96 protein-coding genes and 2 pseudogenes are annotated in these 97,534 nt (G+C 59.3%); 40 read left to right on the top strand and 58 right to left on the bottom strand.

Translation table 11 applies throughout. The features are described from left to right. The coding region (locus F8N21_RS10900; protein WP_150642137.1) for a Tim44 domain-containing protein at positions 1-701 on the top strand (701 nt) is incomplete at its 5' end. A 139-nt stretch (positions 702-840) separates the two neighbouring features. Next, the gene (locus F8N21_RS10905) at positions 841-1,248 is read left to right on the top strand and encodes an SMI1/KNR4 family protein (protein ID WP_150642138.1); all 408 of its coding nucleotides are present in this window, start codon (positions 841-843) and stop codon (positions 1,246-1,248) included. Between the two features lie 38 nt (positions 1,249-1,286). Here the strand turns inward: F8N21_RS10905 and F8N21_RS10910 are convergent, their stop codons facing one another. Further along, on the bottom strand, positions 1,287-3,050 hold the full coding sequence (locus F8N21_RS10910) for a cation:proton antiporter (RefSeq protein ID WP_150642139.1): 1,764 nt from the start codon (positions 3,048-3,050) through the stop codon (positions 1,287-1,289). Positions 3,051-3,344: 294 nt separating this feature from the next. On the opposite strand from F8N21_RS10910, the gene F8N21_RS10915 reads away from it, so the two are divergent. Next, on the top strand, positions 3,345-3,848 hold the full coding sequence (locus F8N21_RS10915; RefSeq protein ID WP_150642140.1) for an acyl-CoA thioesterase: 504 nt from the start codon (positions 3,345-3,347) through the stop codon (positions 3,846-3,848). 172 nt (positions 3,849-4,020) lie between these two features. Here F8N21_RS10915 and pdxY read toward each other — a convergent pair whose 3' ends face one another. Next, positions 4,021-4,893 (bottom strand): pyridoxal kinase PdxY, encoded by an 873-nt coding sequence (gene pdxY, locus F8N21_RS10925; RefSeq protein WP_150642141.1) that lies wholly within the window; start codon positions 4,891-4,893, stop codon positions 4,021-4,023. A 116-nt stretch (positions 4,894-5,009) separates the two neighbouring features. On the opposite strand from pdxY, the gene F8N21_RS10930 reads away from it, so the two are divergent. Next, a complete protein-coding gene (locus tag F8N21_RS10930) occupies positions 5,010-5,402 on the top strand; it encodes a DUF3301 domain-containing protein (protein ID WP_150642142.1) in 393 nt (130 codons plus the stop codon). Between the two features lie 48 nt (positions 5,403-5,450). Here the strand turns inward: F8N21_RS10930 and F8N21_RS10935 are convergent, their stop codons facing one another. Further along, positions 5,451-6,416, bottom strand: coding sequence for a CobW-like GTP-binding protein (locus F8N21_RS10935; RefSeq protein ID WP_150642143.1), 966 nt, complete (start codon positions 6,414-6,416; stop codon positions 5,451-5,453). Positions 6,417-6,443: 27 nt separating this feature from the next. Here F8N21_RS10935 and F8N21_RS10940 point away from each other — a divergent pair, with 27 nt between their 5' ends. Next, complete coding sequence (locus F8N21_RS10940; RefSeq protein WP_150642144.1) at positions 6,444-6,800, top strand: NADH:ubiquinone oxidoreductase; 357 nt, start codon at positions 6,444-6,446, stop codon at positions 6,798-6,800. A gap of 6 nt (positions 6,801-6,806) precedes the next feature. Here the strand turns inward: F8N21_RS10940 and F8N21_RS10945 are convergent, their stop codons facing one another. Both F8N21_RS10945 and zigA read right to left on the bottom strand, forming a co-directional pair. Beyond that, positions 6,807-7,457: a DUF1826 domain-containing protein gene (locus tag F8N21_RS10945; protein ID WP_412071633.1), complete on the bottom strand. Its 651-nt coding sequence runs from the start codon at positions 7,455-7,457 to the stop codon at positions 6,807-6,809. 65 nt (positions 7,458-7,522) lie between these two features. Beyond that, entirely contained in the window at positions 7,523-8,731 is a 1,209-nt protein-coding gene (gene zigA, locus F8N21_RS10950; protein ID WP_150642146.1) for a zinc metallochaperone GTPase ZigA, read from the bottom strand. 120 nt (positions 8,732-8,851) lie between these two features. Here zigA and folE2 point away from each other — a divergent pair, with 120 nt between their 5' ends. The 7 genes and pseudogenes from folE2 (at position 8,852) to F8N21_RS10985 (ending at position 14,499) form a co-directional block, all read left to right on the top strand. Further along, positions 8,852-9,748 carry a GTP cyclohydrolase FolE2 gene (gene folE2 / locus F8N21_RS10955; protein ID WP_150642147.1) on the top strand — a complete coding sequence of 299 codons (897 nt, stop codon included), beginning with the start codon at positions 8,852-8,854 and terminating at the stop codon, positions 9,746-9,748. Then, on the top strand, positions 9,745-10,413 hold the full coding sequence (locus F8N21_RS10960) for a metal ABC transporter ATP-binding protein (RefSeq protein ID WP_150642148.1): 669 nt from the start codon (positions 9,745-9,747) through the stop codon (positions 10,411-10,413). The genes folE2 and F8N21_RS10960 overlap by 4 nt, the downstream gene beginning before the upstream one ends. Beyond that, complete coding sequence (locus F8N21_RS10965; protein ID WP_150642149.1) at positions 10,413-11,279, top strand: metal ABC transporter permease; 867 nt, start codon at positions 10,413-10,415, stop codon at positions 11,277-11,279. The genes F8N21_RS10960 and F8N21_RS10965 overlap by 1 nt, the downstream gene beginning before the upstream one ends. A gap of 11 nt (positions 11,280-11,290) precedes the next feature. Continuing rightward, positions 11,291-12,166, top strand: coding sequence for a metal ABC transporter substrate-binding protein (locus F8N21_RS10970; protein ID WP_150642150.1), 876 nt, complete (start codon positions 11,291-11,293; stop codon positions 12,164-12,166). After that, complete coding sequence (hisI, locus tag F8N21_RS10975; RefSeq protein ID WP_150642151.1) at positions 12,163-12,597, top strand: phosphoribosyl-AMP cyclohydrolase; 435 nt, start codon at positions 12,163-12,165, stop codon at positions 12,595-12,597. Before F8N21_RS10970 ends, hisI begins: the two co-directional genes overlap by 4 nt. Continuing rightward, positions 12,597-13,157 carry a DapH/DapD/GlmU-related protein gene (locus F8N21_RS10980; RefSeq protein WP_150642152.1) on the top strand — a complete coding sequence of 187 codons (561 nt, stop codon included), beginning with the start codon at positions 12,597-12,599 and terminating at the stop codon, positions 13,155-13,157. The genes hisI and F8N21_RS10980 overlap by 1 nt, the downstream gene beginning before the upstream one ends. A 2-nt stretch (positions 13,158-13,159) precedes the next feature. Then, positions 13,160-14,499: pseudogene (locus F8N21_RS10985) on the top strand (dihydroorotase). Positions 14,500-14,665: 166 nt separating this feature from the next. Here the strand turns inward: F8N21_RS10985 and F8N21_RS10990 are convergent. Then, complete coding sequence (locus F8N21_RS10990) at positions 14,666-15,187, bottom strand: DUF3617 domain-containing protein (RefSeq protein ID WP_150642153.1); 522 nt, start codon at positions 15,185-15,187, stop codon at positions 14,666-14,668. A gap of 132 nt (positions 15,188-15,319) precedes the next feature. On the opposite strand from F8N21_RS10990, the gene cls reads away from it, so the two are divergent. Next, positions 15,320-16,759 (top strand): cardiolipin synthase, encoded by a 1,440-nt coding sequence (gene cls / locus F8N21_RS10995; protein ID WP_150642154.1) that lies wholly within the window; start codon positions 15,320-15,322, stop codon positions 16,757-16,759. Here the strand turns inward: cls and cfaB are convergent. The 5 genes from cfaB to hflK (F8N21_RS11020) all read right to left on the bottom strand — a co-directional run bounded on the left by cfaB (position 16,756) and on the right by hflK (F8N21_RS11020) (position 24,186). Then, the gene (gene cfaB / locus F8N21_RS11000) at positions 16,756-17,943 is read right to left on the bottom strand and encodes a C17 cyclopropane fatty acid synthase CfaB (protein ID WP_150642155.1); all 1,188 of its coding nucleotides are present in this window, start codon (positions 17,941-17,943) and stop codon (positions 16,756-16,758) included. The two genes, cls and cfaB, sit on opposite strands and share 4 nt — an antisense overlap. A gap of 273 nt (positions 17,944-18,216) precedes the next feature. Then, positions 18,217-20,136, bottom strand: a complete 1,920-nt coding sequence (locus F8N21_RS11005; RefSeq protein WP_150642156.1) for a cation-translocating P-type ATPase — start codon at positions 20,134-20,136, stop codon at positions 18,217-18,219. After that, a complete protein-coding gene (hflK, locus tag F8N21_RS11010) occupies positions 20,133-21,191 on the bottom strand; it encodes a protease modulator HflK (protein ID WP_150642157.1) in 1,059 nt (352 codons plus the stop codon). Before hflK (F8N21_RS11010) ends, F8N21_RS11005 begins: the two co-directional genes overlap by 4 nt. Next, entirely contained in the window at positions 21,188-22,228 is a 1,041-nt protein-coding gene (gene hflC, locus F8N21_RS11015) for a protease modulator HflC (RefSeq protein ID WP_150642158.1), read from the bottom strand. The genes hflK (F8N21_RS11010) and hflC overlap by 4 nt, the downstream gene beginning before the upstream one ends. Next, the gene (gene hflK, locus F8N21_RS11020; protein WP_150642159.1) at positions 22,225-24,186 is read right to left on the bottom strand and encodes a protease modulator HflK; all 1,962 of its coding nucleotides are present in this window, start codon (positions 24,184-24,186) and stop codon (positions 22,225-22,227) included. The genes hflC and hflK (F8N21_RS11020) overlap by 4 nt, the downstream gene beginning before the upstream one ends. A 244-nt stretch (positions 24,187-24,430) precedes the next feature. Between hflK (F8N21_RS11020) and F8N21_RS11025 the strand changes: the two genes are divergently transcribed. The 7 genes from F8N21_RS11025 to lpdA all read left to right on the top strand — a co-directional run bounded on the left by F8N21_RS11025 (position 24,431) and on the right by lpdA (position 31,777). After that, the gene (locus F8N21_RS11025; protein WP_150642160.1) at positions 24,431-25,054 is read left to right on the top strand and encodes a CDP-alcohol phosphatidyltransferase family protein; all 624 of its coding nucleotides are present in this window, start codon (positions 24,431-24,433) and stop codon (positions 25,052-25,054) included. A gap of 10 nt (positions 25,055-25,064) precedes the next feature. Beyond that, positions 25,065-26,822: a bifunctional alpha/beta hydrolase/class I SAM-dependent methyltransferase gene (locus F8N21_RS11030; RefSeq protein ID WP_150642161.1), complete on the top strand. Its 1,758-nt coding sequence runs from the start codon at positions 25,065-25,067 to the stop codon at positions 26,820-26,822. After that, the gene (locus tag F8N21_RS11035; RefSeq protein WP_150642162.1) at positions 26,822-28,234 is read left to right on the top strand and encodes a phosphatase PAP2/dual specificity phosphatase family protein; all 1,413 of its coding nucleotides are present in this window, start codon (positions 26,822-26,824) and stop codon (positions 28,232-28,234) included. The genes F8N21_RS11030 and F8N21_RS11035 overlap by 1 nt, the downstream gene beginning before the upstream one ends. Continuing rightward, positions 28,224-28,679, top strand: coding sequence for a hypothetical protein (locus tag F8N21_RS11040; protein ID WP_150642163.1), 456 nt, complete (start codon positions 28,224-28,226; stop codon positions 28,677-28,679). The genes F8N21_RS11035 and F8N21_RS11040 overlap by 11 nt, the downstream gene beginning before the upstream one ends. Before the next feature lie 9 nt (positions 28,680-28,688). After that, positions 28,689-29,309: a lysophospholipid acyltransferase family protein gene (locus F8N21_RS11045; protein ID WP_150642164.1), complete on the top strand. Its 621-nt coding sequence runs from the start codon at positions 28,689-28,691 to the stop codon at positions 29,307-29,309. A 1-nt stretch (position 29,310) separates the two neighbouring features. After that, positions 29,311-30,243, top strand: a complete 933-nt coding sequence (locus F8N21_RS11050) for a phosphatidate cytidylyltransferase (RefSeq protein ID WP_150642165.1) — start codon at positions 29,311-29,313, stop codon at positions 30,241-30,243. Between the two features lie 133 nt (positions 30,244-30,376). Further along, the gene (gene lpdA, locus F8N21_RS11055) at positions 30,377-31,777 is read left to right on the top strand and encodes a dihydrolipoyl dehydrogenase (RefSeq protein WP_150642166.1); all 1,401 of its coding nucleotides are present in this window, start codon (positions 30,377-30,379) and stop codon (positions 31,775-31,777) included. Positions 31,778-31,967: 190 nt separating this feature from the next. Here lpdA and F8N21_RS11060 read toward each other — a convergent pair whose 3' ends face one another. Further along, entirely contained in the window at positions 31,968-32,441 is a 474-nt protein-coding gene (locus F8N21_RS11060) for an Lrp/AsnC family transcriptional regulator (RefSeq protein ID WP_150642167.1), read from the bottom strand. A gap of 143 nt (positions 32,442-32,584) precedes the next feature. Between F8N21_RS11060 and F8N21_RS11065 the strand changes: the two genes are divergently transcribed. Beyond that, positions 32,585-33,214, top strand: a complete 630-nt coding sequence (locus tag F8N21_RS11065; protein WP_150642231.1) for a LysE family translocator — start codon at positions 32,585-32,587, stop codon at positions 33,212-33,214. A gap of 55 nt (positions 33,215-33,269) precedes the next feature. Here the strand turns inward: F8N21_RS11065 and F8N21_RS11070 are convergent. From F8N21_RS11070 to rpmH, 24 genes and pseudogenes are all read right to left on the bottom strand, one after another. Continuing rightward, positions 33,270-34,219, bottom strand: a pseudogene (locus F8N21_RS11070) (pyridoxamine 5'-phosphate oxidase family protein); the annotation flags it as partial. Between the two features lie 69 nt (positions 34,220-34,288). Beyond that, positions 34,289-34,918, bottom strand: a complete 630-nt coding sequence (locus tag F8N21_RS11075; protein WP_150642168.1) for a glutathione S-transferase family protein — start codon at positions 34,916-34,918, stop codon at positions 34,289-34,291. 130 nt (positions 34,919-35,048) lie between these two features. Continuing rightward, the gene (locus F8N21_RS11080; protein ID WP_150642169.1) at positions 35,049-35,951 is read right to left on the bottom strand and encodes a LysR family transcriptional regulator; all 903 of its coding nucleotides are present in this window, start codon (positions 35,949-35,951) and stop codon (positions 35,049-35,051) included. Positions 35,952-36,165: 214 nt separating this feature from the next. After that, positions 36,166-37,998, bottom strand: a complete 1,833-nt coding sequence (glmS, locus tag F8N21_RS11085) for a glutamine--fructose-6-phosphate transaminase (isomerizing) (RefSeq protein ID WP_150642170.1) — start codon at positions 37,996-37,998, stop codon at positions 36,166-36,168. Position 37,999: 1 nt separating this feature from the next. Next, complete coding sequence (locus tag F8N21_RS11090; protein ID WP_150642171.1) at positions 38,000-38,776, bottom strand: DeoR/GlpR family DNA-binding transcription regulator; 777 nt, start codon at positions 38,774-38,776, stop codon at positions 38,000-38,002. 223 nt (positions 38,777-38,999) lie between these two features. Next, entirely contained in the window at positions 39,000-40,367 is a 1,368-nt protein-coding gene (gene glmU, locus F8N21_RS11095; protein WP_150642172.1) for a bifunctional UDP-N-acetylglucosamine diphosphorylase/glucosamine-1-phosphate N-acetyltransferase GlmU, read from the bottom strand. A gap of 114 nt (positions 40,368-40,481) precedes the next feature. Further along, positions 40,482-40,907 (bottom strand): F0F1 ATP synthase subunit epsilon, encoded by a 426-nt coding sequence (locus tag F8N21_RS11100; protein ID WP_150642173.1) that lies wholly within the window; start codon positions 40,905-40,907, stop codon positions 40,482-40,484. A 44-nt stretch (positions 40,908-40,951) separates the two neighbouring features. Further along, a complete protein-coding gene (gene atpD / locus F8N21_RS11105) occupies positions 40,952-42,331 on the bottom strand; it encodes a F0F1 ATP synthase subunit beta (RefSeq protein ID WP_150642174.1) in 1,380 nt (459 codons plus the stop codon). A gap of 27 nt (positions 42,332-42,358) precedes the next feature. Then, positions 42,359-43,219, bottom strand: a complete 861-nt coding sequence (atpG, locus tag F8N21_RS11110) for a F0F1 ATP synthase subunit gamma (RefSeq protein WP_150642175.1) — start codon at positions 43,217-43,219, stop codon at positions 42,359-42,361. Between the two features lie 50 nt (positions 43,220-43,269). Beyond that, entirely contained in the window at positions 43,270-44,814 is a 1,545-nt protein-coding gene (gene atpA, locus F8N21_RS11115) for a F0F1 ATP synthase subunit alpha (protein ID WP_150642176.1), read from the bottom strand. 21 nt (positions 44,815-44,835) lie between these two features. Continuing rightward, the gene (locus F8N21_RS11120) at positions 44,836-45,372 is read right to left on the bottom strand and encodes a F0F1 ATP synthase subunit delta (protein ID WP_150642177.1); all 537 of its coding nucleotides are present in this window, start codon (positions 45,370-45,372) and stop codon (positions 44,836-44,838) included. Between the two features lie 12 nt (positions 45,373-45,384). Further along, positions 45,385-45,855, bottom strand: a complete 471-nt coding sequence (locus F8N21_RS11125) for a F0F1 ATP synthase subunit B (RefSeq protein ID WP_150642178.1) — start codon at positions 45,853-45,855, stop codon at positions 45,385-45,387. A 57-nt stretch (positions 45,856-45,912) separates the two neighbouring features. Further along, positions 45,913-46,170 (bottom strand): F0F1 ATP synthase subunit C, encoded by a 258-nt coding sequence (gene atpE, locus F8N21_RS11130; RefSeq protein ID WP_002555987.1) that lies wholly within the window; start codon positions 46,168-46,170, stop codon positions 45,913-45,915. Between the two features lie 133 nt (positions 46,171-46,303). Beyond that, on the bottom strand, positions 46,304-47,173 hold the full coding sequence (gene atpB, locus F8N21_RS11135) for a F0F1 ATP synthase subunit A (RefSeq protein ID WP_150642179.1): 870 nt from the start codon (positions 47,171-47,173) through the stop codon (positions 46,304-46,306). 16 nt (positions 47,174-47,189) lie between these two features. Continuing rightward, positions 47,190-47,597 carry a F0F1 ATP synthase subunit I gene (locus tag F8N21_RS11140; RefSeq protein WP_150642180.1) on the bottom strand — a complete coding sequence of 136 codons (408 nt, stop codon included), beginning with the start codon at positions 47,595-47,597 and terminating at the stop codon, positions 47,190-47,192. 146 nt (positions 47,598-47,743) lie between these two features. Next, positions 47,744-48,616 carry a ParB/RepB/Spo0J family partition protein gene (locus tag F8N21_RS11145; RefSeq protein ID WP_150642181.1) on the bottom strand — a complete coding sequence of 291 codons (873 nt, stop codon included), beginning with the start codon at positions 48,614-48,616 and terminating at the stop codon, positions 47,744-47,746. 9 nt (positions 48,617-48,625) lie between these two features. After that, complete coding sequence (locus F8N21_RS11150) at positions 48,626-49,423, bottom strand: ParA family protein (RefSeq protein ID WP_150642182.1); 798 nt, start codon at positions 49,421-49,423, stop codon at positions 48,626-48,628. An 18-nt stretch (positions 49,424-49,441) separates the two neighbouring features. Continuing rightward, positions 49,442-50,086: a 16S rRNA (guanine(527)-N(7))-methyltransferase RsmG gene (gene rsmG / locus F8N21_RS11155; protein WP_150642183.1), complete on the bottom strand. Its 645-nt coding sequence runs from the start codon at positions 50,084-50,086 to the stop codon at positions 49,442-49,444. After that, a complete protein-coding gene (gene mnmG / locus F8N21_RS11160; RefSeq protein ID WP_150642184.1) occupies positions 50,083-51,975 on the bottom strand; it encodes a tRNA uridine-5-carboxymethylaminomethyl(34) synthesis enzyme MnmG in 1,893 nt (630 codons plus the stop codon). The genes rsmG and mnmG overlap by 4 nt, the downstream gene beginning before the upstream one ends. Positions 51,976-52,517: 542 nt before the next feature. After that, positions 52,518-53,888, bottom strand: a complete 1,371-nt coding sequence (gene mnmE / locus F8N21_RS11170) for a tRNA uridine-5-carboxymethylaminomethyl(34) synthesis GTPase MnmE (protein WP_150642185.1) — start codon at positions 53,886-53,888, stop codon at positions 52,518-52,520. 79 nt (positions 53,889-53,967) lie between these two features. Continuing rightward, positions 53,968-55,647, bottom strand: coding sequence for a membrane protein insertase YidC (gene yidC, locus F8N21_RS11175; protein WP_150642186.1), 1,680 nt, complete (start codon positions 55,645-55,647; stop codon positions 53,968-53,970). 2 nt (positions 55,648-55,649) lie between these two features. Continuing rightward, positions 55,650-55,895: a membrane protein insertion efficiency factor YidD gene (gene yidD / locus F8N21_RS11180; RefSeq protein WP_150642187.1), complete on the bottom strand. Its 246-nt coding sequence runs from the start codon at positions 55,893-55,895 to the stop codon at positions 55,650-55,652. Then, complete coding sequence (gene rnpA / locus F8N21_RS11185) at positions 55,888-56,289, bottom strand: ribonuclease P protein component (protein WP_042704971.1); 402 nt, start codon at positions 56,287-56,289, stop codon at positions 55,888-55,890. Before rnpA ends, yidD begins: the two co-directional genes overlap by 8 nt. Positions 56,290-56,305: 16 nt before the next feature. Continuing rightward, complete coding sequence (rpmH, locus tag F8N21_RS11190; protein WP_003213577.1) at positions 56,306-56,440, bottom strand: 50S ribosomal protein L34; 135 nt, start codon at positions 56,438-56,440, stop codon at positions 56,306-56,308. Positions 56,441-57,005: 565 nt separating this feature from the next. On the opposite strand from rpmH, the gene dnaA reads away from it, so the two are divergent. From dnaA to gyrB, 4 genes are read left to right on the top strand one after another with little or no spacing between them, the layout of a single operon-like run. Further along, positions 57,006-58,520: a chromosomal replication initiator protein DnaA gene (gene dnaA / locus F8N21_RS11195; RefSeq protein WP_150642189.1), complete on the top strand. Its 1,515-nt coding sequence runs from the start codon at positions 57,006-57,008 to the stop codon at positions 58,518-58,520. Positions 58,521-58,559: 39 nt separating this feature from the next. After that, positions 58,560-59,663 (top strand): DNA polymerase III subunit beta, encoded by a 1,104-nt coding sequence (gene dnaN / locus F8N21_RS11200; protein ID WP_150642190.1) that lies wholly within the window; start codon positions 58,560-58,562, stop codon positions 59,661-59,663. 20 nt (positions 59,664-59,683) lie between these two features. After that, complete coding sequence (gene recF / locus F8N21_RS11205; RefSeq protein ID WP_150642191.1) at positions 59,684-60,787, top strand: DNA replication/repair protein RecF; 1,104 nt, start codon at positions 59,684-59,686, stop codon at positions 60,785-60,787. 4 nt (positions 60,788-60,791) lie between these two features. Then, positions 60,792-63,209, top strand: a complete 2,418-nt coding sequence (gene gyrB / locus F8N21_RS11210; protein ID WP_150642192.1) for a DNA topoisomerase (ATP-hydrolyzing) subunit B — start codon at positions 60,792-60,794, stop codon at positions 63,207-63,209. Positions 63,210-63,599: 390 nt separating this feature from the next. Here gyrB and F8N21_RS11215 read toward each other — a convergent pair whose 3' ends face one another. From F8N21_RS11215 to glyQ, 4 genes are all read right to left on the bottom strand, one after another. Then, complete coding sequence (locus tag F8N21_RS11215) at positions 63,600-64,370, bottom strand: lysophospholipid acyltransferase family protein (protein WP_150642193.1); 771 nt, start codon at positions 64,368-64,370, stop codon at positions 63,600-63,602. A 66-nt stretch (positions 64,371-64,436) separates the two neighbouring features. Then, positions 64,437-64,970 carry a D-glycero-beta-D-manno-heptose 1,7-bisphosphate 7-phosphatase gene (gmhB, locus tag F8N21_RS11220; RefSeq protein WP_150642194.1) on the bottom strand — a complete coding sequence of 178 codons (534 nt, stop codon included), beginning with the start codon at positions 64,968-64,970 and terminating at the stop codon, positions 64,437-64,439. Positions 64,971-64,988: 18 nt separating this feature from the next. Beyond that, the gene (gene glyS, locus F8N21_RS11225) at positions 64,989-67,043 is read right to left on the bottom strand and encodes a glycine--tRNA ligase subunit beta (RefSeq protein ID WP_150642195.1); all 2,055 of its coding nucleotides are present in this window, start codon (positions 67,041-67,043) and stop codon (positions 64,989-64,991) included. Further along, positions 67,040-67,993, bottom strand: a complete 954-nt coding sequence (glyQ, locus tag F8N21_RS11230) for a glycine--tRNA ligase subunit alpha (protein ID WP_150642196.1) — start codon at positions 67,991-67,993, stop codon at positions 67,040-67,042. The genes glyS and glyQ overlap by 4 nt, the downstream gene beginning before the upstream one ends. An 81-nt stretch (positions 67,994-68,074) precedes the next feature. On the opposite strand from glyQ, the gene tag reads away from it, so the two are divergent. Next, the gene (gene tag, locus F8N21_RS11235) at positions 68,075-68,632 is read left to right on the top strand and encodes a DNA-3-methyladenine glycosylase I (protein ID WP_150642197.1); all 558 of its coding nucleotides are present in this window, start codon (positions 68,075-68,077) and stop codon (positions 68,630-68,632) included. Positions 68,633-68,672: 40 nt separating this feature from the next. Further along, complete coding sequence (locus F8N21_RS11240) at positions 68,673-69,560, top strand: lysophospholipid acyltransferase (RefSeq protein ID WP_150642198.1); 888 nt, start codon at positions 68,673-68,675, stop codon at positions 69,558-69,560. 100 nt (positions 69,561-69,660) lie between these two features. Here the strand turns inward: F8N21_RS11240 and F8N21_RS11245 are convergent, their stop codons facing one another. The 5 genes from F8N21_RS11245 to def all read right to left on the bottom strand — a co-directional run bounded on the left by F8N21_RS11245 (position 69,661) and on the right by def (position 74,407). After that, positions 69,661-69,975: a tetratricopeptide repeat protein gene (locus F8N21_RS11245; RefSeq protein ID WP_150642199.1), complete on the bottom strand. Its 315-nt coding sequence runs from the start codon at positions 69,973-69,975 to the stop codon at positions 69,661-69,663. Between the two features lie 178 nt (positions 69,976-70,153). Next, positions 70,154-71,527, bottom strand: coding sequence for a Trk system potassium transporter TrkA (gene trkA / locus F8N21_RS11250; protein WP_150642200.1), 1,374 nt, complete (start codon positions 71,525-71,527; stop codon positions 70,154-70,156). A gap of 22 nt (positions 71,528-71,549) precedes the next feature. Continuing rightward, positions 71,550-72,875 carry a 16S rRNA (cytosine(967)-C(5))-methyltransferase RsmB gene (gene rsmB, locus F8N21_RS11255; protein WP_150642201.1) on the bottom strand — a complete coding sequence of 442 codons (1,326 nt, stop codon included), beginning with the start codon at positions 72,873-72,875 and terminating at the stop codon, positions 71,550-71,552. After that, positions 72,872-73,831, bottom strand: a complete 960-nt coding sequence (gene fmt / locus F8N21_RS11260) for a methionyl-tRNA formyltransferase (protein ID WP_150642202.1) — start codon at positions 73,829-73,831, stop codon at positions 72,872-72,874. Before fmt ends, rsmB begins: the two co-directional genes overlap by 4 nt. 69 nt (positions 73,832-73,900) lie before the next feature. Then, positions 73,901-74,407: a peptide deformylase gene (gene def, locus F8N21_RS11265; protein ID WP_150642203.1), complete on the bottom strand. Its 507-nt coding sequence runs from the start codon at positions 74,405-74,407 to the stop codon at positions 73,901-73,903. Between the two features lie 146 nt (positions 74,408-74,553). On the opposite strand from def, the gene F8N21_RS11270 reads away from it, so the two are divergent. From F8N21_RS11270 to F8N21_RS11280, 3 genes are all read left to right on the top strand, one after another. Beyond that, positions 74,554-75,579, top strand: coding sequence for a LysM peptidoglycan-binding domain-containing protein (locus tag F8N21_RS11270; RefSeq protein ID WP_150642204.1), 1,026 nt, complete (start codon positions 74,554-74,556; stop codon positions 75,577-75,579). 89 nt (positions 75,580-75,668) lie between these two features. Further along, positions 75,669-76,775 (top strand): DNA-processing protein DprA, encoded by a 1,107-nt coding sequence (gene dprA / locus F8N21_RS11275; RefSeq protein ID WP_150642205.1) that lies wholly within the window; start codon positions 75,669-75,671, stop codon positions 76,773-76,775. A 275-nt stretch (positions 76,776-77,050) separates the two neighbouring features. After that, positions 77,051-77,608: an L-threonylcarbamoyladenylate synthase gene (locus tag F8N21_RS11280; protein ID WP_150642206.1), complete on the top strand. Its 558-nt coding sequence runs from the start codon at positions 77,051-77,053 to the stop codon at positions 77,606-77,608. A 158-nt stretch (positions 77,609-77,766) separates the two neighbouring features. Here the strand turns inward: F8N21_RS11280 and F8N21_RS11290 are convergent, their stop codons facing one another. Next, positions 77,767-78,744, bottom strand: a complete 978-nt coding sequence (locus F8N21_RS11290) for an NADPH:quinone reductase (protein ID WP_150642207.1) — start codon at positions 78,742-78,744, stop codon at positions 77,767-77,769. A 168-nt stretch (positions 78,745-78,912) separates the two neighbouring features. Between F8N21_RS11290 and hemF the strand changes: the two genes are divergently transcribed. Beyond that, the gene (gene hemF, locus F8N21_RS11295) at positions 78,913-79,827 is read left to right on the top strand and encodes an oxygen-dependent coproporphyrinogen oxidase (RefSeq protein ID WP_150642208.1); all 915 of its coding nucleotides are present in this window, start codon (positions 78,913-78,915) and stop codon (positions 79,825-79,827) included. Between the two features lie 56 nt (positions 79,828-79,883). Continuing rightward, on the top strand, positions 79,884-80,705 hold the full coding sequence (gene aroE, locus F8N21_RS11300) for a shikimate dehydrogenase (protein WP_150642209.1): 822 nt from the start codon (positions 79,884-79,886) through the stop codon (positions 80,703-80,705). A gap of 128 nt (positions 80,706-80,833) precedes the next feature. On the opposite strand, the gene F8N21_RS11305 is transcribed toward aroE, so the two are convergent. The 3 genes from F8N21_RS11305 to betC all read right to left on the bottom strand — a co-directional run bounded on the left by F8N21_RS11305 (position 80,834) and on the right by betC (position 85,210). Continuing rightward, the gene (locus F8N21_RS11305; protein ID WP_150642210.1) at positions 80,834-82,402 is read right to left on the bottom strand and encodes a SulP family inorganic anion transporter; all 1,569 of its coding nucleotides are present in this window, start codon (positions 82,400-82,402) and stop codon (positions 80,834-80,836) included. 357 nt (positions 82,403-82,759) lie between these two features. Next, positions 82,760-83,680: a choline ABC transporter substrate-binding protein gene (choX, locus tag F8N21_RS11315; RefSeq protein ID WP_150642212.1), complete on the bottom strand. Its 921-nt coding sequence runs from the start codon at positions 83,678-83,680 to the stop codon at positions 82,760-82,762. A 15-nt stretch (positions 83,681-83,695) separates the two neighbouring features. Continuing rightward, entirely contained in the window at positions 83,696-85,210 is a 1,515-nt protein-coding gene (gene betC / locus F8N21_RS11320; protein ID WP_150642213.1) for a choline-sulfatase, read from the bottom strand. 114 nt (positions 85,211-85,324) lie between these two features. Between betC and F8N21_RS11325 the strand changes: the two genes are divergently transcribed. Next, positions 85,325-86,275: a choline sulfate utilization transcriptional regulator gene (locus F8N21_RS11325; protein ID WP_150642214.1), complete on the top strand. Its 951-nt coding sequence runs from the start codon at positions 85,325-85,327 to the stop codon at positions 86,273-86,275. Here F8N21_RS11325 and F8N21_RS11330 read toward each other — a convergent pair. Further along, entirely contained in the window at positions 86,262-86,933 is a 672-nt protein-coding gene (locus tag F8N21_RS11330; protein ID WP_150642215.1) for an NAD(P)-dependent oxidoreductase, read from the bottom strand. The genes F8N21_RS11325 and F8N21_RS11330 overlap by 14 nt on opposite strands. A gap of 84 nt (positions 86,934-87,017) precedes the next feature. Between F8N21_RS11330 and F8N21_RS11335 the strand changes: the two genes are divergently transcribed. Then, positions 87,018-87,344: a DOPA 4,5-dioxygenase family protein gene (locus tag F8N21_RS11335; protein WP_150642216.1), complete on the top strand. Its 327-nt coding sequence runs from the start codon at positions 87,018-87,020 to the stop codon at positions 87,342-87,344. Positions 87,345-87,558: 214 nt separating this feature from the next. Here F8N21_RS11335 and trpA read toward each other — a convergent pair whose 3' ends face one another. Both trpA and trpB read right to left on the bottom strand, forming a co-directional pair. Continuing rightward, positions 87,559-88,371 carry a tryptophan synthase subunit alpha gene (gene trpA, locus F8N21_RS11340; RefSeq protein WP_150642217.1) on the bottom strand — a complete coding sequence of 271 codons (813 nt, stop codon included), beginning with the start codon at positions 88,369-88,371 and terminating at the stop codon, positions 87,559-87,561. After that, complete coding sequence (gene trpB / locus F8N21_RS11345; RefSeq protein ID WP_150642218.1) at positions 88,371-89,603, bottom strand: tryptophan synthase subunit beta; 1,233 nt, start codon at positions 89,601-89,603, stop codon at positions 88,371-88,373. Before trpB ends, trpA begins: the two co-directional genes overlap by 1 nt. Positions 89,604-89,715: 112 nt before the next feature. Here trpB and F8N21_RS11350 point away from each other — a divergent pair, with 112 nt between their 5' ends. Then, a complete protein-coding gene (locus tag F8N21_RS11350; protein WP_150642219.1) occupies positions 89,716-90,609 on the top strand; it encodes a LysR family transcriptional regulator in 894 nt (297 codons plus the stop codon). Here the strand turns inward: F8N21_RS11350 and F8N21_RS11355 are convergent. Beyond that, entirely contained in the window at positions 90,606-90,932 is a 327-nt protein-coding gene (locus F8N21_RS11355; protein ID WP_150642220.1) for a DUF883 family protein, read from the bottom strand. The genes F8N21_RS11350 and F8N21_RS11355 overlap by 4 nt on opposite strands. A 156-nt stretch (positions 90,933-91,088) precedes the next feature. On the opposite strand from F8N21_RS11355, the gene F8N21_RS11360 reads away from it, so the two are divergent. Both F8N21_RS11360 and F8N21_RS11365 read left to right on the top strand, forming a co-directional pair. Continuing rightward, the gene (locus F8N21_RS11360; RefSeq protein WP_150642221.1) at positions 91,089-91,304 is read left to right on the top strand and encodes a dodecin; all 216 of its coding nucleotides are present in this window, start codon (positions 91,089-91,091) and stop codon (positions 91,302-91,304) included. A 126-nt stretch (positions 91,305-91,430) separates the two neighbouring features. Continuing rightward, entirely contained in the window at positions 91,431-91,655 is a 225-nt protein-coding gene (locus tag F8N21_RS11365; protein ID WP_150642222.1) for a DUF1161 domain-containing protein, read from the top strand. Positions 91,656-91,717: 62 nt separating this feature from the next. Here the strand turns inward: F8N21_RS11365 and F8N21_RS11370 are convergent, their stop codons facing one another. Beyond that, on the bottom strand, positions 91,718-92,719 hold the full coding sequence (locus F8N21_RS11370) for an LLM class flavin-dependent oxidoreductase (protein ID WP_150642223.1): 1,002 nt from the start codon (positions 92,717-92,719) through the stop codon (positions 91,718-91,720). A gap of 243 nt (positions 92,720-92,962) precedes the next feature. Between F8N21_RS11370 and F8N21_RS11375 the strand changes: the two genes are divergently transcribed. Together F8N21_RS11375 and F8N21_RS11380 are read left to right on the top strand one after the other, a co-directional pair. Then, positions 92,963-93,394, top strand: a complete 432-nt coding sequence (locus F8N21_RS11375) for an OsmC family protein (RefSeq protein WP_150642224.1) — start codon at positions 92,963-92,965, stop codon at positions 93,392-93,394. Between the two features lie 235 nt (positions 93,395-93,629). After that, on the top strand, positions 93,630-93,863 hold the full coding sequence (locus F8N21_RS11380) for a DUF1161 domain-containing protein (RefSeq protein WP_150642225.1): 234 nt from the start codon (positions 93,630-93,632) through the stop codon (positions 93,861-93,863). 7 nt (positions 93,864-93,870) lie between these two features. Here F8N21_RS11380 and F8N21_RS11385 read toward each other — a convergent pair whose 3' ends face one another. Both F8N21_RS11385 and F8N21_RS11390 read right to left on the bottom strand, forming a co-directional pair. Further along, a complete protein-coding gene (locus F8N21_RS11385) occupies positions 93,871-94,290 on the bottom strand; it encodes a hypothetical protein (RefSeq protein WP_150642226.1) in 420 nt (139 codons plus the stop codon). A 40-nt stretch (positions 94,291-94,330) separates the two neighbouring features. Next, positions 94,331-94,744: a hypothetical protein gene (locus F8N21_RS11390; RefSeq protein WP_150642227.1), complete on the bottom strand. Its 414-nt coding sequence runs from the start codon at positions 94,742-94,744 to the stop codon at positions 94,331-94,333. Positions 94,745-94,818: 74 nt separating this feature from the next. Here F8N21_RS11390 and F8N21_RS11395 point away from each other — a divergent pair, with 74 nt between their 5' ends. After that, positions 94,819-95,895, top strand: coding sequence for an aminopeptidase (locus tag F8N21_RS11395; RefSeq protein ID WP_224788203.1), 1,077 nt, complete (start codon positions 94,819-94,821; stop codon positions 95,893-95,895). 39 nt (positions 95,896-95,934) lie between these two features. Here F8N21_RS11395 and F8N21_RS11400 read toward each other — a convergent pair whose 3' ends face one another. Next, positions 95,935-97,164, bottom strand: a complete 1,230-nt coding sequence (locus F8N21_RS11400; protein ID WP_150642229.1) for a nucleoside recognition domain-containing protein — start codon at positions 97,162-97,164, stop codon at positions 95,935-95,937. 102 nt (positions 97,165-97,266) lie between these two features. Further along, the coding region (locus F8N21_RS11405; protein ID WP_150642230.1) for a cation:dicarboxylate symporter family transporter at positions 97,267-97,534 on the bottom strand (268 nt) is incomplete at its 5' end.

Raw genomic sequence — 97,534 nt, forward strand, 5'->3', positions numbered from 1 at the left:
CCGGTGCCGCAGGTGCTGCCGCCAAGGCTGGCGGTGCTTCGCGCTGGCTCGGCCCTCTGGCCGGCATCGCTGCCGGTGGCCTGCTGGCCTCCATGTTCATGGGCGACGGCTTCCAGGGCATGCAGATCTTCGACATCCTGATCATGGCGGTCATTGCCTTCCTGATCTTCCGCTTCATTGCCGCTCGTCGCCGCAAGCAGCAGGCGCACATGGCTCCAGCTGGCCACGCACCGATGCAGCGTGAAGTGTTCGAACAAAAACCGGCTCAAGGGTCGATCTTCGGTGGTTCGCCAGCACCTGCAGCTGCCGCTCGTCCGGTAATCAACGCACCGGCCTGGTTCAACGAAGAGCGCTTCATTGAAGCGGCACGCGGCCACTTCCAGTCCCTGCAACAGCACTGGGACGCCAACGAAATGGACAAGATCGCCGAATTTGTCACGCCACAGCTGCTGGAATTCCTGAAAAAGGAACGTGCCGATCTGGGCGAAGGCTTCCAGTCCACCTACATTGATAACCTCAATGTACAACTGGACGGCGTGGATGATCGCTCCGACAAGACCGTCGCCACCCTGACCTTCAGCGGTTTGTCGAAAACCTCGCGCTTCGACCAGGGCGAAGTCTTCAACGAAAGCTGGAACATGGAACGCCCTCAAGGCGAAAACCAGCCATGGCTGGTTGCAGGTATCCGCCAGAACGGCTGATCCCAAGCTCTGCGTTGAGTATGTTGAAACAAAAACCCCAGCCTCGGCTGGGGTTTTCTATTTCCCGGTTGCACTTATACCGAGCTACTGTATAAACCGCCCCATACAAACCGCGCCATAGAGCAAGAGGATTGAGGTCGTGGAAGAAGTCATTGAAGAACTGCGTGAAAAAAATGAACCTGTGCCGGTCCCGTTGGAACTGCCAGATGAAGATTTACTGGTGGAGATCGAAGAACAGCTGTTCATCGACATTCCCTTTGTCTTCAAGGAATTCCTGCTGACCGTCAGCGATGTCGTCTACGGCAGCCTGGAACCGGTCACCGTTACGGACCCCCAGTCCCATACCTATCTGCCCGAGGTGGCCGCCAACGCCTGGGACGCGGGTGTTCCTCGGGAGTTGATCCCGATCTGCCAGAACGGTGACGATTACTACTGTGTCGAGGAAGACGGCACCGTGGTCTTGTGGTCGGCCGAAGAAGAGCTGGTCACCGAAGAAACCTGGGAGTCGGTGTGGCACTGGGCGCGAGACGTCTGGCTGGAAAGCTGATACTGCGAGCCCGCTTCCAGCCTTGAGCTGGGGCGGGCTCAAGGCCCGCCAGCGTCCTTGTGGTGATCCAGGGTTTCCAAAAGGGCGACCTGCATCCGCGTATGCACTCGAATGAACCAGCGCCACAGCAGCGCCGCGACCACCGCCGCAACGACGGCAATCAGGATCAACAACTCGTTGGTCGGCAGAATGCTCGACGACAATGCCGTCAGCAGCAGGAAAATCACCAGCAACGATAGAATCGGTATCACCTCGGCGATCACTCGCCGCACGCGTTGGGTATGACGCCCGGCCATTTCCGCTTTCACCCCCATCTCTGCCAACAGCATCGACAAGGCCTTGATCTTGCGATATGCGGCAATCAAGAACGGCAACGACAGCAGCAGCGCGCCACCCCAGATCAATGCTTTCTGCCAACCCGGGTCGCTGATCCAGCCCTGAAGATAACCGCCAAGGCGTTCGGCGAAAAAACCGCCGGACAAAAAGATCGCCATCACCAGCGCGAGATTGACCCCCACCTGTAGCAGGATCCGCCGAATCATTTTCGCCAGCAGCGCACCCTCCCCATGGGGCTGGATGCTGCGCAGCCATTCTCCATACATCCCTAGTACACGAGCCAGACTTTGCGGCATCACCGCCGCAAGCTTCATCGACAACGGGTCGGCCGCGCGAATCAGGTAGGGGGTCAGTAAAGTCGTTAACACCGACACGGCCACCGCCACTGGATAGAGGAAGTCACTGGTAACCTGCAGGGTCATGCCCAGGGCGGCGATGATGAAAGAGAACTCGCCAATTTGCGAAAGACCCATGCCGACCCGCAGTGAGGTGCGTCCGTCATTGCCGGCAATAAATGCGCCCAGCCCGCAGGACAACATCTTGCCCAGCACCACGGCGACCGTGATCACCGCGATCGGCCAAGCGTATTGCAGCAGGATCTGCGGGTCGATCATCAAACCGATGGCGACGAAGAAGATCGCGCTGAACAGGTCGCGGACCGGTTCGATCAGCCGCTCGATTTTCAGCAACTGCCGGGATTCGGCCATGATCGCGCCGATCAGGAATGCCCCCAGCACCATGCTGTATTCCAGCTTGACCACCAGCAGACAGAAGCCGAAACACAGACCCAGCACAGTGATCAGCAGCATTTCGTCGCTTTCGAATTTCGCCACATAGGCCAGCAGCCGCGGGACCAGCAGAATGCCGATCACCAGGGCGACAATCATGAATAACGTAAGCTTGCCGACCGTGGAAAACACTTCACCGGAACTGACCGTACCACTGACCGCGATGCTCGACAGCAGCGCGATAATGCCGATCCCGAGAATGTCTTCGACGATCAACACACCGAAGATCAACTGCGCAAAGCGCTGGTTCTTCATCTTCAGGTCGTTGAGTGCCTTGACGATGATGGTGGTCGAGGAGATCGCCAGAATCGCGCCGAGGAACAGCGAGTCCATGGTGTTCCAGTCGAACCAGCGACCGATCTCATAGCCGATCCAGATCATCGTCACAATTTCGAGAAAGGCCGCGATAAACGCCGTGGCGCCGACCTTGAACAACTTGCGCAGACTGAATTCCAGGCCCAGAGAGAACATCAGGAAGATCACCCCGAGCTCCGCCAGAATTTTGATGGTCTGCTCGTCGTGGATAAATCCGAACGGCGGGGTGTGCGGGCCGATGATGAACCCGGCGACGATATAACCGAGCACCACCGGTTGTTTGAGCCGATGAAAAAGAATGGTCACCACACCCGCGACCAACATGATCACTGCCAGATCCTGAATGAAACTGATGGCATGCATGGGGTGAGGCTCCTTGGGGGCGTGCTGAAGCGGCCGCTCAATCACCCGAGCGACCGCAAAGGGCTCAATGAGCCAAATACAATTCTCTTATCCCGGTAGAAATGCCTTCGACTCGGGCTTTTGAAGGGTAACACCGCGACTTCCGGCAGTAAGGCGGTGCAATATATGGAAACAGATCGATCCGAACGTGACGGTCGCCACAAGCGCAGCGTCCCGTTAAGGATGGTTTCGAAAAAGTCATCAAGCGCCCGCAGAGGTGCCTCCCGCAATCCTGCCTAGAATCGTGAGTGTGCTATGGAACCCGGAAACGCCCAGCTGTCGATGACTGTACTGATGACCCCCGACATGGCCAACTTCTCTGGCAATGTCCACGGCGGTACCCTGCTCAAATACCTCGACGAAGTCGCCTATGCCTGCGCCAGCCGCTATGCCGGCCGCTACGTGGTCACCCTGTCGGTGGATCAGGTGATCTTCCGTGAGCCGATCCATGTCGGCGAACTGGTGACCTTCCTCGCGTCGGTCAACTACACCGGCAACACCTCGATGGAGGTGGGGATCAAAGTAGTGACGGAGAATATTCGCGAGCGCTCGGTACGCCACACCAATAGCTGTTTTTTCACCATGGTCGCGGTCGACGATCAGCGCAAACCGGCGGTCGTGCCGCAACTGCAGCCGGTAACCAGCGAAGATCATCGCCGGTTCATCCAGGCCAAGCAGCGTCGAGAGATCCGCCAGGAGCTGGAAAAGCGCTATCAGGACATCAAGGCGGAGCCTGAGGGCAGTCAGAAAGGAAGATAAGCCTGTGGCGAGGGGGCTTGCCCCCGCTCGGCCGCGCAGCGGTCGTAATGCCTATACATGCGGTGTGCCTGGCAGAACCGGCTTGCAGGTTTTAGGGCCGCTTCGCAGCCCAGCGGGAGCAAGCTCCCTCGCCACAAGGTGATCGCCAGACTTGAGATCTGATTGACTCAGGTTAGAGGCTGATCGCCATCGCCTCGAACCGCACTCGCGGATGGGCAATCCGGTCCTGGGCGCGTACCAGCTCCAGCTCGTAGCTGGCACACGCCTGGGTTTCCAGCAGCACTTCGTGCACCGCCGCGGCGGCGAATTCGAAGGCCGCCAGCAGGCTGTCGCCCAACAGCACCCGAGCCAGGAACAGACCGGACGTCAGGTCGCCGACGCCCACCGGTTGGCGCGGAAAGGCCAGCAGTGGCCGACGCAGATGCCAACTGCCCTCGGCGGTTACCAGCAACATCTCGAAGCAGTCCGCCAGCTTGCCGGGATAATCCAGATGCTTGACCAGCACCGCCTTGGGGCCGCGGGCCAACAGCGCTCGCGCCATGGCCAGGCAGTCGAACAACGACTTCGGCTTGCGCCCGGAGAAGCTGTCCAGTTCCAGTTGATTCGGGCACATGAAGTCAGCCATCGCCGCGGCTTCTTCCAGCAGGAAGTCACTGACCTCGGCCGGCACGCTGCAGCCTTTTTCCGAATGCCCCATCACCGGGTCGCACAGGTACAAAGCCTTGGGATTGATCGCCTTGATCCGCGCCACCCCCGTGAGGATCGCCCGCCCTTGAGCCGCGCTGCCCAGGTAACCGGACAACACCGCATCGCAGTTACCCAACTCGCCGATCGCCGCGATCCCTTCCACCAGCGCCGGAATCTGTTGCGGCGCCAATACCTCTCCCGTCCACTGACCGTATTGAGTATGGTTGGAGAACTGCACAGTATTGAGCGGCCAGACATTCACCCCGACTCGCTGCATCGGAAACACCGCGGCGCTGTTACCGGCATGGCCGAAGACCACATGGGACTGAATGGCGAGCAGATGGGGTGTACGTTTCATGCGAGATTTCCGTAAAACGATTGAAATTCGAGCCGCGCAGTATGCGACTAAACACAACCTGTACGACAGACCAAAGACGCAGTTAAGCTGACACTACTTTGTTGGAGCGCTCGTTCATGCTGACCCTGGGAAATATCTTCGTGTTGATGTTGCTGGCCACTGGCGGCGCCTGGCTGTGGCACAACCACGGCTTGCGAGAACGGGCACTGGAGCGGGTCAAGCAGCATTGCGCCAAGCTCGATATCGAGTTGCTGGACGGTAACGTGGCGTTGAAGCGGATAGGCTTCGTCAAGGACGCCAATGGTCGTCGGCGTCTGGCCCGCATCTATAATTTCGAATTCACCGTGACCGGCGAAACGCGCCACAACGGCACCATCACCCAGTTCGGCGCCCACAGCGCGCAAATCGAGCTGGCGCCCTACCCGTTCGAGGTCAAGACCCCGACGCCAAGTGCCGAAGTGATCGAATTGAGCCAGTGGCGCCAGGAACATAATAAGTGGCGTAGTTGAAGCAAATGCGAGATCAAAAGATCAAAAGATCGCAGCCTGCGGCAGCTCCTACGCTACACGGCACGCTACCAAAGCCTTTTGTAGTCCCTCTGCGTCCTGCGGCTCGCTGAAAATCAACTCGATACGCGAATCACGCCGCCACTCGCTGGGCTGCCAGCGCAGGTCCGCGCTATCCACTGCATTGGCAGAAACCCAGCCGTCCGTGCTGTGTATAACCAGCTTGGCTCTTTTCCAATCGAGGTGTTCAAGCCATTGCTGTAGCTGCCTTGCCTGGAATTGCTGACTGGGATGCCAGCGCCAGCCGATGCTCCAGCCGCCCTCCTGCTGCTGACTCAAGCAAATCGGCAGTCCAGGATCAGTCCAGATTGCGGGCATCTGCGCCAGGCCTGTGGGCGCGGTGAAGTTATCCACACCGGCATTTGCTTGAGACTGTACGCCGGGCAATTCGACCAGCGGCAAAGCAGCCTGCTGCGTCCAGTACACAGGGCAGTCCGGTAACCGTTTGATAATCCGCTGGCGATCGGCATCACTGAGCTGCTCGTCCTTGTTCAGCAGCAACAGGCCGGCACTGGCCAACGCCTCCTGCTGCGCCGCGGGCAGAGGTTTTCCGGCCGCCAGTGCCTGGGCATCGAGCACCAGTACGCACGGCTGAACCGCCAACACGCCGTGCCACGGCGCATCGCGCAATTGCTTGAGCAGCTGTGCCGGATGCCCCAACCCGGAAGGCTCGATAAACAGTCGGTCCGGACGCGCCTTACGCAACAAGCGCCCAAGCCCGACCTGGAACGGCGCGCCATTCACACAACACAAACAACCGCCGGCGACTTCCCCCAGCGCGATACCATTGGCATCCTGAGTCAGCAATGCAGCGTCCAGGCCGATCTGACCAAACTCATTGATCAGCACCGCCCAGCGCTCATGGGCTGGCCGCTGCGCCAGCAGGTTCTTGATCAGGCTGGTCTTCCCGGCGCCAAGCGGCCCGGCAATGACATGGGTAGGAATGTTCTGCAGCATGTTCAACGGTTTCTAAAGAGGTGAAGGATGCGGGTGATTTACTGGTCACTGCTATTGGCGCTCAGCTCCGGCGAGGTGCTGGCCCAGGCCTGCGTAGTCCATAGTCAGGCCGACCGGCTCGACGTCAAAGTCTGCCAGCAGAACCGCAACATCCCGGAAAAACTGTTCAACGACGGCTTCTGCCAGCCCAAACTGGCCGGTCAGAAAGTTGAAGTTGCGTTTACCGAGCAATGTCCTGCCGGCGCCTTCGGCGTTTGCAGCAACGCCCAAGTGGCCAATATGCCTTACCGGCAGGATATTCACTATTACGGCGTGGCTTCCGATGCAGCGTACTTGCAGCCGTTCTGCGAAAGCCAGAGCCAGGGCAAATGGCTGATACCTTGAGCGCGCCTAGCTCAGCCAGTCAAGGGTCAGGATCAGCCGACGCTCACCCGGGGCCGGTTGCGGCGAGCGATGGATCAGACCGAAGCCTTCGTTGCCGTGCCATTTCTCACCCTTGAGCAGGGCCACTTCACCGCAGGCGACTTGCTGAATTTCCGAGTCGTCCTGGGGCTCGGCATCGGGCTTGCCCAGTTGCTGGCGATCCATCGCCCCTTCCCGCAGCCATTGGCTGCCGATGCCGGCATAGGTGGTGATCAGGCGCACCGGCACATGATCGACGTGGAAACGTGGGCACATGGCCTTGTCCAGCACTCGCAGACGCAAACCGATGCACCTGGCGCCCAGCAAGCAGGCAAAGGCGCTGACCAGCCAGGAGACGTCGGCGATGAAGCCTTGGTAACCCTCAAGATCACTGAAGCCCGAGGCAAGGCCGCGCAGGTTTGGCTGCGCATCATCACTCTCCAGTTCCAGTGACAGCGATTCCGCCAAGGGCTGGTCGAGGGACAGCAGCAAGGCGCCGAAGTCGGCGATATGAACAGGTAACTGGCGCTGCCAGAGGGCGAGATTGACGTTGTCTTCGAGTATTTGGGTGAGGACCTCGGGATTTTCACCGTGAACTTGACGGGGTTTCTGCCGCTGGGGCTGTACCGGGAGCAGGATTGTCTTCGTGGGCAAGTCGGATCGCCGCACCGCCGCTCCCACAGGGTTCTGCAGCTGACGTAACATCAAGCCGCCTCCTCTTCATGCCAAGGCCCGAAAGGATCGATCATTAGTCGCCAGCCTTCCACGCCCAAGGCCATTTCGTCATCAGTCAGCAGACAGTTGTCGAGCTCTTCGGTTAGCTGGGTGAAGTCGATGTTCTGACCGATGAACACCAGTTCCTGACGGCAATCACCGGTGGCCGCCATCCAGTTTTCCATGATCGCCGAGGTGCTTTCCTGGTCCTGCGGCCACTGTGGTTTCGGCACGAATCGCCACCAGCGCCCGGCAAATCCATGGCGCATCAGCCCCCCGGCCTGGGACCAGCTACCGGCGTCCTGATGCTTGCTGGCCAGCCAGAAAAAGCCCTTGGAGCGTAACAGTTTGCCGTTCACCCAGGGGCGATCGATGAAGCTGTAAAAACGCTGGGGATGAAAGGGTCGCCGCGCTCGATAGGCCGTCGAGGCAATGCCGTATTCCTCGGTTTCCGGCACATGTTCACCGCGCAGCTCCTGCAGCCAGCCCGGAGCCTGAGCGGCACGCTCGAAATCGAAACGCCCGGTATTCAGGATCTTCTTCAACGGCACTTCACCCATCACCATGGGAATGATCTCTGCCTGGGAATTAAGCCGCTCGAGGATAGCGATCAGCTCCTGGCGGTCGCTGCTGCTGATCAAATCGATCTTGCTGATCAGTATCACGTCGGCGAACTCGATCTGCTCGATCAGCAGGTCGGTGATCGAACGCTCGTCCTCTTCGCCCAGGGTTTCACCGCGAGAGGCGAGGCTCTCGGCGGCCTGGTAGTCGAGCAGGAAGTTCATGCCATCAACCACCGTGACCATGGTGTCGAGCCGGGCAATGTCGGCCAGACTCTGACCATCTTCGTCGCGAAAAGTGAAGGTTTCCGCCACCGGCAACGGCTCGGAAATCCCGGTGGACTCGATCAGCAGATAATCGAAACGACCTTCCTTGGCGAGCTTGCTGACTTCCTCCAGCAAGTCTTCGCGCAGGGTGCAGCAAATGCAGCCGTTGCTCATCTCGATGAGCTTTTCTTCGGCGCGATTGAGCGTGACATCGCGCTGAACCTCACTGCCATCGATGTTGATTTCGCTCATATCGTTGACGATCACCGCCACTCGAAGATTGTCGCGATTGCGCAGGATGTAGTTGAGCAGCGTGCTTTTACCGGCGCCGAGAAAGCCCGACAACACGGTAACGGGAAGGCGATTGGGCATCAGGTATTCCTCATCAGATGTGGCTGGTAAAACGCCGTTGATGACGTTCGCGCAGCTCTTAATGCTTTCGCTGATGTTATAGTATAACATTATAATTCACCTACAACGATGGACTTGCCCATGAACGCGCTGACTCTGCCGGATATCGCCGCGCAGGCCTCACGCCAAACCTTGCCACTCGAATGGGTGGGCATGTGCGGCATTGCTTTACCGGTGTTGATCGATGGCCAGCGCATCAGCGCCAAAGCGGATGCGGGCGTCAGCCTCGACGATGGCGAGGCGCGCGGGATTCATATGTCACGGCTGTATCTGGCGCTGGAAATGCTCGAACTGGAGAACCTCACACCGCTGCTTTTGCGTCAGGTGCTGCAACGTTTTCTCGACAGTCATGACGGGTTGGCCAGCAGCGCCTATCTGCGAATCCACACCGATCTGCTGCTGAAACGACCCGCCTTGGTCAGCCCCTTGGCCGGTTGGAAAACCTATCCGGTGAGCATTGAAGCGCGGCTGAAAAACACAATGTTCCACGTGGAACTAAAAATCGAGGTTACTTATTCCTCGACTTGCCCCTGCTCAGCCGCCCTTTCGAGACAGCTGATTCAGCAGCAATTTGTCGATGACTTTGCCAACAAAGCGTTGCAGCACGCCGACGTTCTGGCTTGGCTCGGCTCTTCTAAAGGGATCGTTGCGACGCCCCATAGCCAGCGAAGCAGTGCGCAGTTACAACTGCGTTTGGACGACTATCTGGAAGGTTTGCCACTGATCGCCGTGATCAACGACGCGGAAGCCGCCCTCGGCACTGCCGTTCAAACCGCAGTCAAACGCGCTGACGAACAAGCCTTTGCCTTGGCCAATGGTCAGAACCTGATGTTCTGCGAAGACGCGGCCCGACGTCTGAACCTGGCTTTGAAAAGGTCACCAGGAATCAATGCTTTCCACCTGCGCGTTGTCCATGCCGAAAGCTTGCACGCTCACGACGCCGTGGCCGAAAGCCGCTGGAACTGGGGGACGCCATGATCCGCTGCGCTGGCTTGCGTTGGGGTGCGCCCAGCCGGCCTCTCACTCCCCCGGTTACCTTCGAGCTGGCCAGCGGCAGCCTGACTGCAGTGATTGGTGCCAATGGTTCAGGCAAAAGCAGTCTGCTTAAAGTCATCGCCGGGTTGCAGAAGCCCTTGGCCGGCAAAGTCGAATTGGAGGTTCCACGGCGCGGCAGTCTGTCTTTTCTGCCGCAACAACAGCATCTGGATCGACTGTTCCCCATCAGTCTTCAAGAGTTGGTGGCGGCTGGTTTCTGGGGTAGCAAACAAGCACCACAGATCCGCAGCCGACGCCTGCAAGCCGCGCTGGAAGACTGGTGCTTGAGCGGGCTGGAACATCGGCCATTGATGGCCTTGTCCGGCGGTGAATTGCAACGCGCCCTGCTCGCCCGTTTGAGTCTGACCCAAGCGCCGCTGCTATTGCTTGACGAACCCCATGCTGCCCTCGACGAACTCGGCCAGGCACTGCTCTGGAAACACATTCATGCCTGGCATACCGAAGGTCGAACGCTGCTCGTCGTCTGCCATGACCTGGCCGCTGTGCGCCAACAGATCCCTCATACACTGCTGATCAAAAGCAGCGGCTGCGTGCTCGCGCCCAGTGTCGAACTGATCTCACAACAGCCTTTGACGCAGGTGGCGTAATGGTCGCCGCCGCCCAACTTTGGTCACCGTTCCACGAGTTCGTGTTCATGCATCGAGCCTTGCTCGGCGGTCTGGTATTGGCCTGCAGCACTGCCCCGCTTGGCGTGTTTTTGATCCTGCGACGCATGAGCCTGATCGGCGATGCAGTGGCTCACGGGATCTTGCCCGGCGCCGCCTTGGGCTTCTGGTTCGCCGGTTTGAGTCTGCCAGCGCTGACCATTGGCGGCCTCGGCGCTGGCCTGAGCATGGCCGGGCTCGCGGCGTGGATCACTCGTCGTACCGGCCTGCGAGAAGACGCCAGCCTCGCGGCGATCTACCCGATTTCCCTGGCCAGCGGTGTGCTGATTCTCGGCATGGCCGGCAAACGCCTGGACCTGCTGCACCTGCTATTCGGCTCTGCCCTCGCCGTCGATGGACCGACTCTGACCGGCATGCTCTGGGTTTCTGGATTCAGCCTGATCGCCATGGCGGCGATCTATAAGCCACTGCTGCTGGATACCCTCGACCCGCTATTCCTGCAAACCGTCAGCCGTCTCGGGCCACTGGCACATGGATTGTTTCTGACCTTGGTGGTGCTGAATCTGGTGATCGGTTTCCAGGCCATCGGCGCACTGATGGTGGTCGGTTTGATGATGTTGCCGGCAGCGGCTTCGCGTTTCTGGAGCAGACGCCTGCCGGTGCTGATGGCCATCGCCGCGATGCTCGGTTGCCTCTCGGTATGGCTCGGCCTGTTGCTCTCGTTCTACTACTCGCTGCCCAGCGGTCCGGTCATCGTGCTGGTGGCTGGCGCATTGTATTTGCTGTCCGTGGTGTTCGGTCCGGTGCACGGCTTGCTGCGCCGCCCGCCTTTGCTCACATCCCGATGAGGTGTTACTCGATGCGCGCTCTACTCGTGCTGTTCAGCCTGCTGCTGCCGTTGTCGCTATTGGCAGCCGAGAAGCTGCAGGTGGTCACCAGCTTCAGCATCCTCGCCGACATGACCCGGCAGGTCGGCGGCGAGCATATCCAGATCACCAACCTGGTCGGGCCGGACACCGACGCCCATACCTATGAGCCCACTCCGGACGACGCCAAGTCGCTGCTCAAAGCCAGGCTGATCATCAAAAATGGTCTGGGTTTCGAGCCTTGGCTGGATCGCCTGGTCACCAGCACCGAGACCAAAACCCCGGTGATCAGCGCCAGCCATGGCGTCATCCCGCGGATCCTGGATGAGCACGGCGCGACCATTGCCGACCCACACGCCTGGCACAACCTGGCGAACACCGAGCTCTATGTGAGCAACATCAACAAGGCGCTGATCGCGGTTGATCCAGCAAACAAGGCCGACTACGAACGCAACAGCCAGGCCTACCTGAAACAGATCTACCGTCTGCTGGCCGAAGCCAAGGCCAAGCTCGGTTCCCTGCCCCCGGGCAACCGCAAGATCGTCACCTCCCACGATGCTTTCGGTTATCTCGGCCAGGCCTACAGCATCGACTTCATGGCGCCTCAAGGACTGTCCACCGAGCATGACCCCTCGGCCTCCGAAGTCGCTGCGCTGATCACCCAGATCCGTCAGGCCAAGGTCAAAGCGCTGTTCATGGAGAACATCAAAGACGCACGCCTGCTCAAGCAAATTGCCGAAGAGAGCGGCGCGCATATCGGCGGCACCTTGTACTCCGACGCCCTCGCCGCTGAAGGTCCGGCCAGCACCTTTGTCGGGTTGTTCGAATACAACCTCAACACCCTGTACGAGGCCTTGAGCAAACCATGATCAAGTGCCCGCGGCTGTCGATGCAGGACCTGGAAAGCGCCGCTGTTGGCAGTCGCTGGCCCCTCACCGGGGTGCTCGATGCGTTGCCGTGGAACAGCGATGGATTGATCGCCGCCATCGCCCAGCAACATGACAGCGGCGAGGTGCTGATGCTCGCCTGGATGAATCGCAAGGCGCTGGCTGAAACCCTGGCTAGCCACCAGGTTTGCTACTGGTCACGCTCGCGTCAACAGCTGTGGCGCAAGGGCGAGACTTCCGGCCACCGCCAACGGCTGATCGAAGCCCGCCTCGACTGCGACGGTGATGCGGTGCTGTTGCTGGTCGATCAGCAAGGTCCGGCCTGTCACACCGGACGGCCGAACTGCTTTTACAACGCCATTCGTGACGGCGCGGTGCAAGTCATCAGCGCTGCCAAAGAGGAACTCAACTGATGATTCGCAAAAACCCGTCGGGTGATCTGCCAGTGATCGCCGAGTCCGCCTATGTGGATAAAACAGCGATCATCTGCGGTAAGGTGGTAATCGGCGAGAACGTCTTCGTCGGCCCTTACGCAGTGATTCGCGCCGATGAAGTCGACGCCTGCGGCAAGATGGAACCGATCACCATCGGTGCCAATTCAAATATCCAGGACGGGGTGGTGATCCACTCCAAATCCGGAGCGGCAGTGAGCATCGGCGAGTTCAGTTCCATCGCCCACCGCTCCATCGTTCACGGCCCATGCTCCGTCGGCAACCGGGTGTTCATCGGTTTCAACAGCGTGCTGTTCAACTGCGCGGTGGGCGACGGTTGCGTAGTGCGGCACAACTCGGTGGTCGACGGTCGTGATTTGCCCGAAGACTTCTACGTACCCTCGACCACCCGCATCGGGCCCAAGACCGACCTCTCGCAGTTCCCTCCCGTCAGCGTCAGTGCTTCGGAATTTTCCGAAGACGTAGCACGGACCAACGTCGATCTGGTACGCGGCTACAAAGCTCTGCAGAACGAGTTTTGACCATGAGCAGTGTGCTGATTCGCAACGCCCGATTGGTCAACGAAGGCCGTGAATTCGAGGGTGATCTACTGGTGGACCACGGGCGCATCGTGAAGATTGCCCGCAGCATCGAAGGTGAAAGCGCGGCGATGGAAATCGATGCCGAGGGCCAATGGTTGTTACCGGGCATGATCGATGACCAGGTGCATTTCCGCGATCCGGGCGCGCCGGACAAGGGCAGTTTTTACACCGAATCGCGGGCCGCCGTGGCCGGTGGTATCACCAGTTTCATGGACATGCCTAACACCCACCCGGCGACTCTGACTCTCGCCGCACTGGCCGACAAGAAGCGCCGCGCGGCTATCAGCTCAGTGGCCAACTACGGCTTTCACTTCGGCGTCAGCAACGACAACCTCGACATTATCGCCGCCCTCGATCCCTGTTCAGTGGCCGGGGTGAAAGTCTTCATGGGCGCTTCCACCGGCAACATGCTGGTGGACGATCCACGGATTCTCGAGCGACTGTTCGCCGAAGTACCGACTATCCTGCTCGCCCATTGCGAGAGCACACACCTAGCATCCGGGCCAACGAAAGCAATCTGCGGGAACTGTTCGGCGAGGCCATTCCAGCGGGAGCCCATCCGCTGATTCGCAATGCCGAGGTGTGCTTTCGCTCCTCCTCGATGGCCGTGGAACTGGCCAGGCGGCACGGCACTCGGCTGCACGTTCTGCACCTGACCAGCGCTCGCGAGCTGGCCCTGTTCGAAGACAAACCGCTAGCCGAGAAACGCATCACCGCCGAGGTCTGTCTGCACCACTTGCTGTTCGATGATCGCGACTACCAAAGCCTCGGCAACCTGATCAAGTGCAACCCGGCGATCAAGCCCCAGCCCGATCGCGATGCCTTGCGCCAGGCCTTGCTGGGCAATCGCCTGGACGTGATCGGCAGCGACCACGCGCCTCACACCTGGGCCGAGAAACAGCTGCCCTACAGCCAGGCACCTTCCGGCTTACCGCTGGTGCAACACGCCCTCCCCGCGCTGCTGGAACTGGTGGCCGATCAACTTCTGCCGCTGACCACCCTGGTGGCAAAAACCAGCCATCGGGTCGCCGACCTGTTCGCCATTCCCGACCGCGGTTACCTGCGTGAAGGCTATTGGGCCGATCTGGTGTTGATCAAAGCCGAGCCCGATGGGAAGGCTGTCGCCCGGCAACCGATCCTCGCCCAATGCGGCTGGACGCCCTTTGCCGAGCGGCGCTTTCGCCACAGCGTCAGTACGACATTGGTCTCGGGGCAAATTGCCTGGCACGCCAATCGTCTCTATGACGGCTGCCAGGGTTTGCCGCTGAGGTTTATGCGTTAGGGAGGATTTTCGGCAGATGGGTGTTGAATATGTGTGTGAGCGGCTGAGCCGGGAAGCCAAGGTTATTCAGTGATTTTTACGGTGCCTGATCTGACGTATTCGCGGGCAAGCCCGCACCCACAGGTATTATGCGAATGCTGTGGGAGCGGGTTTGCCCGCGAATCTTTTAGGCTCTTGGTTTAACTGTCCCGCAATCCTGCCCCATCCACACCGCGCGGGTATCCAGGCTGCCCTTCTGCTGGATGCCGGTGGCATTGAAGGTGCCGTTGACCTTGGTCGTAAACTCTCGGTCGCTAAGGAAGCTGGCCACGCCGGTACCCTGGGCTTTCGGGCAGCTGAAGCGGAATTTCCACTGGTTACCCAGACGCTCGGTGACTTCCTGTTTGCAACCCGATTGCGGGTCCTGCAACGGAATGCTGTCGGACTTGACCTGTTCCGGAGTCAGGCAGACCCGAATGCCTTTGCCGCCCATGGTGATGCCCTGCTTCTCGAGCATGGCCCGTTGTTCCGGGGTCATCTGGCTCTGTACCTGGCCCAGGATCATTTGTAGATCCGGCAGATTCTGATCATCGACTTTCATATTGCTCGAAGTCAATTCCCACAAACCTGGCTGCAGCATCTGGGCCTGAGCGGCCACAGGAAGCGACAAACCAACAGCCATGGCCAAACCCAGCAGATGAACGTTCATCGAGTAACTCCTAGAGAATAGTGGCTGTTAGACGTCAACAATCTACTTGGGTTGCATGCTGAATTAAATAGCGACATTCGCCGTGGAACATGGTCTGTTAAGCTTAGAATCTTCAGGAGTCAGGCTGCCCCCATGGATTATTTTGGCCCGCATGTTTTCGGTTATCTGATCGCCATTATTCACTCGCTGGGCACGATCGCCGCCATCCATGCGGTGTTCACCGTCCGCACCGCCCAAGGCGCAATTGCCTGGGCCATGTCACTGCTGTTCATTCCTTATCTGACACTTATCCCCTATCTGGTCTTCGGCCGAAGTACTTTCGATGCCTATATCAAGGCCAGGCGCCAGGCCAACGAAGAGATGCGCAAAGCCATTGCCGACCTGAACTGGCGCCCTTGGGTCGAAGAAGCGCTGGCCGCCCGCGCCTCAAAGGCCTATGCCTCGCTGCGAGCCATGCCCAAACTTGGACGCATGCCGTGCCTGGCGAATAATCAGGTCCGCCTGCTGATCAACGGCGAAGCCACGTTCACGGCGATATTCGAGGCTATTGGTAACGCTCGGCAAGCGGTATTGATCCAGTTCTTTATCATCCACGACGACCAGCTCGGTCGTCGCCTGCAGGCCTTGTTGAAGGCGAAAGCCGCCGAAGGCGTGGCAATCTACGTGCTCTACGACCGCATCGGCAGTCACTCCCTGCCCCACAGCTATGTTCAGCCGCTGCGTGATGCCGGCGTACAGGTCAAAGCCTTTGCCACCCGCAGTGGTTGGCTCAATCGCTTCCAGGTCAACTTCCGCAACCACCGTAAAATTGTTGTGGTTGATGGCCTGCTCGGATTTGTGGGTGGGCACAACGTCGGCGACGAATACATGGGGCAGAAACCGCCTCTGGCACCCTGGCGCGACACCCATATAGCAGTCACTGGCCCGGTGGTGGCCTGCATGCAGGAGTCGTTCGCCGAAGACTGGTTCTGGGCGGCACGCCAACTGCCACCGCTGATCCTGCCGGACACCTATCCAGACGCCGGCGTGCTTTGCCAACTGCTGGCCAGCGGCCCGGCCGACTCTTATGAAACCTGTTCGCTGTTTTTTGTCGAAGCGATTCATGCCGCGAACGAGCGGATCTGGATCACCAGCCCCTATTTCATTCCCGACGAAGCAGTGTTCGCCGCCCTGCGCCTGGCGGTATTGCGCGGTGTGGATGTGCGGATTCTGCTGCCCTCGCGGCCAGATCACCGCATCGTCTACGCAGCCTCCAGTCTCTTCGCTTTCGAAGCGGTGCGGGCCGGGGTGCGGGTGTTTCGTTATCAGCCAGGTTTCCTGCACCAGAAGGTGGTGCTGATCGACAGCGAAATCAGCGCCATCGGCAGCGCGAATCTGGACAATCGTTCATTCCGGCTCAACTTCGAAGTGATGCTGCTGACCGTCGACAGCCAATTCGCCGCCGAGGTGGAGATCATGCTCAACGCTGACTTTGCCCTGGCACACGAGATTGCCAAAGGCGAAAGCCGGGACACTCGCCGCCTGCAACAACTGGGCATGCGGGTCGCCCGGCTCATATCGCCAATCCTTTAAGGGATGTAGATATCGTCGCGAGTCCACGGCAGTTCATGGCTACCGTCGGTGTGGGTTTTTACCGCGAGGATCTGGTGCAGATTGATCCAGCCCCTGGCGAACGCGTAGGCGCACCCCGCCAGGTACAGCCGCCAAATGCGTAGCGCTTGCTCCGGCACCAGTTTCGCGGCGGCCTCCAGATTGTCCTCCAGACGCTCGCTCCAATGGTCCAGGGTGCGCGCGTAATGCAGACGCAGGCTTTCGACGTCGACGATTTCCAGCCCGGCCTCGCTGATCTCGGCCGAGATCATCGACAGATGCGGCAGCTCGCCGTTGGGGAATACATAACGTCCGATGAATTCACCGAAGCCCCGCCCGACTGGCCGACCGTCGGTGTGCCTGGCGGTGATCCCGTGGTTCATCACCAGCCCGCCCTCGCGCACCGCGCCGAACAGAGTCTTGCAGTACTGCGCCAGGTTCGCGTGACCCACATGCTCGAACATGCCGACACTCACCACCTTGTCGAAACGACCGTCCTGAGGCAGGTCACGGTAATCGAGCAGCTGCAGTTCGACCTGATCTTCCAGGCCCTCGGCCGCCACCCGCTCGCGAGCCAGGGCCAATTGTTCCTTGCTCAGGGTGATACCAAATACCTTCGCGCTGAATTCCCGGGCCGCGAAGCGCGCCAGCCCGCCCCAACCGCAACCGACATCCAGCAGATACTCACCGGGTTGCAGACGCAGTTTGCGGCACAGGTGACGAAACTTGGCTTGCTGAGCTTGTTCGAGCGTCTCGCTGCCGGTCTCGAAATAGGCGCAGGAATAGACCATGTCGCTATCGAGCCAGAGCTGATAGAAGGCATTGGACAGATCGTAGTGATAGGAGATGGCCGCCGCATCGGTGGCTTTGTCGTGCTCGGAGCGCACCGGCTGATTATCGTCATTCTCATCCAAAAGGGCTTGGCTCAGCGCATCGCACACTCGAATCACGTCATGGATCGAGCCTTCGAGTTCCAGTTTGCCCTCAACGAAAGCGCTGCCCAGCAAATCCAGGCTGGGATGGGTGAACTGGGCAACCATTTGTGGATCCTTGACCACAATGGTGACGCTGGGTGTCGGGCCCAGATTGAACTCATGACCATCCCAGAGTCTGAGGCGTAACGGTAACTGCAGATTCTGTAAGGCCGGTGGAAGATGCGCGACCATGGGAAGTCCCCTTGTTTCAGAACATCTGATGTGAGGGTAGACCATCCAGAAAAATTAGCCGGCTATCGAACTCATAGCCTTTCTCTATGGCCCGCGAGGCTGATCAAACCGTCCTAACTCCACTGTTTCAGCCAGGTTACAGTCTGTCGTAGCACACCCTCTTCACAAGAGACTGCCAACTCGCTGTACAGTTCGAAAAAGTGCCGGGCCCCTGATCACCGCCCTGCGCTTCAACGGTGTTCAGGCTGTGAAACGGTGTTACATGCCACAGTATCAGACCTCCTCCTGGAGCTTGAGCAACGGCTCCTGAAAACGCAGCAACCGTCCCGCGTTGCCCAACACCAACAAGGTGCTGAGGTTGTGCAGCACTGCCGCAATCATTGCCCCCGCAGCCCCCAACCAACCGAATGCGGCAAACGCGACAATCGCCAGGGTCCAACCTAGACCGATGATCACGTTGACTTGCAGCGTCTGCCGACACTGGCGACTCAAGCGCACGCAGGTGCCCAAGCGTCGCAGGTCGCTGCCGATCAGGACAATATCGGCCGAGGCCAACGCGATGTCCGCACCGCCCGCGCCCATGGCCACACCGACGACCCCGGCCTTGAGGGCCAACGAGTCGTTGATCCCATCTCCGACCACCATCGGCCGAAAACCGCTGTGGATTTCTTCCAGGACCCGGTTGAGCTTGTCCTCGGGCAAGGCCTGGGCTTCGACATCGCTGATCCCCACTTCACGAGCCAGGCTATGGGCCACGCTTTGTCTATCACCGGTGAGCAGCAATTGCCGCCCCAGGCCCAGTGCACGCAGCTCGCTCAGGGCGTGGCGTGCCTCGGGTTTGATGCTGTCCGCCAGCAACAGCCAGCCAAGAAATTGCCCGTCCAGCGCCAGCCCGGCGATAGGTCCGTCATGCTCAGGCACGGCAGACGTGGCAATCGCCAGTTGGGCAAACAGCTCCGGGCGGCCGAGTGCTGCCTCGCCCTGCTCGGTCTGCGCAACCACGCCCAAACCCTGGCGCTCACGAATATCCCACAGCAGCAGAAAATGCTCCTGCGTCACCAACCCGGCCAACGCCCGGCTAACTGGATGGCTGCTGGCAGAGCCAAGGCTGGCTGCCAGCCTCAGCAATGGGCTGCGATCCTCGAACGGGCTGTCGATCGACTGCAAACGCAGGGTGCCAAAGGTCAGGGTTCCCGTCTTGTCGACCACCAGCGAAGTCAGGTCCGCCAGCTCTTCGAGAAACGCCGAGCTGCGAATCAGAATCCCGTGGCGCGCCGCTACGGCGATCCCGGCAATTGCCGTGGCCGGCGCCGACAACACCAGGGCGCAAGGACAGGCCGCCACCAACACCGCCAACATCGCCTGGGCATCGTTGCTGATAAACCAGGTGACCGCCGCCAGCAGCAAGACCAGCACCATGTAGCTGCCGGCATAACGTTCAAGCAAACGAGTGATCGGCGGCTTCGAACGTTCGGCGCTTTGCATCAGGGCGATGACTTTGCCCAACGTCGATTCAGTACCGGTGCGGGTGACTTCAATCCGCAGCAAGCCATCGAGATTGATCGCCCCGCCGAACACTTGCATACCGACACTCGCCTCCAGCGGCACCGACTCCCCGGTGATGGGCGCCGTATCGAGGCTGGCTTGCCCGGAAAGCACCACACCATCGGCCGGCACCCGATCACCGGCGCGCACTTCCACCTGGTCTCCGGTCTTGAGCGTGGCGTTGTCCACTTCGATAATCGTGCCGTCGGCCTGCACTTGCCGCGCATGGCTGCGAGTCAATTTGCCCAGGGCATGAATGGCTTCCTGGGAACCGATTACGCTGCGCTCTTCCAGCACGTGACCGAAGATCATGATGATCGGCAGCAAGGCCGCGGTCAGCAGATCACCCGTGGCCCAAGCGCCCATCATCGCCAGTGCGATCAACTGATCGGTGATGCCGTGCAGACTCGGGTAACGCAGGCTGTACCAGGCCGAACGCATCACCGGCACGGCCACCAGCAGCGAGGCAAAACCCAGCAGCAACTGGCTGACGCCGTTTTGCTGCGGCGCCCACCAGCGCCATACCAGACCCAGGCCCAGCAAGCCGAAGGCGAGCATGGCCAGGGTCAATTGACGTGCGGCACTGCGTTGCTCGACAGAAGTCAGCATGCTCACCGCAGGCTGCGCGGCAGCGGATTGGACAGTCATTGTTCAGCTCCCTGGATGATCAGGCGCGTATCGTCTTTAGGATCGACCATAGTCACCGACCCGGCTTGGCCAAGGATTTTCGGCAGACGCTCGCGGTAGATTCGCAGGAGTATTTCCGGGTCGGTGCCCTTCTGCTGCGCTTGGCTCAGGCTCAGCACCGTCGCGGTGTCCGCCGAGGCTTTCGCCAGACGCTCACTAGCCTGTGCGTGGGCAACTTGCAAGGCACGGTCGGCTTGCTGGGTGGCAGTCTGGGTGAGTTTTTCTGCGTCGGTTCGCGCATTTGCCACGGCTTTGTCAGCCTGTTGACTGGCGGTCAGCACGGCGTTGAAGGCGTTCACTGCGGGGCCGGGCAAACTCGATTGCACGTCGACCCGCGCCACCTCGATTCCCAAACCCTGTCCAGTTGCGGTCAACTCGGCCAGGCGCTGGTTAATCCCACGCACCAGGTCGCCACGCAGTCGCTCGCGACGCTCGGCGGCCTGGCTGTCCGCACCGATCAACTCGGGGCGCGCCACCAGAATAGTGTCCAGATCTCGCGCGGCGGCCAGCGCCACTGCACTGCGGGTTACCAGCCGATCCAGTGCCGGTAACACATGTTCGCCTTGCAGTACGAACGCATAGGGCTCGGTAACTTTATAGAAGACGCGCACATCCAGTTGCACCACACCGGCATCACCCGTCAGCAAGTAACCGGAACCGGCCAGGGCATCACTTAGTGGCGTGGCGAAACTCGCCACTCGATCGCCCTGCAGTGCGGCGTCGGAGCGCAGCAGGTCTTCTACCCGGCGCTCGATCACCCGATCGGCTGCCGGTAACAACACCACCTGCTCAAACGGGCGCGGCCAGGCCAACAACAATCCGGCGTTCTGAATTCGGTCCAAGGCGCCGAACTGCAATACCACCGCCCGATTCTGCGGATCGATTTGCCTTACGTTGGAGAACGCCCAAGCCAGCGCCGCCAATACCGTCACCGCGTACAGCGCGAGGAAGGTCAAACGGCCAGCCTGAATCCACGGGCTGTCGACTGCATTTGTTCCACGTGGAACCTTATTCATGGTTGCGACTCGGCCTTGGTGCCGAGACTCGGCGGCCCATCAACCAACACCCGGAATGGCGCCGCATCGGTGCGCAAAATCAGTTTGGTACCCGGAGTGACCACAGTGCCCAAGGTGTCCAATGAGCGAAGCAAGTTATACAACTGCGGCGAACCTGCGTAAGCGCGGCCGTAAATCTGTGCGGCTTCGACTCGCGATTGCGCTTCGATATCGGCTGCTTTCACCGTGGCATCGGCTTGCATGATTCGCGCATCACGCTCGGCGGCCGAACGAATCTGTGCCGCTTCCCGTTTGCCGATCGCCGTGCGCTCAGTGGCGATGGTTTCGCGCTCGGCACGCATGCGGTCGACGGTGGCGGTCAAGGTCACGGATGGCAGGGTCAGCCGTTCGATACCCACTTGCAGTACCCGCACGCCGTAGGTGGTCAGTAGTTGCTGATCGATCTGCTTGCGCAACTGCGCTTCGAAGTCGGCAATACGGACCTGGTTGGCGTCGGTATTTACCAGATTCGCCAAGTCGAAACTGCTGGCCGTGGTTTCCAATGCTGAGCCGACAAAGGTTCGAATCTGGCGCGCCGCTTCGTCCGGCTGATTCTGCACCGCGCGCATAAAGCGCTGCACATTGTCCGGGTCGCCCTGGACCTGCCACGCCACGTAGGCCTGCACAATGATTCGCAAACCATCGCGAGTACCGACGTCCTGCAAGCCGCTGGAGGTGGTGCGCAACCGTAGATCCACCGGGATCGCCGCCTCGAAGGGTGCTGGCCAGCGCCAGCCGAGACCAGGTTCCAATAGCACCCGCGACGGGTTACCAAAGCGGGTGATCACCGTCGCCTCGCCGGAACGCACTTGCACCAGGCTCGCCGCGGCGATGGCAAACAACACCAGCACCGCCGCCCAGGCCATGCGCCGCCAGGGAAAAGGCCCGACCTCCTGCGGTTCGCCATGGTGATGATGGTGGTGGCCGTGACGGTGCCCATGCTCGTGGCCGCTATGGTCAGGATGCTCATGCTGATCGTGGGAATGTGGCTGGCTCATTGGGCGGTTCCTGACTGAACGGATTTACCCGGCGCCGCAGGGTCAGCCGGTAGCGTGAAAGTGCGTAGATCGATGGTCGGCGCACCGTTGGCGCCGAGTCGATGATCAAGAACCAGCAGCCTGGCGTTAGCCAGGCCGAAGGTCAGCTGACTGAAATATTGCTCCAGCACAAAAGCCTGGCCGGCGACGGCATAAGCCTTTTGCTCGGCGGCAAAACGCCGTTCGGCAGCCTGGGCGGTGGCGCTGATTTCATGGGCGATGGCCACCGCTTGATCGCGGGCAATACTGGCCTGCAACTGCGCCTGATTGGTCTGTTCGCTGGCCGCTCCGCGCTCACGGGATATCAATACTTGAGCGCCAATCTGCGCTGCCTGCACACCGTGGTAAGCGTTGGCGGCACCCGCCGGCGGATGGATCGCTTCAACTACAGTGGCGAGAATTTCCACACCACTGTTGAGCTTCTGCAAGTCAGCCTGCACGGCGTGGCCGATCTCCTCGGCAAGCCCCTGACGATCCTCCCCCAGCAAACCGTCGAGGGTCCGCGAAGCGAAATCGTGAACCAGAATCCGGCTGGCGGTGGCGCGAATCAGGCTCGGCACATCGGCGCTGTTGTAGGTTGCCGCCAACGCCGCCTGATCGGTCAGGCCGATGCGGTAGACAAAACGCACGTCCATGTTGACGATCTGAAAGCTTTGTTTGTCGGCGCGGCTGCTGGCGATAACCTGAGATTTGTCATTGACATGGCTGGCATCCCACAGCCGATTGGCGATCAACGGCGCGGGGCCTTCCGCCGGCTCGGGCGGTACTGCGACAGACGTTTCCCCACTGGTGGCCAACTCATGCACCACGCCATTCTCGACGCTCAGTACGCGGCCCAACGGCCAGGGCAATCCGGCGTGCAGTCCTGGCCCGAAGACTTCCACCGGTTTTCCGAATCGTTCGTAAATGCCTCGCCCTTGCAGCGGAACTTCGTGAATCCCGGTCAGCAGCCAGCCGACCACCAGCACCACCAACAACACCGGCAAAAAGGCCCGGCGCATGTAGCTGAAGGCCCAGATCTGCCTGAGGTCGATGCCAAAGCGGTTGTGCAGTTCGTGCTGCAACGCGAGCAAAGGTTGCGGTGGCCAGCGCAGCATATCGGCGACAAAACTCTGCGCCAGCAGCCGTGGTTCAAGCTGTTCACGGCGCGGGCTGAACAATGACAACAAGGCGCGCAGCAGAAATTCGGCCGCCACCAAACCTGGCAACAGGCCGATCAACACCGCCAGACGCACCGGCCAGACCGACGCCTCAGCGCTGAAAAACAGGCAAAACGCGCTCAACACCATGCAAATGATCGCTACCCGGACCAGTTGCCCAAGCTGCGCGGCTTCGGGCCACTCGGCTGGGTTTTCCTGGGCCAGCTGACGTTCGAACACCAGCAAGCCGAAGGCCAGCAACAACAAAAGTGCCGCACCCACACTGGCCGACAGTCCCAACGCCGCGCCGGGCAACGCCAGGTTCCAGACCTGCTCGATGCTCAGCAGTGTCAGCAGCGCCCAACCGGCCAACCAGAGGGTCGGCGCGCCAATCTGTGCCAGCAGCCTGAACCATCGATGACTGATGCGCTCCAGCAATCGCTCGTACCAGCCAAGGGTTTCACCGGGAGTGCTGGCGGCGGTTGCAACCGTCGCCGGCTGGCGAGTCCCCAGCGCTTGCTGTCGCCAACGACTCACCCACCAGGCCGATTGCAGGCCTGCAAGCACTACCAGTAATGCCGCGGCCAGGTTGGCCAGCAACGCAGGCCAGACCGACTGGGGTGCAAACACGCCGACAAAAAAACTCAGCACCAGCCCAACCGCCGCCATTCCTGCCAGGCCTATGCCGACCCGCTTCAACCGTCGCGCGTGAAATGCCGCCTGTTGAAACCGCGGCAGCCCTTCTACGTCCGTCCCATCCGCCTCCAGATCGATTTGCATATCACCCCAGCGCTTGCCATTGCCAAATCCTGGCCTGGGGATAAGTCCCCGGCCGTTGCAAACTTTTCATTTTGTTACGATATAACGATAGTAGTGAAATTTTCGTGTGCCGCACACTCCCGGGTAACGGTGTTATGCACTCGACTGGCCGGCATCAGGGCAAGCTCTCTCACCACCAGCTACGCTCAGGACCAAACATTGCGGCACAGATCATCAACACCCTCGACAAGGAACTGTCCACTCCATGCCTTCCATCTACCAGCTCAAGCCGGCCTTTCAGAATCTGTTGCGGCCACTGGTTCAACGCCTGTTCGATAACGGCACCACCGCCAATCAAATCACCTTGCTGGCGGCGCTGATCTCCGTGCTGGTGGGGGTCGCGGTGGCCAGTTTCGCCGAGCATTTCTGGGTCTTCGCACTGATTCCAGTGTGGATGATTCTGCGCATGGCGCTGAACGCCGTCGACGGCATGCTGGCGCGCGAATTCGGCCAGCAATCGCCCCTGGGCGCCTACCTCAATGAGCTATGCGACATCGTCGCCGATAGCGCGCTGATCCTGCCGTTTGCGATGATCCCTGGAGTGGATGTGCTGAGTGTATTACTGGTGACCTTACTGGCGCTGATCAGTGAATACGCGGGCGTGCTCGGGCCAATGATCGGCGCCTCGCGACGCTATGATGGCCCGATGGGTAAAAGCGATCGGGCGTTGGCACTCGGTGTGTTGGCGACCGGGATCGCCCTGGGCTGGCTCACGGCAGGCTGGATCAATGGCCTGCTGTTGGTGGTCGCGGTATTGCTGCTGTACACCCTGATCAACCGGGTCCGTCAGGGCTTGAAAGAAGCCGGCAACAACGCTCCATCAGCATAAGGAAATCAGCATGCGCGAAGCCCAGGATCAGACCTTCAACACCCATGATGGGGTACAACTGTTCTACCGACACTGGCCTGCCAGAACCCTGCCTGCCGGTGAACCACGCAAGGCGGTAATGCTGTTTCATCGCGGCCATGAGCACTCCGGACGGATCGCCCATCTGGTGGATGAACTGGACCTGCCGGAGTTCGATTTCTTCGCTTGGGACGCTCGCGGTCATGGCCAATCCCCCGGAGCCCGTGGTGACAGCCCGAGTTTTGCCACCAGCGTGCGCGACGTGCAGACCTTCTGCGAGCAGCTGAGCGCGAGCTACCAGATTGACCAGGAGAATATGGCGGTGATTGCCCAGAGCGTCGGCGCGGTGATCGCGGCCACCTGGGTCCATGACTACGCGCCGCGTATCCGTACGCTGGTTCTCGCCTCACCGGCGTTCAAGGTGAAACTCTACGTGCCCTTCGCCAGAACGGGCCTGGGTCTGATGCGCAAGTTGCGCGGCAATTTCTTCGTCAACAGTTACGTCAAGGCGCGCCTGCTCAGTCATGACCAGCAACGGGTGGCCTCCTACGACAGTGACCCGCTGATCACCAAAGCGATTTCGGTGAACGTATTGCTCGGTCTGTATGAAGCGGCGGACCGCGTGGTCGCCGATGCCCAAGCGATCCAGGTACCCACCCAACTGCTGATCTCCGGCTCGGACTTCGTGGTGCATCGCCAACCCCAGGAGCAATTCTTCGAACGCCTCGGCACTCTGCAAAAGGAAAAACATATTCTTCCGGGGTTCTTCCACGACACCCTCGGCGAGCGTGACCGAGCCATAGCGCTGAGCAGCGCCAAACGTTTTATCCTGCAGAACTTCCAGTGTCCGGCACACCGCCCTTCCCTGCTCGACGCCGACCGTCTTGGCCCGACCTGCGCCGAATCCGAAGCGCTGGCGGCCTCCTTACCGCGCAACTCGCTGCGTGATCTTTACTGGCGCATGACTCGCGCCAGCATGCGCCTGGGCAGTCGGCTGTCGACCGGGGTCAAACTCGGCTTCGACAGCGGTTTCGACTCCGGCAGCACCCTGGATTATGTTTACCGCAACCAGCCGACCGGGAATACCGCCGCGGGCCGGATGATCGATCAGAACTATCTGAACTCCATCGGCTGGCGCGGCATTCGCCAACGCAAAGTGCATCTGGAGGAATTGCTGCGCCTGGCGATGGAACAACTCCGTGAGCGGCACCGCGAAGTACGCATCGTCGACATCGCCGCCGGCCACGGACGTTACATTCTCGAAGCCTTGCAGGGCGTCAGTCCGCTGCCCGAATCGATCCTGCTGCGCGACTACAGCGACCTCAACGTACGTGAAGGCAGCGCGCTGATTGCCGAGAAAGGCTTGAGCGAGATAGCCCGCTTCGTCAAAGCCGATGCCTTCGACCAGGCCGACCTCGCGGCGCTGCAACCAAAACCGCGCCTGGCGGTGGTCTCTGGCCTTTACGAATTGTTCGCCGACAACCAACTGGTCAGCGGCTCGCTGGCCGGGCTGGCCGCCGCCGTCGAGCCCGGCGGTTATCTGGTGTACACCGGTCAGCCGTGGCACCCGCAACTGGAGCTTATCGCTCGCGCCCTGACCAGCCACCGCCAGGGTCAGGCCTGGATCATGCGCCGCCGCAGTCAGGCGGAAATGGATCAGTTGGTCGAAGCGGCGGGGTTTCGCAAGATCACCCAGCGAATGGATGAATGGGGCATCTTCAGCGTGTCGCTGGCTCAGCGGGTGCAATGATGACCAGCGCCGTAACGCCCCTGCGCGAGCCAGGCTTGCTGAAGTCGGCAGTGCTCTGGTTGCTGTTGCTGGCACCCTTGTTTTTCAGCACTTACGGATTTGCCACCTGGGTTTCCGCTCAGCGAGATGACGTGGGTAGCCTGGTATTTGGCTGGGAATCGCACATTCCATTCCTGGCCTGGACCATCGTGCCCTACTGGTCGATCGATCTGCTGTACGGACTGTCGCTGCTGTTACCGACCAGCCGCGACGAACTCAGGCGCCATGCCTTGCGCCTGCTCACGGCCCAGGCGATCGCTGTCAGCTGCTTCCTGCTCTGGCCGTTGCGCTTCACTTTCCAGCGCCCGGAAATGGAAGGAGTGTTCGGTTGGCTGTTCGACGTGCTGGCGGGCTTCGACAAACCCTTCAATCAAGCGCCTTCCCTGCACATTGCCCTGTTGGTGGTGCTCTGGGTTTGCTACCAACGTTATACATATACACAGGGCGTCTGGCGTTGGTTGATGCATGGCTGGTTCGGGCTGATCGGGATTTCTGTCCTGAGTACTTATCAACACCACTTTATCGACTTACCCACAGGCGTTCTGGTCGGTTGGTTGTGTGTCTGGTTGTGGCCGCTGGATCCACCCAGTCCGCTGCAGACTGCACGCTTGGCAGTTGATCGCAAGCGCTGGAAACTAGCGCTGGGTTATATGATTGGTGCCGTAGTTCTGGGTATTCCAGCCTTTGCGTTTGGCGGGTGGTGGCTGTGGTTGCTCTGGCCGGCCGTGGCCTCGTTGATGGTGGCGTTGAACTACGCGCTGTTCGATGCCGCCGGCTTTCAGAAGGGCGTCGATGGCCGGTTGAGCCCGGCCGTTCGTTGGTTGCTGGCGCCCTATCTGGGGGCAGCCTGGATCAATTCGAGGCTGTGGACAAATAAATACCCACAGGTGGATAACGTTTGTTTAGAACGGATCCCAGGTTCGTTGAAACTGAAAGACAGCCCGCTGCAAAAATACCCACAGGCTGACCGGGTTGTGGATAACGTTTGGTTAGGGCGGATCCCGGGTTCGTCGGAACTGAAAAACAGCCCGTTCCGCGCGGTGCTCGATCTCTGCGCTGAATTGTCACTAAACGCACCAGGCCTGGACTATCACTCGCTGCCCGTGCTCGACCTGGTCGCCCCAACCGCCGGGCAATGCCTGGAAGCCGCGCAGGCCATCGAGCGACTGCGTCAGCACGGGCCGCTGCTGGTGTGCTGCGCGCTGGGTTATTCACGCAGTGCCACGGCCGTCGCCGCGTGGTTGCTGTACAGCGGTCGCGCCGCCAGCGTCGAGGCTGCGGTGAGGCAGATTCGACAGAGTCGGCCAGGGATCGTACTGCACCTGGCCCATCGCCAGGCCCTGGAACAAATGAGGGTCGCCCATGGCCACTGACCTTTCCCTGGAAGTCGTCGCCAGCCTGTTGCGCCGGGGTCGTGCGCTGGATCAGCTATCCACAGGCATAACCCTGCTGGGCTTGTTGTTCGGCCTGGTGCAACTGTTACTGGTCACCCATAGCCCGGTCTGCCTGATCCTCAGTGCGTGGATGGTGCTGCTCGGGCTAGTGCAGAAGTACTGGGCGCTGCGAGTAGCTTTCGATGCCGAGCTGTTTCAGCGGATGGCCAGCGAAACCGAGCAACTGATGCAAAGCACCCAAGCCATGGACCAGGCATTGCAGAGCTTGAACCTGCAAAAAAACGATCCCCCTGCCAGGAACTGGGCCGAGCGCAGCCGCGGCGCGCTGAAACTGCTGCGTCGGCAAGCGCAGCTGCTGGTCGTGCAAGTGTTGGCGCCACTCGCGGTCATCCTCGCCAGCCCTTGGCTGCCCTTCACTGGATAAGGAATCCTCATGTTCGAACCCGTGGTCGCCACGCTCATCACCTCCGCCGCCCGCACAGTCACCGGCGCTCGCAGCCTGTGGCTTGGTTGCGCGCCGCAGGAGGTGCAGCGCATCTACTTCGCCAACCACAGCAGCCACGGCGATTTCGTGCTGCTCTGGGCGTCGTTGCCGCCGGCATTGCGCAAGGTCACGCGGCCGGTGGCCGGCGCGGATTACTGGCAAAAAAGCCCGTTGCGCCGTTACCTCATTAATCGGGTGTTCAATGGCGTACTGATCGACCGCGAACGCAAGGACCTTGTGGATAACCCCTTGCAGCCGATGCTTGAAGCTCTGGAGCACGGCGACTCACTGATCATTTTCCCGGAGGGCACGCGCAATCTTGAAGAGGGTCTGCTGCCCTTCAAAAGCGGGATTTATCACCTGGCGAAAAGTTACCCACAGGTCGAGCTGATCCCGGTGTGGATCGCCAATCTCAACCGCGTAATGCCCAAAGGTCGAATCCTGCCTCTACCTTTGTTATGCACAACCAGCTTCGGGGTACCGCTCGTGCTCGAGGAGAGCGAGAGCAAAGTGCACTTCCTTGAACGCAGCCGCGACGCACTGCTGGCCCTGGCCCCGGAGCACTCCTGAGATGGATAGGCAAACCCTGATGTTGTTCGGCGCAATCGGCGCGATTCTGCTGCTGGCCTCGCTGATCGGTTTCATCCTCAAGCAGCGGACCCGCGGCACGCCAAACCCGGTGATCGATAACCTTAACGCACGGATCAACGCCTGGTGGGTCATGGTGGTGGTCATCGGTATCGCCTTCTGGCTCGGTACCAGCGCTGTGATCCTGCTTTTCTACGCGGTGTCCTTCTATGCCCTGCGGGAATTCCTGACCCTGACACCCACCCGCCGCAGCGATTATCCGGCGTTGGTGGCGGCGTTCTATCTGGCACTGCCACTGCAGTACTTGCTGATCTACGTCGACTGGTACGGGCTGTTTTCGATCTTTATTCCGGTCTACGTATTCCTGCTATTACCCATCCTTGCCTCGCTGGGAGGGGACACGACGCACTTCCTCGAACGCGCCTCGAAAGTCCAATGGGGCCTGATGATCGCGGCGTTCTGCGTGTCGTTCGTGCCGGCGTTGCTGACCCTCGATATCCCCGGCTACGAAGGCCGAAACCTGCTGCTGATTGCCTATCTGGTGATGGTGGTGCAGCTGTCGGACGTGTTGCAGTACGTCTGCGGCAAGCTGTTGGGCAAACACAAGATCGCGCCGAATCTCTCGCCATCGAAAACCGTCGAAGGTTTTGTCGGCGGCATTGTCCTGGCCTCGCTGATCGGTGCTGCGCTGTGGTGGATCACTCCGTTCAACCCCTGGCAGTCGTTTCTCATCGCGCTGTTGATCAACCTGCTGGGATTTGCCGGCGGTATTGTCATGTCGGCAATCAAGCGCGACCGCGGCGTGAAGGATTGGGGGCATATGATCGAAGGCCATGGCGGCATGCTCGATCGGCTGGACTCGGTGTGTTTTGCCGCGCCGATTTTCTTCCATCTGGTGCGCTACTGGTGGACCTGAGGGTGCGTAGTGCTCCAGCTTTTTCTCGGACCGCGACCCCTTGACCGCTCTCACTTGAACGACTCATATTACGATCATAATGTTTTACCCGATCTACCGTTAGACGTTTCCTTCCCCTTGCAGGAGAGCAGCCATGAGTACCTACGACGTCGTGATTCTGGGCGGTGGCCCTGGCGGTTATAACGCCGCCATCCGCGCGGGCCAGCTGGGTTTGAAAGCGGCATGCGTCGAAGGCCGGGCGACTCTGGGCGGGACCTGCCTGAATGTCGGCTGCATGCCCTCCAAAGCGCTGCTGCACGCCTCGGAACTCTATGACGCGGCGATGGGCGCCGAATTCGCCAACCTTGGCATCGAGGTCAAACCGACCCTCAACCTCGCGCAGATGATGAAACAGAAAGACCAAAGCGTCGCCGGGCTGACCAAGGGCATCGAATTTCTGTTTCGCAAAAACAATGTCGACTGGATCATCGGCTGGGGCCATATCGACGGCCCGGGGAAAGTCACGGTAACCGACAGCCAGGGCGGCAAATCCGAACTGCACGGCAAAAACATCATCATCGCCACCGGTTCCGAACCTACCCCATTGCCGGGCGTGGAAATCGACAATCAGCGCATTCTCGATTCCACCGGCGCGCTGTCGCTCCGTGAAGTGCCCAGGCATCTGGTGGTCATCGGCGCGGGGGTGATTGGTCTTGAACTGGGCTCTGTGTGGCGGCGCCTGGGCAGCCAGGTGACGGTGGTTGAATACCTTGATCGCATCTGCCCGGGGGTGGATGGCGAGGCCGGAAAAACCTTGCAACGCTCATTAAGCAAACAGGGCATTAGTTTCAAATTGAGTTCCAAAGTCACCAGCGCCACCCCCTTGGCCACCGGCGTGCAACTGAGTGTCGAACCGGCGGCGGGTGGCGCTGCCGAGCTGCTGGAAGCGGACTATGTGCTGGTCGCCATTGGACGCCGACCTTACACCCAAGGCCTGGGCCTGGAAAACGTCGGCCTGGCGACGGACCCGCGCGGCATGCTGCCCAACAAAGGCCACCGCACCGAAGCCGAGGGGGTTTGGGTGATCGGCGATGTCACTTCGGGGCCGATGCTTGCCCACAAGGCCGAAGACGAAGCCATGGCCTGCATCGAGCAGATCGTCGGCAAGGCGGGTGAGGTCAATTACGATTTGATCCCCAACGTGATCTACACCAAACCGGAGCTGGCCAGTGTCGGCAAGACCGAAGAACAACTCAAGGCTGAAGGCCGGGCCTATAAGGTCGGCAAATTCCCCTTCACCGCCAACAGCCGGGCAAAAATCAATCACGAGACCGAAGGCTTCGCCAAAGTGCTGGCGGACGAGCGTACCGACGAGATTCTGGGCGTCCATCTCGTGGGCCCGAGCGTCAGTGAAATGATTGGCGAATATTGCGTGGCCATGGAGTTTTGCGCCTCGGCCGAGGACATCGCCCTGACCTGCCACCCGCACCCCACTCGTTCCGAAGCGCTGCGCCAGGCGGCAATGAATGTGCAGGGGATGGCGACGCAGATGTAGCGGCGCTCTGGGTCAGGAGCTGTGTGGGTAGTGACACCGCTATCGCGAGCAAGCTCGCTCCCACATTTGGATCTTCGGTGTGCACATGCCGATCTAGTGTGGGGCTCGCGATCGAGTGCGCAGCACTCGCAATTTTAGCTGGCGCCCGCCTACGGTATAAGCAGGTCAAAAGATCAAAAGATCGCATTCTTCAATCCGGCAAATGCCCCAGCGGTAATGGCCCGGGGGTTTTTACGGTGTGGATCGCGAAGTTGCTGCGGATATCGCTGACTCCCGGCAACTTGAGCAGTCGGCCGGTGAGGAAGCGTTCATATGCCCTTAAGTCCGGCACGACCACTTGCAGCAAAAAGTCCGATTCGCCCGACACCAGAAACGCTGAAATCACCTCGGGCAACGCGGTCACGGCCTGGCGAAAGGCTTCGGCTTCGGCGTCGTTGTGCCGTTCGACCTTGACCCCGACAAACACCGTCAACCCCAGGCCGACTTCGTCGCGGTCGAGGTTGGCCTGATAGCCGCGAATCACTCCGGCCTCTTCCAGCAGACGAACCCGACGCAAACAGGGCGAGGCTGACAGACCGATCTCGTCGGCCAGTTGCACGTTGCTCAGTCGACCGTCCCGTTGCAGGGCGGCGAGGATTCGGCGGTCATAGGCATCCAGTTTCATGCTTGGTAGTTCCAGACTGTTTTTATTCACGGATTGGCAGATTATGCCAAGTCTAGCTACTTTAGTGGCTGACTACGCAAGCACCTGCCCTGCCCTTCGGGCATAGACTTTGATCACCGAATCGATAACCAATGGGTGGCAAAGTGACAGAGCTGTGGATGTTTTTTTTGGCCCTGGCGGTGGTGTACTTGCTGCCGGGTCCGGACATGATCCTGTTGCTGCAAACCGGTGCGCGTCAGGGTAAAGCCGCGGCGCTGGCCACCGCCGTGGGGCTGGCCCTCGCTCGCGGTTGTCATGTGGCATTGGCGGCGTTGGGCCTGGCGACCCTGTTCAAGGCCGCGCCCTGGACCTTTGAAGTGGTGCGCCTGGCCGGTGCCGCATACCTGTTGTGGCTGGGAATTCAGTGCCTGCGCTCCAACATGCTGCCAAGCCTGAACCCGGCCCAAGCGTCCACAAAGACCGGGTTGTGGCGTGAGGCCATTCAGCGTGGGCTGCTGACCAACCTGCTTAACCCCAAGGCGTTGCTGTTTTGCTCGGTGTTGCTGCCGCAATTCATCGACCCCCACGCCGGCCCGGTGGCGACGCAATTTGTCGAGCTTGGCGTGGTACTGGTGATTGTCGGGTTGTTGTTCGACAGCGGTTACGCGCTGGTCGGGGCCGGGCTCGGACGCTGGCTTGAGCGCAGTCCCTCGGCACAGCGAGTACAGCAATGGTTGTTTGGCAGCCTGTTGATCGGCTTCGCCCTGCGGCTGACGTTCGTGCAGCAAGCGTAGAATCTGTAGCCCGGCAAAAGGGTCAAAGGCTCCTCTTACCCCTACAAATCAAGCCGGCTTGCAGACGTGCGGCAGCCTGTTCCCAGGTGCCGGTCCTCCGACTGTTGGCGAGAATCACTCGAACCGCCAGCGCAAACCCAGCGCCGCGGGCCGGCGCACCACCTGTTCCACCTGCAGCTTCCAGAGCCGCTCGGCGCCTTGAAAGGCCTCGACCTGCGGCCCTTCAAGAATGATTTCGGTACGCCCACTGACCTGCAGCAAATCCCCCGTGATGAAATCGATGAACAGCAAACCGGCCCGCGGATTGAGCAACAGGTTGCCCAAGGTATTGAAATGCAGGTTGCCGGCGAAATCGGGAATGGTCAGGCAGTTGCCGTCGACCTGAACAAACCCGCTCTGCCCGCCACGATGGGAAACGTCTACCGAACGTTGCTTTTCAACCGCGACATAGCTGGCGACAAAAAAGGTGTCGGCTCCACGAATCATTGCGCTCGCGCGGTCATCCAGCGTGCTCAGACGCTGTACCGCAGACGCCGAGGGATTTGCGACGGGCACCGAGTCAAATTGGCGCAATTGAATGTACTGCGGGCAATTGCCGAACGCCTGTTCAACCGCCACGGTAAAGCCGTTAGCGGTCATCTCCCTGACTCGCCCATTAATTCGGTTGCGCCGCCGCGTATGCAGCTCGATCCCCAGCAAGCCGATCGCCGCACCAGCCTGTAATTGAGCCGGGTCATCCTGGCGCGGCAGTCTGTCCAGCTGCATCAGCACAGGCTCGGGAGAATGGGCGAAACCCGGCGGCCCCTCGAGAATACTGGCCCAAGGGTTACCGTCGGCATCCACTGCGCCGAACAGCATGAAGGGCAGTTTCTGGTAGAACTGACGATGCTGATCCGGCAGGTAATTGCGAATCACCTTGGGTCCGAATGCTTCCATGCGCTCAGCGACACCAACGTGCGCCTGCAACTGTTTCTCACCGGCATGCCAGGGTGATTGAAGGTTCATCGCGGTTTCCCCCTGCGCCGACGGCGCGGTCTGAACGGTCCAGCCTGACTGGACCGGGGTTCGCTGATCTCAGGCAGTTTGCAGGCCGGCCACCGTGCGCGGCATCGCGACAAACCCGGGCAAGGCTTCGATACGTTCCAACCAGGCGCGCACATTGGCATAGTCGTCCAGCGACACATTGCCTTCCGGCGCATGGGCGATGTAGCTGTAGCCGGCGACATCGGCAATGGTCGGTTCTTCGCCCGCCAGGTAGGGAGTATTAGCCAATTCCTGATCGATCACCTTGAGCAGGCTGTGGGAGCGGGCGATCACTTCTTCAGCGTTATACGGGGCGCCGAACACGGTAATCATTCGAGCCGCGGCCGGGCCTGAGGCAATCTGCCCCGCCGCGACCGACAACCAGCGCTGGACCCTGGCAGCGCCAACCGGGTCCGCCGGCAGCCAGCGGCCTTGGCCATATTTCTGCGCCAGGTACACCAGAATTGCATTGGAGTCGGCCAGCACCACGCCTTGGTCATCGATGACCGGAACCTGGCCAAAAGCATTCAGCGCGAGAAACTCGGGTTGTTTATGAGCGCCCTTGGCCAAGTCGACGAACACCAGTTCAGTCGGCAGGCCGAGCAACGAGAGCATCAACTCGACTCGGTGGGCATGACCGGAGCGTGGGAAGTTATAGAGTTTGATAGCTGGCCGGGACATGAAGGACTCCGCAGGATGATCGCGCAGTCCAGGACAGAGCCGCGCCGATGGGAGCTATTTTCTACCCGCGACGAAAACAACAGAATAACCAGATAACACAATCCATTATTTCATCAGGTGCAATAAAGGTTCAGGCCTTCAGCGCAGGATGCTCACGCAGCGTGTGCACCGCGAAATCGACAAAGCTGCGCACTCGCGCCGGGGCTTTGCGCCCGCCTTGATACACCACATGGATGGGCAATGGCGGCAGTTCGAAGTCTTGCAGAACGATTTCCAGTTCGCCGGCAGCCACCTTGCTCGCGACTTGATAAGACAAGACGCGGGTCAGCCCCCACCCCAGACACACCGCAGTGATCGCTGCCTGATTCGCGGTGACCACCAGACGTGGCTCGGGGCGAACGCTGAGCGCTGTACCCGCCTGCTCGAATTGCCAGCTCCTGACCTGGCCGATGGACGATGTCGCGACTATCCGTGCCTGACACAGGTCATCCGGGTGTAGAGGCCGGCCATGGGTCGTCAGGTAACCGGGCGAGCCGCAGATCACCCGCCGCACTTCCCCCACCAGAATCGCGTGCTGATTGCTGTCCGGCAGTTCACCGATGCGCACCGCCACATCAATGCCCTCCTCGACCATGCTCACCACAGGGTCGACGAGCAAGGCGTTGATGCTGACTTCGGGGAATTGATCCAGGTAAGCGACCATAACCGGTGTTACGAATAAATCACCGAATAACACCGGTGCCGTAATCGTCAGTTGCCCACGCGGCTGGGCATGGCTGCCCGCCGCCGAGGCTTCGGCCTCCTGGAGCTCGGCGAGGATGCGTCGACAGTCTTCCAGATAACGTTGACCAGCCTCGCTCAGGTACACGCTACGGGTAGTGCGCGTCAGCAGCTGTGCGCCGATGCGTTTTTCCAGCGCCGCGATCGCCCGGGTGACGCTCGCTGCCGACAGGCCCAAGCGCCGCGCCGCAGCAGAAAAACCCTGCTCTTGCGCCACGGCGAGGAACACCTGCATTTCCTGGAATCTGTCGATGGAGGCACCTCTTGGGCGAGAGCAAGCGCTAATGCCGTTTAGTTAAGCACCAGCTACCCCAAAAGATCGCAGCCTTCGGCAGCTCCTACGCCGACCGAGTTTACCCGTCGCTACGCCGATCACCCGTAGGAGCTGCCGCAGGCTGCGATCTTGGCGATCTAGCCTGCGCTGAAAGCCCTGGGGAACTGTGGAACAGCACCGGGCTGTGGATAACTCACTCCACCGTTACGGATTTTGCCAGGTTGCGCGGCTGGTCGACGTCGGTGCCTTTAAGCACGGCCACGTAATACGACAGCAGCTGCAGCGGAATGGTGTAGAGGATCGGCGACAGGGTGTCATGGATGTGCGGCATGTTGATGACGTGAGTGCCTTCGCCATTGGTCAGGCCAGCCTGTTCGTCGGCAAACACCACCAGCTCACCGCCACGGGCGCGAACTTCCTGCAGGTTGGATTTGAGTTTCTCCAACAGTTCGTTGTTCGGTGCCACGGTCACTACCGGCATGTCGGCGTCGACCAGCGCCAGCGGGCCGTGCTTCAGCTCACCGGCCGGGTAGGCTTCGGCGTGGATGTAAGAGATTTCCTTGAGCTTGAGCGCACCTTCCATCGCTACCGGGAACTGCGCGCCACGGCCGAGGAACAGCGTGTGCTTCTTCTCGGCGAACAGCTCGGCGGTTTTCTCGATGATGCTGTCCATGGCCAGGGCTTCACCCAGGCGAGTCGGTAAGCGGCGCAATTCTTCGACCAGTTCGGCTTCCACGCCTTTGGCCAACGTACCGCGGACCTGGCCCAGGGACAGGGTCAGCAGCAGCAGGCCAACCAGCTGAGTGGTGAAGGCTTTGGTTGAGGCCACGCCGATTTCGCGACCGGCTTGAGTCAATAGGGTCAGGTCGGACTCACGCACCAGCGAGCTGATGCCGACGTTGCAGATCGCCAGGCTGGCGAGGAAACCCAGTTCTTTGGCGTTACGTAGCGCCGCCAGGGTGTCGGCGGTTTCGCCGGATTGCGAGATGGTCACGAACAGCGTGTCCGGTTGCACCACGACTTTGCGGTAGCGGAACTCACTGGCGACTTCAACCTGGCACGGAATCCCGGCCAGCTCTTCGAGCCAGTAACGGGCAACCATGCCGGCGTGGTAGCTGGTGCCACAAGCGACGATCTGCACATTGCGGACCTTGGCGAACAGCTCGGCGGCTTGTGGGCCGAAGGCCTGGACCAGCACTTGGTTCTGGCTGAGGCGGCCTTCCAGGGTGCGCTGGACCACCGACGGTTGCTCGTGGATTTCCTTGAGCATGAAGTGACGGAACTCGCCTTTTTCAGCGGCTTCGGCACCGTCACGGTATTGCACGGCTTCACGTTCGACTGACTGACCGTCGACATCCCAGATCTGCACGTTGTCGCGGCGGATCTCGGCGATGTCGCCCTCTTCCAGGTACATGAAACGATCGGTGACTTGACGCAACGCCAACTGATCGGAGGCCAGGAAGTTCTCGCCCAGACCCAGACCAATCACCAGCGGGCTGCCGCTGCGGGCCGCCACCAGACGATCTGGCTGATGAGCACTGACGACTGCCAGGCCATAGGCACCGTGCAGTTCTTTCACAGTGGCCTTGAGCGCAACGGTCAGATCGCGCAAGTCTTTGAGTTTGTGGTTGAGCAGGTGGGCGATGACTTCGGTGTCAGTGTCGGAGGTGAACACATAACCCAGGGCTTTCAACTGTGCACGCAGGGCTTCATGGTTCTCGATAATGCCGTTGTGCACCACCGCCAGATCCCCGGAGAAATGCGGATGGGCATTACGCTCGCACGGCGCACCGTGAGTTGCCCAACGGGTGTGGGCGATACCGAGGCGGCCGACCATAGGCTCACCGGCCAGGGCTTGTTCCAGCTCGCTGACCTTGCCTGGGCGGCGCATGCGCTCAAGCTTGCCGGCGTTGGTGAAAACCGCCACGCCGGCACTGTCGTAGCCGCGGTATTCAAGGCGCTTGAGGCCTTCGAGCAGGATGGCTGTGATATTCCGTTCAGCGACCGCGCCAACAATTCCACACATGCTATTTCTCCTGGTTGACTGCCGCGCATATCAAGGTGATGCCGCGGGCCTGAATGTGCTCGCGTGCCTCGAGAGGCAAGCGATCATCGGTAATGAGGGTATGGACGCTGCTCCAGGGCAACTCCAGGTTGGGAATTTTGCGGCCGATTTTGTCGGCCTCGACCATCACGATCACCTCGCGGGCCACTTCCGCCATCACCCGGCTGAGGCCGAGCAATTCGTTGAAGGTCGTGGTGCCACGGATCAGATCAATGCCATCGGCACCGATGAACAGCTGGTCAAAATCATAAGAGCGTAGTACCTGTTCAGCGACCTGCCCCTGGAAAGACTCGGAGTGTGGATCCCAGGTGCCACCGGTCATCAACAGCACCGGTTCGTGTTCCAGCTCGCTCAGGGCATTGGCAACGTGCAGGGAGTTGGTCATTACCACCAGACCTGGCTGCTGACCGAGTTCGGGAATCATGGCAGCGGTGGTACTGCCGCTGTCGATGATGATCCGCGCGTGTTCGCGAATCCGCGTAACGGCGGCGCGGGCGATGGCCTGCTTGAACTTCGAGACGGGCTGCCCAAGATCACTCACCAGCTCTTGCGGCATGGTGATCGCACCACCATAACGACGCAGCAACAGCCCATTGCTCTCCAGAGCTGCCAGATCCTTGCGAATCGTGACTTCCGAAGTTTCGAAACGCTTGGCCAACTCATCGACACTGACTTCACCCTGCTCATTGAGCAAGGCGAGGATATTGTGGCGCCGTTGTGGTGTATTTCGTTTCGACATGGGCTGATAAGTTTCGTTTCGAAAGATAACGAAGGCAATCAAAACCCATTAACGAAACTTCGTCAAGTTCGCGGATAAAAAATATCTGTGGATAAACCAAAAAGATCGCAGCCTGCGGCAGCTCCTACGGAATTTCGTTCACCCGATATCGTGGATGGACTCAATCCCTGTAGGAGCTGCCGCAGGCTGCGATCTTTTAGCGATCTTCGCAGCTGTGGATAACTCAGCTCTTGTTGATTTTCACCGGACGCTTCCAGCCACCAATGTTCTTCTGCCGCGCCCGGCCCAACGCCAACTGAGCCTCTGGTACATCCTGAGTAATGGTCGAACCCGCCGCAGTGGTCGCACCATTGGAGATATCCACAGGCGCCACCAAGGAGTTGTTGGAGCCGATGAACACGTCTTCACCCAGCACGGTCTTCCACTTGTTGGCGCCATCGTAGTTGCAGGTAATGGTGCCCGCGCCAATGTTGGTGCGCGCACCCACCTCGGCATCGCCCAGGTAGGTCAGGTGACCCGCCTTCGCGCCTTCACCCAGGTGAGCATTCTTCAGCTCGACAAAATTACCCACATGGGCGCGGGCGTCCAGCACAGTCCCCGGCCGCAGACGGGCAAACGGCCCGGCATCGCTGCCTTCGCCCAGGACTGCGCCTTCGATATGACTGTTGGCCTTGATCACCACGCCTTTGCGCAAGGTGCTGTCCTTGATCACGCAGTTCGGGCCGATGACCACGTCGTCTTCGATAACCACCCGGCCTTCGAGAATCACGTTGATGTCGATCAGCACGTCACGCCCGACACTGACTTCCCCGCGCACGTCGAAGCGTGCCGGGTCACGCAAGGTGACACCCAGCGCCATCAGGCGACGACCTTCGCGCAATTGGTAGTGACGCTCCAGTTCAGCGAGCTGCTTGCGATCGTTGGCGCCCTGCACTTCCATGGCGTCATGGGGTTGTTCGGTAGCCACCACCAGGCCGTCCTTGACTGCCATTTCGATCACGTCAGTGAGGTAGTACTCGCCCTGGACGTTGTTGTTCGACAAGCGACCCAGCCAATCGGCCAGCCGTGCACCGGGCACCGCAAGAATCCCGGTGTTGCCTTCGCAGATAGCCTTCTGGGCGTCAGTGGCGTCTTTGTGTTCGACGATAGCAGCGACTTTGCCGTCAGCATTGCGGACTATCCGGCCGTACCCGGTAGGGTCGGCCAGGGTGACGGTCAACAGACCGAGTTGTTCAGGGTTAACTTTTTTCAGCAGGCGCTGAAGCGTCTCGACTTCGATCAGCGGCACATCGCCGTAGAGGATCAGTACGTTTTCAGCCGTCAGAAACGGCAAAGCCTGAGCCACGGCGTGGCCAGTACCGAGTTGCTTGTCCTGCAATACGAAGTTCAGATCGTCTGCGGCCAGACGCTCACGCACCACATCGGCACCATGGCCAATCACCACATGGATGCGCTGCGGATCAAGTTGCCGGGCGCTGTGGATAACATGGCCGAGCATGGAATTGCCCGCCACCGGGTGAAGCACTTTCGGCAGGGCCGAACGCATGCGCGTGCCTTGACCGGCAGCGAGGATTACGATTTCAAGAGACATGACTGGCTACCAATCCTGGGTGGTCAGCGGCTGCGACCAAAAATTGAACGGCGGAAAAAGAAAAAGGGTAGCCGAGGCTACCCTTTTTAATCAATCACACAAAAAGCTGATGGCTTAGCCGCCAAACTTCTTGCGGATCTGCTGGACGGTGCGCAGCTGAGCTGCGGCCTCGGCCAGACGTGCGGCAGCGGAACCGTAGTCGAACTCGGCGCCTCTGTCATGCAAGGCCTTCTCAGCAGCCTTGACGGCTTCCTGAGCGGAGGCTTCGTCCAGGTCGGCAGCACGTTGCACGGTGTCGGCAAGAACCTTGACCATGTTCGGCTGAACCTCGAGGTAACCACCGGAGATGTAAAACACCTCGGTTTCCCCACCCTGCTTGATCAGGCGGATCGGGCCCGGCTTGAGTTCAGTGATCAGCGGAGCGTGACCTAGAGCGATACCAAGATCACCCAGGCTGCCGTGCGCGACCACCATCTCGACCAGACCGGAAAAGATTTCTCCTTCCGCGCTGACGATATCGCAATGGACTGTCATAGCCATCTGCTTGCCTCAACCTGATTAGCGCCCGTTGCCGGGCGCCGGGATTACAGTTTTTTGGCTTTCTCGACCGCTTCTTCGATGCCGCCGACCATGTAGAACGCTTGTTCTGGCAGGTGGTCGTAGTCACCGTTGAGGATGCCTTTGAAGCCGGCAATGGTGTCTTTCAGGGAAACGTATTTACCCGAGGCACCAGTGAAGACTTCAGCCACGAAGAACGGTTGCGACAAGAAGCGCTGGATCTTACGAGCACGGTTTACCAACTGCTTGTCGGCTTCCGACAGCTCGTCCATACCCAGGATCGCAATGATGTCCTTCAGCTCTTTGTAGCGCTGCAACACATACTGTACGCCGCGAGCGGTGTCGTAGTGTTCCTGGCCGATAACCATCGGGTCCAGCTGGCGCGAAGTCGAGTCGAGTGGATCGACCGCTGGGTAGATACCCAGGGAGGCGATGTCACGGGACAGTACGACGGTGGCGTCCAAGTGGGCGAAAGTGGTCGCTGGCGACGGGTCAGTCAAGTCATCCGCCGGTACGTATACCGCCTGGATCGAGGTGATCGAACCGTTTTTGGTCGAAGTGATGCGCTCTTGCAGAGTACCCATCTCTTCAGCCAGGGTCGGCTGGTAACCTACTGCAGAAGGCATACGGCCCAGCAGTGCGGATACTTCAGTACCGGCGAGGGTGTAACGGTAGATGTTGTCAACGAACAACAGTACGTCGTTACCTTCGTCACGGAACTTCTCGGCCATGGTCAGGCCAGTCAGTGCTACGCGCAGACGGTTACCCGGCGGCTCGTTCATCTGACCGTAAACCAGTGCCACTTTGTCCAGAACGTTGGAGTCCTTCATCTCGTGGTAGAAGTCGTTACCCTCACGAGTACGCTCACCCACACCGGCGAACACGGAATAACCGCTGTGCTCGATGGCGATGTTACGGATCAGTTCCATCATGTTTACGGTTTTGCCTACACCGGCACCACCGAACAGACCGACTTTACCGCCTTTGGCGAACGGGCAAACCAGGTCGATAACCTTGATGCCGGTTTCCAGCAGGTCGTTGCCACCAGCCTGTTCAGCGAAGGTTGGCGCAGGACGGTGAATGCCCCAGCGCTCTTCGGTGTCGATCGGGCCAGCTTCGTCGATCGGGTTGCCCAGAACGTCCATGATCCGGCCCAGGGTCGCTTTACCGACCGGTACGGAGATGGCTGCGCCGGAGTCTTTGACTTCCAGACCGCGCTTCAAGCCTTCGGTGGAACCCATCGCAATGGTACGAACCACGCCGTCGCCCAGCTGCTGCTGAACTTCGAGGGTGGTCCCGGCCGCGCTTTGTACCAACAGCGCGTTGTAGATGCTCGGTACGCTGTCGCGTGGAAATTCCACGTCGATAACGGCGCCGATGATTTGAACGATACGTCCGCTACTCATAGCTGGATCCTCTGAATATTTGAACCGTTAAACCGCGGCAGCGCCGCCGACGATTTCCGAGATCTCTTGGGTGATCGCAGCCTGACGCGCCTTGTTGTAGATCAGCTGCAAATCGCTGATCAAGTCACCGGCGTTATCGGTAGCGTTCTTCATTGCGATCATCCGCGCAGCCTGTTCAGCCGCGTTGTTCTCGACCACCGCCTGGTACACCTGCGACTCCACGTAGCGGACCATCAAGCCGTCAAGCAGCTCCTTGGCATCCGGTTCGTAGAGATAGTCCCAGTGGTGCTTGAGTTTCTGATCCTGGGTCGCCACCAGCGGAATCAACTGTTCCACCGTAGGCTGTTGCGTCATGGTGTTGATGAACTTGTTGGACACCACGGACAGGCGGTCAATACGGCCGTCCAGGTAGGCATCCAGCATCACCTTGACGCTGCCGATCAGATCATTGATCGACGGCTCTTCGCCCAAGTGGCTGATAGCAGCGACGACGTTACCGCCGAAGTTGCGGAAAAATGCCGCACCTTTGCTACCGACCACGCACAGATCGATCTCTACGCCGCGATCGCGGTTTACCGCCATGTCCTTGACCAAAGCCTTGAACAGGTTGGTGTTCAAACCACCGCACAAACCACGGTCACTGCTCACGACGACATAACCGACGCGCTTGATTTCGCGCTCGATCATGAAGGGGTGGCGATATTCCGGGTTGGCGTTGGCCAGATGACCGATAACCTGGCGGATGCGCTCCGCGTAAGGACGGCTAGCAGCCATGCGCATTTGTGCCCTGCGCATTTTGCTGACCGCCACTTTTTCCATGGCGCTGGTGATCTTTTGCGTGCTTTTGATGCTCGCAATCTTACTGCGAATCTCTTTTGCGCCTGCCATGTAACACCTATCAGGTTAGCAAGCGGGAGCCTTGCGGCTCCCGCTGCGGCTTACCAGGTTTGGGTGGCCTTGAACTTCTCGATACCGGCTTTCATGCCAGCGTCGATTTCGTCATTGAAGTCACCCTTCACGTTGATCTTCGCCATCAAATCGGCGTGATCGCGGTTGAAGAAAGCAATCAGCGCTTGTTCGAAGCTGCCGATCTTGGCGATTTCAATGTCAGTCAGGAACCCACGCTCAGCGGCATACAGCGACAGCGCCATGTCAGCGATCGACATTGGTGCGTATTGCTTCTGCTTCATCAGCTCGGTAACGCGCTGACCATGCTCAAGTTGCTTACGGGTCGCTTCGTCCAGGTCAGAAGCGAACTGGGCAAATGCTGCCAGTTCACGGTACTGAGCCAGAGCGGTACGGATACCACCGGAGAGCTTCTTGATGATCTTGGTCTGAGCGGCACCACCCACACGGGATACCGAAACACCGGCGTTCACTGCAGGACGGATCCCGGAGTTGAACATGGCCGATTCCAGGAAGATCTGACCGTCGGTGATGGAAATCACGTTGGTCGGAACGAACGCGGAAACGTCGCCAGCCTGGGTTTCGATGATCGGCAGTGCGGTCAGGGAACCGGTTTTGCCGGTCACTGCGCCGTTGGTGAACTTCTCTACGTATTCTTCCGAAACGCGGGATGCGCGCTCCAGCAGACGGGAGTGGAGATAGAACACGTCGCCTGGGTAAGCTTCACGGCCTGGTGGACGGCGCAGCAGCAGGGAAATCTGGCGGTAAGCCACTGCTTGCTTGGACAGATCGTCATAAACGATCAGCGCGTCTTCACCGCGGTCGCGGAAGTATTCGCCCATGGTGCAACCGGAGTACGGTGCCAGGAATTGCAGTGCTGCAGATTCCGAAGCGCTCGCAGCCACGACGATGGTGTTAGCCAGCGCGCCGTTTTCTTCCAGCTTGCGAACAACGTTGGCGATGGTCGATTGTTTCTGACCGATAGCTACGTAGACGCAGAAGATGCCGCTGTTTTTCTGGTTGATGATCGCGTCGATCGCCAGAGCGGTTTTACCGATCTGACGGTCACCGATGATCAGCTCACGCTGGCCACGGCCGACAGGGATCATGGCATCGACAGCCTTGTAGCCAGTCTGTACAGGCTGGTCTACCGACTTACGCCAGATCACGCCTGGAGCAACTTTCTCGACCGCATCGGTCTCGGTGTTGTTCAGCGGACCTTTGCCGTCAACTGGGTTACCCAGTGCGTCGACTACGCGACCCAGCAGTTCCTTACCAACCGGAACTTCGAGGATGCGGCCAGTGCACTTGGCGCTCATGCCTTCAGCCAGAGACTGATAGGAGCCCAATACCACGGCGCCTACAGAGTCTTGCTCAAGGTTGAGGGCCATACCGAAGACGCCGCCCGGAAACTCGATCATCTCGCCGTACATGACGTCGGCCAGACCGTGAATCCGCACGATGCCGTCAGATACGCTGACGACAGTGCCTTCGTTACGGGCTTGGGAGGTCACATCGAGTTTGTCGATGCGGCCCTTGATAATTTCACTTATTTCGGAAGGATTGAGTTGCTGCATTGCTCTGCTGCCCCTTCAAACTCAAGATTTCAATGCTTCGGCAAGGTTCGCGAGTTTGCCGCGAATCGAGCCATCGATAACCAGGTCGCCGGCGCGGATGATGACACCACCAATCAGGGCAGCGTCCTCCGCAACTTGCAGGCGCACTTCCCGGTTGAGTCGTGCACTGAGAACCTTGGCGAGTTTGTCTTGCTGTTCTTGGTTCAATGCGAAAGCACTGGTGACATCCACATCTACCGATTTCTCTTGTTCGGCCTTGTACAGGTCAAACAGAGCGGCGATCTCCGGCAAAAGCGGGAGACGGTCGTTTTCGGCAACGACGTGAATGAAGTTCTGCACCTTCACATCAAACTTGTCGCCACACACGTCGATAAACGTGGTGGCCTTGTCTGCGCTCGTCAGTCGCGGGGCCTTGAGCACGCGCTGCATAGTGTCATCTTGCGACACTGCTGCAGCCAGGCCGAGCATGGCTGACCAAGAGGCCAGCTGCTTGTGGGACTGGGCGTGCTCGAAGGCTGCCTTAGCGTAAGGTCGGGCCAACGTGGTCAATTCTGCCATGATCGCCCTCGCTTAAATTTCAGCAGCCAGTTTGTTAACCAGCTCCGCGTGCGCGTTTTGATCGATTGTGGCACCCAGGATCTTCTCGGCGCCGCCAACGGCCAGAGCACCCAGTTGGGCACGCAGCGCGTCTTTGACACTGTTCAGTTCCTGCTCGATCTCGGCCTGAGCCTGAGCCTTCACACGTTCAGCTTCGACGCGAGCCTGATCTCTGGCTTCGTCGACGATCTGAGTACCGCGTTTCTTGGCTTGCTCAATGATTTCAGCTGCCTGTGCTTTAGCATCGCGCAGTTGATGACCCGCTTTCTCTTGGGCCAACTCCAGGTCGCGAGCTGCACGGCTGGCAGCGTCCAATCCATCCGCGATCTTCTTCTGACGTTCGTGCAAAGCCGCGATGACCGGAGGCCACACGAACTTCATGCAAAACAGTACAAAAATGAAGAACGCAACGGACTGGCCAATCAGGGTTGCATTAATGTTCACGCCAACACCTCGCTCGTTCGTTGTCCATCACCCTAATCAACTCGAAAATTCGAGTGATTAGCCAGCGAGTTGACCAACGAAGGGGTTCGCGAAGGTGAAGAACAGAGCGATACCAACGCCGATCATGGTTACGGCGTCGAGCAGACCGGCAACGATGAACATTTTGACTTGCAGCATTGGAACCATCTCTGGCTGACGCGCTGCGCCTTCCAGGAACTTGCCACCCAACAGGCCGAAACCAATTGCGGTACCCAGTGCACCCAGGCCGATCAACAGTGCAACAGCGATAGCGGTTAGACCAACTACAGTTTCCATCTTTCCTCCCGACTTTTACGTCGTATGGTTTAGGTTTTTTAATTTTTAAAGCGGTAAAACAAATCGTTTCATAGCCCTGTTCGGGCACCCTCTCGTTTGACCGAGAGGGACATCAGACCAGTCGAGACTGGTCTTAATGGTTCTCTTCGTGCGCCATCGACAGGTAGACGATGGTCAGCATCATGAAGATAAACGCCTGCAGGGTGATGATCAGGATGTGGAACACAGCCCACGCCCACTGCAGAACTATGCCCAGGCCGCTAAGCCAGAGCAGACCGCTGCCGAACATCACGGCGATCAGAATGAAGACCAGTTCACCGGCATACATGTTGCCGAACAGACGCAGTGCCAGGGAGATTGGCTTGGCAACCAGCGTCACGAACTCCAGCAGGAAGTTCACCGGAATCAGCAGGGCCTGAACGAAAACGTTCTTGCTGCCGAATGGGTGCAGGGTCAGTTCGCCGATGAAGCCGCCGATGCCCTTGACCTTGATGCTGTAGAAAATGATCAACGCGAACACCGACAGGGACATACCCAGGGTGGCGTTCGGGTCAGTGGTCGGAACGGCACGGAAGACCAGATGCGGGTCGCCGGTAATGATGGCAGCCAGCTTGGGAATCCAGTCGACCGGTACCAGGTCGACGGCGTTCATCATGAAGACCCAGACAAAAATCGTCAGTGCCAATGGCGCGATCAACGGGTTGCGGCCATGAAAGGTATCTTTCACGCTGCTGTCGACGAACTCGATCAGAACTTCGACGAAGTTCTGCAAGGCGCCAGGTTGACCGGAGGTCGCCTTTTTCGCGGCCAGGCGGAAAATCAGAATGAAAATCAGACCCAACGCAACAGACCAGCCGAGGGTATCGACGTGGAATGCCCAGAAGCCCATTTCTTTGGCCTCTGCTGCGGTGTGGGCAAAGCCCCAGCCACCGGTAGGTAGCTGACCGAAAGTCAGGTTCTGCAAGTGGTGCTGGATATAGCCCGAAGCGGTTTCTGCTGCCATGGTTGCCTCAAACGCCCTAAGGTCTCGAAAGTCTTGTTTTCATAAGCAGGGGTGCGAACCAGCTGACCAGTTGGGTCAGCACGAAGACGCCGAATACAGCTAGCGGCGCCAATGGCTTCACACCTGCGAACGTCAATGCAAACAGCACTGCCGTCAAAATCAGTTTGCCCGCCTCGCCGGCATAAAATGACCGGACGATGGCTTGAGCTGCCCGGGCGCCGGAAAACCGAAATGCCCGGTGAGCAAAATACGCGTTGGGCAGCAAGGCTATCAGGCCTCCGCAGAGACCCGAGTAACCGGCTACGACTCCATGCCAGTACCAGAGCGCCAAAGCGGCCAGTACCATAACGACAAATTGAGCCAGTAGCACCGGAAATACGGCCAGACGATGGAAGGGCAAGCGATTTGGCATGCGGCTCTCCATCGATATTGCTCCCCAGGAATCGGCTGCCGGAACGCTTAAACTGGCATAATTTGTGCCGACAAAATGCGCGCAGAGTATAGGGGCGCTTCCGCCCCTATTCAACTGCCAGGTAGTGTTTTTTGACTGCTGCTACATATGGAATTGTTTCAGCGGATGTGTGCGAGAACGCCCTGCAATTCATCCAGGGAGTTATAACCAATGACCAACTGCCCCTTGCCCTTCTTCCCGTGGCGAATCTGTACCGCAGAGCCCAGGCGCTCGGCCAGACGCTGTTCGAGACGGGCGATATCCGGGTCGGGTTTGGTGGGTTCGGCGGGCTCTTGTTTGCCACTCAACCACTGGCGAACCAGGGCTTCAGTCTGGCGTACAGTCAGACCTCGTGCGACAACGTGTCGCGCCCCTTCGACTTGTTGATTTTCCGGTAAACCGAGCAATGCACGTGCGTGACCCATTTCCAGGTCACCATGAGACAGCATGGTTTTGATGACTTCAGGTAACGCAATCAGGCGCAGCAAGTTGGCCACGGTCACCCGGGATTTACCCACGGCTTCGGCAACTTGCTGCTGAGTCAGCTGGAATTCCTGCTGCAAGCGCTGCAGGGCCACCGCTTCCTCGATCGGATTGAGGTCTTCGCGCTGAATGTTCTCGATCAGCGCCATGGCGATGGCGGTCTCATCCGGCACGTCGCGAACCATCGCCGGGATGGTTTCCTGGCCGGCCTGCTGGCTGGCACGCCAACGGCGTTCCCCCGCAATGATCTCAAAGCGACCAGCGCCGATCGGACGAACCACTATGGGTTGCATCACCCCCTGGGCCTTGATCGACTGGGCGAGCTCTTCCAGCGCCTGTGGGTCCATGTCCCGACGCGGCTGATACTTGCCGCGTTGAATCAGGTCCAGCGGCAGATGCTGCAGCTCACGCTGATCGGCCTGCACCGCCTGCTCTTCCAGCGAGCTGACAGTCGGACCACTCAGCAGTGCATCCAGTCCACGTCCGAGACCTCGTTTCTTGACGGCCATGGGGATTCCTTAAGTTGCCGGAGCAGCGGCGATGCGTGAGTTACGACGTTGACGACGAACCAGCTCGCCCGCCAGGGCCAGGTAAGCGATCGCGCCACGGGATTGTTTGTCATACACCAGCGCCGGCATGCCATAACTCGGTGCTTCGGCCAGCCGGATGTTGCGCGGAATCACAGTGTCGTAGAGCTGCTCGCCGAAGTGTTCCTTGAGCTGCGCCGAAACGTCGTTCATCAGACTCAGCCGCGGGTCATACATGGTCCGCAGCAGGCCTTCGACTTTCAGGTTCGGGTTCAGCAGTTCAGCGATTCGCTTGATGTTGTCCACAAGGTCGCTCAAGCCTTCGAGTGCGAAGTACTCGCACTGCATGGGGATAATCACCCCATCGGCGGCGACCAGCGCGTTGAGCGTAAGCATCGACAGCGAAGGTGGACAATCGATCAAAATGTAATCGTAGTTTTCGCGAATCGGCGCCAGGGCGCTGCGCAGACGGCTTTCTTTCATCTGCATTTCCAGCAGAACGACTTCTGCCGCCGTCAGATCGCGGTTAGCCGGCAGCAGCTGATAACCGCCATGTTCGGAAAAATGCATGGCCTGGGCCAGATCGCATTCGCCGATCAGCAGGTCATAGACCGAATTTTCCAGGTTGTGTTTATCCACACCGCTACCCATGGTGGCGTTGCCTTGTGGATCCAGATCGATCAACAGCACCCGACGCTTGGTAGCGACCAGCGATGCTGCGAGGTTGATACAGGTGGTGGTCTTGCCCACACCACCCTTTTGGTTCGCTATCGCGAATACCTTAGCCATTCTTGCTTGTATTCCCAATCATGCCGTGCGGCGCAGTATCAGCAAATGGCGTTGGCCTTGGCAACCGGGTACGGCCAGGGCGTGTGCGCTATCGAGGTGGAAGTCTGCCGGCAATGCTACCAGTTCATCCGCCGGATGCAGGCCTTTCATTGCCAACCAACGTGTATCGAGGTCGCCCAGATGGCGCGTCCAGTTGGCGAAATCTTCCAGACTGCTGAACGCTCGGGAGACGATCCCGGTGAAGGGTAGTTCAGGTTGGAAGGCTTCGACCCGACTGTGGATAACTTGCAGGTTGTCCAGCTTGAGCTCCAGTTTGACCTGGGTCAGGAAGCGGGTTTTCTTGCCGTTGCTGTCCAGAACCGTCACTTGCGAGTCGGGAAACAGGATCGCCAACGGAATCCCCGGCATGCCGCCACCGCTGCCGACATCCAGCCAGCGGCCATTCTCGATGAAGGCCATGACGCTCAGGCTGTCGAGCAAATGCCGCGAAACCATTTCGTCGGGGTCGCGTACCGCCGTGAGGTTGTACGCCTTGTTCCATTTGATCAACAGGGCCAGATAAGCCAGCAACTGAGCGTGCTGGGCTTCTGTCAGGGGGACGCCGAGCTGGCGAGCACCTGTGGATAATTCTTCGGCATGTTGCGAGGTGACCAACGAACTCAAGCGCTTTGCTCCAACTGACGGCCCGCGCCGCGTTTTTTCAAATGAATCATCAACAGGGAAATCGCCGCCGGGGTAACACCCGGGATCCGCGAAGCCTGGCCCAACGTTTCAGGGCGAGTTATCCCCAACTTGCTCTGAATCTCTTTCGAGAGACCGGAGATATTCGTGTAATCGATATCCACAGGCAGTTTGGTGTCTTCACTGGCCCGCAGACGCGCGATCTCGTCCTGCTGACGATCGATGTAACCGGCGTACTTGGTTTTGATCTCGACCTGTTCGGCAACCAGTGGATCAATCGCGCCGTCACCGGTGATCGCGATCAATCCGGCGTAGTCGATTTCCGGGCGGGTCAGCAGGTTCAGCAGATTGTATTCGTGGGTCAGAGGCGTGCCGAATTTTTCGGCAATCGCATCGCCCTGCTCGGTGCCCGGGCGAACCCAGGTACTTTTCAGGCGCTGCTCTTCCAGTTCGATGCTTTCGCGTTTGGTGCAGAAAGCCGCCCAACGCGCGTCATCCACCAGACCCAGTTCACGACCTTTTTCGGTCAGACGCAGGTCGGCGTTGTCTTCGCGCAGGATCAGCCGGTACTCGGCGCGGGAAGTAAACATCCGGTACGGTTCTTGAGTGCCCAGGGTGATCAGGTCGTCGACCAACACCCCGATGTACGCCTCATCCCGACGTGGACACCAGCTGTCTTTGCCTTGCGCACGCAGTGCAGCGTTGGTTCCGGCGAGCAAACCCTGGGCGCCGGCTTCTTCGTAACCGGTGGTGCCGTTGATTTGTCCGGCGAAGAACAAACCACCGATCACTTTGGTTTCCAGGCTGTACTTCAGATCCCGCGGATCGAAGTAATCGTATTCGATGGCGTAGCCAGGACGAACGATATGCGCGTTTTCCATCCCGCGAATCGACTGCACGATCTGGATCTGCACGTCGAACGGCAAGGAAGTGGAAATCCCGTTCGGGTACAGCTCGTGGGTCGTCAGACCTTCCGGCTCGATGAAGACCTGATGGCTTTCCTTGTCGGCAAAGCGATGGATCTTGTCTTCGATCGAAGGGCAGTAACGCGGGCCGATACCTTCGATAACCCCGGAATACATCGGCGAACGATCGAGGTTCGCGGCAATGATTTCGTGGGTTCGGGCGTTGGTATGGGTAATCCAGCAGCTGACCTGCGCGGGATGCTGTTCCTTGGAACCGAGAAACGACATCACTGGAATCGGCGTATCGCCCGGTTGCTCGGTCATCACCGAGAAATCCACGGAACGGCCGTCGATTCGCGGCGGGGTGCCGGTTTTCAGGCGACCGACCCGCAAAGGCAGCTCGCGCAGACGTTGTGCCAGGGCAATCGAAGGTGGATCACCCGCGCGGCCGCCGGAATAGTTCTGCATCCCGATGTGGATAAGTCCACCGAGGAAGGTCCCGGTGGTCAATACCACCGAGTCGGCAAGGATTCGCAGACCCATCTGGGTCACAACGCCGCGGACTTGATCCTGTTCAACGATCAGGTCATCGCAGGCTTGCTGGAATATCCACAGGTTGGGCTGGTTCTCGAGAATTTCGCGAACAGCGGCCTTGTACAGAATCCGATCGGCCTGAGCACGTGTAGCGCGTACGGCTGGGCCTTTACGGCTGTTCAGCACACGAAACTGAATACCACCTTTGTCGGTAGCCATGGCCATCGCGCCGCCAAGGGCGTCGATTTCCTTGACCAGATGGCTTTTGCCAATGCCGCCGATCGCCGGGTTGCAGCTCATTTGCCCGAGGGTTTCCACGTTATGCGTAAGCAGTAGGGTTTTCACTCCCATGCGTGCTGACGCTAGTGCTGCCTCGGTACCGGCATGACCGCCGCCGATGACGATCACTTCAAAACGGGAAGGGAAATCCACCACGCACCTCGTGCCTGCTTCTGAATGGGTAAAAAGGGATGGGTTATTGGAGCTAGGCGGCAAGTATAGGGACTTCGCCTCTCCTAAAGAACCCTTTGCACAAAATTTAACCAGCTGTGGATGAATCACGAATAATAGAAATTAAAAGAGAGAAAAGTATTAAATCTTTGTTTTTATGTTTATTTCTACTGAGGCACTTTTCTGTGGATAGATCTCTGTACACCTTAGTATTCAAGGTGTACAGAGGTTTGAAAGTCTGTGGTCATGTGGGTATGAGGCCCTTGGATAACCGGTTTAAGCCTGTGGGTAAAAGAGGTGCTTATCCACAGGCGGAGTTTTCCTCAGTTTTGAGGCCCTGTTATCAACCGGGCCTAAGGGCAGTTATTCACAGGGCTTAATCCACAGAAAAACCCCTGGCGAGGTAAATCGCGGCCACGGAAAAGCCGCCGAGGCCGATAAATTTCGCCAGCAAGTTCAGAAAATGATCAAGAAGGGAGAAGCACAGACAGGCGCCAATGGCCTGTCTGTGGATAACGGAGGGGTTATTTACCGATGCAGAAGCTGGAAAAGATCCGTCCGAGCAGATCATCGGAGCTGAATGCACCGGTAATCTCGCCCAAAGACTGTTGCGCCTGACGCAAATCCTCGGCCAGCAGCTCACCAGCGCCGGCATGGGTCAATTGCGCACGCCCGTGCTCGAGTGAGGCACTGGCATGGCGTAGCGCTTCCAGGTGGCGTCGGCGAGCGCTGAAGCTGCTTTCAGAGGTCTGCTCGTAGCCCATGCAGGCTTTGAGGTGATCTCGCAGCAACTCCAGGCCCTCGCCAGCGGACCTGGCGCTGAGGCTGATCGTCACGTGGCCATCCTCACTGACTTCCAGGGCGATGGCCTCACCGGTAAGGTCAGCCTTGTTGCGGATCAAGGTGACGTTGGCCGGATCCGGCCGCTGCTCGAGGAATTCCGGCCACAGGGCAAACGGATCCAGGGCTTCAGGGGCCGTGGCATCGACCACCAGCAAGACCCGATCAGCCTCGCCAATGGCCTTGAGCGCCCGCTCGACGCCAATCTTTTCGACCTGGTCATCGGTATCGCGCAAGCCTGCGGTGTCGACCACATGCAACGGCATGCCGTCGATGTGGATATGTTCGCGGAGGATATCCCGGGTAGTCCCGGCAATTTCCGTGACGATGGCCGCCTCACGACCGGCCAGCGCGTTGAGCAGGCTCGATTTACCGGCATTCGGCCGCCCCGCGATCACCACAGTCATGCCATCACGCAGCAATGCCCCCTGCCCGGCTTCACGCAACACGGTGGATAACTCGTCACGCACATTATCGAGCATCTTCAGTACATGCCCGTCCGCGAGGAAGTCGATTTCTTCCTCCGGAAAGTCGATCGCCGCCTCGACGTAGATCCGCAGGCTGATGAGTTGATCGGTCAGGTTATGTACACGCTGGGAAAAAGCTCCTTGCAATGAGCGCAACGCATTACGTGCGGCCTGCGCCGAACTGGCTTCAATCAGGTCGGCGATGGCTTCGGCCTGGGCCAGGTCGAGCTTATCGTTGAGGAACGCGCGTTCGCTGAATTCCCCCGGGCGCGCCTGGCGACAGCCCAATTGCAGACAGCGCTGCAGCAGCATGTCGAGGACGATCGGCCCACCGTGACCCTGAAGTTCGAGGACATCTTCGCCGGTAAATGAATTCGGCCCCGGAAAATACAGGGCGATCCCTTCATCCAGGACTTCATTGTGCTCACTGAAAAACGGACCGTAATGGGCATACCGCGGTTTCAGTTCACGGCCGCTGATGGCTTTCGCTGCGATGCTTGCCAGAGGCCCGGAGATACGGACGATGCCCACGCCGCCGCGACCCTGAGCGGTCGCAACGGCAGCAATGGTTTCACGAGGGACATTCATAAACCAATATCCAGACAAAAGTGACAGATAGCAAAACGCCCCACTAGGGGGCGTTTTGAGTGGTTATCCACAGAGTAGATCAGGCCGTTGCTTTCGCCGCCGCTTCAATCTTACGCGTGATGTACCACTGTTGGGCGATCGACAAAACGTTGTTCACTACCCAGTACAGCACCAGACCAGCCGGGAACCACAGGAAGAAGAAGGTGAAGATGATTGGCATCATTTTCATCACTTTGGCCTGCATCGGATCCGGAGGAGTCGGGTTCAGCTGCTGCTGGATGAACATGGTTGCGCCCATGATGATCGGCAGAATGAAGAACGGATCCTTGATCGACAGGTCAGTAATCCACAGCATGAACGGTGCCTGACGCATTTCCACGCTTTCCAGGAGAACCCAGTACAGCGAGAGGAAAACCGGCATTTGCACAAGAATCGGCAAGCATCCACCCAACGGGTTGATCTTCTCTTTCTTGTACAACTCCATCATCGACTGCGACATTTTCTGCCGATCGTCGCCATGTTGCTCTTTCAGAGCGGCCAGTTTCGGCGCTACTGCACGCATGCGAGCCATGGATTTGTAGCTGGCTGCCGACAACGGGAAGAAGATCCCTTTGATCAGCATGGTCAGGAAGATGATCGACCAGCCCCAGTTACCGACCAGCGCGTGGATATTTTGCAGCAACCAGAAGATCGGCTGGGCAATGAACCACAGAATGCCGTAGTCGACGGTCAGTTCCAGACCAGGGGACAACTGTTTGAGGATGTCCTGGCTTTTCGGACCGGCGTAAAGCGTAGCGGTGGTTTCAGCCTTGGCACCTGGCGCAACGGTCAACGCCGGGCCGGTGTAACCGATGATGTAGTTGCCTTTGCTGTCTTTACGGGTCTGGACGATGTTGTTCTCGCCCTTCGCCGGAATCCACGCAGTCACGAAGTAGTGCTGCAACCAGGCAACCCAGCCACCCTGAACGGTTTCTTTCAGCGCGGCCTTGTCCATGTCACCCATCGACACTTTCTTGTACGGCTCGTTACTTGTCCACAGGGCGGCGCCCAGGTAAGTCGCGGTGCCGGTGGCAGTGCTGGAAGAAGGATCGGAGCTGGCGTCACGCTTCAATTGCGCGAACATTGCACCGGACCAGGGCTGAGCGCTCTGGTTGTCGATGATGTAGGAAACGCCGACATCGTAGTTACCGCGTTGCAAGGTGAAACGCTTGATGTAGTTGACGCCGTCCTTGCTGAACTTCAGGTCGACAACCAATTGGTCCTGATCGTCAGCCAGTTGATAAGTCTTCTTCTCGGACGAGAACACCGGGCGACCCGTTGGGCTGGCATCCGGTCCATTGGTGCCGATCAGACCGCTTTGCGCCAGGTAGGTCCGTTCATTGCCGTTGTCGAACAGCTGGAATGGAATTTCCGGGTGATCCTGACGACGAGGATAAAGCGGCAGCTTCAGCTGGGCGATATCACCACCTTGTGGATCGACACCCAGATCGAGCACATCCGTTTTGATCTGGATGAGATCTTTGCTTACGGCGACCGGTGCTTCGGCGGGGGCGCTGGTATCGCTTGCCGCGCGAGGAATGTCGTCACTGACGGAAGCGCTATTACCAGTCTTCGTTTCCGGTAGGCCCGGAGCAGTAGAGCTGGCGGCAACATTCTGAGTCGGCAGGGCAGCCTGGCCATAGTCCTGGTTCCATTTAAGGACCATAACGTAGGTCACGATTGCCAGGGCGACGATCAGGATCGTGCGTTTAATATCCATGATTACTCGGCCATCGAAGAAGAACGGGAGGTAGGGATAGATGGAACCGGGTCATAACCACCGGGATTCCACGGATGACAGCGACCTAAACGACGAAAGGCCAGCCAGCCACCGCGCAGAAGGCCATGATTTTCTATGGCTTCATACGCGTAGCAGGAACAACGGGGGTAGAAACGACAGTGACTGGCCATCAGAGGACTAATGGCATAGCGATAAAACTGGATCGGAACGAGTGCCAGTTTACGCATCGGGACTGTCTACCCCTACAGTTTCGGTTTTGACTTCTGGTACCGGCTTGCTGCGTGCCAGACGCTTCCAGAGTTTGCCGAAATGCTGAATCAATTCGGGGTTTTCTACGTCACCCAAACCTTTGCGCGCGACGATAACGATGTCCCAGCCGACCAGAGAATCCTGGTGCAGGCGAAACGATTCGCGCATCAGACGTTTGAGGCGATTGCGCTCAACGGAGAGCTTTACGCTCTTTTTCCCGATCACTAACCCCAAACGGGGGTGATCAAGATCGTTATTTCGCGCAAGGAGCAGGAGATTTTTCCCCGGAACCTTGCCGGTGGGGGAGTCAAAGACTGCCTTGAAATGCCGGGGAGTCAGCAAACGCTTTTCCCGACTGAAGTCCTGACTCACCACCAGTACCGGATTATCAAACTGCCAGACGCGCACGACCTTTGGCGCGGCGACGCGACAGGACTGCGCGGCCGTTCTTGGTAGCCATGCGAGCACGGAAGCCGTGAGTACGGGCGCGTTTGATGGTGCTTGGTTGGAAAGTACGTTTCATGTCGTGTTACCTGGTTCGTCCACAACGGGCCGGAATGGCCCCCGTTTTAAGAGACCGGCGATTCTAGAGAAAGCAGGCCTCTAGGTCAATTTCCAACCAGCTTTTCCTTCAATTAGATCTCTGAGGGGTTTCGCCGTCTGCCAGGGACCACTAGATATAGAAATAAAGAAGGGAATTATTTAAAGCTTTTCTGTAATGCTTATAAAAGCTAGGGCCGGCATCTTCTGTGGATAAGTGCCTTTAGACCTTCTATCCCGCGCTGTACAGAGAATGATAACCATGCGGTAAAACGGTGTTCAGCCTGTGCTGCGCTGTCGGATAAGCTGTGTGTGGAATGGCATGTTATCCACAGGCAAGTTATCCACTGAGTTTACCCCCCACTTGTGCAACGAGCTCAGGCGGGCTTATCCACAGAGTTTATCCACATACCATTGGTCGCGTTTTTTTCGGTTAAGGCGTTGATTCTTCGTGCTCTCTGAGCAACCTACATGTGGATAAGTGGACGCTCGGTCGCTACAATGGCGACTGTTTTTGCCTCACCGGCTTTCAAACTTAGGGGATATCCGTGTCAGTGGAACTTTGGCAGCAGTGCGTGGAGCTTCTGCGCGATGAGCTGCCTGCCCAGCAATTCAACACTTGGATCCGTCCACTACAGGTCGAAGCCGAAGGCGACGAGTTGCGTGTTTACGCACCCAATCGTTTTGTTCTCGATTGGGTCAACGAAAAGTACCTGGGTCGCGTGCTCGAGTTGCTCGATGAGCACGGCAATGGCCTGGCACCTGCGCTTTCCTTATTAATAGGCAGCAAGCGCAGTTCGGCACCTCGTGCTGCACCTAATGCGCCTTTGGCGGCCGCGGCTTCTCAAGCGCAGGCTGCCGCCGCTCCTGTGGTCAATGCTCCGGCACCGAGTGCGCCTGCCAAACGGGCTATGCACAAGGCCGCAGAGGTCAGTGAAGAGCCTTCTCGCGACAGCTTCGACCCCATGGCCGGCGCCAGCTCGCAACAGGCCCCGGTACGCGCCGAGCAGCGCACGGTGCAGGTTGAGGGCGCGCTCAAGCACACCAGCTACCTGAACCGCACCTTTACCTTCGAGAACTTCGTCGAAGGTAAGTCCAACCAGTTGGCCCGGGCTGCGGCCTGGCAGGTAGCCGACAATCCCAAGCATGGTTACAACCCGCTGTTCCTTTATGGCGGCGTTGGCTTGGGTAAAACTCACTTGATGCACGCTGTGGGTAACCACCTATTAAAGAAGAACCCGAATGCCAAGGTCGTGTACCTGCATTCCGAGCGCTTCGTGGCGGACATGGTCAAAGCGTTGCAGCTCAACGCAATCAACGAATTCAAGCGCTTCTACCGTTCGGTCGATGCACTGCTGATCGATGACATCCAGTTCTTCGCCCGCAAGGAACGTTCCCAGGAAGAATTCTTCCACACGTTCAACGCACTGCTTGAAGGTGGCCAGCAGGTCATCCTCACCAGTGACCGTTATCCTAAAGAAATCGAAGGCCTTGAAGAGCGCTTGAAGTCGCGCTTCGGCTGGGGGTTGACGGTGGCCGTGGAGCCGCCGGAACTTGAAACCCGGGTTGCGATTCTGATGAAGAAGGCAGACCAGGCCAAAGTCGATCTGCCCCATGATGCTGCGTTCTTCATTGCGCAGCGTATTCGCTCCAACGTGCGAGAGCTCGAAGGCGCGCTCAAGCGGGTCATCGCCCACTCACACTTCATGGGCCGCGACATCACCATCGAGTTGATTCGCGAATCCTTGAAGGACCTGCTGGCGCTGCAGGATAAACTGGTCTCTGTGGATAACATTCAGCGCACGGTCGCCGAATACTACAAGATCAAGATTTCCGACTTGCTGTCCAAGCGCCGCTCGCGCTCGGTCGCACGTCCGCGCCAGGTAGCGATGGCATTGTCCAAAGAGCTGACCAACCACAGCCTGCCGGAAATCGGCGATGTGTTCGGTGGCCGAGATCACACCACGGTCTTGCACGCATGCCGCAAGATCAACGAGCTCAAGGAATCCGACGCGGACATCCGCGAGGACTACAAGAACCTGCTGCGTACACTGACCACTTGATGAACATCAGCGCAGCTTATTAAGGCAAGGGACTAGACCATGCATTTCACCATTCAACGCGAAGCCCTGTTGAAACCCCTGCAACTGGTCGCAGGCGTCGTCGAGCGCCGCCAGACCTTGCCGGTGCTTTCCAACGTGCTGTTGGTTGTCGAGGGCCAGCAATTGTCGCTGACCGGTACTGACCTGGAAGTCGAGCTGGTCGGTCGTGTGCAACTCGAAGAGCCTGCCGAGCCAGGCGAAATCACTGTCCCGGCGCGCAAGCTGATGGACATCTGCAAGAGCCTGCCAAACGACGCCCTGATCGACATCAAGGTTGATGAGCAGAAGCTTGTGGTGAAAGCCGGCCGTAGCCGCTTCACCTTGTCCACCTTGCCAGCCAACGATTTCCCGACGGTCGAAGAAGGCCCGGGTTCGCTGACCTGCAGCCTTGAGCAAAGCAAGCTGCGTCGTTTGATCGAACGCACCAGCTTCGCCATGGCTCAGCAGGACGTGCGCTACTACCTCAACGGCATGCTGCTGGAAGTGTCTGCCGGCATCATCCGCGCGGTCGCCACCGATGGCCACCGTCTGGCAATGTGCTCGATGCAGGCCGATATCGGTCAGCCTGACCGTCATCAGGTCATCGTGCCGCGCAAAGGTATCCTGGAGCTGGCACGCCTGCTGACCGAGCCGGACGGTCTGGTCAGCATCGTCCTGGGTCAACATCACATTCGTGCCACCACCGGCGAGTTCACCTTCACCTCCAAGCTGGTTGACGGCAAGTTCCCGGATTACGAGCGCGTGCTGCCTAAAGGCGGTGACAAGCTGGTACTCGGCGATCGTCAGGCGCTGCGTGAAGCTTTCAGCCGTACCGCGATTCTCTCCAACGAGAAGTACCGTGGCATTCGTTTGCAACTGGCCAACGGTCAGCTGAAGATCCAGGCAAATAACCCTGAACAGGAAGAAGCCGAAGAAGAAGTGGGAGTCGAATATAACGGCGGCCCGCTGGAGATTGGTTTCAACGTCAGCTACTTGCTTGATGTGCTGGGTGTGATGACCACCGAACAGGTTCGCCTGATTCTGTCCGACTCCAACAGCAGCGCATTGGTGCAAGAGTCAGACAACGACGACTCGGCTTACGTTGTAATGCCGATGCGCCTGTAAACATGTTCAGCAGAAGCTAGATGTCCCTCAGTCGCGTCTCGGTCACCGCGGTGCGCAATTTGCACCCGGTGACCTTCTCCCCTTCCCCCCGAATCAATATCCTGTACGGCGCCAACGGCAGCGGCAAAACCAGTGTTCTGGAAGCCATCCACCTGCTGGGGCTTGCCCGTTCATTTCGCAGTGCCCGTTTATTACCGGTCATTCAATATGAGCAAACGGCATGCACCGTATTCGGCCAGGTTGAATTGGCTGAGGGTGGCCACAGCGCGTTGGGAATTTCCCGAGACCGCCAGGGGGAGTTTCAGATTCGCATCGATGGGCAGAATGCTCGTAGCGCAGCGCAGTTGGCCGAAATACTGCCCCTGCAACTGATCAACCCTGACAGCTTCCGATTGTTGGAAGGTGCTCCGAAAATTCGTCGGCAGTTTCTGGACTGGGGTGTGTTCCACGTGGAACCCCGTTTCATGTCCACTTGGCAGCGCCTGCAGAAGGCCCTTCGGCAGCGAAACTCATGGCTGCGGCATGGTACACTTGACGCCGTTTCGCAAGCGGTTTGGGACAGGGAACTGTGCCAGGCCAGCGCTGAAATTGATGAATACCGCCGCGCCTATATCAAAGTCTTGAAACCAGTCTTTGAACAGACCTTGAGCGAACTGGTTGAGCTCGAGGGCTTAACGCTTAGCTATTACCGAGGTTGGGACAAAGAGCGAGAGCTGAGTGCAGTGCTCGCCACATCCCTGCATCGGGATCAGCAAATGGGACATACCCAAGCCGGACCACAACGTGCTGATTTGCGTCTTAGATTGGGCGCACACAATGCCGCGGACATCTTGTCCCGCGGTCAGCAGAAGTTGGTGGTCTGTGCATTGCGGATCGCCCAGGGGCATCTGGTCAGCCAAGCCCGGCGTGGCCAGTGTATTTATCTAGTGGATGACTTGCCGTCCGAACTGGACGAGCAGCATCGCCGCGCATTGTGCCGCTTGTTGGAAGACTTACGCTGCCAGGTGTTTATCACCTGTGTAGATCACGAATTATTGAGGGAAGGCTGGCAGACGGAAACGCCAGTCGCTTTGTTCCACGTGGAACAGGGCCGTATCACCCAGACCCACGACCATCGGGAGTGAAGGCATGAGCGAAGAATATACGTACGACTCAACCAGCATCAAAGTGCTGAAAGGCCTGGATGCCGTACGCAAACGTCCCGGTATGTACATTGGTGACACCGACGATGGCAGCGGTCTGCACCACATGGTATTCGAGGTGGTTGATAACTCGATCGACGAAGCTTTGGCTGGCCATTGCGACGACATCAGTATCATTATCCACCCGGATGAATCCATCACCGTGCGCGACAACGGTCGCGGCATTCCGGTAGACGTGCACAAAGAAGAAGGCGTCTCGGCAGCCGAGGTCATCATGACCGTCCTGCACGCCGGTGGTAAGTTCGATGACAACTCCTACAAAGTCTCCGGTGGTTTGCACGGTGTGGGTGTGTCGGTAGTGAACGCGTTGTCCGAGTTGCTGGTATTGACGGTTCGTCGCAGCGGCAAGGTCTGGGAACAGACCTATGTCCACGGTGTTCCTCAGGAACCGATGAAAATCGTCGGTGAGACTGAAACCACCGGTACTCAGATTCACTTCAAGCCATCCGATCTGACCTTCAAGAACATTCACTTCAGCTGGGACATCCTGGCCAAGCGGATTCGTGAACTGTCTTTCCTCAACTCCGGTGTCGGTATCGTCCTCAAGGACGAACGCAGCGGCAAGGAAGAGCTGTTCAAGTACGAAGGTGGCTTGCGTGCGTTCGTTGAATACCTGAACACCAACAAGACGCCGGTCAACCAGGTGTTCCACTTCAACGTCCAGCGTGAAGATGGTATTGGTGTAGAAGTCGCTCTGCAGTGGAACGACAGCTTCAACGAGAACCTGTTGTGCTTTACCAACAACATCCCGCAGCGCGACGGCGGCACTCACCTGGTGGGCTTCCGTTCGGCGTTGACCCGTAACCTGAACACCTACATCGAAGCGGAAGGTCTGGCGAAGAAGCACAAAGTCGCGACCACCGGTGACGATGCCCGTGAAGGGTTGACGGCGATTATTTCGGTGAAGGTGCCGGATCCGAAGTTCAGCTCCCAGACTAAAGACAAGCTGGTTTCTTCCGAAGTGAAGACCGCTGTCGAACAGGAAATGGGTAAGCACTTCTCTGACTTCCTGCTGGAAAACCCGAACGAAGCCAAGCTGGTTGTCGGCAAGATGATCGACGCTGCGCGTGCTCGTGAAGCGGCGCGTAAAGCCCGTGAGATGACCCGTCGTAAAGGCGCGCTGGATATCGCCGGCCTGCCGGGCAAACTGGCGGACTGCCAGGAAAAAGACCCTGCCCTTTCCGAACTGTACCTGGTGGAAGGTGACTCTGCTGGCGGCTCCGCCAAGCAGGGACGTAACCGCAAGACTCAAGCGATTCTGCCGCTCAAAGGTAAAATCCTTAACGTTGAGAAAGCCCGCTTCGACAAGATGATTTCCTCGCAAGAGGTTGGCACCTTGATCACTGCGCTGGGCTGCGGCATCGGTCGCGACGAGTACAACATCGACAAGCTGCGTTATCACAACATCATCATCATGACCGATGCTGACGTCGACGGTTCGCACATCCGTACCTTGCTGCTGACCTTCTTCTTCCGTCAGCTGCCCGAGCTGATCGAGCGCGGCTACATCTACATCGCACAGCCACCGCTGTACAAAGTGAAGAAAGGCAAGCAAGAGCAATACATCAAAGACGACGACGCCATGGAAGAGTACATGACGCAGTCGGCCCTTGAAGATGCAAGCCTGCACCTGAACGATGAGGCCCCGGGTATTTCCGGTGAGGCGCTGGAGCGTCTGGTAAATGACTTCCGCATGGTAATGAAGACCCTCAAGCGTTTGTCGCGCCTGTACCCACAGGAACTGACCGAGCACTTCATCTACCTGCCTGCGGTGAGCCTGGAGCAGCTGTCCGATCACGCCGTGATGCAGGATTGGCTGGCCCAGTACGAAGTCCGCCTGCGTACCGTGGAAAAATCCGGCCTGGTCTACAAAGCCAGCCTGCGTGAAGACCGTGAACGTAACGTCTGGCTGCCAGAGGTCGAACTGATCTCCCATGGCCTGTCGAACTACATCACCTTCAACCGCGACTTCTTCGGCAGCAATGATTACAAGACCGTCGTCACCCTTGGCGCTCAATTGAGCACCTTGCTGGACGAAGGCGCTTATATTCAGCGCGGCGAGCGCAAGAAGCCTGTCACCGAGTTCAAGGAAGCCCTTGAGTGGTTGATGGCCGAAAGCACCAAGCGCCACACCATCCAGCGCTACAAAGGTCTCGGTGAGATGAACCCGGATCAACTTTGGGAAACCACCATGGACCCAAGCGTGCGCCGGATGCTAAAAGTGACCATCGAAGACGCTATCGGTGCCGACCAGATCTTCAACACCCTGATGGGTGATGCGGTCGAGCCACGTCGTGAGTTCATCGAAACCAACGCTCTGGCGGTGTCCAACCTGGACTTCTGATCAGGTGTGACGTGCTGAAATAAAAAAAGGCCAACGCTAAGCGTTGGCCTTTTTTTGTTCAGTATTCGCAGACGTATGCAGTGTCTATCTGGACGCCAAGATCGCAGCTTGCGGCAGCTCCTACGAGATAGGGTAATCGCGAAATGTGTGGCGTGCTCGGTCCTGTAGGAGCTGCCGCAGGCTGCGATCTTTTGATCTTTTTGCGTGCTAGCGCTCTTTTCACCAGGCAGAAAAAAACCGGCTATAAAAGCCGGTTTTTTTATCGTCGCAAAAAACTTATGCACGGTTTTCGTTATTTTATGTTCTTAAGAAATATATATATAAATCATAATCTTACAGTTGAAATTTGACGTTTTTGAACGAAGTTGCACACAGGTTATCCACAGAATCTCAGATGGCCACTTTTTCCGGTTCCGCAGTGATAGGCGGCAAGGACCCCATGTTCCGCTGAGTCTGCTCGTTCCAGGCGGCAGCCCGGTCATTGAGCTCGGCGATAGCACGGGGTCCGGTGCCTGCGGCATACATCGGCGCGCCGATCACCACGGTGATGGTGCCGGGCTTTTTAGCCCAGCCAGCCTTCGGCCAGAACTTGCCGGCGTTGTGCGCAATGGGCAGAACCGGCAATGCAGCGTTGACCGCCAATGCGGTACCACCACGTGAGAATTTTCCGATCTTGCCGAACGGAACCCGCGTGCCTTCCGGAAAGATCAGGACCCAGACGCCATCCTTGAGCAGTTCGTCGCCCTTCTTTGCCACATGCTTGAGCGCCGCCTTGGGGTTGTCACGGTCAATGGCGATCGGTCGCAGCATGGCCATCGCCCAACCGAAGAACGGCACATAGAGCAGTTCGCGCTTGAGCACCTGGCTCAAGGGCTCGAAGTAGGCCGACAGAAAGAATGTCTCCCAGGTGCTCTGGTGGTTCGACAGAATCACGCACGGCTGATCAGGCACGTTCTCGGCGCCTTGTACTTCATAGCGAATACCGAGGAACACCTTGCTCAGCCACAGCGCACAACGGCACCAGTACACGTTGATAAAACGATAACGGGCCTTGAACGGTAAAAAAGGTGCAATAAAAAAGCTCAGGCTGCACCAGAGCAACGAGGTGGTGCCCAGCAGCAGGTAAAAGAAAAAAGTCCGGATTGCCTGCAAGATCGACATAGCGGCATTTGCCTATTAAAAGCGCACTCCCGAACTGTCCTTGGTCAGGATGTCGTCAGAAGAGCTTTAATTGTGGATAAGTTCAGCGGCAACTGCCGCCAGATCGTCAAAAATCAAGGTGCCTACCGGTAGGGTTTTACCCAGAGTCTTTTCGCCTTTACCGGTTTTTACCAAAACTGGCTGACAGTCGACGGCTTTTGCGGCTTCCAGGTCACCGAGAGTGTCGCCGACAAACCATAGGTTGGTCAGCGCCACGTCGTAATGAGCGGCAATGGTTTTCAGCATGCCGGGTTTGGGCTTGCGGCATTCGCAGCCATCATCCGGCCCGTGAGGGCAATAAACGATGAGCCCGACTTCTCCGCCCTGCTCCGCTACTAGCGAGCGCAAACGCGCGTGCATGGCGTCCAGGATGGCGATGTCGTAATAGCCGCGAGCAATGCCCGACTGGTTGGTAGCGACGGCTACCGTCCAGCCGGCTTTGCTCAACTGCGCGATGGCTTCGATCGAGCCGGGAAGCGGAATCCACTCCTCCACTGACTTGATGTAAGCGTCGGAGTCGTAATTGATCACCCCGTCCCGATCGAGAATCAGCAGTTTCAAACTCCGCCCCTTAAACAATCAGCCCAACAGCGAAATATCGGCGACACCGAGGAACAGCCCACGCAGACGCGCCAGCAACGCATAACGGTTGGCACGTACCTTGGCATCTTCAGCGTTGACCATCACTGCTTCAAAGAACGCATCGACCGGCTCGCGCAGCGCTGCCAGACGTGCCAGCGATTCGCTGTACTGACGCGCCGCAGCCATTGGCTGGACCGCCTGATCAGCCTGCTGGATCGCCGAGTACAGCGAAAACTCGTTGGCGTTGTCGAAGTACTTGGCTTCGACGATGCTCGGGATCGTGCCTTCGGCCTTGCTCAGCAGGTTCGATACGCGTTTGTTCACCGCCGCCAGTGCCGCGGCTTCCGGCAATTTGCGGAACGCCTCGACGGCTTGCACGCGTTGATCGAAGTCCAGTGCCGAACCCGGTTTCAGGGCGCGAACCGACAGGTAAGTGCCCACATCCACGCCTTCGTCTTCGTAACGTGCACGCAGACGGTCGAAGACGAACTCCAGCACCAGGTCGGCCAGACCGGCCGCTTTGACCTTGGCGCCGAATGCGTTGACGGCGAACGCCACCGCTTCGGTCAGGTCCAGATCGAGCTTCTTGTCGATCAGGATCCGCAGTACGCCAAGGGCAGCACGGCGCAAGGCGTACGGGTCTTTGCTGCCGGTCGGCAGCATGCCGATACCGAAAATACCCACCAGGGTGTCGAGCTTGTCGGCGATCGCCACGGCCGCACCGGTAACAGTGGTCGGCAGTTCAGCGCCGGCACCGCGCGGCATGTATTGCTCGTTCAGCGCCAGGGCCACGTCTTGCGGCTCGCCGTCGTTGAGGGCGTAGTAGTAACCGGCGACACCTTGCATCTCCGGGAACTCACCGACCATCTCGGTCGCCAGGTCGCACTTGGACAGCAGGCCGGCGCGAGCTGCACGGGTTGCGTCGCCGCCGATGCGTTGAGCGATGAATGCTGCCAGTTTGGAAACCCGCTCGGCTTTGTCGAACACACTGCCCAGTTTTTCCTGGAACACCACGTTCTGCAGGCGCAGGTTGAAGCTCTCGAGTTTCTGCTTCTTGTCTTGCTTGAAGAAGAACTCGGCATCGGTCAGACGCGGGCGAACCACCTTCTCGTTACCCGAGATGATCTGCTGCGGGTCTTTGCTTTCGATGTTGGCCACAGTGATGAAGCGTGGCAGCAACTTGCCGTCGGCATCCAGCAGGCAGAAATACTTCTGGTTGTCCTGCATGGTGGTGATCAGGGCTTCCTGCGGCACCTCGAGGAACCGCTCTTCGAACGAACAGACCAGCGGCACCGGCCATTCCACCAGCGCGGTCACTTCGTCGAGGAGGCTCGGCGGCACGATCGCCGTACCTTCCTGCAGCGCCGCCAACTCGGCAGTGCGCTTGCTGATCAGCTCGCGACGCTCGTTGGAGTCCGCCAGCACGTAAGCCGCGCGCAGGTCTTGCAGGTAGTTGGCCGGCGCGGTGATACGCACGCTTTCCGGGTGATGGAAGCGGTGCCCACGGGAGTCACGACCGGCTTTCTGGGCGAGAATGGTGCAATCGATGACCTGGTCACCGAGCAGCATGACCAGCCACTGGGTCGGGCGAACGAACTCTTCCTTGCGCGCGCCCCAGCGCATGCGCTTGGGAATCGGCAGGTCGTTAAGAGAATCTTCGACGATGGTCGGCAGCAGACTGGCGGTCGGCTTGCCTTCGATGCGCTGGCTGTAGCGCAGTTTCGCGCCGCTCTGATCGATTTCGCTCAGATCAACCCCGCACTTCTTGGCGAAGCCCAGGGCGGCCTGGGTCGGATTGCCTTCGGCATCGAACGCCGCCTGACGTGGCGGGCCATCGAGGTTGATACTGCGATCCGGCTGGTGAGTGGCCAGTGCAGTGATCAACACGGCCAGACGACGCGGCGCGGCGTAGACGGTTTTGGTCTCGTAGTTCAGGCCAGCGGCTTGCAGGCCTTTGTCGATACCGGCGAGGAACGCCTCAGCCAGAGTATTCAGGGCTTTGGGTGGCAGTTCTTCGGTGCCCAGTTCAACCAGAAAATCTTGAGCACTCATTGTGCAGCCTCCAGCTTAGCCAACACTTCATCACGCAGATCCGGGGTCGCCATCGGGAAGCCCAGCTTGGCGCGAGCCTGCAGATAGGCCTGCGCCACGGAACGCGCCAGGGTGCGTACACGCAGAATGTATTGCTGACGCGCAGTGACCGAGATCGCCCGGCGAGCATCCAGCAGGTTGAAAGTGTGCGAAGCCTTGAGGACCATTTCGTAGCTTGGCAGCGGCAACGGCTGCTCGAGTTCGATCAAACGCTTGGCTTCGCTTTCATAGAAGTCGAACAGCTCGAACAGCTTCTCGACGTTGGCCTGCTCGAAGTTGTAGGTCGACTGCTCCACTTCGTTCTGGTGGAACACGTCGCCATAGGTCACCTTGCCGAACGGGCCGTCAGCCCAGACCAGGTCGTAGACCGAGTCCACGCCCTGCAGGTACATGGCCAGACGCTCGAGACCGTAAGTGATTTCGCCGGTCACCGGGTAGCACTCGATGCCCCCCGCCTGCTGGAAGTAAGTGAACTGAGTCACTTCCATGCCGTTGAGCCAGACTTCCCAGCCCAGACCCCAGGCACCGAGGGTCGGCGATTCCCAGTTGTCTTCGACGAAGCGGATGTCGTGCACCAGCGGGTCGAGACCGACGTGCTTGAGCGAGCCCAGGTACAGTTCCTGGAAATTGTCCGGGTTTGGCTTCAATACCACCTGGAACTGGTAGTAGTGCTGCAAACGGTTCGGGTTTTCGCCGTAGCGGCCATCAGTCGGACGCCGACTGGGCTGCACATAAGCGGCGTTCCAGGTTTCCGGGCCGATGGCCCGCAGGAATGTGGCGGTGTGGAAAGTGCCGGCGCCTACTTCCATATCGTAGGGCTGAAGTACCACACAACCTTGCTCGGCCCAGTATTGCTGGAGGGCGAGGATCAAGTCTTGGAAGGTACGCACGGCTGGCGTAGGCTGGCTCACGAAATTCCCCTGTTTCTTGGGCTGCGATTTAAAGAGCGGGAGTATACCCGATTCGTTCGTGCACACGCCCCCTGGAGCCTTATGCCACGCTGCTTTTGGTGTTCCGAAGATCCGCTGTACATGGCTTATCACGATCAGGAGTGGGGCGTGCCGCTACGCGATGCGCAGCGCTTGTTCGAGTTGCTTTTGCTTGAAGGGTTCCAGGCCGGCCTATCGTGGATCACTGTGCTAAGGAAACGCGAGCGTTATCGTGAGGTGCTGTTTGGTTTCGACGTACAGCGCGTGGCACAGATGAGCGATGCGGAAATCGATGAACTGATGCTCGATCCGGGGATCATCCGCAATCGCCTGAAACTCAACGCCGCCCGGCGCAATGCCCAAGCCTGGTTGGCGCTGGAGGATCCGGTGGAGTTTCTCTGGTCCTTCGTCGGTGGCGCTCCGAAGATCAATCATTTCAAGGATCGTAGCGAAGTACCGGCCGTGACGGCGGTCGCTGTGGAGATGAGCAAAGGTCTGAAAAAGGCCGGTTTCACCTTCGTCGGTCCGACCATTTGCTATGCGCTGATGCAGGCCTCGGGCATGGTCATGGACCACACCCGGGATTGCGATTGCTACGCGACCCTGGCGAACGGCGGTTAGAATAGCCGCCTCGCGCACAGCACAAGATCAGGAGTGACCTGTGGATAAGTTAAAAGGCGTCTTGCTGGTAGGCGCTCTACGGGTGTTTGCCCTGCTCCCATGGTGGGCAGTGCAGGCAGTCGGCTCGGCCCTTGGCTGGGCGATGTGGAAAACCCCTAACCGTTCCCGCGATGTGGTGCGGATCAACCTGGCCAAGTGCTTCCCGGAAATGGATCCGGCCGAGCGCGAGCGTTTGGTCGGCCAGAGCCTGAAAGACATCGGCAAGTCCCTCACCGAAAGCGCCTGCGCCTGGATCTGGCCCGCCCAGCGCTCCATCGATCTGGTGCGGGAAGTCGAAGGCCTCGACGTGCTTAAAGAGGCGTTGGCCTCAGGCAAAGGGGTTGTCGGTATCACCAGCCACCTCGGCAACTGGGAAGTGTTGAACCACTTCTATTGCAGCCAGTGCAAACCGATCATTTTCTATCGACCACCCAAGCTCAAGGCGGTGGACGACTTGCTGCGCAAGCAGCGGGTGCAATTGGGCAACCGCGTCGCCGCGTCCACCAAGGAAGGCATCCTCAGTGTGATCAAGGAAGTGCGCAAAGGGGGGGCAGTGGGTATCCCGGCTGACCCGGAACCGTCCGAATCGGCCGGGATTTTCGTGCCGTTCTTTGCCACTCAAGCGCTGACCAGCAAATTCGTCCCGAACATGCTCGCCGGTGGCAAAGCCGTCGGGGTGTTCCTGCATGCCCTGCGCCTGCCCGACGGTTCGGGTTACAAAGTGATCCTCGAAGCCGCACCGGAGGCGATGTACAGCACCGATACCGAGACTTCATGTGCGGCAATGAGCCAGGTCGTCGAGAAATACGTGCGCGCTTATCCAAGCCAGTACATGTGGAGCATGAAGCGCTTCAAGAAACGTCCGCCGGGCGAGGAGCGCTGGTACTGAGGCATTTCTGTGGATGACCCTGGAAAAAAGATCAAAAGATCGCAGCCTGCGGCAGCTCCTACAGGGTTATCCACAACCGTTCAATCGAGGGCGCAACAGATCATTTCGCCTGACGATCAAGCTTCTTCAAAAATACCGTCATTTCTTTCTCCGCCTGTTTGTCGCCATGCCCGCGTGCCGCTTCGAGCCCTTGCTCCCAGGCGTGGCGGGCAGCTGGATAATCAGCCAGCGCCTGATGCGCCTTGCCAAGCAGCTTCCAGGCCGCGGAATACTTCGGATCGAAGTCGACACAGCGCTGAAAATGCTCGGCCGCCTTGGCGTTCTCGCCCAAATCCAGATAACCCTTGCCCAGGCCGAAGCGCAGCAGCGAGTTATCCACACCCTTGGCGAGCATTTTTTCCAGGGATTCGAGCATCGGTGGATTCCTTCTAAGGGTTCATCAGCAGCAATTGTGGGTTTTCAAGATAGCTATCGCGAGCAAGCTCGCTCCCACGGTGGATTTCTTCCGTACACAAAATCTGTGTCCACTGAAGAACTAATGTGGGAGCGAGCTTGCTCGCGATGAGGCCAGACCAGCCAGCGCAGATTCAGGATCAGAAGAAGCTCAAGCCCACATGAAACAGCTTTTCCACATCGCGAATATGCTTTTTATCCACAAGGAACAGAATCACGTGGTCACCGGCCATGATCACCGTGTCATCGTGGGCGATGATGACTTCTTCGTCACGGATGATCGCACCGATCGTCGTACCCGGTGGCAGGCCGATGTCTTCGATGGTACGGCCGATCACTTTGCTTGATTTCGCATCGCCATGGGCAATCGCCTCGATGGCCTCCGCTGCACCGCGGCGCAAGGAGTGCACGCTGACGATATCGCCGCGCCGCACGTGGGCCAGCAAGGTGCCGATGGTCGCCAGCTGCGGGCTGATGGCGATATCGATGTCACCGCCCTGGATCAGGTCGACATAGGCCGGGTTGTTGATGATGGTCATGACCTTCTTCGCGCCCAGGCGCTTGGCCAGCAGCGAGGACATGATGTTGGCTTCGTCATCGTTGGTCAGCGCCAGGAAAATATCGGCGTCGGCGATATTCTCCTCCATCAGCAGATCGCGGTCTGATGCACTGCCCTGCAACACCACGGTGCTGTCGAGGTTGTCCGAAAGATAGCGGCAACGCGCCGGGTTCATCTCGATGATCTTCACCTGATAGCGGCTTTCGATGGCTTCGGCCAGGCGCTCGCCGATCTGTCCGCCACCGGCGATCACCACGCGTTTATAGCTTTCATCAAGGCGGCGCATTTCGCTCATCACCGCGCGAATATTCGCTTTGGCGGCGATGAAAAATACTTCGTCGTCGGCTTCGATCACTGTATCGCCCTTGGGCAGGATCGGTCGGTCGCGGCGGAAGATGGCGGCAACGCGGGTCTCGACATTCGGCATGTGCTCGCGCAACTGCCGCAGTTGGTGACCCACCAGCGGCCCCCCGTAGTACGCCTTGATCGCCACCAGCTGGGCCTTGCCTTCGGCGAAGTCGATGACCTGCAAGGCACCGGGGTGTTCGATCAGGCGCTTGATGTAGTTGGTCACCACCTGTTCCGGGCTGATCAGCACGTCGACCGGAATCGCATCGTTATCGAACAGACCGGCGCGGGTCAGATAAGCCGCTTCGCGCACGCGGGCAATCTTGGTCGGGGTGTGGAACAGGGTGTGGGCGACCTGACAGGCAACCATATTGGTTTCGTCACTGTTGGTGACCGCCACCAGCATGTCGGCATCGTCCGCACCGGCCTGACGCAGCACGGTCGGGAGCGAACCACGACCCTGAACGGTACGGATATCGAGCCGGTCGCCGAGATCGCGCAGACGTTCGCCGTCGGTGTCGACCACCGTAATGTCGTTGGCTTCACTGGCCAGGTGTTCCGCCAGCGAACCGCCGACCTGCCCTGCGCCGAGGATGATGATTTTCATCCAGTCACTCCCTTAAAACCGGTTAACCGCGCGCGGCGGCGATCTTGATCAACTTGGCGTAGTAAAAACCATCATGCCCGCCCTCCTGGGCCAGCAACTGGCGGCCATGGGGTTGCTTGATCCCGGCAGCAGGCTGCCCGAGCTGGCCGGCGATGTCGAGCTCGCGGGCGCCTGGAGTCCGGGCCAGAAAGGCTTCGATGACCTCGGTATTCTCGGTCGGCAAGGTCGAGCAGGTGGCATACAGCAGGATGCCGCCGACTTCGAGGGTCGGCCACAACGCGTCCAGCAGTTCACCCTGGAGCATGGCCAGGGCGGTGATGTCGTCGGGCTGGCGAGTCAGTTTGATGTCTGGGTGACGGCGGATGACCCCAGTGGCCGAGCAGGGTGCGTCCAGCAGGATCCGCTGGAACGGCTTGCCGTCCCACCAGGTGGCCGTATCGCGCCCATCGGCGGCAATCAGTTCGGCGCTCAGGCCAAGCCGCTGGAGATTTTCCCGTACCCGCACCAGGCGCTTGGCTTCCAGATCCACCGCGACCACGCTGGCCAGCGCCGGCTCGACCTCCATGATGTGGCAGGTCTTGCCACCCGGCGCGCAGCAGGCGTCGAGCACCCGTTGCCCGGGCGCCAGATCCAGCAGGTCGGCGGCCAGTTGTGCGGCTTCGTCCTGCACGCTGATCCAGCCTTCGGCGAAGCCTGGCAGGTTGCGGACGTCGCCCGGCTCGTCGAGGACGATGCCGTCCTGGCTGTAGACGCAGGCTTTGCCCGCCACACCGGCGTCGCTCAGCAACTTCAAATAAGCATCGCGAGTATGGTGGCGGCGATTGACCCGCAGGATCATCGGCGGATGGGCGTTGTTCGCCGCGCAGATAGCTTCCCACTCCTCAGGCCAGAACGCCTTGAGGGATTTTTGCAGCCAGCGCGGATGAGCAGTACGCACCACCGGATCGTGTTCCAGCTCGCTGAGCAATGCCTCGCTTTCACGCTGGGCACGGCGCAGCACGGCATTGAGCAGGGCTTTGGCCCAAGGCTTTTTCAGCTTCTCGGCGCAACCGACGGTTTCGCCGATGGCGGCGTGGGCCGGCACGCGGGTGTAGAGCAGTTGGTAGAGACCGACCAGCAGCAACGCCTCGACATCGGCGTCGGCCGCTTTGAAGGGTTTCTGCAGCAGCTTGGCCGCCAACGCTGACAAACGTGGCTGCCAGCGCGCGGTGCCAAAAGCCAGATCCTGGGTGAAACCACGATCCCGAAGCTCGACTTTATCCAGCTGCGTCGGCAATGAACTGTTGAGTGAGGCTTTACCGTTGAGTACTGCAGCCAGGGCCTTGGCGGCGGCCAGACGCGGGTTCATTGCGCATCCATCACTTGACCCAGAACGGTACCGACGGCGAATTTCTCGCGGCGGCTGTTGAACAAGTCGCTGAAGTTCAGCGCTTTGCCGCCGGGCAATTGCAGACGGGTCAGGCACAAGGCCTGCTCACCGCAAGCGACGATCAGGCCGTCCTTGCTGGCGCTGAGCACTTCACCCGGAGTGCCCTGGCCATCGGCGAGGTTCGCGGCGAGGATTTTCAGCGCCTCGCCATTGAGGGTGCTGTGACCGATCGGCCATGGGTTGAACGCGCGGACCAGGCGTTCCAGCTCGACAGCCGGACGGCTCCAGTCAATGCGCGCTTCGTCCTTGTTCAGCTTGTGGGCGTAGGTGGCGAGGCTGTCGTCCTGGGCTTCGCCTTCGAGGGTTCCTGCCGCCAAACCGGCAATGGCCTGGACCACGGCAGGCGGGCCCATTTCGGCGAGACGGTCGTGGAGGCTGCCGCCGGTGTCGTCGGCGCTGATCGGGGTGGTGACTTTCAGCAGCATCGGCCCTGTGTCCAGACCCAGTTCCATGCGCATCACCGTCACACCGCTCGTTGCGTCACCGGCTTCGACCGCACGCTGGATCGGCGCCGCACCGCGCCAGCGCGGCAACAGCGATGCATGGCTGTTGATGCAACCCAGGCGCGGAATATCCAACACCGCTTGCGGCAGGATCAAACCGTAGGCCACCACCACCAGCAAGTCGGGTTTGAGCGCTGCCAGTTCCGCCTGGGCCGCTGCGTCACGCAGGGTCGGCGGCTGCAGAACGCTAATGTTGTGCTGCTCGGCAAGTTGCTTGACCGGGCTCGGCATCAGCTTTTGCCCGCGCCCTGCCGGACGATCCGGCTGGGTGTAGACCGCCACGATCTCATACGGGCTGTCGAGCAAGGCCTTGAGGTGTTCGGCGGCGAATTCGGGGGTGCCGGCAAAGACGATGCGCAATGGCTCAGTCATGTGGATTCTCGGTTGAAAGCACTCGAAAAAGAAAAAGGCTTGCTACAGCAAGCCTTTGGAAGGAAGGGATCAAGCGTTCTGGCGATGCAGCTTTTCCAGCTTCTTCTTGATCCGGTCACGTTTGAGCGTGGACAGGTAATCGACGAACAATTTGCCATTGAGGTGGTCGCATTCATGTTGAATGCACACCGCCAGCAGGCCTTCGGCGACCAGCTCATAAGGCTGGCCGTCACGGTCCTGCGCGTTGATCTTCACGCGCTGTGGTCGATCGACGTTTTCGTAGAAGCCCGGTACCGAGAGGCAGCCTTCCTGATACTGGCCCATCTCGTCGGTCAGGACTTCAAACTCGGGGTTGATGAACACCCGTGGTTCGCTGCGGTCTTCAGAGAGGTCCATGACCACTACGCGTTTGTGCACGTTGACCTGGGTCGCAGCCAGGCCAATGCCAGGTGCTTCATACATTGTTTCAAACATATCATCGACCAACTGACGCACTTCGTCGTCCACTACGGCCACAGGTTTGGCGATAGTGCGCAGGCGCGGGTCAGGGAATTCGAGGATATCTAAAATGGCCATAAGCGTAATTGCTGCACGTGTGAGGTAAAGTCAGGGTCGGTTGCCGGACAGGTCAGGCTACCGTTGCAAAACGTTCTCCTGGAAGGGAGCGAGCCGCAAGGACTCTGGCGTTTCACGCGAATGTACATAATAAAGGGATTCACTGGATGAGGAAATCACTACTCGCCCTGCTGCTGTTGGCCTCGGTCAGTATCGCGCAGGCGCAAGTGCAACTCAGGGACGGTTTTCCACAGCATTACACTGTGGTGTCGGGCGACACGCTCTGGGACATTTCCGGAAAATTCCTCCGTGAACCCTGGAAGTGGCCGGAAATCTGGCAGGTCAACCCGCACATTGAAAACCCCAACCTGATCTACCCCGGCGACTCACTGTCGCTGGTCTACGTCAACGGCCAGCCACGCCTGACCCTCAATCGAGGGGCTTCGCGGGGCACCATCAAACTGTCGCCACGAATCCGCAGCACGCCGGTGGCCGATGCCATCCCGAGCATTCCGCTGCAAGCGATCAACAGTTTCTTGCTGAGTAACCGCATCGTCGACACGGTCGAGGACTTCGACAAGGCACCGTACATCGTCGCCGGCGATGCCGAGCGGGTGCTCAGTGGTACGGGTGACCGAATCTTCGCTCGCGGTAAATTCGCTGCGGACCAGTCGGTCTACGGCATCTTCCGTCAGGGCAAGGTCTACACTGACCCGCAGAGCAAGGAGTTCCTCGGGATCAACGCCGACGACATCGGCGGCGGAGAAATCGTGGCCACCGAAGGTGATGTCGCCACGCTGGCCCTGCAACGCACCACTCAAGAGGTGCGTCTGGGCGACCGGTTGTTCAGCAGCGAGGAACGGGCGATCAACTCGACCTTCATGCCCAGCTCGCCACAAACCGAGATCAACGGCCTGATTATTGATGTGCCGCGAGGGGTGACGCAGATTGGCGTGTTCGACGTGGTAACTCTGAACAAGGGCCGCCGTGATGGCCTGGCCGAAGGCAATGTGCTGGCGGTGATGAAAACCGGGGAAACCGTGCGTGACCGGGTGACCGGCAGCGAAGTGAAAATCCCCGATGAGCGCGCCGGGTTGCTGATGGTGTTCCGCACTTACGAAAAACTCAGCTATGGCCTGGTGCTGAATGCATCGCGCTCTCTGGCGGTGATGGACAAGGTCCGAAACCCGTAGAAAAGGCAGTAATTCTCAACAAGTTACCAACAGACTTATCCACAGCTTATTCCTGTTTCGACAGGGCTTATAACGATCAAGGATGATCTATGTCGCCATCAGCTCTTTCCCGGATTTCGCCTGCGGAACTGGAAGCCCGTTTGCGTTTGCATCGGCTGCCGGAACTCGGCCCCCGACGTTTTCAAAAGCTGCTCGAAGCTTTTGGTTCGGCTTCGGCAGCCATCAGTGCACCCGCCAGTGCCTGGCGTGCATTGGGCTTGCCGGTTGCGTGTGCGGATGCCCGACGCAGTGCCGAGATCCGTGATGGCGCCAGCCATGCATTGGCCTGGCTTGAGCGCCCGGGCCAGCATTTACTGATGCTGGACCAGCCAGGCTACCCCGCGCTGCTGGCGGAACTGAACGACGCCCCGCCGCTGTTATTCGTGGCGGGTGATCCGGGCATTCTGGAAAAACCGCAGCTGGCGATGGTCGGTAGTCGTCGGGCCTCGCGCCCTGGCATGGATACTGCCGCGGCTTTTTCCCGCAGCCTTGCCGGCGCTGGTTTTGTCATCACCAGCGGCCTGGCCCTGGGAATCGACAGCGCCGCGCATCAGGCTGCTCTGGACGTCGGCGGGCTGACGGTCGGCGTGCTCGGCACCGGGCTGGAAAATTTTTATCCACAGCGCAATCGCAAGCTGGCCGAGGTGATGATTGCCCAGGGCAGCGCAGTGGTTTCCGAGTTCCCGCTGGACGCCGGGCCGCACGCCAGCAACTTCCCTCGGCGCAATCGAATCATCAGTGGTTTGTCCCTGGGCGTGCTGGTGGTCGAGGCCAGCGTAGCCAGCGGTTCCTTGATCACCGCGAGGCTGGCAGCGGAGCAAGGCCGTGAGGTGTATGCGATTCCAGGTTCCATCCATCATCCCGGCGCCCGCGGTTGCCATCAGTTGATCCGCGATGGCGCGGTGCTGGTCGAAACCATCGAACATATCCTCGAAGCCTTGCGCGGCTGGCAAAGGCTGCCGCCCGCCGCAGTGGCCGCGCCCGCGAAGGCCGATCACCCTTTGCTGCGCTTGTTGCATGCCGCGCCCCATACCAGTGAGGCCTTGGCTGGCGCCAGCGGCTGGGCCTTGCCCAAAGTACTGGCGGCGCTGACGGAGCTGGAGATGGACGGCCGGGCAGTCTGTGAAAGCGGGCGCTGGTTTGCACGGGTGAGTTAGGGTGCGCCCTCAATAGCTGACGGTCGCGCCGTCGCCCCGTCAAAATCGGGTCAGGAATCTGAAAATGAGCATTGGGGCTCGGCCCTACGGGTTGAAGCTGTGATCGCGTCAGGCTGCGTTGCGGGACTTGAAGAGGCAATAAGCATCTCCTGCGTCCCACGCCTTGCCTGACACGACCACAGCTCCAACGCGATCCGCCATCTATTGAGAGCGCACCCTAGGTTTTATAATGAAGATCGGTAAACTGGCCTCAGCCTTATTCCGGAGAGTCAGCAATGGTCAGCAGTTGGCGGGTGCAACAAGCCGCACGAGAAATTCGCGCAGGGGCGGTCATTGCCTATCCAACCGAAGCAGTGTGGGGCCTGGGTTGCGACCCATGGAACGAAGAAGCGGTGGATCGCCTGCTGGCGATCAAGTCGCGATCTGTGGAAAAGGGCCTGATCCTGATCGCGGACAACATCCGTCAGTTCGATTTTCTCTTCGAAGACTTTCCGCAAACCTGGATGGACCGCATGGCCAGCACCTGGCCGGGGCCCAATACCTGGCTGGTGCCGCACCAGGGCATGTTGCCGGAGTGGATCACCGGGGTTCACGACACCGTGGCCTTGCGGGTCAGTGATCACCCGCAAGTCCGCGAGTTATGTGCACTGGTCGGCCCGCTGGTATCGACCTCGGCCAACCCCCAGGGCCGGCCGGCGGCGCGCACACGGATTCGCGTCGAGCAATATTTCCGCGGGCAGATCGACCTGGTGTTGGGTGGTAACCTCGGGGGGCGCAAGAACCCGAGCCTGATTCGTGATCTGGCGACCGGGAAAATCGTGCGTCCGGCGTGAGGGTGAACTCCTGTGGCGAGGGGGCTTGCCCCCGCTGGGCTGCGCAGCAGCCCTAAAACCTGCAATCTCGGTCTGTCAGGTACAACGCGTCTACCGGATCTGCGGGTGCTTCGCACCCGAGCGGGGGCAAGCCCCCTCGCCACAAAAGCTCTCCAGCCTTACGGCAACAAAATCGTCGACCCTGTCGTTCTCCGTGCCGACAACTCGGTCTGCGCCTTGGCCGCCTCCGCCAATGGATAACGCTGGTTGATATCCACCTTTATCTTGCCGCTGATGATCATCCCGAACAGCTCATCGGCCATGCGTTGCAGGTTCTCGGCGTTATTGGCGTAGGTCGCCAGGGTCGGCCGGGTCACGTACAACGAGCCCTTGGCCGACAGAATCCCCAGGTTCACCCCGTCGACCGCCCCCGAGGCATTGCCGAAGCTCACCACCAGGCCGCGTGGCGCCGCGCTGTCCAGTGAAGTGAGCCAAGTGTCTTTGCCGACGCCGTCGTAAACCACCGGGCACTTCTTGCCGTCGGTCAATTCCAGCACCCGTTGTGCGACGTTTTCCTTGCTGTAGTCGATGGTCTCCCAGGCGCCGAGGGATTTGGCGAGGGCGGCCTTTTCAGGCGAGCTGACCGTGCCGATCAGCTTCACTCCCAACGCCTTGGCCCATTGGCAGGCCAAGGAGCCAACACCACCCGCGGCAGCGTGGAACAGGATGGTTTCGCCGCCTTTGAGCTCATAAGTCTGACGCAGTAGATACTGGACCGTCAGGCCTTTAAGCATCACAGCCGCTGCTTGTTCGAAGCTGATGGTATCGGGCAGATGCACCAGATTGGCCGCCGGCAGCACATGCACATCACTGTAGGCACCCAGCGGACCGCTGCCATAAGCCACGCGGTCGCCGACCTTGAATTGAGTGACTTCACTGCCGACCGCCTCGACCACGCCGGCGCCTTCGGAACCCAGGCCCGAGGGCAAGGACGGCGGCGCATAGAGGCCGCTGCGGTAATAGGTGTCGAGGAAATTCAGGCCGATGGCCTTGTTGCTGACGCGAACCTGTTGCGGACCCGGCGCTGCCGGTTGGTAATCCACATATTCAAGTACTTCGGGGCCGCCATGGGCACGGAACTGGATACGCTTGGCCATCTGTAATCTCCTTGGGTCTTTTCGCGAAAGGCCTCTATCGGACTCCTTAGCTTGACCTTCGTCAACTGCGATGGGGGCAGGTTGCGGTGTTATGCTACGCGCCCATTTGCGCCGGCCTCACGCTCCGTTCGAAGTGCCGCGTAGCTTTGCCCGATTCAAGGTGATGCCATGACTACCCGCACCGAGGCCGTAAAAGCCTACCTGCTCGACCTGCAAGACCGCATTTGCACCGCTCTGGAAGCCGAGGACGGTGGCACTCGTTTCGTTGAGGACGCCTGGACCCGGCCTGCCGGTGGTGGCGGTCGCACCCGGGTGATCGAGAACGGTCAGGTCATCGAAAAGGGCGGCGTCAACTTTTCCCACGTGTTTGGTAGCGGTTTACCACCGTCCGCCAGTGCTCATCGCCCAGAATTGGCCGGTCGCGGTTTTGAAGCCCTCGGCGTATCACTGGTGATTCACCCGCACAACCCTCATGTACCGACGTCCCACGCCAACGTACGATTTTTCATCGCCGAGAAAGAAAGCGAAGAACCGGTCTGGTGGTTTGGTGGCGGCTTCGACCTGACCCCCTACTACGGCGTCGAAGAAGACTGCGTGCACTGGCACCGCGTCGCCGAGCAGGCCTGTGCGCCGTTCGGGCCGGATGTCTACCCGCGTTACAAAGCCTGGTGCGACAGCTATTTCTACATCAAGCATCGCAATGAGCCGCGGGGCATTGGCGGTCTGTTCTTCGATGACCTGAATGAGTGGGACTTCGACACCAGCTTCGCCTTCGTGCGGGCCATCGGTGATGCCTATATCGAGGCCTACCTGCCGATCGTCCAGCGTCGCAAAGCGGATGCTTACACCGAGAAGCAGCGGGAATTCCAGGAGTTTCGCCGGGGTCGCTATGTTGAGTTCAACCTGGTTTATGACCGTGGCACGCTATTCGGCCTGCAGTCGGGTGGGCGTACCGAATCGATTCTGATGTCGCTGCCGCCGCAAGTGCGCTGGAGCTACGATTGGAAGGCTGAACCCGGTAGCGAAGAAGCGCGCCTGACCGAATACTTCCTGCAGGACCGTGACTGGCTGGCCAAAGGCTGATGGGCAGTTTGAGTTCTGTGTCGTCAGGGCAGTTCCTACAAGAAAGAGGAATGTTGATGGACCGTTACGTCGTATTCGGTAACCCGATTAGCCACAGCAAATCGCCGCTGATCCATCGTCTGTTCGCCGAGCAGACCGCTCAGGATATGGACTACAGCACTTTGCTGGCGCCACTCGACGACTTTTCCGGCTGCGCCAAAGCATTTTTTCTCGAGGGCCGTGGCGCCAATGTCACGGTGCCGTTCAAGGAAGATGCCTATCGCCTGGCCGACAGTCTGACGGCTCGAGCGCAGCGGGCCGGGGCGGTCAATACCTTGAGCAAACTCGCGGACGGCAGCCTGCTGGGGGATAACACCGACGGCGCCGGGTTGGTGCGGGATCTGACGGTCAATGCCGGGTTCAGCCTCAAGGGCAAACGCATTCTGCTGCTGGGTGCCGGTGGTGCGGTACGCGGTGCGCTGGAGCCGTTACTGGCCGAGCACCCGTCATCGGTGATTATTGCCAACCGTACGGTGGCAAAGGCTGAGTTGCTGGCTGAGCTGTTCGACGACCTCGGCCCGGTGTCCGCCAGCAGCTTCGACTGGTTGCAAGAACCGGTGGATCTGATCATCAATGCGACCTCGGCGAGCCTGACAGGCGATGTACCGCCGATTGCCAGCAGTCTGATCGAGCCGGGCATGACCCTGTGCTACGACATGATGTACAGCAAGGAACCGACCGCCTTTTGCCGCTGGGCCAGTGAGCACGGAGCCGCGGTGGCAATGGATGGCCTGGGGATGCTGGCGGAACAGGCCGCCGAAGCCTTCTACCTGTGGCGCGGCATGCGCCCGGATACTGCGTCGGTGCTGGCGGAATTGCGCAGGCAGTTGGCGTTGTAATACGAGCTGGCCGCAAAAAGATCGCAGCCTGCAGCTCCTACGGGATTTGTGTCTACCTGTGAAATTGCGGGTATATGCGGTCGGCGTAGGAGCTGCCGCAGGCTGCGATCTTTTCGGTCGCGCCTCGGTTAATCTTCAAACCGAATCGGGCATTTCTCCGCCCCTTCGAGCTTCCTCAACTCCTCCACCACCTGCGGCCGAGCCCGGCGCAGGGTCAGGCTGCGATCCTGGCGCAACAAGCGTCGCGCTTCCTGATGGAGCATTTCCACCCCGGAATAATCGATAAAGTTGATTTGCTGCGCATCGATCACCACCCGTTCACCGTGCATGCGCTGCAAACGCACTTGCAGGTAATGGCTGGCGCCAAAGAAGATCGAGCCGCCGACTCGAAGAATGTCTTCGTCACCGTCACGCCACTGCTGCACCCGCGGTTGCGAGGTGCGCTTGAGGTAGAAGAACAGCGATGCCAGCACCCCGGCATAGATCGCCGTCTGTAGTTCCAGCAGCAGGGTGGCGACGCAGGTCAGCGCCATGACCGCGAACTCGGCGCGGCTGACCCGGAACAACGACCGGATACCGCGATGGTCAACCAACCCCCAGCAGATCAGCAGAATACTGCCAGCCATGGCCGGGATCGGGATGTGCGCGATCAGCGTCGCGCCGGTCACGGCAAACAACGCCACCCATAATGCGGAAAACACCCCGGCCAACGGCGAGCAGGCACCTGCTTCATAGCTGAGGCCAGAACGGGTAAAAGAGCCGGCCGACAGTGAGCCCGAGAAAAAGCTGCCGACAATATTCGATAGCCCCTGAGCGCGGACTTCCTGGTTAGCGTCGAGTATTTGCTGCGAACGTGCCGACAACGAGCGAGCGATCGACAGACTGGTGACCAGCCCAAGCATCCCCACCGCGACTGCGCTGGGCAGCAGGCGCAGCACCAGGTCCAGATCCAGTGGCAGCGAGCTGAAGGGTGGCAGCTTGCCGGCGAATGAACTGACCCGTTTCACATGGCCGAACATCGCCGGCCACAGCCAGACCAGCAGCCCGCTCAGCGACAAGGTAATCAACAAGGTCGGCCAACGAGGCAGCAGAAGTTTGAGGATGATGCCCAGCAGCAAAGTGCCAAGCCCCAGCACGAGTGAAGGTTTATCCAGAACACCGATATGGCTGATCAGCGACAGCAAACTGTTCAGCGCTGTGGCCTGACTCGGCAGATCCAGCCCCAGCAGATTAGGCAATTGCCCAAGAGCGATCACCACCGCGGCGCCGAGGGTGAAGCCCAGGACCACTGAATGGGAGACAAAATTCACCAGCGCGCCGAAGCGCAACATCCCCAGCAACCACTGGAAAACCCCGGCAAGTAAGGTCAACAACAGGATCAGCGTGATGTAGTCCTGGGAGCCGGATACGGCCAACGGACTGACACTGGCGTACAGCACAATCGAAATGGCCGCCGTCGGGCCACAGATCAGGTGCCAGGAGGAGCCCCAAAGACAGGCAATCAACACCGGGACAATCGCCGCATACAACCCATACTCGGGCGGCAGGCCGGCAATCAGCGCGTAGGCGATGGACTGCGGCAACGCCAGAATCGCCCCGCTCAAGCCGACGATCAGATCGCGGCCGACGCTGGCGCGGGTTTGCCGGGGCAACCAGTTCAGGAAGGGGAAGAGTTTATGGCGATTGGGCCAGGCCATGGGTCCTCTCGGTCGGGATGTGGAAAAAGCGTAAGGGTGGGGTTTCTGGGGGGTGGGTGCAAGGTTGAGTTCTTGAGATTGTGGTGTGTCATTTACATCCACCCCTCACCCTAGCCCTCTCCCCAGGGGGGTGTTTGTACCGGACACATGGTGGACAGGTGTTCGGAGACATGGTGGACACTTTTAAATAGACACATTGCTCATCTGGAAGGAGATGGTTTGTGTCTTGGGAAGAGGTGTCCACCATGCAGCTTCGTTCCGAATTCGTACTGTTAGCTCGGCAAGAAGGGGCCAATATCCGACAACTCTGCCGACGCTTTCATATCAGCCCACGTCCCGACAAAAACTCAAATCACCTCAAAGCTTCGCCTTCACCGCCCCCAACGCATCCTTCCCATCCACCGTTTTCACCCCATCCAGCCACTTGTCCAGCACCGCCGGGTTGGCCTTGATCCAGGCTTTGGCGGCGTCGGCGTTGCTGACTTTCTTGTTCACCACCTCGGCCATGATGCTGTTTTCCATGTCCTGGGTGAAACTCAGATTGGTCAGCAGCTTGCCGACGTTCGGGCAGGCCTGTGCATAGCCTTTGCGGGTCAGGGTGTAGACGCTGCCGGTGTCGCCGAAATATTTCTCGCCGCCTTTCAGATAATGCATTTTCAACTGCACGTTCATGGGGTGCGGGGTCCAGCCGAGGAAGGTCACGAACTTCTGTTTCTTCACCGCCCGGGATACTTCAGCCAGCATCGCCTGCTCGCTGGACTCGACCAGCTTCCACTGACCCAGCTCGAAATCGTTTTTCTTGATGATATCTTGCAACGAGATGTTCGCTGGCGCGCCGGAGCCGATGCCAAAGATCTTTTTATCGAACTTGTCAGCGAATTTGTTCAAGTCGGAAAAATTACGCACTCCCGCGTCCCAGACATAGTCCGGCACCGCCAGGGTGAATTCGGTGCCGTCGAGGTTCTTCGCCAGTTGGGTGACATCGCCGTTGGCCACGAACTTGTCGTAGAAACCCTGCTGTGCCGGCATCCAGTTGCCAAGGAAGACATCCACCTGGCCGTCCTTGAGTCCGCCAAAGGTAATCGGCACCGCCAAGGTATCGACCTTGGCCTTGTAGCCCATGCCGTCCAACAGAAAACCGGTGATGGCATTGGTCGCGGCAATATCGCTCCAGCCTGGGTCCGCCATTTTCACTGTGTTGCAGCTTTGTTCGGCGTACGCCGACACGCTGCCCAGAGCCAATAGCCCTGCCGTCAGTACTGTGGATAACCTTTGCATGCTCTTCCCCTTACATTATTGGTTTTGGCAGGGTTGTGGATAACGTGCTTTACGCTCCAGATCGTCGAGGTCGATGTGGTTGCGCATGTACTGCTGACTGGCGTCGACCAGCGGCTGGTGGTCCCAGCTCTTCAGCTTGCCAATGGCCAGCGACTCGGCGACAAAACGCCGGCGACGCTGGCTGGCGAGCACCTGTTGGTGGATCGCCGGGATATCCCATTTCGCCCGGGCTTCGGCCAGGAAGTCATCAAACAGCTGCCGATGCTGCGGCGATTGGCTGAGTTCTTCCTGCTCGCGCGGGTCGTTGTGGACGTCGAAGAGCAGGCACGGGTCGTCTTCGCTATAGATGAATTTGTAGTTGCCACGGCGAATCATCATCAGCGGGCTGATGGTGCCTTCGGCCATGTATTCGCCAAAGACTTCGTCGTGGCCGCCCTGCCCTTGCAGGTGCGGGACCAGCGAACGGCCGTCCAGCGGCAGGCCCGGTTCCAGTGTGCCTCCGGCCAATTCCACGAAGGTCGGCAGCAGGTCGGCGGTGGATACCGCAGCGCTGACCCGGCCAGCCCCGAACTGGCCCGGCGCACTGACCAGCAGTGGCACGCGCGCGGCCATTTCGAACCAGTGCATTTTGTACCAGAGCCCGCGTTCGCCAAGCATATCGCCGTGGTCGCCGGAGAAGACAATGATGGTGTCGTCGATCAGTCCGGTATCCTCGAGTGTTTGCAGGAGTTTGCCGACGTTGCTGTCAATATAGCTGCACGCTCCGAAATAGGCGCGGCGGGCGTCGCGAATTTTATCCACAGGCAGCGGCTTGTCCCACAGGTCATAGACCTTGAGCAAACGCTGGGAATGCGGATCGAGATCACTCTGCGCGGGTGTCTGCGGTAGCGGAATATCTTCATCCTGATACAGGTCCCAGAATGCTTTGGGAATGGTGTAGGGGTCGTGGGGATGGGTCATCGACACCGTCAGGCAGAACGGCTGATCGCTGTCTTCGCGGATGTGATCGAACAAGTACTGCTGGGCCTTGAACACCACCTCTTCATCGAAATCCAGCTGGTTGGTGCGCACACACGGCCCGGCCTGCAGCACCGAGGACATGTTGTGATACCAGGTCGGACGCACGTCCGGCTCGTCCCAGTTCACCGACCAGCCGTAATCGGCCGGGTAGATGTCGCTGGTCAGGCGTTCTTCATAACCGTGCAACTGATCCGGGCCACAGAAGTGCATCTTGCCCGACAGCGCGGTGCGGTAGCCGAGGCGCCGCAGGTAGTGGGCATAGGTCGGTACATCGGCGGGAAAATCGGCCGCGTTGTCGTAGGCGCCGATCTTGCTCGGTAACTGCCCGCTGACCAGAGTAAAGCGCGAAGGCGCACAAAGCGGGCTATTGCAGTAGGCGGCATCGAACACCACGCCTTCCGCAGCCAGGCGGCTCAGGTTGGGCAATTTGATGGGCGATGGACCGTAGAACGGCAACATTGGCGCGGCCATTTGATCGGCCATGATAAAAAGAATGTTCTTGCGCTTCATGTGATCGCGGCATCCCATAGTGAATATTTATGCGAAAGTGCTGTGATCGAGAATGCAGCCCGAAAATATGGTGGTAAAGCCCATGCACGGCAATGACTAGGATAAGCACAGCTTATGTATGACGCTCTTGGTGATTTATCCCTCGATCTGTTCCGCGCGTTCGAAGCCGCTGGCCGCCACCGCAGCTTTACCGCGGCGGCGGTGGAGCTCGGCACCACCCAGCCGGCCGTCAGCCAGCAGATCAAGCGGCTCGAGGAGCAGTTGGGCACGCGCTTGTTCGACCGGATCTATCGCGGTATCGAACTGACCGAGGCCGGAATGACTCTGTTCGAACAGGTGCAGGCCGGATTGCAATGCATGGATGCCGGTTTGAGCGCGATCAGCGCCCAGCATCAGCATGAGGTGTTGCAGGTCGCCACCGACTTCGCCTTTGCGGCTTACTGGCTGATGCCACGCCTGCACCGCTTTCACGAAGCCAACCCGCACGTCGACGTCAGCCTGGTCACCAGCGAACGCAACCACAACATGCTGCGCACCGATATCGACGTGGCCGTGTGGTTCGGCGATGGCCGCTTCAAACAGGGTGAGAGCCACTGGTTGTTCAGCGAAGAAGTATTTCCGGTGTGCAGCCCGCAGCTGTTGAAGGATCGTCCGACGCCACTGCCGGCTCATTCGCTATTGGAGTTCCCCCTGCTGCATTTGCGCGGTGAGAACAGCAGTCATTGGTTTGACTGGACTGGGGTGTTTCGCCAGCTGGGGATTGCTTCGGCGCCTGCCCCGGGGCCTTTGCGTTTCGACAACTACACGCTGTTGATTCAAGCAGCGATTGCCGGCCAGGGCGTGGCCATCGGCTGGCGGCACCTTGTGGATAACTTGCTGGAACAGGGCTGGCTCTGTCGGCCGATCGCCGAAACGGCGATGTCCAGCTTTGGCTATTACGTCGTCTTGCCCCAGCGCAAACGCCGCGGGCCGCTGATCCAGCAATTCGTCGACTGGCTGATGGCTGAGCAGGCCAGCAGTGCTGAATCGCTGACCGGTGTCCCACTACCCTCTATTGCGGTATAGGGTCCGTTGCGACGAAAGTCACGTGCTGGCCGATGTGCAGGTTCAGCCGCAGTTCATCGGCAATCCCGACCGCGACGCGATTGAGTCGCTCAAGCACCTCGGCCAGACCCGGCTCAAGGTTGCTGCTGAACTGGCTGAAATGCTCGATGGTCAGCCCGGCAACGCTATGCGGCGCGTTGACCAGGGTCCAGTGCAAGGTGCTGGTTTGCAGGGCGTCGAGGATTTCTTCGGCAGCGTGGTGTTGCAGGTGGTCCTCCACCTCGGGGTCATCCAGCACGGTAAAGTTACCGACCAGAAACAGCCGGTGGATGCCCATCGCCTGCATGCCGGCGATCAATGCGTCGACGGCAAGGACTTGTTCGACAGGCCCGGGAACCAGGGCTTTTTCCACATGCTCGTGGTTCATCGGCAGCCCCGGCGCATCCAGCAGGCAGATCACCGCGGAGCAGCCAGCCACGCTTTGTTTGACCCGTTCGGCATCGAACAGATTTCCGCTTTTGGTGCGTAAACCGGGACGCGGCGCGAGTGCCGTCAGATCATCGAGAATCGCGATGACTTCATGTTGGCGCCGTAGCATTTCAGCCATCAGCGCACTGCCAAGGCTACTCATGGCACCATAGAGCACCAGTTTGACCACCGGCGTTTCGGCGTTTTTCATGGCTGAACTTCCTTATTTTACTGCATGTATCAGTTTCGACCCATGAGCAGCCGCAAGGGTTCGATGTTGTCGCGAGGGTTTCAGATGCAACCAATCAAGGGCTACCACGCCCATGTCTATTTCGACGCGAGTTCCCTCGACCAGGCGCGAGCCTTGTGTGAGCAGGCGGCGCAGTTGTTTGCGCTGAAGATGGGGCGTATGCACGAACGGCCAGTGGGCCCCCATCCAGACTGGAGCTGCCAGTTGGCCTTCGAGCCCGAACAGTTCGGCATCGTCGTGCCGTGGCTGGCGCTCAACCGCAAAGGCCTGGTGGTATTTGTGCACCCGGATACCGGGGATGACCTGGTCGACCATACCGAACATGCGATCTGGATGGGGGCGGTGCGGCCGTTGGATGTGTCGATGTTTTGAGCAGGGTCAAATTCTGTGGTGACAGTCAGGGCCTCATCGCGAGCAAGCTCGCTCCCACAAGTTTCGAGTCGATCACACTAGGTTGTCTTACCCCGATCAAATGTGGGAGCGAGCTTGCTCGCGATAGCGTCAGCCCGGCCAACGCAAAAATCGAAACCAAAAAAAGGGGTTCAGACACTCGGTCCAAACCCCTTTTTTATAAAGTGCCGCTTAATTAGCCAACGCGAGCACCACGCACCCCTTCAGCCAGCGCCGCGCACAAGCTCAGCACGCCATCCACGGCCTGCTCGGACGTTGCGGCATTGGCGATATGGTCGATCAGCGCCGAACCCACCACCACACCGTCGGCCAGGCGGGCGATGGCCGCCGCTTGCTCCGGAGTGCGGATGCCGAAACCGATGCTGATCGGCAGGTCGGTATGACGACGCAAGCGCGCAACGGCTTCTTCGACGTGTTCCAGGGTCGCTGCGCCCGCACCGGTCACACCGGCTACCGAGACGTAGTAAACGAAGCCGGAGCTGCCGTTGAGGACGGTCGGCAGACGCACGTCATCGGTGGTCGGCGTGGTCAGGCGGATAAAGTCCAGGCCTGCGGCTTGGGCCGGGTCGCAGAGTTCACCGTTATGCTCCGGCGGCAGGTCGACCACGATCAGGCCATCGACGCCCGCCTCTTTGGCTTCGGCGATGAAGCGCGGTACGCCATAGTGGTGGATCGGGTTGAAGTAGCCCATCAGCACCAACGGAGTGTCGCTATTGCCGGCGCGGAACTCGCGAACCATTTGCAGGGTTTTCGCCAAATTCTGCTTGGCACCCAGGGCGCGGATATTGGCCAGCTGAATCGCCGGGCCATCGGCCATCGGATCGGTGAAGGGCATGCCCAGCTCGATCACATCGGCGCCAGCCGCCGGCAAACCCTTGAGGATCGCCAGCGAGGTGTCATAGTTCGGGTCGCCGGCAGTGACGAAGGTCACCAGGGCGGCGCGGTTCTGTTCTTTGAGTTCGGCAAAGCGCGTTTGCAGGCGGCTCATCAGTGTTTCTCCTGCTGGGACTGTTCCATGTGGTGCATCACGGTTTGCATATCTTTGTCGCCACGACCGGACAGGTTGACCACCATCAGGTGATCTTTGGGCAGGGTCGGCGCGCGTTTGAACACTTCGGCCAGGGCGTGGGCGCTTTCCAGCGCCGGGATGATGCCTTCCAGGCGGCAGCATTTGTGGAACGCATCGAGCGCTTCATTATCGGTAACCGAGGTGTATTCGACGCGGCCGATATCGTGCAACCAGGCGTGTTCAGGGCCGATGCCGGGGTAGTCGAGGCCGGCTGAAATCGAGTGGGCGTCGATGATCTGGCCGTCGTCGTCCTGCAGCAGGAAGGTTCGGTTGCCGTGCAACACGCCCGGCTCCCCGCCATTGAGGCTGGCGGCGTGTTTGCCGGTTTCGATGCCGTGACCGGCTGCTTCAACGCCGATGATCTGCACGCTGCTGTCATCGAGGAACGGGTGGAACAGGCCCATGGCGTTGGAACCGCCTCCGATGCACGCCACCAGGCTGTCGGGCAGACGGCCTTCTTGTGCCTGGAGTTGGTCGCGGGTTTCCTTGCCGATAACGGCCTGGAAGTCACGAACCATCGCAGGGTATGGGTGCGGACCGGCCACGGTGCCGATCAGGTAGAAAGTGCTGTCGACGTTGGTCACCCAGTCACGCAGGGCTTCGTTCATTGCGTCTTTCAGGGTGCCGGTGCCGGCCACGACCGGAATCACTTCAGCGCCCAGCAGCTTCATGCGGAACACGTTGGCTTGCTGGCGCTCGATGTCGGTGGTGCCCATGTAGATCACGCAATCAAGGCCGAAACGCGCAGCCACGGTGGCAGTGGCCACGCCGTGCATGCCGGCGCCGGTCTCGGCGATGATGCGTTTCTTGCCCATGCGCCGCGCCAGCAGGATCTGGCCGATGCAGTTATTGATTTTGTGCGCGCCGGTGTGGTTCAGCTCTTCACGCTTGAGGTAAATCTTGGCGCCGCCGCAGAATTCAGTCAGACGCTCGGCGTAATACAACGGGCTTGGGCGACCGACATAGTCGCGCTGGAAGTAGGCCAATTCCTTGAGGAAGGCCGGATCTTCCTTGGCCACTTCGTATTCGCGGGCCAGATCAAGGACCAGCGGCATCAGGGTTTCGGCTACGTAGCGGCCGCCGAACGCGCCAAACATACCGTTGGCATCGGGGCCGTTGCGCAGATTGGATGGGGTCGTAGTCTGGGTCATGGGGCGCTCCAGCTGAATTCATGGGAAAGCAATGGCGTTCACTCTACCCCTGACGTTCGAGCCTGAAAACCGATAAGATCGCTACAACCTGTCAGGAAAACTCACAGATCCCATGAGCCATGACCTTCCCCCGTTGAATGCATTGCGCGCGTTCGAAGCCACTGCCCGGTTGAACAGTGTCAGCCAGGCGGCCGAACAACTGCACGTGACCCATGGTGCGGTCAGTCGGCAGCTGAAGGTGCTGGAAGCACATCTTGGGGTGAGCCTTTTCATCAAGGACGGACGCGGCCTGAAACTCACAGATGCCGGTGTGCGACTTCGCGATGCCAGCACTGAGGCTTTTGAGCGCCTGCGCACGGTCTGCGCCGAATTGACGCAAAGCACGGCTGACGCGCCGTTCGTGCTCGGCTGCTCGGGCAGTTTGCTGGCGCGCTGGTTTATCCCGCGCCTGGGGCGATTGGATGCCGATTTGCCGGATTTGCGTCTGCACCTATCGGCGGGTGAAGGCGATCTCGATCCACGGCGACCCGGGCTGGACGCCTTGCTGGTGTTCGCCGAGCCACCCTGGCCGGCGGACATGCAGGTTTATGAGCTGGCCAGCGAGCGCATCGGCCCGGTCATGAGCCCGCGTTTCGCCGGCTATGAACGGTTGCGTGAGGCGCCAGCCGAGGCGCTGTTGAGTGAGGCGCTATTGCACACCACTTCGCGCCCGCAAGCCTGGCCCAGTTGGGCACGGCAAAGTGCCATCGACGTCAAGGCGCTGAAGTACGGTCAGGGTTTCGAGCATTTGTATTATTTGCTGGAAGCAGCAGTGGCCGGGCTTGGGGTGGCGATTGCACCTGAGCCGCTGGTGACCGAGGACTTGCGCGCCGGTCGCCTGGTTGCGCCATGGGGCTTTTGTGAAACCCCGGCGCAACTGGCGTTGTGGCTACCCAAGCGCGCCGCGGACGGACGCGCTCGGCAGTTGGCGCAGTGGCTCAAGCATGAGCTGCGCCAAACCAGTTAATTGCCGCGTTTGCACAGCAGGTAAGCCGCCAGCAAACCCAAGGCACCGACCGCGACACCGGCGGTGGTCCAAGGGTGTTCATGGGCGTAATCGCGGGTGGCAATCCCGGTTTCACGGGTTTTGACTTTGACTTCTTCATAAGCATCGCTGAGCAGATGGCGCGAGTGTTTCAGCGCATTTTCGGCGTTGCTTTTCAGCGCTTTGAGGGTTTTACGCGACTCGTCCGAGGCGTCGTCCTTCAGGTTTTCCAGCGACTTGAGCAGACTCTCGATCTCGGCTTCCATGCTTTGCAATGAGGCTTTACGTAAAGAAGTGGTGGCCATGGTGGCTCTCCTGCATTGGTGATGAGTGACGTGTGAAGGTTGGGACTCCAGGGGTTTGGGAAAGTGCAGTAAATCTGAACTATCCCGAGGCAATAACCGACAGAAGTAATGCGAAAAATCACTGCTAGGCTGTATTCACATCCTCAGGAGAACGCCATGACTGACCATCACACCTACAAGAAAGTCGAACTGGTGGGGTCTTCCACCACCAGCATCGAAGACGCCATCAATAACGCGTTGGCCGAAGCCAACAAAAGTCTGAAGTATCTGGAGTGGTTTGAGGTGACGGAGACCCGCGGGCACATCAAGGACGGCAAGGTGGACCACTTTCAGGTAACGCTTAAAGTCGGCTTCCGGATTGCCAGTAGTTAAGATCGAGCCAAGTCTATGAACTTATGCGATGGCTGATTGCCAACATGGAAGGGCAAAGCGCCACAGTCTTGGGGCGTCAGCGAACAACGTGGACGCCCCTTTTTGATCGACCAGGGGAAGTGAGCGATGAGAAAATTTATATTGGCGGTAGGTTTGTTGAGCATTGCGGGAACAGCCCTTGCAGACGGCAAGCCGTGCGAAGAGTTGAAAGCAGAGATTGCAGCGAAGCTCGATGCCAAAGGCATTGCGAACTACTCGCTGGAAATTGTCGATAAAGGCACAGTGGCTGACGGCAAAGTGGTGGGCACCTGTGAAAAGGGCAGCAAAGAAATCGTCCTCAAGCGAGATTAATGCTGCCTGGACATTAAAACCGACGCGGTTGCATCGGCTTTTTTATGGACGCTTTTTGACTGTCAGCCCTTCATCACTTGCGCCAGCAATTCGTAGGAATGCACCCGATCGGCATGCTCATACAGGTCGCAGGTGAAAATCAGCTCATCGGCTCCCGTCTGTTCGATCAGCACCTCCAGCTTGGCGCGGATTTTCTCCGGACTGCCGACCATCGCCAAGCCAAGGAAACTGGCCACCGCTTCTTTCTCATGGGGCAGCCACAGGCCGTCCATGCTTTTCACCGGTGGGCGCTGCACCAGGCTCTGGCCGCGCATCAGGGCGAGAATCCGTTGATAGACCGAGGTCGCCAGGTAATCGGCCTGCTCATCGGTGTCTGCGGCCACCAGCGGTACGCCAAGCATCACGTAGGGCTTTTCAAGCACCGCCGAAGGCTTGAAGTGGTTGCGGTAGACGCGAATCGCTTCGTGCATGTAGCGCGGAGCGAAATGTGAGGCGAAGGCGTAGGGCAAACCGCGCTCCCCGGCCAGTTGCGCACTGAACAGGCTCGAACCCAGCAACCAGACCGGCACATTAGTACCGGTGCCCGGAACGGCGATCACTTTTTGATCAGGTGTGCGCGGGCCGAGGTAGCGCATCAGTTCGGCGACATCTTCGGGGAAATCGTCGGCGCTGCCAGAGCGTTCACGGCGCAGGGCGCGAGCGGTCATCTGATCGGAACCCGGCGCACGGCCGAGGCCGAGGTCGATCCGCCCCGGATACAGGCTTTCCAGGGTGCCGAACTGCTCGGCGATGATTAGCGGCGCATGGTTGGGCAGCATCACGCCGCCGGAGCCGACCCGAATGGTCGACGTGCCGCCCGCCAGATAACCCAGGAGGACCGCGGTCGCGGAGCTGGCGATGCCATCCATGTTGTGGTGTTCGGCGACCCAGAAGCGCTGGTAGCCGAATTTCTCGACCTGTTGCGCCAGGTCCAGCGAGTTGCGCAGCGATAGCGCCGGGCTGCCGTTCTCACGCACAGGCACCAGGTCGAGGGTCGAGAACTTGATATCAGACAGTTGTTTCATAAACCTGCTTCTCCAATGGGTGCGCAGGCTTTTGTCACGAGCCCAAACCTGCCGATTACTACTAGCCTGTACTATGAAATGTGGGCATATACCCGAGTTTCAATAGCTGAGTTGAATTTGCCTACCAGATAAGCGGTTCGATCCGACAAGGTGAACTTTGCCAAGCGTTCTATCCTCAGAACCCTAGTAACGGAAAACCATGAAGGCGCGACCCCCCTCGCGCTGGATCTTGAGGAGACAGAGATGAGTATCAAAAAGAAAGCATCGGCTCATTGGGTCGGTGATCTGAAAACCGGCGTGGGTGCTATTTCGACTGAAACCGGGGTCCTGAAAAATGCCCCTTATGGCTTCAAGGCGCGCTTCGAAGGTGGCCCGGGTACCAACCCGGAAGAACTGATCGGCGCCGCTCACGCAGGTTGTTTCTCCATGGCGTTTTCGATGATTCTCGGCGAAGCCAACCTGAAAGCTACCAGCATCGATACCAATGCCGAGGTGACGCTGGACCAGGTCGACGGCGGTTTTGCGATTACTGCCGTGCACCTGACGCTCAAGGCGAAAATCCCTGGCGCCACTCAGCAGCAATTTGACGAGTTGAGCAAAAAAGCCAAAGAAGGCTGCCCGGTGTCGAAGGTGTTGAATGCCAAGATCACCCTTGATGGGACGTTGGAGAGCTGATCCAGAAATTTAGTGAGCCTCTAAAGATCGCAGCCTGCGGCAGCTCCTACAGTTGGCGTACACCCGCGAGATTAAGGGTATACGCGGTCAACGTAGGAGCTGCCGCAGGCTGCGATCTTTAGGGGCCAATGCTGGATGTGAGCCAAATCAGAACCCGATTTATAAAACTGTGGTCGAATGAGTGACTGCGGCTGTAGCGCATGCTCTTGCGCGCCGTATCAAGGGAGCTTTAACCATGAAACGTTTTGCTTTGGCGGTTATCTGTTGCGCGCTGGCCACTTCGGCTCTGGCAGCACCAAAGTCCTGTGAAGAGCTCAAGGCCGAAATCGAAGCGAAGATTCAGTCCAATAATGTGGCGTCCTACACCCTGGAAATTGTCAGTAATGAAGAGGTGCATGACAAAAACATGGTGGTCGGTAGCTGTGAATACGGCACCAGGAAAATCATCTATCAAAGAAACGACAAGTAGCTGCCGATCAAGGCACGCAGTTCACCCTCCGATCTTCTGCGACGATCTCGCGCTTGGCGTTATACAGCCGGGCACTGGCGTTGAAAGCTAGCGAGCGGGCCTCCAGGCGATAACGCTGGCCTGCTTCGAAGTGGTCGTAGCGCACCGTCAGATAACACATGCGCTCCTGCGGGCTGGCCATTATGTTCACCCCACCGCCGTAAATTTCGAAGTCGAAGCGTACTTGCAGTTCATGGCTGCCGGGAGTGACCTGGAAAAAGCGCCCGTCACGCAACTTTTGCTTGTCCAGGCGCTCGGCCATGACCATTTTGCCGCCCGGGGTCGGGGTGGCGAGGTCGACCCAGGCCAGTTGCGGGTCGACCGCCGGCAACGGGCTGGCGCAGGCGGCGAGCGAACCGAGCGCGAGTAACAGCAGTGGCGTACGCATGATGAAATCCCGAACGGTCAGGCTTTCAGCATAGCGCCGATCAGGTGCGTTGACAGCCTGCCGGCTGTCCTTGGCCAACCACCTTTCGCTGCTGGTCATAGAGCTTGGCCCACGGCCGGAATCCAATGCTCCCGGCTTGCAGCTGATAACGCTGGCCGGCGTTGAAATCCTTGAATTTCACACTCAACTGACAGTCACGCCAGAGCGGTTCGGCGTCCGGCCCGATATTGGTCGGCTCCACCGGGAATTGATAACGCACGATTAGTTCATGGCTGCCGGGCGGGACTTCGAAAAAGCGTTTGTCGGTCGAGGTTTTGTCGTCGACTTCCAGAGCTTGCAGTGCCCTGTCCTGATGAGCCTCAAGATCGATCCAGGCCTGTGACGGGTCAGGGTCGGGCAGTCCAGCGCAGCCAGCTAACATCAGCAGGCCACTCGTTAGCATTAACTTGCGCATAGCGAAGCTCCGGGTGGGCGAGATAGTCTTGCAAGCGGACACTCACAGGACGATTCGATTTGGAAAGGCAGCGTATGAGCCACGGGGTACTCGACCGTAAGTTTGGCCTTTGGTTTCCAGGACTGCTGCTTTTACTGCTGAACGGTTGTTCGAGCGTCAGTTATTACAGTCAGTTGGCCAGTGGTCAGTGGCAGTTGCTGCGCGCGCGTGAGCCGGTGGCCGAGGTGATTGCCGATCCGGCCCGAGACCCGACATTGCGCCAGCATCTGATGCAATCGCAGGAGGCCCGCGAATTTGCCAGCCAGCATCTGCACCTGCCGGACAATAAAAGTTATCGGTTGTACGCCGATATCGGGCGGCCGTTTGTGGTGTGGAACGTGTTTGCCACGACCGAGTTTTCCCTGACCCCGCAGAATCATTGTTTCCCGATTGCCGGGTGTGTGGCCTATCGCGGTTATTACAGCCTGGGTGCGGCGCGGGGTGAGGCCGCGTTGCAGCGTCAGCAAGGCATGGACGTGTCGATCGGCGGCGTGGAGGCCTACTCGACCCTGGGCTGGTTCAACGATCCGATCATCAGCTCGATGATGCACTGGGGCGATGAGCGCTTGGCGACGCTGATCTTCCATGAGCTGGCGCATCAGCGTTTTTATGTGCAGGACGATACTGAGTTCAATGAATCCTTCGCCACCTTCGTCGAGCAGGAAGGGACTCGTCAGTGGCGTGCAGCCCGTGGATTGCCACCGGACAGCGGGGCCGATGTGCTGCAGCGCGAGCAATTCATTCAGCTTGTCCTGAAGACGCGCACCCGGCTTGAACAGCTGTATGCACTGCCGCTGTCGGCTGAACGCATGCGCCAGCGCAAAGCCGCGGAGTTTGAACGGTTGCGCAGCGAGTATCGTCAGTTACGCGATAGCGAATGGGCCGGGGCGACTCGTTACGATGCCTGGATCAATGCACCGATGAACAACGCCAGGCTGCTGCCCTTTGGTTTGTACGACCAATGGGTACCGGCGTTTGCCGAATTGTTCCGGCAGTCAGGAAGTGATTGGCCGAGTTTTTATGCCGAGGTGGAAAAGCTCGGCGGGCTGCCGCTGGAGCAGCGCAAGGTGGCGCTGGCCAGGCTGGCGCGGTCCAGCGCCATCGCTGGCTGAACCGCACTATCAATCCCGCTGTGGCCGCCTGGCCGTGGCTCAGCCGAAGAACCAGTAACACACCAGGATCGCCGCCACCACGCCGGCAAACTCGGCCAGCAGCGCGCAACCTACCGCATGGCGAGCACGTTGAATGCCGACGGCGCCGAAGTACACCGCCAGTACGTAGAAGGTGGTTTCGGTACTGCCCTGAATGATTGCGGCCGCCAGCGCCGGGAAGCTGTCCACGCCCTGGGTCTGCATGGTTTCGATCAACATGGCGCGGGCGGCGCTGCCGGAGAAGGGTTTGACCAGCGCCGTCGGCAGGGCATCGACGAAGCGAGTATCCCAGCCGAGCCATTCCACCAGGTGACGAATGCCGTCCAGGCCGAAGTCCAGCGCCCCGGACGCCCTCAGCACGCCCACCGCACAGAGCATCGCCACCAGGTACGGCAGCAGGTTCTTGGCAACATCGAAGCCTTCTTTGGCGCCTTCGATGAATGCTTCATAGACCTTGACCTTCCTTAGCGCGCCGATCACCAGAAACAGCATGATCAAGCCGAACAATGTCAGGTTGCCGAGAATCGATGACAGGCTGGCCAGCGCTGTCGCGGAAAGCGTCGCCAGCAAGGCCATGAAACTGCCCAGCAGCAAGGCACCCGGGATCAGGTAGGCCAGCACCACCGGGTCCCACAGCCGCAGGCGCTGCATGACCGCCACCGACAGCAGGCCAACCAGGGTCGAGGCGCTGGTGGCCAGCAGGATCGGCAGGAACACCAGTGTCGGGTCAGGGGCGCCTTGCTGGGCGCGGTACATGAAGATCGTCACCGGCAGCAGGGTCAGCGACGAGGCATTGAGCACCAGGAACAGAATCTGCGCGTTGCTCGCCGTGGTCGAGCTGGGGTTGATGTCCTGCAAGGCGCGCATGGCCTTTAGACCAATCGGCGTGGCCGCGTTGTCCAGACCCAGGCCATTGGCGGCGAAGTTCAGGGTGATCAAGCCAATGGCCGGGTGGCCTGCGGGGACTTCCGGCATCAGGCGCAAGAACAGCGGACCGAGCGCCTTGGCCAGCCAGTCAACGATCCCGGCCTTTTCGGCGATCCGCAAAAAACCCAGCCAGAGGGTCAGGGTGCCGAACAGCAGGACCATGACCTCCACCGACAATTTGGCCATGCCGAAGATGCTTTCCACCATCGCCGAGAAAATCCCGGCGTTGCCCCCAATCAACCACTGCGCCAGTGCCGAAACGGCAGCCACGATGAAGAAGCTAAGCCATAGGCCATTGAGCATCAGGTAAATCCCCCAAAAGATGCGGCGAATGATAGCGGTCGATTGCCAGAAACAACAAACCCCGGTTTCCCGGGGTCTGGTTTGGTCAGCCTCAACAGGGCCTTAGTTAGTGGAAGTCTCGCCAGCTGGCAGCGGCTCTTTGCTGCGCCAGTGTGGCAGGGAGTTCCAGTAGCGTTGGCCTTTGGCGTCGTCGTACATGCCTTCCCAGCGCGAGATGACCAGCACGGCAAGGGCATTGCCGATCACGTTCAGCGCGGTACGGGCCATGTCCATGATGCGGTCGACACCGGCAATGAACGCCAGCCCTTCCAATGGAATCCCGACACTGCCCAGGGTCGCCAGCAGCACCACGAAGGACACGCCCGGTACA

It is taken from the genome of Pseudomonas fluorescens, from assembly GCF_902497895.1.
Taxonomy (GTDB): domain Bacteria; phylum Pseudomonadota; class Gammaproteobacteria; order Pseudomonadales; family Pseudomonadaceae; genus Aquipseudomonas; species Aquipseudomonas fluorescens_BP.

Excerpts from the sequence above, each read along its gene's own strand:
- F8N21_RS10910 (WP_150642139.1), bottom strand. The coding sequence starts at position 3,050 with ATGCATGCCATCAGTTTCATTCAGGATCTGGCAGTGATCATGTTGGTC.
- F8N21_RS10915 (WP_150642140.1), top strand. The coding sequence starts at position 3,345 with ATGGAACCCGGAAACGCCCAGCTGTCGATGACTGTACTGATGACCCCC.
- pdxY (WP_150642141.1), bottom strand. The coding sequence starts at position 4,893 with ATGAAACGTACACCCCATCTGCTCGCCATTCAGTCCCATGTGGTCTTC.
- F8N21_RS10930 (WP_150642142.1), top strand. The coding sequence starts at position 5,010 with ATGCTGACCCTGGGAAATATCTTCGTGTTGATGTTGCTGGCCACTGGC.
- F8N21_RS10935 (WP_150642143.1), bottom strand. The coding sequence starts at position 6,416 with ATGCTGCAGAACATTCCTACCCATGTCATTGCCGGGCCGCTTGGCGCC.
- F8N21_RS10940 (WP_150642144.1), top strand. The coding sequence starts at position 6,444 with ATGCGGGTGATTTACTGGTCACTGCTATTGGCGCTCAGCTCCGGCGAG.
- zigA (WP_150642146.1), bottom strand. The coding sequence starts at position 8,731 with ATGCCCAATCGCCTTCCCGTTACCGTGTTGTCGGGCTTTCTCGGCGCC.
- folE2 (WP_150642147.1), top strand. The coding sequence starts at position 8,852 with ATGAACGCGCTGACTCTGCCGGATATCGCCGCGCAGGCCTCACGCCAA.
- F8N21_RS10960 (WP_150642148.1), top strand. The coding sequence starts at position 9,745 with ATGATCCGCTGCGCTGGCTTGCGTTGGGGTGCGCCCAGCCGGCCTCTC.
- F8N21_RS10965 (WP_150642149.1), top strand. The coding sequence starts at position 10,413 with ATGGTCGCCGCCGCCCAACTTTGGTCACCGTTCCACGAGTTCGTGTTC.
- F8N21_RS10970 (WP_150642150.1), top strand. The coding sequence starts at position 11,291 with ATGCGCGCTCTACTCGTGCTGTTCAGCCTGCTGCTGCCGTTGTCGCTA.
- hisI (WP_150642151.1), top strand. The coding sequence starts at position 12,163 with ATGATCAAGTGCCCGCGGCTGTCGATGCAGGACCTGGAAAGCGCCGCT.
- F8N21_RS10980 (WP_150642152.1), top strand. The coding sequence starts at position 12,597 with ATGATTCGCAAAAACCCGTCGGGTGATCTGCCAGTGATCGCCGAGTCC.
- F8N21_RS10990 (WP_150642153.1), bottom strand. The coding sequence starts at position 15,187 with ATGAACGTTCATCTGCTGGGTTTGGCCATGGCTGTTGGTTTGTCGCTT.
- cls (WP_150642154.1), top strand. The coding sequence starts at position 15,320 with ATGGATTATTTTGGCCCGCATGTTTTCGGTTATCTGATCGCCATTATT.
- cfaB (WP_150642155.1), bottom strand. The coding sequence starts at position 17,943 with ATGGTCGCGCATCTTCCACCGGCCTTACAGAATCTGCAGTTACCGTTA.
- F8N21_RS11005 (WP_150642156.1), bottom strand. The coding sequence starts at position 20,136 with ATGACTGTCCAATCCGCTGCCGCGCAGCCTGCGGTGAGCATGCTGACT.
- hflK (WP_150642157.1), bottom strand. The coding sequence starts at position 21,191 with ATGAATAAGGTTCCACGTGGAACAAATGCAGTCGACAGCCCGTGGATT.
- hflC (WP_150642158.1), bottom strand. The coding sequence starts at position 22,228 with ATGAGCCAGCCACATTCCCACGATCAGCATGAGCATCCTGACCATAGC.
- hflK (WP_150642159.1), bottom strand. The coding sequence starts at position 24,186 with ATGCAAATCGATCTGGAGGCGGATGGGACGGACGTAGAAGGGCTGCCG.
- F8N21_RS11025 (WP_150642160.1), top strand. The coding sequence starts at position 24,431 with ATGCCTTCCATCTACCAGCTCAAGCCGGCCTTTCAGAATCTGTTGCGG.
- F8N21_RS11030 (WP_150642161.1), top strand. The coding sequence starts at position 25,065 with ATGCGCGAAGCCCAGGATCAGACCTTCAACACCCATGATGGGGTACAA.
- F8N21_RS11035 (WP_150642162.1), top strand. The coding sequence starts at position 26,822 with ATGACCAGCGCCGTAACGCCCCTGCGCGAGCCAGGCTTGCTGAAGTCG.
- F8N21_RS11040 (WP_150642163.1), top strand. The coding sequence starts at position 28,224 with ATGGCCACTGACCTTTCCCTGGAAGTCGTCGCCAGCCTGTTGCGCCGG.
- F8N21_RS11045 (WP_150642164.1), top strand. The coding sequence starts at position 28,689 with ATGTTCGAACCCGTGGTCGCCACGCTCATCACCTCCGCCGCCCGCACA.
- F8N21_RS11050 (WP_150642165.1), top strand. The coding sequence starts at position 29,311 with ATGGATAGGCAAACCCTGATGTTGTTCGGCGCAATCGGCGCGATTCTG.
- lpdA (WP_150642166.1), top strand. The coding sequence starts at position 30,377 with ATGAGTACCTACGACGTCGTGATTCTGGGCGGTGGCCCTGGCGGTTAT.
- F8N21_RS11060 (WP_150642167.1), bottom strand. The coding sequence starts at position 32,441 with ATGAAACTGGATGCCTATGACCGCCGAATCCTCGCCGCCCTGCAACGG.
- F8N21_RS11075 (WP_150642168.1), bottom strand. The coding sequence starts at position 34,918 with ATGTCCCGGCCAGCTATCAAACTCTATAACTTCCCACGCTCCGGTCAT.
- glmS (WP_150642170.1), bottom strand. The coding sequence starts at position 37,998 with ATGTGTGGAATTGTTGGCGCGGTCGCTGAACGGAATATCACAGCCATC.
- F8N21_RS11090 (WP_150642171.1), bottom strand. The coding sequence starts at position 38,776 with ATGTCGAAACGAAATACACCACAACGGCGCCACAATATCCTCGCCTTG.
- glmU (WP_150642172.1), bottom strand. The coding sequence starts at position 40,367 with ATGTCTCTTGAAATCGTAATCCTCGCTGCCGGTCAAGGCACGCGCATG.
- F8N21_RS11100 (WP_150642173.1), bottom strand. The coding sequence starts at position 40,907 with ATGGCTATGACAGTCCATTGCGATATCGTCAGCGCGGAAGGAGAAATC.
- atpD (WP_150642174.1), bottom strand. The coding sequence starts at position 42,331 with ATGAGTAGCGGACGTATCGTTCAAATCATCGGCGCCGTTATCGACGTG.
- atpG (WP_150642175.1), bottom strand. The coding sequence starts at position 43,219 with ATGGCAGGCGCAAAAGAGATTCGCAGTAAGATTGCGAGCATCAAAAGC.
- atpA (WP_150642176.1), bottom strand. The coding sequence starts at position 44,814 with ATGCAGCAACTCAATCCTTCCGAAATAAGTGAAATTATCAAGGGCCGC.
- F8N21_RS11120 (WP_150642177.1), bottom strand. The coding sequence starts at position 45,372 with ATGGCAGAATTGACCACGTTGGCCCGACCTTACGCTAAGGCAGCCTTC.
- atpE (WP_002555987.1), bottom strand. The coding sequence starts at position 46,170 with ATGGAAACTGTAGTTGGTCTAACCGCTATCGCTGTTGCACTGTTGATC.
- atpB (WP_150642179.1), bottom strand. The coding sequence starts at position 47,173 with ATGGCAGCAGAAACCGCTTCGGGCTATATCCAGCACCACTTGCAGAAC.
- F8N21_RS11140 (WP_150642180.1), bottom strand. The coding sequence starts at position 47,597 with ATGGAGAGCCGCATGCCAAATCGCTTGCCCTTCCATCGTCTGGCCGTA.
- F8N21_RS11145 (WP_150642181.1), bottom strand. The coding sequence starts at position 48,616 with ATGGCCGTCAAGAAACGAGGTCTCGGACGTGGACTGGATGCACTGCTG.
- F8N21_RS11150 (WP_150642182.1), bottom strand. The coding sequence starts at position 49,423 with ATGGCTAAGGTATTCGCGATAGCGAACCAAAAGGGTGGTGTGGGCAAG.
- mnmE (WP_150642185.1), bottom strand. The coding sequence starts at position 53,888 with ATGAATGTCCCTCGTGAAACCATTGCTGCCGTTGCGACCGCTCAGGGT.
- yidC (WP_150642186.1), bottom strand. The coding sequence starts at position 55,647 with ATGGATATTAAACGCACGATCCTGATCGTCGCCCTGGCAATCGTGACC.
- yidD (WP_150642187.1), bottom strand. The coding sequence starts at position 55,895 with ATGCGTAAACTGGCACTCGTTCCGATCCAGTTTTATCGCTATGCCATT.
- rpmH (WP_003213577.1), bottom strand. The coding sequence starts at position 56,440 with ATGAAACGTACTTTCCAACCAAGCACCATCAAACGCGCCCGTACTCAC.
- dnaN (WP_150642190.1), top strand. The coding sequence starts at position 58,560 with ATGCATTTCACCATTCAACGCGAAGCCCTGTTGAAACCCCTGCAACTG.
- recF (WP_150642191.1), top strand. The coding sequence starts at position 59,684 with ATGTCCCTCAGTCGCGTCTCGGTCACCGCGGTGCGCAATTTGCACCCG.
- gyrB (WP_150642192.1), top strand. The coding sequence starts at position 60,792 with ATGAGCGAAGAATATACGTACGACTCAACCAGCATCAAAGTGCTGAAA.
- F8N21_RS11215 (WP_150642193.1), bottom strand. The coding sequence starts at position 64,370 with ATGTCGATCTTGCAGGCAATCCGGACTTTTTTCTTTTACCTGCTGCTG.
- glyS (WP_150642195.1), bottom strand. The coding sequence starts at position 67,043 with ATGAGTGCTCAAGATTTTCTGGTTGAACTGGGCACCGAAGAACTGCCA.
- tag (WP_150642197.1), top strand. The coding sequence starts at position 68,075 with ATGCCACGCTGCTTTTGGTGTTCCGAAGATCCGCTGTACATGGCTTAT.
- F8N21_RS11245 (WP_150642199.1), bottom strand. The coding sequence starts at position 69,975 with ATGCTCGAATCCCTGGAAAAAATGCTCGCCAAGGGTGTGGATAACTCG.
- trkA (WP_150642200.1), bottom strand. The coding sequence starts at position 71,527 with ATGAAAATCATCATCCTCGGCGCAGGGCAGGTCGGCGGTTCGCTGGCG.
- rsmB (WP_150642201.1), bottom strand. The coding sequence starts at position 72,875 with ATGAACCCGCGTCTGGCCGCCGCCAAGGCCCTGGCTGCAGTACTCAAC.
- fmt (WP_150642202.1), bottom strand. The coding sequence starts at position 73,831 with ATGACTGAGCCATTGCGCATCGTCTTTGCCGGCACCCCCGAATTCGCC.
- def (WP_150642203.1), bottom strand. The coding sequence starts at position 74,407 with ATGGCCATTTTAGATATCCTCGAATTCCCTGACCCGCGCCTGCGCACT.
- F8N21_RS11270 (WP_150642204.1), top strand. The coding sequence starts at position 74,554 with ATGAGGAAATCACTACTCGCCCTGCTGCTGTTGGCCTCGGTCAGTATC.
- dprA (WP_150642205.1), top strand. The coding sequence starts at position 75,669 with ATGTCGCCATCAGCTCTTTCCCGGATTTCGCCTGCGGAACTGGAAGCC.
- F8N21_RS11280 (WP_150642206.1), top strand. The coding sequence starts at position 77,051 with ATGGTCAGCAGTTGGCGGGTGCAACAAGCCGCACGAGAAATTCGCGCA.
- F8N21_RS11290 (WP_150642207.1), bottom strand. The coding sequence starts at position 78,744 with ATGGCCAAGCGTATCCAGTTCCGTGCCCATGGCGGCCCCGAAGTACTT.
- hemF (WP_150642208.1), top strand. The coding sequence starts at position 78,913 with ATGACTACCCGCACCGAGGCCGTAAAAGCCTACCTGCTCGACCTGCAA.
- aroE (WP_150642209.1), top strand. The coding sequence starts at position 79,884 with ATGGACCGTTACGTCGTATTCGGTAACCCGATTAGCCACAGCAAATCG.
- F8N21_RS11305 (WP_150642210.1), bottom strand. The coding sequence starts at position 82,402 with ATGGCCTGGCCCAATCGCCATAAACTCTTCCCCTTCCTGAACTGGTTG.
- choX (WP_150642212.1), bottom strand. The coding sequence starts at position 83,680 with ATGCAAAGGTTATCCACAGTACTGACGGCAGGGCTATTGGCTCTGGGC.
- betC (WP_150642213.1), bottom strand. The coding sequence starts at position 85,210 with ATGAAGCGCAAGAACATTCTTTTTATCATGGCCGATCAAATGGCCGCG.
- F8N21_RS11325 (WP_150642214.1), top strand. The coding sequence starts at position 85,325 with ATGTATGACGCTCTTGGTGATTTATCCCTCGATCTGTTCCGCGCGTTC.
- F8N21_RS11330 (WP_150642215.1), bottom strand. The coding sequence starts at position 86,933 with ATGAAAAACGCCGAAACGCCGGTGGTCAAACTGGTGCTCTATGGTGCC.
- F8N21_RS11335 (WP_150642216.1), top strand. The coding sequence starts at position 87,018 with ATGCAACCAATCAAGGGCTACCACGCCCATGTCTATTTCGACGCGAGT.
- trpA (WP_150642217.1), bottom strand. The coding sequence starts at position 88,371 with ATGAGCCGCCTGCAAACGCGCTTTGCCGAACTCAAAGAACAGAACCGC.
- trpB (WP_150642218.1), bottom strand. The coding sequence starts at position 89,603 with ATGACCCAGACTACGACCCCATCCAATCTGCGCAACGGCCCCGATGCC.
- F8N21_RS11350 (WP_150642219.1), top strand. The coding sequence starts at position 89,716 with ATGAGCCATGACCTTCCCCCGTTGAATGCATTGCGCGCGTTCGAAGCC.
- F8N21_RS11355 (WP_150642220.1), bottom strand. The coding sequence starts at position 90,932 with ATGGCCACCACTTCTTTACGTAAAGCCTCATTGCAAAGCATGGAAGCC.
- F8N21_RS11360 (WP_150642221.1), top strand. The coding sequence starts at position 91,089 with ATGACTGACCATCACACCTACAAGAAAGTCGAACTGGTGGGGTCTTCC.
- F8N21_RS11365 (WP_150642222.1), top strand. The coding sequence starts at position 91,431 with ATGAGAAAATTTATATTGGCGGTAGGTTTGTTGAGCATTGCGGGAACA.
- F8N21_RS11370 (WP_150642223.1), bottom strand. The coding sequence starts at position 92,719 with ATGAAACAACTGTCTGATATCAAGTTCTCGACCCTCGACCTGGTGCCT.
- F8N21_RS11375 (WP_150642224.1), top strand. The coding sequence starts at position 92,963 with ATGAGTATCAAAAAGAAAGCATCGGCTCATTGGGTCGGTGATCTGAAA.
- F8N21_RS11380 (WP_150642225.1), top strand. The coding sequence starts at position 93,630 with ATGAAACGTTTTGCTTTGGCGGTTATCTGTTGCGCGCTGGCCACTTCG.
- F8N21_RS11385 (WP_150642226.1), bottom strand. The coding sequence starts at position 94,290 with ATGCGTACGCCACTGCTGTTACTCGCGCTCGGTTCGCTCGCCGCCTGC.
- F8N21_RS11390 (WP_150642227.1), bottom strand. The coding sequence starts at position 94,744 with ATGCGCAAGTTAATGCTAACGAGTGGCCTGCTGATGTTAGCTGGCTGC.
- F8N21_RS11395 (WP_224788203.1), top strand. The coding sequence starts at position 94,819 with ATGAGCCACGGGGTACTCGACCGTAAGTTTGGCCTTTGGTTTCCAGGA.
- F8N21_RS11400 (WP_150642229.1), bottom strand. The coding sequence starts at position 97,164 with ATGCTCAATGGCCTATGGCTTAGCTTCTTCATCGTGGCTGCCGTTTCG.